General features: G+C 57.2%; 119 protein-coding genes, 2 tRNA genes, 3 pseudogenes and 1 riboswitch (2 of these 125 only partly in view). Of the genes and pseudogenes, 55 read left to right on the top strand and 69 right to left on the bottom strand.

What is annotated here, in order from left to right; translation table 11 throughout:
- Nucleotides 1–447, top strand: the end of a protein-coding gene (locus C2E16_RS17685) for an SDR family oxidoreductase (protein WP_038624136.1). Its footprint begins 447 nt before the window's first position; 447 of the gene's 894 nt are visible here — the last part of the coding sequence; the start codon falls outside the window, past its left edge; it ends in the stop codon at nucleotides 445–447.
- A 135-nt stretch (nucleotides 448–582) separates the two neighbouring features.
- On the opposite strand, the gene exbD is transcribed toward C2E16_RS17685, so the two are convergent.
- Nucleotides 583–1,005, bottom strand: a complete 423-nt coding sequence (gene exbD, locus C2E16_RS17690; RefSeq protein ID WP_038624134.1) for a TonB system transport protein ExbD — start codon at nucleotides 1,003–1,005, stop codon at nucleotides 583–585.
- Between the two features lie 5 nt (nucleotides 1,006–1,010).
- Nucleotides 1,011–1,745, bottom strand: a complete 735-nt coding sequence (gene exbB / locus C2E16_RS17695) for a tol-pal system-associated acyl-CoA thioesterase (RefSeq protein ID WP_104951641.1) — start codon at nucleotides 1,743–1,745, stop codon at nucleotides 1,011–1,013.
- 166 nt (nucleotides 1,746–1,911) lie between these two features.
- Here exbB and C2E16_RS20640 point away from each other — a divergent pair, with 166 nt between their 5' ends.
- The 6 genes from C2E16_RS20640 to C2E16_RS17720 all read left to right on the top strand — a co-directional run bounded on the left by C2E16_RS20640 (nucleotide 1,912) and on the right by C2E16_RS17720 (nucleotide 7,045).
- Entirely contained in the window at nucleotides 1,912–2,091 is a 180-nt protein-coding gene (locus C2E16_RS20640; RefSeq protein WP_146107486.1) for a hypothetical protein, read from the top strand.
- Nucleotides 2,091–3,068 (top strand): TRAP transporter substrate-binding protein, encoded by a 978-nt coding sequence (locus tag C2E16_RS17700; protein ID WP_038624130.1) that lies wholly within the window; start codon nucleotides 2,091–2,093, stop codon nucleotides 3,066–3,068. Before C2E16_RS20640 ends, C2E16_RS17700 begins: the two co-directional genes overlap by 1 nt.
- 51 nt (nucleotides 3,069–3,119) lie before the next feature.
- Nucleotides 3,120–3,626 carry a TRAP transporter small permease gene (locus tag C2E16_RS17705; protein WP_038624128.1) on the top strand — a complete coding sequence of 169 codons (507 nt, stop codon included), beginning with the start codon at nucleotides 3,120–3,122 and terminating at the stop codon, nucleotides 3,624–3,626.
- A 13-nt stretch (nucleotides 3,627–3,639) separates the two neighbouring features.
- Nucleotides 3,640–4,926: a TRAP transporter large permease gene (locus tag C2E16_RS17710; RefSeq protein WP_038629874.1), complete on the top strand. Its 1,287-nt coding sequence runs from the start codon at nucleotides 3,640–3,642 to the stop codon at nucleotides 4,924–4,926.
- A gap of 140 nt (nucleotides 4,927–5,066) precedes the next feature.
- Nucleotides 5,067–6,260, top strand: a complete 1,194-nt coding sequence (metC, locus tag C2E16_RS17715) for a cystathionine beta-lyase (protein WP_038624126.1) — start codon at nucleotides 5,067–5,069, stop codon at nucleotides 6,258–6,260.
- 125 nt (nucleotides 6,261–6,385) lie between these two features.
- Nucleotides 6,386–7,045 (top strand): DedA family protein, encoded by a 660-nt coding sequence (locus C2E16_RS17720; protein WP_084970210.1) that lies wholly within the window; start codon nucleotides 6,386–6,388, stop codon nucleotides 7,043–7,045.
- 22 nt (nucleotides 7,046–7,067) lie between these two features.
- Here the strand turns inward: C2E16_RS17720 and C2E16_RS17725 are convergent, their stop codons facing one another.
- Nucleotides 7,068–7,961: an AraC family transcriptional regulator gene (locus tag C2E16_RS17725; protein ID WP_038624123.1), complete on the bottom strand. Its 894-nt coding sequence runs from the start codon at nucleotides 7,959–7,961 to the stop codon at nucleotides 7,068–7,070.
- A 213-nt stretch (nucleotides 7,962–8,174) separates the two neighbouring features.
- Between C2E16_RS17725 and dkgA the strand changes: the two genes are divergently transcribed.
- Nucleotides 8,175–8,999: a 2,5-didehydrogluconate reductase DkgA gene (gene dkgA, locus C2E16_RS17730; protein WP_038624121.1), complete on the top strand. Its 825-nt coding sequence runs from the start codon at nucleotides 8,175–8,177 to the stop codon at nucleotides 8,997–8,999.
- A gap of 523 nt (nucleotides 9,000–9,522) precedes the next feature.
- On the opposite strand, the gene ftsP is transcribed toward dkgA, so the two are convergent.
- From ftsP to parC, 3 genes are all read right to left on the bottom strand, one after another.
- Complete coding sequence (gene ftsP / locus C2E16_RS17735) at nucleotides 9,523–10,947, bottom strand: cell division protein FtsP (protein ID WP_038624119.1); 1,425 nt, start codon at nucleotides 10,945–10,947, stop codon at nucleotides 9,523–9,525.
- Nucleotides 10,948–11,046: 99 nt separating this feature from the next.
- Nucleotides 11,047–11,784 (bottom strand): 1-acylglycerol-3-phosphate O-acyltransferase, encoded by a 738-nt coding sequence (locus C2E16_RS17740; protein ID WP_038624117.1) that lies wholly within the window; start codon nucleotides 11,782–11,784, stop codon nucleotides 11,047–11,049.
- Between the two features lie 107 nt (nucleotides 11,785–11,891).
- On the bottom strand, nucleotides 11,892–14,165 hold the full coding sequence (gene parC / locus C2E16_RS17745) for a DNA topoisomerase IV subunit A (RefSeq protein ID WP_038624115.1): 2,274 nt from the start codon (nucleotides 14,163–14,165) through the stop codon (nucleotides 11,892–11,894).
- Nucleotides 14,166–14,426: 261 nt separating this feature from the next.
- Between parC and C2E16_RS17755 the strand changes: the two genes are divergently transcribed.
- Nucleotides 14,427–15,008, top strand: coding sequence for an NAD(P)H-dependent oxidoreductase (locus tag C2E16_RS17755; protein WP_038624111.1), 582 nt, complete (start codon nucleotides 14,427–14,429; stop codon nucleotides 15,006–15,008).
- A 33-nt stretch (nucleotides 15,009–15,041) separates the two neighbouring features.
- Nucleotides 15,042–15,377, top strand: coding sequence for a putative quinol monooxygenase (locus C2E16_RS17760; protein WP_038624109.1), 336 nt, complete (start codon nucleotides 15,042–15,044; stop codon nucleotides 15,375–15,377).
- Nucleotides 15,378–15,525: 148 nt separating this feature from the next.
- On the opposite strand, the gene parE is transcribed toward C2E16_RS17760, so the two are convergent.
- From parE to nudF, 5 genes are read right to left on the bottom strand one after another with little or no spacing between them, the layout of a single operon-like run.
- A complete protein-coding gene (parE, locus tag C2E16_RS17765) occupies nucleotides 15,526–17,421 on the bottom strand; it encodes a DNA topoisomerase IV subunit B (RefSeq protein ID WP_038624107.1) in 1,896 nt (631 codons plus the stop codon).
- A 50-nt stretch (nucleotides 17,422–17,471) separates the two neighbouring features.
- A complete protein-coding gene (gene yqiA, locus C2E16_RS17770; RefSeq protein WP_038624105.1) occupies nucleotides 17,472–18,053 on the bottom strand; it encodes an esterase YqiA in 582 nt (193 codons plus the stop codon).
- 2 nt (nucleotides 18,054–18,055) lie between these two features.
- Nucleotides 18,056–18,883: a 3',5'-cyclic-AMP phosphodiesterase gene (gene cpdA / locus C2E16_RS17775; protein ID WP_038624103.1), complete on the bottom strand. Its 828-nt coding sequence runs from the start codon at nucleotides 18,881–18,883 to the stop codon at nucleotides 18,056–18,058.
- A gap of 42 nt (nucleotides 18,884–18,925) precedes the next feature.
- Complete coding sequence (locus tag C2E16_RS17780; RefSeq protein WP_084970211.1) at nucleotides 18,926–19,351, bottom strand: DUF1249 family protein; 426 nt, start codon at nucleotides 19,349–19,351, stop codon at nucleotides 18,926–18,928.
- On the bottom strand, nucleotides 19,348–19,983 hold the full coding sequence (gene nudF, locus C2E16_RS17785; RefSeq protein WP_038624099.1) for an ADP-ribose diphosphatase: 636 nt from the start codon (nucleotides 19,981–19,983) through the stop codon (nucleotides 19,348–19,350). Before nudF ends, C2E16_RS17780 begins: the two co-directional genes overlap by 4 nt.
- A gap of 215 nt (nucleotides 19,984–20,198) precedes the next feature.
- On the opposite strand from nudF, the gene tolC reads away from it, so the two are divergent.
- Complete coding sequence (gene tolC, locus C2E16_RS17790) at nucleotides 20,199–21,665, top strand: outer membrane channel protein TolC (protein WP_038624097.1); 1,467 nt, start codon at nucleotides 20,199–20,201, stop codon at nucleotides 21,663–21,665.
- 27 nt (nucleotides 21,666–21,692) lie between these two features.
- On the opposite strand, the gene C2E16_RS20645 is transcribed toward tolC, so the two are convergent.
- Complete coding sequence (locus C2E16_RS20645) at nucleotides 21,693–21,887, bottom strand: hypothetical protein (protein WP_133052056.1); 195 nt, start codon at nucleotides 21,885–21,887, stop codon at nucleotides 21,693–21,695.
- Here C2E16_RS20645 and C2E16_RS17795 point away from each other — a divergent pair.
- Both C2E16_RS17795 and C2E16_RS17800 read left to right on the top strand, forming a co-directional pair.
- Complete coding sequence (locus C2E16_RS17795; RefSeq protein ID WP_038624095.1) at nucleotides 21,864–22,523, top strand: DUF1190 family protein; 660 nt, start codon at nucleotides 21,864–21,866, stop codon at nucleotides 22,521–22,523. The two genes, C2E16_RS20645 and C2E16_RS17795, sit on opposite strands and share 24 nt — an antisense overlap.
- Nucleotides 22,524–22,531: 8 nt before the next feature.
- Nucleotides 22,532–23,692: a glutathionylspermidine synthase family protein gene (locus C2E16_RS17800; protein WP_038624093.1), complete on the top strand. Its 1,161-nt coding sequence runs from the start codon at nucleotides 22,532–22,534 to the stop codon at nucleotides 23,690–23,692.
- Nucleotides 23,693–23,741: 49 nt separating this feature from the next.
- Here C2E16_RS17800 and ygiD read toward each other — a convergent pair whose 3' ends face one another.
- Entirely contained in the window at nucleotides 23,742–24,527 is a 786-nt protein-coding gene (gene ygiD / locus C2E16_RS17805) for a 4,5-DOPA-extradiol-dioxygenase (RefSeq protein ID WP_038629873.1), read from the bottom strand.
- A 194-nt stretch (nucleotides 24,528–24,721) separates the two neighbouring features.
- Here ygiD and zupT point away from each other — a divergent pair, with 194 nt between their 5' ends.
- Nucleotides 24,722–25,489 (top strand): zinc transporter ZupT, encoded by a 768-nt coding sequence (gene zupT, locus C2E16_RS17810; RefSeq protein WP_038624091.1) that lies wholly within the window; start codon nucleotides 24,722–24,724, stop codon nucleotides 25,487–25,489.
- A 143-nt stretch (nucleotides 25,490–25,632) separates the two neighbouring features.
- Nucleotides 25,633–26,016 (top strand): cell wall hydrolase, encoded by a 384-nt coding sequence (locus C2E16_RS17815; RefSeq protein WP_038624089.1) that lies wholly within the window; start codon nucleotides 25,633–25,635, stop codon nucleotides 26,014–26,016.
- Between the two features lie 90 nt (nucleotides 26,017–26,106).
- On the opposite strand, the gene ribB is transcribed toward C2E16_RS17815, so the two are convergent.
- The gene (gene ribB, locus C2E16_RS17820; RefSeq protein WP_038624087.1) at nucleotides 26,107–26,763 is read right to left on the bottom strand and encodes a 3,4-dihydroxy-2-butanone-4-phosphate synthase; all 657 of its coding nucleotides are present in this window, start codon (nucleotides 26,761–26,763) and stop codon (nucleotides 26,107–26,109) included.
- A gap of 98 nt (nucleotides 26,764–26,861) precedes the next feature.
- A riboswitch (FMN riboswitch) is annotated at nucleotides 26,862–27,013 on the bottom strand.
- 146 nt (nucleotides 27,014–27,159) lie between these two features.
- Between ribB and ubiK the strand changes: the two genes are divergently transcribed.
- The gene (gene ubiK, locus C2E16_RS21230; protein ID WP_052133849.1) at nucleotides 27,160–27,603 is read left to right on the top strand and encodes a ubiquinone biosynthesis accessory factor UbiK; all 444 of its coding nucleotides are present in this window, start codon (nucleotides 27,160–27,162) and stop codon (nucleotides 27,601–27,603) included.
- A gap of 90 nt (nucleotides 27,604–27,693) precedes the next feature.
- Here the strand turns inward: ubiK and hldE are convergent, their stop codons facing one another.
- The 3 genes from hldE to C2E16_RS17840 form a co-directional block, all read right to left on the bottom strand.
- Nucleotides 27,694–29,115, bottom strand: a complete 1,422-nt coding sequence (gene hldE / locus C2E16_RS17830; RefSeq protein WP_038624085.1) for a bifunctional D-glycero-beta-D-manno-heptose-7-phosphate kinase/D-glycero-beta-D-manno-heptose 1-phosphate adenylyltransferase HldE — start codon at nucleotides 29,113–29,115, stop codon at nucleotides 27,694–27,696.
- Nucleotides 29,116–29,201: 86 nt separating this feature from the next.
- A complete protein-coding gene (gene glnE / locus C2E16_RS17835) occupies nucleotides 29,202–32,060 on the bottom strand; it encodes a bifunctional [glutamate--ammonia ligase]-adenylyl-L-tyrosine phosphorylase/[glutamate--ammonia-ligase] adenylyltransferase (RefSeq protein WP_038624083.1) in 2,859 nt (952 codons plus the stop codon).
- Nucleotides 32,061–32,080: 20 nt separating this feature from the next.
- Nucleotides 32,081–33,385 (bottom strand): CYTH domain-containing protein, encoded by a 1,305-nt coding sequence (locus C2E16_RS17840; protein WP_038624081.1) that lies wholly within the window; start codon nucleotides 33,383–33,385, stop codon nucleotides 32,081–32,083.
- A 208-nt stretch (nucleotides 33,386–33,593) separates the two neighbouring features.
- Between C2E16_RS17840 and C2E16_RS17845 the strand changes: the two genes are divergently transcribed.
- Nucleotides 33,594–34,214 (top strand): TIGR04211 family SH3 domain-containing protein, encoded by a 621-nt coding sequence (locus tag C2E16_RS17845; RefSeq protein WP_038624078.1) that lies wholly within the window; start codon nucleotides 33,594–33,596, stop codon nucleotides 34,212–34,214.
- A gap of 189 nt (nucleotides 34,215–34,403) precedes the next feature.
- Nucleotides 34,404–35,633, top strand: coding sequence for a multifunctional CCA addition/repair protein (locus tag C2E16_RS17850; RefSeq protein WP_038624076.1), 1,230 nt, complete (start codon nucleotides 34,404–34,406; stop codon nucleotides 35,631–35,633).
- A gap of 88 nt (nucleotides 35,634–35,721) precedes the next feature.
- On the opposite strand, the gene bacA is transcribed toward C2E16_RS17850, so the two are convergent.
- Together bacA and folB are read right to left on the bottom strand one after the other, a co-directional pair.
- Nucleotides 35,722–36,540, bottom strand: coding sequence for an undecaprenyl-diphosphate phosphatase (bacA, locus tag C2E16_RS17855; protein WP_038624073.1), 819 nt, complete (start codon nucleotides 36,538–36,540; stop codon nucleotides 35,722–35,724).
- A 167-nt stretch (nucleotides 36,541–36,707) separates the two neighbouring features.
- On the bottom strand, nucleotides 36,708–37,067 hold the full coding sequence (gene folB, locus C2E16_RS17860; protein ID WP_038624071.1) for a bifunctional dihydroneopterin aldolase/7,8-dihydroneopterin epimerase: 360 nt from the start codon (nucleotides 37,065–37,067) through the stop codon (nucleotides 36,708–36,710).
- 107 nt (nucleotides 37,068–37,174) lie between these two features.
- On the opposite strand from folB, the gene plsY reads away from it, so the two are divergent.
- The gene (gene plsY / locus C2E16_RS17865; protein WP_038624069.1) at nucleotides 37,175–37,771 is read left to right on the top strand and encodes a glycerol-3-phosphate 1-O-acyltransferase PlsY; all 597 of its coding nucleotides are present in this window, start codon (nucleotides 37,175–37,177) and stop codon (nucleotides 37,769–37,771) included.
- Nucleotides 37,772–38,176: 405 nt separating this feature from the next.
- Nucleotides 38,177–38,464, top strand: a complete 288-nt coding sequence (locus tag C2E16_RS20650) for a hypothetical protein (RefSeq protein WP_038624067.1) — start codon at nucleotides 38,177–38,179, stop codon at nucleotides 38,462–38,464.
- 69 nt (nucleotides 38,465–38,533) lie between these two features.
- Here C2E16_RS20650 and tsaD read toward each other — a convergent pair whose 3' ends face one another.
- Nucleotides 38,534–39,550 (bottom strand): tRNA (adenosine(37)-N6)-threonylcarbamoyltransferase complex transferase subunit TsaD, encoded by a 1,017-nt coding sequence (gene tsaD / locus C2E16_RS17870; RefSeq protein ID WP_038624065.1) that lies wholly within the window; start codon nucleotides 39,548–39,550, stop codon nucleotides 38,534–38,536.
- Between the two features lie 302 nt (nucleotides 39,551–39,852).
- Between tsaD and rpsU the strand changes: the two genes are divergently transcribed.
- From rpsU to rpoD, 3 genes and pseudogenes are all read left to right on the top strand, one after another.
- Entirely contained in the window at nucleotides 39,853–40,068 is a 216-nt protein-coding gene (gene rpsU / locus C2E16_RS17875) for a 30S ribosomal protein S21 (RefSeq protein WP_001144069.1), read from the top strand.
- Nucleotides 40,069–40,189: 121 nt separating this feature from the next.
- Nucleotides 40,190–41,934 (top strand): annotated as a pseudogene (gene dnaG / locus C2E16_RS17880) (DNA primase).
- A 283-nt stretch (nucleotides 41,935–42,217) separates the two neighbouring features.
- Complete coding sequence (gene rpoD / locus C2E16_RS17885) at nucleotides 42,218–44,062, top strand: RNA polymerase sigma factor RpoD (RefSeq protein ID WP_038624060.1); 1,845 nt, start codon at nucleotides 42,218–42,220, stop codon at nucleotides 44,060–44,062.
- A 49-nt stretch (nucleotides 44,063–44,111) separates the two neighbouring features.
- Here the strand turns inward: rpoD and mug are convergent, their stop codons facing one another.
- Nucleotides 44,112–44,630, bottom strand: a complete 519-nt coding sequence (gene mug / locus C2E16_RS17890) for a G/U mismatch-specific DNA glycosylase (protein WP_084970213.1) — start codon at nucleotides 44,628–44,630, stop codon at nucleotides 44,112–44,114.
- 215 nt (nucleotides 44,631–44,845) lie between these two features.
- Here mug and C2E16_RS17895 point away from each other — a divergent pair.
- Nucleotides 44,846–44,921: transfer RNA gene (locus C2E16_RS17895), tRNA-Ile, on the top strand.
- A 160-nt stretch (nucleotides 44,922–45,081) separates the two neighbouring features.
- Here the strand turns inward: C2E16_RS17895 and C2E16_RS17900 are convergent.
- The 10 genes from C2E16_RS17900 to C2E16_RS17940 all read right to left on the bottom strand — a co-directional run bounded on the left by C2E16_RS17900 (nucleotide 45,082) and on the right by C2E16_RS17940 (nucleotide 52,383).
- Nucleotides 45,082–45,300 (bottom strand): ogr/Delta-like zinc finger family protein, encoded by a 219-nt coding sequence (locus C2E16_RS17900; RefSeq protein WP_016066033.1) that lies wholly within the window; start codon nucleotides 45,298–45,300, stop codon nucleotides 45,082–45,084.
- 67 nt (nucleotides 45,301–45,367) lie between these two features.
- Complete coding sequence (locus tag C2E16_RS17905) at nucleotides 45,368–46,540, bottom strand: phage late control D family protein (protein ID WP_103790887.1); 1,173 nt, start codon at nucleotides 46,538–46,540, stop codon at nucleotides 45,368–45,370.
- Nucleotides 46,537–47,064 carry a phage tail protein gene (locus C2E16_RS17910; RefSeq protein WP_016065996.1) on the bottom strand — a complete coding sequence of 176 codons (528 nt, stop codon included), beginning with the start codon at nucleotides 47,062–47,064 and terminating at the stop codon, nucleotides 46,537–46,539. Before C2E16_RS17910 ends, C2E16_RS17905 begins: the two co-directional genes overlap by 4 nt.
- Before the next feature lie 3 nt (nucleotides 47,065–47,067).
- Complete coding sequence (locus C2E16_RS21235; protein ID WP_257152232.1) at nucleotides 47,068–47,865, bottom strand: phage tail tape measure protein; 798 nt, start codon at nucleotides 47,863–47,865, stop codon at nucleotides 47,068–47,070.
- Nucleotides 47,841–49,544, bottom strand: a complete 1,704-nt coding sequence (locus C2E16_RS17915) for a phage tail tape measure protein (protein ID WP_257152233.1) — start codon at nucleotides 49,542–49,544, stop codon at nucleotides 47,841–47,843. The genes C2E16_RS21235 and C2E16_RS17915 overlap by 25 nt, the downstream gene beginning before the upstream one ends.
- A complete protein-coding gene (locus tag C2E16_RS17920) occupies nucleotides 49,537–49,659 on the bottom strand; it encodes a GpE family phage tail protein (RefSeq protein WP_052134003.1) in 123 nt (40 codons plus the stop codon). The genes C2E16_RS17915 and C2E16_RS17920 overlap by 8 nt, the downstream gene beginning before the upstream one ends.
- A 14-nt stretch (nucleotides 49,660–49,673) precedes the next feature.
- Nucleotides 49,674–49,970: a phage tail assembly protein gene (locus C2E16_RS17925; RefSeq protein ID WP_016066021.1), complete on the bottom strand. Its 297-nt coding sequence runs from the start codon at nucleotides 49,968–49,970 to the stop codon at nucleotides 49,674–49,676.
- 59 nt (nucleotides 49,971–50,029) lie between these two features.
- Nucleotides 50,030–50,542 (bottom strand): phage major tail tube protein, encoded by a 513-nt coding sequence (locus tag C2E16_RS17930; RefSeq protein ID WP_016065998.1) that lies wholly within the window; start codon nucleotides 50,540–50,542, stop codon nucleotides 50,030–50,032.
- A 12-nt stretch (nucleotides 50,543–50,554) separates the two neighbouring features.
- Complete coding sequence (locus tag C2E16_RS17935) at nucleotides 50,555–51,724, bottom strand: phage tail sheath protein (RefSeq protein WP_104951588.1); 1,170 nt, start codon at nucleotides 51,722–51,724, stop codon at nucleotides 50,555–50,557.
- A 62-nt stretch (nucleotides 51,725–51,786) separates the two neighbouring features.
- Nucleotides 51,787–52,383 carry a recombinase family protein gene (locus C2E16_RS17940; protein WP_104951589.1) on the bottom strand — a complete coding sequence of 199 codons (597 nt, stop codon included), beginning with the start codon at nucleotides 52,381–52,383 and terminating at the stop codon, nucleotides 51,787–51,789.
- Between the two features lie 21 nt (nucleotides 52,384–52,404).
- Between C2E16_RS17940 and C2E16_RS20655 the strand changes: the two genes are divergently transcribed.
- The 3 genes from C2E16_RS20655 (at nucleotide 52,405) to C2E16_RS17945 (ending at nucleotide 53,864) form a co-directional block, all read left to right on the top strand.
- Entirely contained in the window at nucleotides 52,405–52,839 is a 435-nt protein-coding gene (locus C2E16_RS20655; protein ID WP_146107487.1) for a gp53-like domain-containing protein, read from the top strand.
- Nucleotides 52,840–52,900: 61 nt separating this feature from the next.
- Entirely contained in the window at nucleotides 52,901–53,188 is a 288-nt protein-coding gene (locus C2E16_RS20660; protein WP_146107488.1) for a gp53-like domain-containing protein, read from the top strand.
- 130 nt (nucleotides 53,189–53,318) lie between these two features.
- Entirely contained in the window at nucleotides 53,319–53,864 is a 546-nt protein-coding gene (locus C2E16_RS17945) for a tail fiber assembly protein (RefSeq protein WP_146107489.1), read from the top strand.
- Here C2E16_RS17945 and C2E16_RS17950 read toward each other — a convergent pair.
- The 16 genes and pseudogenes from C2E16_RS17950 to C2E16_RS18015 all read right to left on the bottom strand — a co-directional run bounded on the left by C2E16_RS17950 (nucleotide 53,833) and on the right by C2E16_RS18015 (nucleotide 63,062).
- Nucleotides 53,833–54,984, bottom strand: coding sequence for a phage tail protein (locus C2E16_RS17950; RefSeq protein WP_104951590.1), 1,152 nt, complete (start codon nucleotides 54,982–54,984; stop codon nucleotides 53,833–53,835). The genes C2E16_RS17945 and C2E16_RS17950 overlap by 32 nt on opposite strands.
- Nucleotides 54,981–55,589: a phage tail protein I gene (locus C2E16_RS21240; protein ID WP_016065992.1), complete on the bottom strand. Its 609-nt coding sequence runs from the start codon at nucleotides 55,587–55,589 to the stop codon at nucleotides 54,981–54,983. The genes C2E16_RS17950 and C2E16_RS21240 overlap by 4 nt, the downstream gene beginning before the upstream one ends.
- Nucleotides 55,590–55,595: 6 nt before the next feature.
- Nucleotides 55,596–56,489 (bottom strand): annotated as a pseudogene (locus tag C2E16_RS21245) (baseplate assembly protein); the annotation flags it as partial.
- Nucleotides 56,490–56,493: 4 nt separating this feature from the next.
- Nucleotides 56,494–56,844 (bottom strand): GPW/gp25 family protein, encoded by a 351-nt coding sequence (locus tag C2E16_RS17960; RefSeq protein ID WP_016066017.1) that lies wholly within the window; start codon nucleotides 56,842–56,844, stop codon nucleotides 56,494–56,496.
- Nucleotides 56,841–57,425, bottom strand: a complete 585-nt coding sequence (locus C2E16_RS17965; RefSeq protein ID WP_016065994.1) for a phage baseplate assembly protein V — start codon at nucleotides 57,423–57,425, stop codon at nucleotides 56,841–56,843. The genes C2E16_RS17960 and C2E16_RS17965 overlap by 4 nt, the downstream gene beginning before the upstream one ends.
- Nucleotides 57,426–57,494: 69 nt before the next feature.
- A complete protein-coding gene (locus C2E16_RS17970) occupies nucleotides 57,495–57,944 on the bottom strand; it encodes a phage virion morphogenesis protein (protein ID WP_016066007.1) in 450 nt (149 codons plus the stop codon).
- A complete protein-coding gene (locus C2E16_RS17975) occupies nucleotides 57,941–58,408 on the bottom strand; it encodes a phage tail protein (protein WP_016066005.1) in 468 nt (155 codons plus the stop codon). The genes C2E16_RS17970 and C2E16_RS17975 overlap by 4 nt, the downstream gene beginning before the upstream one ends.
- The gene (gene lysC / locus C2E16_RS21000) at nucleotides 58,341–58,661 is read right to left on the bottom strand and encodes an Rz1-like lysis system protein LysC (RefSeq protein ID WP_218925959.1); all 321 of its coding nucleotides are present in this window, start codon (nucleotides 58,659–58,661) and stop codon (nucleotides 58,341–58,343) included. Before lysC ends, C2E16_RS17975 begins: the two co-directional genes overlap by 68 nt.
- Nucleotides 58,582–58,932, bottom strand: a pseudogene (locus C2E16_RS21250) (Rz-like lysis system protein LysB); the annotation flags it as partial. The pseudogene C2E16_RS21250 and the gene lysC, both read right to left, overlap by 80 nt.
- A complete protein-coding gene (locus tag C2E16_RS17985; RefSeq protein ID WP_038624037.1) occupies nucleotides 58,929–59,438 on the bottom strand; it encodes a lysozyme in 510 nt (169 codons plus the stop codon). The pseudogene C2E16_RS21250 and the gene C2E16_RS17985, both read right to left, overlap by 4 nt.
- Complete coding sequence (locus tag C2E16_RS17990) at nucleotides 59,422–59,646, bottom strand: HP1 family phage holin (RefSeq protein WP_016066031.1); 225 nt, start codon at nucleotides 59,644–59,646, stop codon at nucleotides 59,422–59,424. The genes C2E16_RS17985 and C2E16_RS17990 overlap by 17 nt, the downstream gene beginning before the upstream one ends.
- 5 nt (nucleotides 59,647–59,651) lie before the next feature.
- The gene (locus C2E16_RS17995) at nucleotides 59,652–59,855 is read right to left on the bottom strand and encodes a tail protein X (RefSeq protein WP_016066034.1); all 204 of its coding nucleotides are present in this window, start codon (nucleotides 59,853–59,855) and stop codon (nucleotides 59,652–59,654) included.
- Nucleotides 59,855–60,319, bottom strand: a complete 465-nt coding sequence (locus tag C2E16_RS18000; RefSeq protein WP_016066006.1) for a head completion/stabilization protein — start codon at nucleotides 60,317–60,319, stop codon at nucleotides 59,855–59,857. The genes C2E16_RS17995 and C2E16_RS18000 overlap by 1 nt, the downstream gene beginning before the upstream one ends.
- Nucleotides 60,320–60,411: 92 nt before the next feature.
- Nucleotides 60,412–61,080, bottom strand: a complete 669-nt coding sequence (gene gpM, locus C2E16_RS18005) for a phage terminase small subunit (protein ID WP_084970946.1) — start codon at nucleotides 61,078–61,080, stop codon at nucleotides 60,412–60,414.
- A 3-nt stretch (nucleotides 61,081–61,083) separates the two neighbouring features.
- The gene (locus C2E16_RS18010; protein WP_016065984.1) at nucleotides 61,084–62,163 is read right to left on the bottom strand and encodes a phage major capsid protein, P2 family; all 1,080 of its coding nucleotides are present in this window, start codon (nucleotides 62,161–62,163) and stop codon (nucleotides 61,084–61,086) included.
- Between the two features lie 50 nt (nucleotides 62,164–62,213).
- Entirely contained in the window at nucleotides 62,214–63,062 is an 849-nt protein-coding gene (locus C2E16_RS18015) for a GPO family capsid scaffolding protein (RefSeq protein ID WP_016065988.1), read from the bottom strand.
- A gap of 145 nt (nucleotides 63,063–63,207) precedes the next feature.
- Here C2E16_RS18015 and C2E16_RS18020 point away from each other — a divergent pair, with 145 nt between their 5' ends.
- Together C2E16_RS18020 and C2E16_RS18025 are read left to right on the top strand one after the other, a co-directional pair.
- Nucleotides 63,208–64,971, top strand: a complete 1,764-nt coding sequence (locus C2E16_RS18020; RefSeq protein ID WP_016065981.1) for a terminase ATPase subunit family protein — start codon at nucleotides 63,208–63,210, stop codon at nucleotides 64,969–64,971.
- Nucleotides 64,971–66,014 (top strand): phage portal protein, encoded by a 1,044-nt coding sequence (locus C2E16_RS18025; RefSeq protein ID WP_016065985.1) that lies wholly within the window; start codon nucleotides 64,971–64,973, stop codon nucleotides 66,012–66,014. The genes C2E16_RS18020 and C2E16_RS18025 overlap by 1 nt, the downstream gene beginning before the upstream one ends.
- Nucleotides 66,015–66,508: 494 nt before the next feature.
- On the opposite strand, the gene C2E16_RS18030 is transcribed toward C2E16_RS18025, so the two are convergent.
- The 8 genes from C2E16_RS18030 to C2E16_RS18065 form a co-directional block, all read right to left on the bottom strand.
- Nucleotides 66,509–66,706 carry a hypothetical protein gene (locus tag C2E16_RS18030; RefSeq protein WP_084970944.1) on the bottom strand — a complete coding sequence of 66 codons (198 nt, stop codon included), beginning with the start codon at nucleotides 66,704–66,706 and terminating at the stop codon, nucleotides 66,509–66,511.
- Between the two features lie 200 nt (nucleotides 66,707–66,906).
- Entirely contained in the window at nucleotides 66,907–69,159 is a 2,253-nt protein-coding gene (locus C2E16_RS18035) for a replication endonuclease (protein ID WP_084970942.1), read from the bottom strand.
- On the bottom strand, nucleotides 69,159–69,383 hold the full coding sequence (locus tag C2E16_RS18040) for a TraR/DksA family transcriptional regulator (protein ID WP_016066032.1): 225 nt from the start codon (nucleotides 69,381–69,383) through the stop codon (nucleotides 69,159–69,161). Before C2E16_RS18040 ends, C2E16_RS18035 begins: the two co-directional genes overlap by 1 nt.
- Entirely contained in the window at nucleotides 69,383–69,610 is a 228-nt protein-coding gene (locus tag C2E16_RS18045; protein WP_016066030.1) for a DUF2732 family protein, read from the bottom strand. Before C2E16_RS18045 ends, C2E16_RS18040 begins: the two co-directional genes overlap by 1 nt.
- Nucleotides 69,611–69,679: 69 nt before the next feature.
- Complete coding sequence (locus C2E16_RS18050; protein ID WP_016066014.1) at nucleotides 69,680–70,063, bottom strand: hypothetical protein; 384 nt, start codon at nucleotides 70,061–70,063, stop codon at nucleotides 69,680–69,682.
- Complete coding sequence (locus tag C2E16_RS18055; protein ID WP_016066035.1) at nucleotides 70,056–70,253, bottom strand: phage filamentation protein Fil family protein; 198 nt, start codon at nucleotides 70,251–70,253, stop codon at nucleotides 70,056–70,058. Before C2E16_RS18055 ends, C2E16_RS18050 begins: the two co-directional genes overlap by 8 nt.
- 4 nt (nucleotides 70,254–70,257) lie before the next feature.
- Nucleotides 70,258–70,767: a phage regulatory CII family protein gene (locus tag C2E16_RS18060; RefSeq protein ID WP_016065999.1), complete on the bottom strand. Its 510-nt coding sequence runs from the start codon at nucleotides 70,765–70,767 to the stop codon at nucleotides 70,258–70,260.
- A gap of 30 nt (nucleotides 70,768–70,797) precedes the next feature.
- Entirely contained in the window at nucleotides 70,798–71,061 is a 264-nt protein-coding gene (locus C2E16_RS18065; protein ID WP_016066025.1) for a MerR family transcriptional regulator, read from the bottom strand.
- A gap of 123 nt (nucleotides 71,062–71,184) precedes the next feature.
- Between C2E16_RS18065 and C2E16_RS18070 the strand changes: the two genes are divergently transcribed.
- The 4 genes from C2E16_RS18070 (at nucleotide 71,185) to C2E16_RS20665 (ending at nucleotide 73,924) form a co-directional block, all read left to right on the top strand.
- A complete protein-coding gene (locus C2E16_RS18070; protein WP_016065995.1) occupies nucleotides 71,185–71,757 on the top strand; it encodes a phage repressor protein CI in 573 nt (190 codons plus the stop codon).
- Entirely contained in the window at nucleotides 71,757–72,794 is a 1,038-nt protein-coding gene (locus tag C2E16_RS18075; protein ID WP_016065986.1) for a phage integrase, read from the top strand. Before C2E16_RS18070 ends, C2E16_RS18075 begins: the two co-directional genes overlap by 1 nt.
- A tRNA-OTHER gene (locus tag C2E16_RS20925) sits at nucleotides 72,786–72,911 on the top strand. Before C2E16_RS18075 ends, C2E16_RS20925 begins: the two co-directional genes overlap by 9 nt.
- A 773-nt stretch (nucleotides 72,912–73,684) precedes the next feature.
- Nucleotides 73,685–73,924, top strand: a complete 240-nt coding sequence (locus C2E16_RS20665; protein ID WP_144380539.1) for a hypothetical protein — start codon at nucleotides 73,685–73,687, stop codon at nucleotides 73,922–73,924.
- On the opposite strand, the gene C2E16_RS18080 is transcribed toward C2E16_RS20665, so the two are convergent.
- Nucleotides 73,918–74,615, bottom strand: a protein-coding gene (locus tag C2E16_RS18080; RefSeq protein WP_233987823.1) for an IS1-like element IS1A family transposase whose coding sequence is annotated in 2 segments (ribosomal slippage) — nucleotides 73,918–74,366 and nucleotides 74,366–74,615 — 699 coding nt in all. Because the reading frame shifts where the segments join, the coding sequence is not laid out codon by codon here. The two genes, C2E16_RS20665 and C2E16_RS18080, sit on opposite strands and share 7 nt — an antisense overlap.
- A gap of 54 nt (nucleotides 74,616–74,669) precedes the next feature.
- Between C2E16_RS18080 and C2E16_RS18090 the strand changes: the two genes are divergently transcribed.
- On the top strand, nucleotides 74,670–75,137 hold the full coding sequence (locus C2E16_RS18090; protein WP_038624024.1) for a PH domain-containing protein: 468 nt from the start codon (nucleotides 74,670–74,672) through the stop codon (nucleotides 75,135–75,137).
- Here C2E16_RS18090 and C2E16_RS20930 read toward each other — a convergent pair.
- Nucleotides 75,126–75,266 (bottom strand): hypothetical protein, encoded by a 141-nt coding sequence (locus C2E16_RS20930; RefSeq protein WP_156462407.1) that lies wholly within the window; start codon nucleotides 75,264–75,266, stop codon nucleotides 75,126–75,128. The genes C2E16_RS18090 and C2E16_RS20930 overlap by 12 nt on opposite strands.
- Nucleotides 75,267–75,364: 98 nt before the next feature.
- Nucleotides 75,365–75,895 (bottom strand): GNAT family N-acetyltransferase, encoded by a 531-nt coding sequence (locus C2E16_RS18095; RefSeq protein WP_084970639.1) that lies wholly within the window; start codon nucleotides 75,893–75,895, stop codon nucleotides 75,365–75,367.
- Between C2E16_RS18095 and C2E16_RS21255 the strand changes: the two genes are divergently transcribed.
- Nucleotides 75,890–76,021, top strand: a complete 132-nt coding sequence (locus tag C2E16_RS21255) for a hypothetical protein (RefSeq protein ID WP_257152234.1) — start codon at nucleotides 75,890–75,892, stop codon at nucleotides 76,019–76,021. The genes C2E16_RS18095 and C2E16_RS21255 overlap by 6 nt on opposite strands.
- A gap of 57 nt (nucleotides 76,022–76,078) precedes the next feature.
- Nucleotides 76,079–76,291, top strand: a complete 213-nt coding sequence (locus C2E16_RS18100) for a hypothetical protein (RefSeq protein ID WP_038624022.1) — start codon at nucleotides 76,079–76,081, stop codon at nucleotides 76,289–76,291.
- A 45-nt stretch (nucleotides 76,292–76,336) separates the two neighbouring features.
- Here the strand turns inward: C2E16_RS18100 and C2E16_RS18105 are convergent, their stop codons facing one another.
- The 3 genes from C2E16_RS18105 to C2E16_RS18115 form a co-directional block, all read right to left on the bottom strand.
- Complete coding sequence (locus C2E16_RS18105; RefSeq protein ID WP_084970641.1) at nucleotides 76,337–77,782, bottom strand: GGDEF domain-containing protein; 1,446 nt, start codon at nucleotides 77,780–77,782, stop codon at nucleotides 76,337–76,339.
- A gap of 231 nt (nucleotides 77,783–78,013) precedes the next feature.
- The gene (locus tag C2E16_RS18110) at nucleotides 78,014–79,489 is read right to left on the bottom strand and encodes a SulP family inorganic anion transporter (RefSeq protein WP_038624021.1); all 1,476 of its coding nucleotides are present in this window, start codon (nucleotides 79,487–79,489) and stop codon (nucleotides 78,014–78,016) included.
- Entirely contained in the window at nucleotides 79,486–80,130 is a 645-nt protein-coding gene (locus C2E16_RS18115; protein ID WP_038629867.1) for a carbonic anhydrase, read from the bottom strand. The genes C2E16_RS18110 and C2E16_RS18115 overlap by 4 nt, the downstream gene beginning before the upstream one ends.
- Before the next feature lie 735 nt (nucleotides 80,131–80,865).
- Between C2E16_RS18115 and C2E16_RS18120 the strand changes: the two genes are divergently transcribed.
- Entirely contained in the window at nucleotides 80,866–81,582 is a 717-nt protein-coding gene (locus C2E16_RS18120; protein ID WP_084970638.1) for a polyphenol oxidase family protein, read from the top strand.
- 58 nt (nucleotides 81,583–81,640) lie between these two features.
- Here C2E16_RS18120 and C2E16_RS18125 read toward each other — a convergent pair whose 3' ends face one another.
- Nucleotides 81,641–82,342, bottom strand: coding sequence for a response regulator transcription factor (locus tag C2E16_RS18125; RefSeq protein WP_038624019.1), 702 nt, complete (start codon nucleotides 82,340–82,342; stop codon nucleotides 81,641–81,643).
- 727 nt (nucleotides 82,343–83,069) lie between these two features.
- Here C2E16_RS18125 and C2E16_RS18130 point away from each other — a divergent pair.
- The 3 genes from C2E16_RS18130 to C2E16_RS18140 all read left to right on the top strand — a co-directional run bounded on the left by C2E16_RS18130 (nucleotide 83,070) and on the right by C2E16_RS18140 (nucleotide 88,594).
- Nucleotides 83,070–85,589, top strand: a complete 2,520-nt coding sequence (locus C2E16_RS18130; protein ID WP_409365938.1) for an ATP-binding protein — start codon at nucleotides 83,070–83,072, stop codon at nucleotides 85,587–85,589.
- Nucleotides 85,590–85,612: 23 nt separating this feature from the next.
- Nucleotides 85,613–86,416 carry a response regulator gene (locus C2E16_RS18135; RefSeq protein WP_146107490.1) on the top strand — a complete coding sequence of 268 codons (804 nt, stop codon included), beginning with the start codon at nucleotides 85,613–85,615 and terminating at the stop codon, nucleotides 86,414–86,416.
- A 162-nt stretch (nucleotides 86,417–86,578) separates the two neighbouring features.
- Nucleotides 86,579–88,594 carry an NADPH-dependent 2,4-dienoyl-CoA reductase gene (locus tag C2E16_RS18140; protein WP_104951594.1) on the top strand — a complete coding sequence of 672 codons (2,016 nt, stop codon included), beginning with the start codon at nucleotides 86,579–86,581 and terminating at the stop codon, nucleotides 88,592–88,594.
- A gap of 124 nt (nucleotides 88,595–88,718) precedes the next feature.
- On the opposite strand, the gene rlmG is transcribed toward C2E16_RS18140, so the two are convergent.
- A complete protein-coding gene (gene rlmG, locus C2E16_RS18145; RefSeq protein WP_038624015.1) occupies nucleotides 88,719–89,843 on the bottom strand; it encodes a 23S rRNA (guanine(1835)-N(2))-methyltransferase RlmG in 1,125 nt (374 codons plus the stop codon).
- 84 nt (nucleotides 89,844–89,927) lie between these two features.
- On the opposite strand from rlmG, the gene C2E16_RS18150 reads away from it, so the two are divergent.
- A complete protein-coding gene (locus tag C2E16_RS18150) occupies nucleotides 89,928–90,431 on the top strand; it encodes a M48 family metallopeptidase (protein ID WP_038624013.1) in 504 nt (167 codons plus the stop codon).
- A 1-nt stretch (nucleotide 90,432) separates the two neighbouring features.
- On the opposite strand, the gene C2E16_RS18155 is transcribed toward C2E16_RS18150, so the two are convergent.
- Nucleotides 90,433–92,121, bottom strand: a complete 1,689-nt coding sequence (locus C2E16_RS18155) for a chloride channel protein (RefSeq protein ID WP_038624011.1) — start codon at nucleotides 92,119–92,121, stop codon at nucleotides 90,433–90,435.
- A 160-nt stretch (nucleotides 92,122–92,281) separates the two neighbouring features.
- Between C2E16_RS18155 and C2E16_RS18160 the strand changes: the two genes are divergently transcribed.
- From C2E16_RS18160 to sstT, 3 genes are all read left to right on the top strand, one after another.
- Complete coding sequence (locus C2E16_RS18160; RefSeq protein ID WP_084970636.1) at nucleotides 92,282–93,268, top strand: Gfo/Idh/MocA family protein; 987 nt, start codon at nucleotides 92,282–92,284, stop codon at nucleotides 93,266–93,268.
- Nucleotides 93,269–93,533: 265 nt separating this feature from the next.
- Nucleotides 93,534–94,505: a TerC family protein gene (locus C2E16_RS18165; RefSeq protein WP_038624007.1), complete on the top strand. Its 972-nt coding sequence runs from the start codon at nucleotides 93,534–93,536 to the stop codon at nucleotides 94,503–94,505.
- A 234-nt stretch (nucleotides 94,506–94,739) separates the two neighbouring features.
- Nucleotides 94,740–95,978 (top strand): serine/threonine transporter SstT, encoded by a 1,239-nt coding sequence (sstT, locus tag C2E16_RS18170; RefSeq protein WP_084970635.1) that lies wholly within the window; start codon nucleotides 94,740–94,742, stop codon nucleotides 95,976–95,978.
- 122 nt (nucleotides 95,979–96,100) lie between these two features.
- Here the strand turns inward: sstT and C2E16_RS18175 are convergent, their stop codons facing one another.
- From C2E16_RS18175 to uxaC, 3 genes are read right to left on the bottom strand one after another with little or no spacing between them, the layout of a single operon-like run.
- A complete protein-coding gene (locus tag C2E16_RS18175; protein WP_084970634.1) occupies nucleotides 96,101–97,591 on the bottom strand; it encodes a UxaA family hydrolase in 1,491 nt (496 codons plus the stop codon).
- A 12-nt stretch (nucleotides 97,592–97,603) separates the two neighbouring features.
- Complete coding sequence (locus C2E16_RS18180) at nucleotides 97,604–99,049, bottom strand: tagaturonate reductase (protein ID WP_084970632.1); 1,446 nt, start codon at nucleotides 99,047–99,049, stop codon at nucleotides 97,604–97,606.
- A gap of 14 nt (nucleotides 99,050–99,063) precedes the next feature.
- Nucleotides 99,064–100,473 (bottom strand): glucuronate isomerase, encoded by a 1,410-nt coding sequence (uxaC, locus tag C2E16_RS18185; protein ID WP_084970631.1) that lies wholly within the window; start codon nucleotides 100,471–100,473, stop codon nucleotides 99,064–99,066.
- 420 nt (nucleotides 100,474–100,893) lie between these two features.
- Here uxaC and C2E16_RS18190 point away from each other — a divergent pair, with 420 nt between their 5' ends.
- From C2E16_RS18190 to C2E16_RS18235, 10 genes are all read left to right on the top strand, one after another.
- Nucleotides 100,894–102,201, top strand: a complete 1,308-nt coding sequence (locus C2E16_RS18190; protein WP_104951642.1) for an MFS transporter — start codon at nucleotides 100,894–100,896, stop codon at nucleotides 102,199–102,201.
- Nucleotides 102,202–102,412: 211 nt separating this feature from the next.
- Nucleotides 102,413–103,183, top strand: a complete 771-nt coding sequence (exuR, locus tag C2E16_RS18195) for a transcriptional regulator ExuR (RefSeq protein WP_038623997.1) — start codon at nucleotides 102,413–102,415, stop codon at nucleotides 103,181–103,183.
- Between the two features lie 336 nt (nucleotides 103,184–103,519).
- Nucleotides 103,520–104,197: a DedA family protein gene (locus C2E16_RS18200; RefSeq protein ID WP_038623995.1), complete on the top strand. Its 678-nt coding sequence runs from the start codon at nucleotides 103,520–103,522 to the stop codon at nucleotides 104,195–104,197.
- Entirely contained in the window at nucleotides 104,197–104,577 is a 381-nt protein-coding gene (mzrA, locus tag C2E16_RS18205) for an EnvZ/OmpR regulon moderator MzrA (RefSeq protein WP_038629865.1), read from the top strand. The genes C2E16_RS18200 and mzrA overlap by 1 nt, the downstream gene beginning before the upstream one ends.
- A gap of 188 nt (nucleotides 104,578–104,765) precedes the next feature.
- On the top strand, nucleotides 104,766–105,137 hold the full coding sequence (locus tag C2E16_RS18210) for a DUF1090 domain-containing protein (RefSeq protein ID WP_144380538.1): 372 nt from the start codon (nucleotides 104,766–104,768) through the stop codon (nucleotides 105,135–105,137).
- Between the two features lie 42 nt (nucleotides 105,138–105,179).
- A complete protein-coding gene (locus tag C2E16_RS18215) occupies nucleotides 105,180–105,485 on the top strand; it encodes a DUF883 family protein (protein ID WP_038623991.1) in 306 nt (101 codons plus the stop codon).
- A gap of 2 nt (nucleotides 105,486–105,487) precedes the next feature.
- Complete coding sequence (locus tag C2E16_RS18220; protein WP_174705323.1) at nucleotides 105,488–105,886, top strand: phage holin family protein; 399 nt, start codon at nucleotides 105,488–105,490, stop codon at nucleotides 105,884–105,886.
- Nucleotides 105,883–106,170, top strand: a complete 288-nt coding sequence (locus C2E16_RS18225) for a YqjK-like family protein (protein ID WP_038623989.1) — start codon at nucleotides 105,883–105,885, stop codon at nucleotides 106,168–106,170. Before C2E16_RS18220 ends, C2E16_RS18225 begins: the two co-directional genes overlap by 4 nt.
- A gap of 205 nt (nucleotides 106,171–106,375) precedes the next feature.
- On the top strand, nucleotides 106,376–106,768 hold the full coding sequence (locus C2E16_RS18230) for a DoxX family protein (RefSeq protein ID WP_038629862.1): 393 nt from the start codon (nucleotides 106,376–106,378) through the stop codon (nucleotides 106,766–106,768).
- A 70-nt stretch (nucleotides 106,769–106,838) separates the two neighbouring features.
- The gene (locus C2E16_RS18235; RefSeq protein ID WP_038623987.1) at nucleotides 106,839–107,834 is read left to right on the top strand and encodes a glutathione S-transferase family protein; all 996 of its coding nucleotides are present in this window, start codon (nucleotides 106,839–106,841) and stop codon (nucleotides 107,832–107,834) included.
- Between the two features lie 24 nt (nucleotides 107,835–107,858).
- Here C2E16_RS18235 and C2E16_RS18240 read toward each other — a convergent pair whose 3' ends face one another.
- Entirely contained in the window at nucleotides 107,859–108,758 is a 900-nt protein-coding gene (locus C2E16_RS18240) for a LysR family transcriptional regulator (RefSeq protein ID WP_038623985.1), read from the bottom strand.
- Nucleotides 108,759–108,893: 135 nt separating this feature from the next.
- Here C2E16_RS18240 and C2E16_RS18245 point away from each other — a divergent pair, with 135 nt between their 5' ends.
- A complete protein-coding gene (locus C2E16_RS18245) occupies nucleotides 108,894–109,598 on the top strand; it encodes a pirin family protein (RefSeq protein WP_038623983.1) in 705 nt (234 codons plus the stop codon).
- 38 nt (nucleotides 109,599–109,636) lie between these two features.
- Here the strand turns inward: C2E16_RS18245 and dolP are convergent, their stop codons facing one another.
- A protein-coding gene (gene dolP / locus C2E16_RS18250; protein WP_038623981.1) for a division/outer membrane stress-associated lipid-binding lipoprotein crosses the window boundary here: on the bottom strand, nucleotides 109,637–110,099 show its 3' portion. Its footprint extends 110 nt past the window's final position; 463 of the gene's 573 nt are visible here — the last part of the coding sequence; the start codon falls outside the window, past its right edge; the stop codon is at nucleotides 109,637–109,639.

Consider the following 110,099-nt stretch of genomic DNA (forward strand, 5'->3'; position numbering starts at 1 on the left):
GAGCTGACCACCGAACAGTTCCGTAAAACCTACGAAACCAATGTCTTCTCGCTGTTCTGGATCACGCAGGCGGCGATTCCGCTGCTGCCGGAAGGCGCGTCAATTATCACTACTTCCTCGATTCAGGCCTATCAGCCGAGCCCGCATCTGCTGGACTACGCCTCCACCAAAGCGGCGATTCTGGCCTATACCCGTGCGCTGGCCAAGCAGGTGGCGGAAAAAGGCATTCGCGTAAACAGCGTCGCGCCCGGCCCGATCTGGACCGCATTGCAGGTGGCAGGCGGCCAGCCGCAGGAGAAACTGCCGGAGTTTGGTAAACAAACCCCGATGAAGCGCGCCGGACAGCCAGCCGAGCTGGCAGGCGTATATGTCTATCTGGCGTCGCAGGAATCCAGCTATGTGACGGCAGAAGTGCATGGCGTCACCGGCGGCGAACATCTGGGCTAAGCCAGAAAGCCGGGGCCCTCTTGCCGCTGTGCACAGCGTGATAGCCGTTCCCTGCACAAAAACGGATAACCGGCAGCGATAAAAAAACCGGAGCAGAGGCTCCGGTTTTTTTATGCTTCAGCGCGCGCCGTGCGGCTATTTTTGCGCAGTTTCCATACCCATCAGGCCGATCTTGAGATAGCCTGCGCCGCGCAGGGCATCCATGGCGCTCATCAGCGTTTCATAATCCACCGACTTATCCGCCTGGAAGAAAATGGTGGTCTCTTTGTTGCCTTCCGTCTGCGCGTTCAGCACCTCAATCAGCTTCTCTTTCGAGACCGCTTCGTTGCCGACGTACATCTGCTTATCTTCTTTAATCGAGAGATAGACGGGCTTTTCAGGACGCGGCTGCGGCGCGCTGGTGGAGGCGGGAAGGTTGACCCGGACGTCCACCGTCGCCAGCGGCGCGGCCACCATGAAAATAATCAACAGCACCAACATTACGTCGATAAACGGCGTCACGTTGATTTCATGCATTTCGCCATTGCTGTCCAGATCGTCATTTAACCGCATCGCCATAACGCTTAACCTACCCGCAGTTTATGTGCATTCTGTACCGGCTGCGCGCCGTTGCCGCGCGCCAGATCGAGATCGCGGCTCTGCAACAGCAGCACCTGCGCGGCCACATCGCCCAGGCTCGCTTTGTAGTTGGCGATCATGCGGGCGAAGACGTTGTAGATCACTACCGCCGGAATCGCCGCCACCAGGCCGATGGCCGTCGCCAGCAGTGCTTCCGCAATGCCGGGTGCAACGACTGCGAGGTTAGTGGTTTGGGTTTTGGCGATGCCGATAAAGCTGTTCATGATGCCCCAGACGGTGCCGAACAGGCCGATAAAGGGCGCGACGGAGCCGATGGTAGCGAGGAAGCCGTTGCCGCGACCGGCGTGACGGCTGATGGCGGCGACACGGCGCTCCAGACGGAAGCCGGTGCGCTCTTTAATGCCTTCGTTATCTTCCGAACCGGCGGAAAGCGCCAGCTCGTTCTGCGCTTCCTGCAGCAGCTGCGTCGTCAGGCTGCGCGCGTGGAAGCCGTCGCTCAGCTCCGCCGCCTGGCGCAGCGAACGCGCTTCCGCCAGCGCCTGCTGTTCCTGTTTCAGACGCCGACGTGCCGAGGACAGTTCGGTAAACTTGCCGAAGAAGATGGCCCAGGTGACGACGGACGCCAGAAGCAGTCCAATCATTACCGCTTTTACCACGATGTCCGCATGTTCAAACATGCCCCAGACGGAGAGATCCGTCTGCATCAACTCACTGGTCACCACGCTATTTCTCCAACCTTAATGGAATTCATCAAAACAGGTCAGGATCATACCAAAACAGAGGTGAATTGATAGTAGTTCTCATTACTATTTACAAAGATTTCCCCGTCCTGCGCCGCTTATCGACAGGCAGGTAAGTAAATTGTGATCGGTTAGTTTTTAAACTGTGACGCTGCGTATAAATTTATTAAAACGTCGTTTTAATTTTGTGATGCAATTCATTCAATTTATGCGCGCTGATTTTCCGCCTGCGCAATTTATCTATAGTGAATCAGCCCTGCTGGCGCATACCTCTACCCTTCTACAACCAGTGACGGGGCATCTTTTAGGCGCAGGAGAACAATGATGAAAGTAAAAAAACTGTTGCTGGTGTTAGCGCTGGCTTCCACCGCGCTGTTCACCGCCACCGCCGCCTCGGCTAAGGTGCTGAAGGTCGCGGAAGTCCAGCCTGCCGGTTATCCCACCGTCGTCGCGCTTGAACATATGGGAGAAAAGCTGAAGCAGGCTACCGACGGTCGGCTTGAGCTGCGCGTCTACGCTGGCGGCACGTTAGGCGATGAAGAACAGACGTTGCAGCAGGTGCAGATCGGCGCAGTCGATATGATCCGCGTTTCGCTGGCGCCGGTGTCTACTCTCGCGCCGGAAACCAGCGTGCTGACGCTGCCCTATATCTTCCGTGACGAGGCGCATATGCACAGCGTGCTGGACGGCGAGATCGGCAAAGCGATCACCGATAAGTTCGATAACGATCCTAATACCCGCATGGTGTTTCTCGGCTGGACCGATGCGGGCGTACGCAACATGATCACCAAAAAGCCGGTGACGAAACCGGAAGATCTGAAAGGGATGAAGATTCGCGTACAGAACAGCGCCATCTCGCTGGCGACGCTGAAAGCGATGGGCGCCAACCCGGTGGCGATGGGCGTCAGCGAAGTGTTCAGCGCCATGCAGACCGGCGTCGTGGACGGCACAGAGAACAACCCGCCAACCTTTGTCGCCCATAACTATATGCCGGTGGCGAAGTATTACACCCTGACCGGCCACTTTATCCAGCCGGAGATGATCCTCTTCTCCAAACGTTCCTGGGATAAGCTTTCCGCCGAGGATCAGGCTTTGCTGCGCAAGTTGGGCAAAGAGGCACAGGAAGATGAGCGCAAGCTGTGGGCCGAATATAATCAGCAGTCGCTGGATAAAATGAAAGCCGGCGGCGTGACCTTCCAACAGATCGATCGCGACTACTTTGTCAAAGCCACCCAGCCGGTGCGCGATCAATACGGCAAGAACTATCAGGATCTGATGCAGCAAATCGCTGCGGTGAAATAACCTTTTCCCGCGCCGCGTCCTCTCGCGGCGCCGTTAACCAGGTAAAAAATCATGTCTGCCTATTCACGTCTGATGGATGCGGTCTATCTGCTCTGCATGACGATCGCCGCGATTGCGCTGTTGCTGATGGTCGCGGTGATCCCTGTCGGCATTTTTGCCCGCTATGTGCTTAACGATGCGCTCTCCTGGCCGGAGCCGGTTGCTATCGTCTGTATGATCATTTTCACCTTTATCGGCGCACCGGTCGGCTTTCGCGCCGGCACCCACATCTGCGTATCGATGGTTACCGATCGCCTGTCGCCGCGCGGGCAAAAAATCGCCGCGATTGCCAGCGATCTGCTGATGCTGGCGGCGTGCGTGATTATCTTCCAGGCGAGCTACGCGCTGTGCGAGGCGATGTGGCTTCAGCCGCAGGCGTCACTGCCGGCGGTGACCTTTGGTCAGATGTATTTGCCTATTCCGGTCGGCGCGCTGCTGACGATCCTGTTCGTGATTGAGCGCCTGCTGTGCGGCGATCAGTCTGCACGCCCGCTGGTCAGCCTCGGTGGCACCCACTGATTCGGAGCTTATGATGGACGCACTGATCTTAGTAGGCAGTATGATGGTTCTGTTGCTGATCGGCTTTCCGGTGGCTTTCGCCGTGGGCCTGAGCGCTTTTATCGGCGCCTGGTGGATCGATCTGCCGTTGGAAGCGGTGGTGATTCAAATCACTAACGGGGTAAATAAGTTTTCGCTGTTGACCATTCCCTTCTTTATTCTCGCGGGCGCAATTATGGCCGAAGGCGGCATCGCCCGACGGCTGGTCAATTTCGCCTATATCTTCGTCGGCTTTATTCGCGGCGGCCTGTCGCTGGTGAATATCGTCGCCTCGACTTTTTTCGGCGCCATCTCCGGCTCGTCGGTGGCGGATACCGCCTCTATCGGCTCGGTGATGATCCCGCAAATGGAGGAGAAAGGCTATCCGCGCGATTTCGCCGCCGCCGTCACCGCCAGCGGATCGGTGCAGGCGGTGCTGACGCCGCCCAGCCATAACTCGGTAATCTATTCGCTGGCCACCGGCGGCGTGGTGACGATTTCATCGCTGTTCGTCGCCGGTATTTTCCCCGGCCTGCTGCTTGGCCTCTGCCTGATGGTGATGTGTCTCGGCTTTGCGCGCAAACGCGGTTATCCGCGCGGCGAACGCATCCCCTTTCAGCAGGCGCTGAAGATCTTTTTCGACGCCTTCTGGGGGCTGTTCACCGTGGTGATTATCCTCGGCGGCATTCTCTCCGGTATTTTCACCGCCTCGGAATCGGCGGCGATCGCCTGTCTGTGGGCCTTCTTCGTCACCATGTTTATCTACCGCGACTTTAAGTGGAACCAGCTGCATATCCTGCTGTTTCGCACCATCAAGACCGTCACCATTGTGATGGTGCTGATCGCCTTCGCCTCCGGTTTCGGCGCGGTGATGACCTTTATGCAGCTGCCGCAGCTGATTACCGAGTTTTTCACCAGCGTGTCGGATAACAAGTATGTGATTCTGATGTGCATCAACGTCCTGCTGCTGGTGATCGGCACGCTGATGGATATGGCGCCGATTATCCTGATCCTGACGCCGGTGCTGTTGCCGGTCACCAATGCGCTGGGGGTCGATCCGGTGCATTTCGGCATGATCATGATGATCAACCTCGGCATCGGCCTGATTACGCCGCCGGTGGGATCGGTGCTGTTTGTCGCCAGCGCGGTGGGCAAACAGAAGATCGAACAGGTGGTGAAGGCGATGCTGCCGTTCTACTGTCTGCTGTTTGTGGTGCTGATGATGATTACCTATATACCAGCCATCTCTCTATGGCTGCCGCGCATGATGGGCGTCATGTAGCCTCGGCGACGACGGCGGCTATGCGCGCCTCCGTCGTCGCTTCCCCGCCACTGTCTGATAGTGACAAAACGGTCTCAACCCCCGCCGGTTAAACGTGGTAAGTTAGAGCATCACTACGGGTTAGCAGGACCGCTTGCAGCATGTCGAAAAAGAATATTGAAACCACACTCATCGCCGCCGGAAGAACCAAACGTTACACGCAGGGCGCCGTCAACAGCGTGATCCAGCGCGCCTCCTCCCTGGTTTTTGATACCGTCGCCGATAAGAAACGCGCCACCGCAGGCCGGGCGCAGGGCGAGCTTTTCTACGGCCGCCGCGGCACCCTGACCCACTTTTCACTACAGGACGCGATGTGCGAGCTGGAAGGCGGCGCGGGCTGCGCGCTCTATCCGTGCGGCGCGGCAGCGGTGTCCAACGCGATTCTGGCGTTTGTCGAAGCGGGCGACGAGGTGCTGATGGCCGGTTCGGTCTATGAGCCGACCCAGGATTTCTGCAATAAAATCCTCAGCAAGCTTAACGTCTCCACGCGCTATTTCGATCACACTCTCGGCGCGCAGATCGCCGATCTGGTGCGACCCAATACCAAAGTGGTGTTTCTCGAATCTCCCGCCTCGATCACGATGGAGGTACAGGATGTGCCGGCGATCGTGCAGGCGGTGCGCAGTAAGGCGCCTGACGCCATTATTATGTTGGACAATACCTGGGCCGCAGGCGTGCTGTTCCGCCCGCTGGATCACGGCGTGGATATTTCGATCCAGGCTGGCACCAAATATCTGGTAGGCCATTCCGATGCAATGATCGGCACCGCGGTGAGCAACGCGCGCTGCTGGGAACAGCTGCGTGAAAACTCCTATCTGATGGGGCAGATGGTGGACGCCGATACCGCCTACGTCACCAGCCGCGGCCTGCGTACGCTGGCGGTGCGTCTGCGTCAGCATGAAGAGAGCGCGCTGGCGGTGGCGAACTGGCTGGCGCAGCGTCCTGAGGTCGCGCGCGTCAATCATCCGGCGCTGGCGCAGTGTCCGGGCCATGAGGCGTGGCGACGCGATTTCAGCGGCAGCAGCGGACTCTTTTCCTTTGTGCTGGAACAAAAACTGAGCGATGAAAAGCTGGCACACTTTCTCGACGGCTTCCACCATTTCAGCATGGCCTACTCGTGGGGCGGCTTTGAATCGTTAATTCTGGCAAATCAGCCGGAGGAGCTGGCGGCGATCCGTCCGGTCAATGGCGTGGATTTTAGCGGCACGCTGGTGCGTCTGCATATTGGCCTGGAGCATGTCGACGATCTGATTGCCGACCTGGCCGCCGGTTTTGCGCGCATTGCTCAGGCATAAGCGGCGTAAAGCACGCTAATCTTAAACAAAAGCTTAACCGGTCGTCCTCTACGCTCGCCTCGACGGGAAGGGGACGGCCATTTGCAGTTACACTTAAACGATGACCACAGTCAACGAGGAAACAGATGGGTGTGATACATGAGATTGTTCAGGCGCTATGGCATCAGGATTTTGCCGCGCTGGCCAATCCAGACGTGGTTTGGATCGTTTATGGCATTATGTTTATTACGCTGTTCCTGGAGAACGGTCTGCTGCCCGCCTCTTTTCTGCCGGGAGACAGCCTGCTGCTGCTGGCGGGCGCGATGATCGCCAAAGGGGTGATGGATTTTATCCCGACGATAGTGATTCTCACCGCCGCCGCCAGCCTGGGCTGCTGGCTGAGCTATTTACAGGGGCGCTGGCTCGGCAATACGCGGCTGGTGAAGAGCTGGCTAATGCACCTGCCTGCGCAGTATCACCAGCGCGCCTGGCATCTGTTCAACCGTCACGGCCTGATGGCGCTGCTGGTGGGCCGTTTTCTGGCGTTCGTGCGCACGCTGCTGCCGACCATGGCGGGCATTTCCGGTCTGCAAAATGGCCGCTTCCAGCTGTTTAACTGGCTGAGCGGCCTGCTGTGGGTAACGATCGTGATCGCCTTCGGCTACGGCATTAGCCAGGTACCTTTCATTAAGCGTCATGAAGATCAGGTAATGGCGATTTTGATTATTCTGCCGGTCGCCCTGCTGTTCCTTGGCCTTGCCGGCAGCGTTGCGCTGATCTGGAAAAAGCGCCGTCAGCGCGCCTGAGCCGCATGCGGCTGGCGGGAACTTATCCCGCCAGCCGCATACGGGTCATCTCCTCTCCCGGCGTTACGCCGAAATAACGTTTAAACTCGCGCGAAAACTGCGAAGCGCTTTCATACCCCACCCGCATCGCCGCCGTGCTGGCCTTTAAGCCTTCCTGAAGCATCATGGTGCGCGCCTGGTGCAGCCGGTAGCTTTTCAGGTATTGCAGCGGCGAGGTGCTGGTGACCGCCTTGAAGTTATGATGAAACGCTGAGACGCTCATGTTGACTTCCGCCGCCAGCAACTCGACGCTGAGGTTATCGGTAAAGCTGGTTTCGATGCGCCGCAGCGCGCGCGCGATCTGGCTGAACTGAGTATGGCGGCTGACCAGCGAGAGCAGCGCGCCGCCGCACGGTCCGGTGAGGACGTAATAGAGTATTTCACGCACGATTTGCGGGCCGAGCACGCGCGCGTCGCGGTTTTTCTGCATGACATCGAGCAACCGCTCCGTCGCGCAGAGCAGTTCGCCGGAGAGAAAGGCGGAGTGGATGCCCTGATTAAGCGGCCTGGTCTGGAAGCTGTCGTCGTTGTTCAGTTCGATCAGCAGATCCTGCAGTTTCGGGATATCGACATGCAGCATGATGCCCGCCAGCGGCTGTTCCGGCGTGGCGAAGGTTTCGCACTCAAACGGCAGCGGCACGGTGAGCATCAGGTATTTGCTGGCGTCGTAGTTGAAGGTGGTCGATCCGATGTAGCCGACTTTTTTGCCCTGAAAGAGGATGACGATGCCGGGCCGGTACATAACCGGCGTGCGTCCGCACAGGCTGTCGGCATAAAGCAGCTGTACTTCCGGCAGTTCAGGCAAGGCGGCGCGCCCGCTCTGACGCAGCTGAATCACTTTTTGCGCCAGGGCGGCGCAGATAGTTTCCCGCTCCATGATGTTAACTCTCGGTGATGAACTCATCGGCAGTTTGCCCGCTGCTGGGAAATTTCTCCAGCCGTCAGCAGGATTAGGCAAGATTCCCGTAGAAATAAGCATTGAGCCTTTCCTGCTGCTTTCTGACAATGGGGTTTAGACGGCGCCGCCGCAAAAGGATATCTCGACTAGACTTAAGCGTTATCGGGTCCAACTAACCAGTAAGGAGAAGTTATGGCAGACCAACCGATTATCAAACTGCGTGACGGCAATATGATGCCGCAGCTGGGGCTGGGCGTTTGGCAGGCGACGATTGAAGAGGCGCGTAATGCCGCGCTGAAGGCGCTGGAGGTAGGTTATCGTTCTATCGATACCGCCGCGATTTACAAAAATGAGGAAGGCATCGGCCAGGCGCTGCAGCAGACGGATGTCGCACGCGACGATATTTTCGTGACGACTAAGCTGTGGAATGAGGATCAGCTGAACTGGCAGCAGGCGATGGAGAGCAGTTTGCAGAAGCTGCAACTGGAATATGTGGATCTCTATTTGATGCACTGGCCTTGCCCGGAGAAGGATAATTATGTTGAAGCCTGGAAAGGGATGATCGAGCTACAACAGCAGGGGCTGGCGAAGAGCATCGGCGTCTGTAATTTTCAGGAGAAGCATCTGAAGCGGCTGATTGACGAGACGGGCGTGACGCCGGTGATCAATCAGGTGGAGCTGCATCCGATGTTGCAGCAGCGCGAGCTGCATGCCTGGAACGCGATGCACCAGATTCAGACGGAGTCCTGGAGCCCGCTGGCGCAGGGCGGCAAGGGCGTGTTCGATCAGGATGTGATTAAGCAGCTGGCGAAGAAGTATGGCAAGACGCCGGCGCAGGTGGTGATTCGCTGGCATCTGGATTGCGGTCTGGTGGTGATTCCAAAGTCGGTAACGCCGTCGCGCATTGAAGAAAACTTTAAGGTGTTTGATTTCCGGCTGGAGAAAGCGGAGATCAGCGAGATTGCTAAGATGGACAGCGGCACGCGTCTGGGCCCGCACCCGGATGAGCTGAACTAAGATTTTCAGGCGGACTGTCGCGGCGGATTAAACGCAGCTATAAGTCCGGTGGAATTCGCGGAGAAGCCGTTGGCTTTTTAGCGTCGGCGATGGTCAAACGTCACTGCACGTTCCGTGAATGCCCGATAAAACGCGTCGTTGATGATCAAACGTCGTTGCACGTTCCGTGAATGTCCGATAAGACGCGTCGTTGATGATCAAACGTCGCTGTCATGTCCGTGGGTATGCGGGGAGGCCGGACCGATCGTAAAGACGCAAATTCGTCATCCCTGACTGCTCGGCCCGCGCCATCCCTGGCGCGGGACGCTTTACTCCTCTGCCCGGCCTCCCCGCTCTCTGGCATCGAGATCGCTTTAAAACCCTTTGGTTCGTGCCAGCTTTCTGGCTTTTGCTTCGTGGCGACGTTCTGGCTCTGGAATCGCTTTGAATTGGAGTCTGAGGCGGTGGGAAGCGTTTTACACACTTTTGACGAATCACAGGGGAACGCCGTCGGTCTGCGCGATTCCCCTGTTCAGACAGGGCGTTAGCCGCCCTGGCTCGGCTGCACCAGCAGCTGCCCCGCCGTGCCGCGGTCGGCCATTTCCAGCGTCTGGCTGTAGTAGACGAAGGGAAAATGTTCAGAGGAAGGCTGCGTAAAGGCCACCAGCAGTTCGACTTCGCCGTCGATCCAGACGGTATCTTTCCAGCCGCGATCTTCGCCGAACGGCTGCGCGCCGTTGACGCTTTTTACCAGGAACATGACGCCCTGAATATGAAACGCCTGCGGCGTGTCGGCATGGACGATCCAGCGCTCATAGGTGCCCTGCTGCGCCTGGATATCGATGCGCGACATATCCCACAGCGCGCCGTTGATGCCCGGCTGGGCATCGCCTAAACGCAGTTCGCGGGTGCGCACCGGCGTGCCGTCGAGGATCTGATCGGCCAGCAAACGCATCGGCAGGTTGTCAGTGACCAGTGGCAGCAGGCCAGTAGGACGCAGCGTAAGAATCAGCGTGGAGGTGAGGATGCTGGAAGGTTCGAACAGGCCGCGCAGGCGATCCATAATGCCCGCCGCTACGCCAGCAGTGATGGAGACCTCTTCGCCCTGCGACATATCCAGCAACACTTCGCGGCGTTCGCCTGGCGCCAGTGACAGCTGCTGCACCGCCACCGGCGCAGGCAGGAAACCCTGGTCGCTGGCGATAACGTGAAACGGACGGCTGTCGCTCAGCATCATTTCATAGCGACGGCAGTTAGAGGCGTTCAGCAGCCTCAGGCGCACCCAGCCGCGCGATACTTCGACGAAGGGGTTCTGCACGCCGTTGACCAGCAGCGTATCGCCGACCAGTCCGCCGTTCTCGGGCGGGTTGTAGACCGGCGCGCCGAAGTTATCGAGACGTTTGTCCTGAATGATCAGCGGAAAGTCATCCACGCCGTAGTGTTTCGGGATCGGCAGCGATTTGCTAACCTCATCCTCAATCAGCCACATGCCCGCCAGCCCGTTATAAACGTGCTGCGCCATGCGGTTGGGCGTGGTGGCGTGATACCAGCAGGTAGCGGCGCGCTGACGCACCGGCAGCACCGGCGCCCAGTCAACGCCCGGCGATATCATGCGCGGCGCGCCGCCGCTCAGGGCGCCCGGCACCTGTAAGCCGCCGACGCCCATCGCTACCGGCTCATTCAGCCGGTTGTTGTAAATCAGCTTTACGTCGTCGCCGCTCCAGACGCGCACCGTCGGCCCCAGGTAGAGGCCATTGACGCCCCAAACCGGCACCTTGTTGCTGTCGCCAGAGAAAGACCAGTGGCTGCGCTGCATAGTCAGAAACAGCGGCTGGCCACGACGCGATTCCAGCAACGGCGGGATCGGTAACGGCGTTTCGCTGCCTGCCGCCCGCGCGCTGAACGGCAACGCGCCCGCGCACAGGGCTATGCCCGATGCCTGTATAAATTGACGTCGACTGAAAGACATAACGACTCCATAGCGGTGCGCGTGGCGCCAGGCTGACGCGGTCCGTTTTTATTGTTGTTCAGGGATTGCTGTGCGGGCCGCGACTGCGGCCCGAATGAATTATAACTTGCCGCTGGCTTCCCGCTCGGCGACTTCGGCATCCAGTTCGTTAAGCTTGGCCTGCATCAACTCGCGACAGTGCGTCGCCAGCTTGCGCACCGACTCTTTCTCAAAGGCGGCGACGTCAACCGGCGGCAGCATTTCCACAATGACCAGCCCGTTTTTCCAGCGGTTCAGCTTGATTTTATTATGGGTGGTGGAGACGACGATCGGGATAATCGGCACGCCCGCCGCCACCGCCGCATGAAACGCGCCGGTTTTGAACGGCAGCAGGCCGCGGCCGCGGCTGCGCGTGCCTTCCGGGAACATCCAGAATGAGATGCGCTTTCTTTTAAACTCGTCCACTACTTTGGCGATGGTGCTGTGCGCCTTGGCGCGATTATCGCGATCGATCAGCAGGTTGCCCGTCAGCCAGTAAAGCAGGCCGAAAAACGGAATCCACAGCAGGCTTTTTTTCCCTACCGTAACCGTGGTCGGCTGAACGATGTTCGCCGCGGTAATCATATCGTAGTTGTTCTGATGGTTAGCGATATAGATGGCGTTGCCGTAATGCTCCGCGCCTTCCGGCCTGCGCACTTCCACCTTCACGCCGAACAGCGGCGCCAGCGCGCCGAACAGGTGGCCGAAGGTAGCGACGTGACGCGGATTTCGCGGTGAAAAAAGACACCAGATACAACCCAATACACAAACCAGAATTGAATAAATAATAACTATCAGGGTACGTAAAATTACCAGCATAACGACCTCATTGTGGCTTCCGCCTAAGTATACCGGCTTTATATGAAAACACACCGGTATTGCACCGGCGCGCGGCCTGGGCGGCGCGCCGGTTTCCCTGCCTGCTGTCAGGCCTCGCTGTCGTCGGAAACGGCGCGCGCCGGGGCGTCGATTTCAACGCGGTCGATACGTTGCAGGCCACGCGGCAGCAGCGTGCCGCGACGTCCGCGCTCGGCGCGGAATTTTTGCAATTCTTCCGAACGCAGCGTCAGCTTACGTTTGCCGACGTAGAGCGTAATGGCGCTGCCCGGCGGCAGCAGATAGAGCCAGGCAAGGCGATCTTCACCGCTGGCGGCCTGCGCCGACGGAATGGAGATAATCTTGTTGCCTTTGCCTTTCGACAGCTGCGGCAGATCGCCCACCGGGAACATCAGCATACGGCCAGCGGCGGTGATCGCCAGCAGCATATCGTCGTCGCTATGGATCGCCATCGGCGTCATCACCTTCGCGTTTTCCGGCAGCGTCAGCAGCGTTTTACCGGCGCGGTTGCGCGACACCAGATCGGCGAAGGTGCAGACGAAGCCGTAGCCCGCGTCGGAGGCCATCAGCAGCCGCTGATCGTCCGCTTCCATCAGTACCTGTTCGAACACCGCGCCCGGCGGCGGCGTCAGCTTGCCGGTCAGCGGCTCGCCCTGGCTGCGCGCCGACGGCAGCGTGGTCGGATCCAGCGTATAGCTGCGGCCGGTAGAGTCGATAAAGGCCACCGGCTGGTTGCTCTTGCCGCGCGCGGCCGCCAGATAGCTGTCGCCCGCTTTATAGCTCAGCCCGGCCGGATCGATATCGTGCCCTTTGGCGCTGCGCACCCAGCCCATTTGGGAAAGGACGATAGTGACCGGCTCGGAGGGCACCAGCTCGTTCTCGCTGATCGCCTTCGCCTCTTCGCGCTCGTTCAGCGGCGAACGACGATCGTCGCCGTAGGCTTCGCTGTCGGCCTGCAGCTCTTTTTTCAGCAGCGTGTTCATGCGGCGCTCGGAAGCCAGCGTCGCCTGTAGCTGATCGCGCTCTTTTTCCAGCTCGCTCTGCTCGCCGCGGATTTTCATCTCTTCCAGCTTCGCCAGGTGGCGCAGCTTTAACTCAAGAATCGCTTCCGCCTGGGTTTCGCTGATGCCGAAGCGCGACATCAGCTCCGGCTTCGGCTGATCTTCGCTGCGGATGATCTCAATCACTTCGTCGATATTGAGGAACGCCACCAGCAGGCCTTCAAGGATATGCAGGCGCTTCAGTACTTTATCCAGACGATGCTGTAAACGGCGGCGCACCGTATCGCGGCGGAACACCAGCCATTCGCTGAGGATCTCCAGCAGGTTTTTCACCGCCGGACGATTATCCAGCCCGATCATGTTCAGGTTGATGCGGTAGCTTTTTTCCAGATCGGTGGTGGCGAACAGGTGGTTCATCACCTGATCGAGATCGACGCGGTTAGAGCGCGGCACCAGCACCAGACGGGTCGGGTTTTCATGATCTGACTCATCGCGCAGATCTTCGATCATCGGCAACTTTTTATTGCGCATCTGGGCGGCGATCTGCTCCAGCACGCGCGCGCCGGAAACCTGATGCGGCAGCGCGGTGATCACCACTTCGCCGTCCTCTTTTTTCCACACTGCGCGCTGACGCACCGATCCGCGGCCGCTCTGGTAGATCTTGCGGATCTCGGCGCGCGGGGTGATGATTTCCGCTTCGGTCGGGAAATCCGGCCCCTGTACGATATCGAGCAGATCGTCCAGCGTGGTTTTAGGATTATCGATCAGCGCGATGGTCGCCTTCGCCACTTCGCGCAGGTTGTGCGGCGGAATGTCGGTCGCCATGCCGACGGCGATGCCGGTGGTGCCGTTCAGCAAAATATTCGGCAGGCGCGCCGGCAGCATCTTCGGCTCGTTCAGCGTGCCGTCGAAGTTCGGCACGAAATCGACCGTGCCCTGCCCCAGCTCGCCCAGCAGCACTTCGGCGTAGCGCGACAGGCGCGATTCGGTATAACGCATGGCGGCGAACGATTTCGGATCGTCCGGCGCGCCCCAGTTCCCCTGACCATCCACCAGCGGATAGCGGTAGGAGAACGGCTGCGCCATCAGCACCATCGCTTCGTAGCAGGCGCTGTCGCCGTGGGGATGATATTTACCCAGCACGTCGCCGACGGTGCGCGCCGATTTCTTGAATTTCGCGCTGGCGTTCAGCCCCAGCTCCGACATCGCATAGACAATGCGGCGCTGGACCGGCTTCAGGCCATCGCCAATATAGGGAAGCGCCCTGTCCATGATGACGTACATGGAATAGTTCAGGTACGCATTCTCGGTAAATTTATGCAGGGCAAGACGCTCTGCACCATCCTGCGTCAAGTCACTCATTATGATTCCTCACGTTGCGGCGGGCGGCAGCGCGCCGCAGGGCGATCTGTTTGGCGAGGATAGTACCTTATCTGATGCGACGATGTCACAGATTAGTCATCGCCCGACGCGCTGTTTTAACCCCGCTGTTTTATGCCTTTTTACAGCACATTTTGTGGCGATTATTGCGCTGTACGCAAAAGTGTTATGATCAAACGCACATTTTTCTTTGCCGACTGCGCGCGTACACTGCCCGCAGCGTTTTCAATGGAGCAACGAACAATGAGCAAGATTTTAATCCTTGATGCGGGCAAACAATTTGCCCACTCAAAAGGCGAGCTGAACCACACGATGGCGAATGTCGCCGAGACTTTCCTGCGCGATCAGGGCCATGAAGTTCAGGTAACCCGCGTCGACGACGGTTACGACATTAAAGAAGAAGTACAGAAGTACGTTGATAGCGACGTGGTGATTTATCAGATGCCGGGCTGGTGGATGGGCGAGCCGTGGATCCTGAAAAAATATATCGATGAAGTGTTCACCGAAGGCCACGGCTCGCTGTACGCCAGCGATGGGCGCTCCCGTTCCGACGCCAGCAAGAAATATGGTTCCGGCGGCCTGCTGCAGGGCAAAAAATATATGCTGTCGCTGACCTGGAACGCGCCGCTGGAAGCCTTTACCGATCCCGATCAGTTCTTTGAGGGCGTCGGCGTGGACGGTCTCTATCTGCACTTCCACAAAGCGAACCAGTTCCTTGGTATGGAAGGGCTGCCGACCTTTATCTGCAACGACGTGATCAAACAGCCTGATATTCCGCGCGATATCGAGCGCTATCGCGCGCACCTGGCGGAAATTTTTGCTTAACTTAACGCTCTGAATATTTTACAGGGACACATTATGCTGACAGTTGTAGCTGAGATTTGCGTCAAGCCGGGCCGCCGCGAAGCGGTGCTGGCGGCGATACAGGCGCTGACGCCGACCGTTCTGCAGGAACAAGGCTGTAGCAAATATCAGGCGCTGGTCGACCATCAGGCGCAGGTGCCGTGGAAGCAGAACCTGCCCGATTCCATTTTTATGCTGGAGTACTGGGACAGCCTGCGTCATCTGGAACAGCATCAGCAACAGCCGCATATGGAAGCCCACCGTGAGCGGATTAAAGACGATGTGCTGGATGTGAAGATCTTCGTCATGGAACAGCCTTCGACTTCGGTATCTGACGCAGCCGCGCGCTGACGGCGATGCCGAAGCGCGCGGCCAGCCCTTTCCCGGTTCCGCTGACATGATAAAAAACCGCCCGGCCATCGTAAGATGTCGGGCGGTTCTCTTTTCAGCCGTGCGGCATGAAATCCAGGGAGAGGGACGCGCCCTCCGGCGGCGAAATTTACACCTCGATCTCCGCTTTGTCCCCTTTCTCTTGCAACCAGTTGCGACGATCTTCAGAACGCTTCTTCGCCAGCAGCATATCCATCACCGCCAGCGTTTGTTCCACATCTTCATCATCGATCGTCAGCTGCACCAGGCGACGCGTATTAGGATCGAGCGTCGTTTCGCGCAGCTGCATCGGGTTCATTTCGCCCAGCCCTTTAAAGCGCTGTACGTTCGGCTTGCCTTTTTTACGCTTCAGCTGCTCCAGCACGCCATCTTTCTCTTCTTCATCCAGCGCGTACCAGACCTCTTTGCCGAGATCGATGCGGTAGAGCGGCGGCATCGCCACGTAGACGTGACCGCCTTTCACCAGCGAGCGGAAGTGGCGCACAAACAGCGCGCAGAGCAGCGTGGCGATATGCAGGCCATCGGAATCCGCATCCGCCAGGATACAGATCTTGCCGTAGCGTAGCTGAGAGAGATCCTCGCTGTCGGGATCGATGCCGATCGCCACAGAGATGTCATGCACCTCCTGCGACGCCAGCACCTCATCCGACGAAACTTCCCAGGTGTTCAGGATCTTGCCTTTCAGCGGCATGATCGCCTGATATTCGCGATCGCGCGCCTGTTTGGCGGAGCCGCCTGCGGAGTCCCCTTCCACCAGGAACAGCTCGGTTTTGCTCAGATCCTGCGCGGTACAGTCGGCCAGCTTGCCGGGCAGCGCCGGGCCGCTGGTCAGTTTCTTACGCACCACCTTTTTCGCAGCGCGCATACGACGCTGCGCGCTGGCGATAGCCAGCTCCGCCAGCTGTTCGGCGGCCTGCACGTTCTGGTTCAGCCACAGGCTGAAGGCGTCTTTCACCACGCCGGAAACGAACGCGGCGCACTGACGCGAGGAGAGACGTTCTTTGGTCTGGCCGGCAAACTGCGGGTCCTGCATTTTTACCGACAGCACGTAGGCGCAGCGATCCCAGATATCTTCCGCCGACAGCTTCACGCCGCGCGGCAGAATGTTGCGGTATTCGCAGAAATCGCGCATCGCGTCGAGCAGCCCCTGACGCAAACCGTTGACGTGCGTGCCGCCCTGCATCGTCGGGATCAGGTTGACGTAGCTTTCCGTCAGCAGCTCGCCGCCTTCCGGCAGCCACAGCAGCGCCCAGTCTACCGCTTCGACGTCGCCGGAAAAGCTGCCGACGAACGGCGCTTCTGGCAGGGTGATCAGGCCGTTCACCGCCTCGCTCAGGTAGTCGGTCAGACCATCCTGATAGCACCAGCGCTGCTCGGTATTATTGACCTTATCTTTAAAAACAATCTCGACGCCCGGACAGAGCACCGCTTTCGCTTTCAGCAGATGCGACAGGCGCGATACGGAGAAGCGCGGGCTGTCGAAGAAGCTGCCGTCCGGCCAGAAGTGGACGCGGGTGCCGGTATTGCGCTTCGCGACCGTGCCGGTGACGGTCAGATCTTGTACCTTGTCGCCGTTTTCAAAGGCGATGTCATACACCTCGCCGTTGCGGCGCACGGTGACTTCCACGCGCTTCGACAGGGCGTTGACCACAGAGATGCCGACCCCGTGCAGGCCGCCGGAGAACTGGTAGTTTTTATTAGAGAATTTGCCGCCGGCGTGAAGACGGCAGAGAATCAGCTCAACCGCCGGCACGCCTTCTTCCGGGTGAATGTCCACCGGCATGCCGCGTCCGTCATCGATCACTTCGAGTGACTGATCGGCGTGCAGTATCACCTCCACGCGCTTCGCATGGCCGGCCAACGCTTCATCAACGCTGTTGTCGATCACTTCCTGGCCCAAATGGTTGGGGCGCGAAGTATCGGTGTACATTCCCGGACGACGACGAACGGGTTCGAGGCCGCTGAGTACCTCAATGGCATCAGCGTTATAGCTGGATTGAGTCATCGTATCGTTCTGAATTGGTGGCTGTAAAAGGGTTATACGATCCCGCGACGTCAGGCGCGATTCAGACCAATAAAGTCGAGAATCGATGGGAAAAAGCGTTCGAATCCGGTGAAAGCGTGATTACCGCCCTCTTCAACCGTTTGGCGGCAGGCCTGGTAGTAATCCAGCGCCTGACGATAATCGAGTACTTCATCGCCTGTCTGTTGCAGCAGCCAGATCAAATCTGGCGACTCAAGCGGGTCAATCTGCATGACTTTCAGATCGTAAATGTGGCGAGACTCTAACACATATTGCTGGCCGGTGTATGGATTCTCGTTGGCGCCAAGATAATTGAGCAGCAGGTCGAACGGGCGCACCGCCGGGTTAACCACCACCGCTGGCAGCATAAAGCACTGCGACAGCCAGGTGGCGTAATAACCGCCCAGCGAGGAGCCGACGATCCCCAGCGTTTCGCCGGCGCGCGCCAGCACGATCTCCTCCAGCAGCTGCGCCGCTTCAGCCGGATAAGCCGGGAGCTGCGGCACCAGCATCGTCACCTGCGGATGATGCGTCGCCAGCCAGCGCTGCAACAAGGTCGCCTTCGCCGAGGCGGGTGAGCTGTTAAAACCGTGCAGATAAAGCAGCGTCGCCATACTCAATACCCTTCGGAATCCAGATCGGGCGTAAAGGCGCGGCTCGCCAGGCGTTGCACCCGGGTACGCACCGCACCGTCCTCATCCAGCTCCAGCCAGCGCCAGCCCGGCGCGACGGCGTCGATAGTAAAATTGGTGCAGTGCGGCTTGAACTGCACGCAGGTCGACGGCGTCGCCAGCAGACGGCGGCCGTGCCAGTCCACATCCATCTCCTGATGAATGTGGCCGCAAATCAGGGTTTTCGCCAGCGGATAAGGTTGCAGGATCGCTTCCAGCGCGTGCGGGTTGCGCAGGCTATGCTGATCCAGCCAGCTACAGCCTGACGGCAGGGGATGGTGATGCAGCAGGATCAGCGTGTGGCGATCGGCGGTCTGCGCCAGCGTTTTTTCCAGCCAGTCGAGCTGATAGTCGCTGAGCATACCGTGCGGAACCCCCGCCACCTGGCTGTCGAGCAGCAGCAGCTGCCAGCGTTCGCCGACAAAGACCTGCTTGGCTTCGGCAATGCCCGACTGCGCCAGCGCGCCGTACATTGTCGGCTGGAAATCGTGGTTGCCCGGCAGCCAGACGCAGGGCGCCGGTAAGCGCGCAATGCCCTCAGCGAAGTGCTGATAAGCCTCAGGCGTATGATCCTGCGCCAAATCGCCGGTAGCGATAACCAGGTCGATCGGCTGCCGCTCCGCCTCGATGGCGTCCAGCACCGCGTTGAAACTGGCCCAGGTATTCACGCCCAGCAGCGTTTCATGTCTGCCCGAAAAAAGGTGGGTGTCCGTTATTTGTAATATCCTGATACTGGCCCCACTCACCACAGGAAGTTTTAGCAGGCTATCCAAAGAGTTTCCTTAATCTCTACGCCATATCAAGGTTATCGCAGCTTACCAGGCCGGTACGGCCATCGCGCCGTGCGACAAACAATAACGCAGCCAGTCAGCGAGAAACTGGTTGATTTGATGCTTTTCATCACGCTGATGCAACTTTTTATTCGGGTAATCATAACGCGCTTTAAAGCGATAGATCTGCTGCGTTGAACACACTTCAGCAACCATCGCGTCGTGATAGAGCCGGACAGACATGGATGGCAGGCTCCAGTAGCTGACGGCGGGCGCGGTTTGGCGGATTTCCACCAGGGTGGTGTAACGTGTCGATTCACTAACGGTAATGCTGTAGCTGGCGCCGTTTACCTGATAGGTCACCGTGGCCCCCGCTGCATCGTCGCGCGGCAGCAAACGACGCAGCTGCGCGAAGTTCGTTTCGCTCAACCGCATCATTTCGGGAAAATCAGGGACGTAGCGCTTGATCATGTTGGATTCCACTCTTTTCGCAATTTCTCATAGTGCAGCATCAGCCATTGCAGGGCGATGACGGAGGCCGCGTTGTCAATTTTCCCCTCTTCCACCCAGCGGTAAGCCTGTTCGCGGCTCACCACATGCACAAGAATATCCTCATTCTCATCCTCCAGACCGTGGCATCCTTGCGCCACGCTGGCATCCACTTCTCCCACCAGCACCGACAGGCGCTCGCTGGTGCCACCCGGACTCGCCAGGTAGTTAATCATCGGCTGTACGCGGCCAACCTTCAGGCCCGCTTCCTCCATCGCTTCGCGACGCACTACCTGTTCAACGCTTTCACCGGGTTCGATGATCCCGGCCACTAATTCCAGTAGCCAGGGCGTTGGGCTGGTGTCATAAGCGGGAATGCGGATCTGTTCGATCAGCACCACTTCATCGCGCAGGGGATCATAGGGTAGCAGGACTGCGGCGTGTCCGCGCTCAAAAACTTCGCGCACCACCTCGTCGCTCATCTGGCCGTTAAACAGGCGGTGACGGAAACGATAGCGGACCAGAGAAAAAAATCCTTCATAGAGTGGCTCGCGTGCAATAATTTCTACATCGTTTTTGCTGAAAGTCACTGGGTATTTTGTATTTTCAACCATAAAGTCGGTGTCCTTTACAGTGGGGATAGCGATGAGTTGTTTCAATTACGCTTCGCCCGGAAGGGTGGTTCTTTCTGAATTATTTACGTAAATTAACGGAAGATGGCACGTTCAGCCAACTTATCAATCTGGCACACTCTGGTAGAATCGGCGCATATTTTTTTCGCTTATGTCAGCGCTACCATAGCAACTTTGCTGCACTACAAGGAATGCAAATGAAGAAACTGCTCCCTTTACTTATTGGCCTGAGCCTGGGCGGCTTCAGCGTAGCAAGTCAGGCGGAGAACCTGCTGCAAATTTACCAACAGGCCCGACTGACTAACCCCGATCTGCGCAGTTCCGCAGCTGACCGAGACGCGGCATTTGAAAAGATTAATGAAGCCCGTAGTCCCTTGCTGCCTCAGTTAGGTCTGGGCGCCGATTACACTTATACCAGCGGCTATCGCGACAGCAGCGATACCCACTCGAACACAACCAGCGGCTCCCTGCAGTTAACGCAGACCATTTTCGATATGAGCAAATGGCGCGCCCTGACGCTGCAGGAAAAAAATGCCGGCATCCAGGATGTGACCTATCAGACTGCCCAGCAGAATCTGATGCTGAATACCGCCACCGCCTATTTCAACGTGCTGCGCGCTATCGATTCGCTGTCCTATATTGAAGCGCAGAAACAATCTATCTACCGCCAGCTCGATCAAACCACGCAGCGCTTTAACGTCGGCCTGGTGGCGATCACCGACGTGCAGAACGCCCGCGCGCAGTATGATAACGTGCTGGCGAATGAAGTGGCCGCGCGCAATGCGCTGGACAACGCGCTGGAAACGCTGCGTCAGGTAACCGGCAACTACTATCCGACGCTGGCGTCGCTGAATATCGATCGCTTCCGCACTGATAAGCCGCAGCCGGTTAATGCGCTGCTGAAAGAGGCGGAAAGTCGCAACCTGAACCTGTTGTCCGCACGTCTGTCGCAGGATCTGGCGCGCGAGCAGATTCGCTATTATGAATCCGGCCATATGCCGACGCTCGGTCTGAACGCCTCTACCAATTTGTCCAACAACAAATATGGCGGCAGCCGCGCCGTACAAAGCGACAGCATTACCGGCAACAACCAGGTGGGCCTGAGCTTCAGCCTGCCGCTTTATCAGGGCGGCCTGGTCAACTCTCAGGTGAAGCAGGCGCAGTACGCGTTTGTCAGCGCCAGCGAGCAGCTGGAAAGCGCGCATCGCTCCACCGTTCAGACGGTGCGCTCCTCCTTTAATAACATCAACGCCTCTATCAGCAGCATCGACGCTTACAAGCAGGCGGTGGTTTCCGCGCAGAGCTCTCTGGATGCGATGGAAGCGGGCTATCAGGTGGGGACGCGCACTATCGTCGACGTGCTTGACGCGACTACGACGCTTTACAACGCCAAGCAACAGCTTTCCGATGCGCGCTATGACTATCTGATCAATCAGCTGAACATCAAGTCTGCGCTCGGCACGCTGAACGAGCAGGATCTGCAGGCGCTGAACGCCAGCCTCGGCAAAGAGATCCCGACCTCGCCGGAAACGGTGGCGCCGGAAAATCCGCAGCAGGACGCGGCGGCCGATCACGGCACGCAGATGCAGGCGGCGGACAATCAAGGCGCTGAAAGCGCGGCGCCGGTAGCGGCGCGCCAGAGCGGTAATCCGTTCCGTCATTGATAGCGTAATGCGGCCGCTGAAACTTACTTATTCAGCGGTCGCAACATCTCTTTTTTCTTTTCTTTCCCGCTTACCTGAACCCGCATCCCATTTGAACGTATAGCTAAGTAAATATGCAGGCGCAGCGCCGTCCATTGCTTCATTTTTAGACCGGTTTAACCTATCCTTTGCGCTACCTTTGGGCAGAGGACTATCCACATGAAACGGACAAAAAATATTCATCTCGACGCCTTCCGTAAGAGTTGGCGCGCCCGCCATTTAACGCCTGTGGCGCTGGCGGTCACCGCTGTTTTTATGCTGGCCGGCTGTGAGCAAGCGGACGAAACAGTATCCCTTTATCAAAATGCCGACGATTGCAGCAAAGCGAACCCGGGCCAGAGCGCACAGTGTACGACGGCCTATAACAACGCGTTGAAAGAGGCGGAAAAAACCGCGCCTAAGTATGCGACGCGCGAGGACTGCGTGGCGGAGTTCGGCGAAGATCAGTGCCAGCAGGCGCCTACGCAGGCAGGCACCAACGCGGAAGCGCATCAGAGCGGCAGCTTCTGGATGCCGCTGATGGCGGGTTATATGATGGGTCGCCTGATGGGCGGCGGCGCGGGCATGGCGTCGCAGCCGTTGTTCAGCTCTAAAAACCCGGCCAGCCCGATGAACGGCAAGTTCGTTGACGCCACTGGCCGCAACTACGGCGCCGCCACGCCGGGCCGCACCATGACGGTGCCGAAAACAGCGCTGGCGCCGAAACCGGCGACAACCCGTACCGTTACCCGCGGCGGCTTTGGCGAAAGCGTCGCCAAGCAATCCACCATGCAGCGCAGCAGCGCCACCGGCACCAGCAGCCGTTCGATGGGAGGCTAATCAGCCTGATGAAACGCATTCCTGTTGATGAACGACCTGACTGGCGCGCCCGCGCGACCGAGTACGGCTTTGGTTTTCATACTATGTATGACGAACCTTACTGGTGTGAAGACGCTTACTACCAGTTTACGCTGGCTCAGGTAGATTATCTGGAAGAGACCACGGCGGAACTCCATCAGATGTGTTTGCAGGTGGTGGAAAAAGTGGTTAACAGCGAAGAGCTGTTAGCCAAATTCCGCATTCCAAAGCATACGTGGGATTTTGTCCGCTCCTCCTGGAAAACCTCGCAGCCGTCGCTTTACTCGCGCCTCGATCTCGCCTGGGACGGCAGCGGCGACGCCAAGCTGCTGGAGAACAATGCCGATACGCCTACCTCGCTGTATGAGGCCGCTTTCTTTCAGTGGCTGTGGCTCGAAGATCAGCTGAAGGCCGGCAAACTGCCTGCCGGCAGCGATCAGTTCAACAGCCTGCAGGAAAAGCTGATCGATCGCTTCGCCGTTCTGCATCAGCAGCACGGTTTTGGTCTGCTGCATTTTACCTGCTATCGCGACAGCGAAGAGGATCGCGGCACGGTACAGTATCTGCAGGACTGCGCCAGCGAAGCGGGATTGCCCAGCGAATTTCTCTATATCGATGACATCGGGCTTGGCGAAAAAGGCCAGTTTACCGATCTCAACGATCAGGTGATCGGCAACCTGTTTAAGCTCTATCCGTGGGAGTTTATGCTGCGTGAGATTTTCTCTACCAAGCTGAACGATGCTGGCGTGCGCTGGCTGGAGCCCGCATGGAAGAGCATTCTTTCCAATAAGGCGCTGCTGCCGCTGTTGTGGCAGATGTTCCCGAATCACCCTAATTTACTGCCAGCTTATTTTGCTGAAGACAACGTTCCGTCGATGGACAAGTATGTGGTGAAACCGCTGTTTTCACGCGAAGGGGCCAATATTCGGATTATCGAACGAGGACAGGAAATCGCTCGCGTCGACGGTCCTTATGGCGAAGAAGGGATGATTGTGCAGCAGTTCCATCCGCTGGCGCGGTTTGGCGACAGCTATACGCTGATCGGCAGCTGGCTGGTAGACGATCAACCCGCCGGCATTGGCCTGCGCGAAGATCGCGCGATGATTACACAAGATCTTTCGCGTTTCTATCCGCACGCCTTTATCGAATAGCGTTAACGGGCAGCCCCCTGCTGCCCGCTTTTGCCGCAAATCCCAACGGTTACCCTACCTGAACGGACAACATACTCAACGTAGACATCTCGATGCCCTCTACCGGCACCGTTACCGGCTCATTTGCCTGACGCGAGCCGAGGATATAGAGCAACGGCAGATAATGCTCCGGCGTAGGATTGGCAAGCGCCGCGCCGTCATGCCCCATAAAATTCACCAGCGGATGCGCCCCGGCCTCGCCCTGCCACTCCAGGTGATCACGTACGTAGCGTTCAAATGCGCTTGCCCACGGCAACGGTTCAGCACTTTCCTCCCAGCGCGCCATGCGCAGGTTGTGCACCACATTGCCGCTGGCGACCAGCATCACGCCGCGATCGCGCAGCGCCGCCAGCTGCTGTCCCATCTGGAAATGCCAGACCGCTGGCCGGGTGCCGTCAATGCTCAGCTGCACCACCGGAATATCCGCTTCGGGATACATCTTTATCAGCACGCCCCACGAGCCGTGATCCAGCCCCCAGGCGGTATCCAGATGAACATTGACCGGTGCCAGCCGTTCGGCGATCTCCCGCGCTAAAGCGGGCGATCCGGGCGCCGGATAGCGGGTATCGAACAGCGCCTGCGGGAAGCCGCCAAAATCGTGGATGGTGCGCGGATTTTCCATCACGGTGACCGCCACGCCACGCGTATACCAGTGCGCCGAGATCGCCAGGATAGCTTTTGGCTTCGGCAAGGCAGCGCCCAGCTGTCGCCAGATCCGGGTATAGCGGTTTTCTTCCAGCACGTTCATCGGGCTGCCGTGTCCCAGGAAAAGCGCAGGCATACGGGTATGGCTCATATCATCCTCAATGGTTGCATCGGTTTCGTTGGGCACAGATTACGCCCTTCAAAGACGGGATGCAGGCGGATAAGCATGACGATCATATTCAATAATTTTGATCTTTATTCAGACAAAACTTTACGCAATACCCCCTCGCTTTTTGTCAGAATTTCAATAGTCTTAATACGAATGATTATCATATGGAGTATGCCATGTCGGTTCCTTTACTTCTGACTATTCTGGCCGGCGCTGCGACCTTTGTCGGCGCGTTTTTAGGCGTGATAGGCCAGAGGCCCTCTAACCGCATGCTGGCGTTTGCCCTGGGGTTCGCCGCGGGCATTATGTTGTTAATTTCTCTAATGGAGATGCTTCCCGCCGCGCTGCACACCGAAGGGATGTCTCCACTGCTGGGCTACAGCATGTTTTTACTGGGCCTGCTCGGCTACTTCGCGCTTGATCGCCTGTTGCCTCACCAGCACCCGCAGGATTTGATGACGGCAGCGCAAAAGCCGCGCAGCCTGCGACGCACGGCTATACTGCTGACGCTGGGGATTAGCCTGCATAACTTTCCTGAAGGCGTCGCCACCTTTGTCACCGCCAGTAGCGATCTGGAGCTGGGGCTGGGCATCGCGCTAGCGGTGGCGATTCATAATATCCCTGAAGGACTGGCGGTAGCGGGCCCGATGTATGCCGCGACCGGCTCGAAGGCGCGCGCGCTTTTCTGGGCCTGTATTTCCGGCATGGCGGAGATTCTGGGCGGTCTGTTGGCGTTTTTGGTGCTTGGGCCAGTTCTCTCGCCGGTCGTCATTGCGGCGATTATGGCTGCGGTGGCCGGCATTATGGTGGCCTTGTCCGTGGACGAACTGATGCCGCTGGCGCGTGAGATAGATCCGCACAATAACCCCAGCTATGGCGTGCTGTGCGGCATGACGGTGATGGGTTTTAGCCTCACTTTGCTACAAAGCAGCGGCATCGGCTAATGCTATTAATCTGAAAATAATCACGCAGAGGACTATAAATCAACAGGATAGTTGCTATTCGCGATTTTTCAGGACCTGTCTGGTATGCTTGTTCCCCGCCGCTTCGTACACTTCCGTCACCCCTGGACAATGACGGAAACATTATGCTGGCTCAAGGTGCCCTTCTGTGTCTGGCTCTGAATATTTACCATGAAGCGCGTGGAGAACCGTTAAAGGGACAAATCGCGGTCGCATCGGTAACCATGAACCGGGCAAACTGGGACATCACAAAAATTTGCCCGGTAGTTTACGCGCCAAAACAGTTTTCATGGACGCATCTGACGAAAAGCGCTTTCAGCTACCCGCCTGATGCTGACAAAGGCTGGCAACGGGCACAACAGATAGCTCACCAGATTATCAACGGCGAGCTTTCTGATGTGACTAACGGCGCAACCTATTATCATAATCAAACCGTTACGCCTGCCTGGCGCAACGAGTTCGCCCGCACCGCCACCATTGGCAACCACATTTTCTATGCAAAAAGATAAAACAGGGCCGGGTGCAGGCTGCTTATCAAACAGCAATAAAAAAAGCCGGGATTATCCGGCTTTTTTATCGCGCTCAGGCAGCAGGAGGCGTTAGCTCGCCTGACGGGTTTCATGGCTGCGACGCCATGAGATCAGATCTTCAATGGTGACCAGCGGCATGTTGTGCTGTTTAGCAAACACGATCGCTTCCGGCGCGCAGGCCATAGTGCCGTCATCATTGGTCAGTTCGCACAGTACGCCCGCCGGCTTAAATCCTGCCAGCGTCACCAAATCGATGGTCGCTTCAGTATGGCCGCCGCGCGTCAGCACGCCGCCTTCACGCGCCCGTAACGGGAATACGTGACCTGGGCGATTCAGATCGCTGGGTTTGGCATTGTCAGCAATGGCGGTACGAATCGTGGTAAGACGATCTTTAGCCGATACGCCGGTAGTGACGCCGCGCGCCGCCTCAATCGTAACGGTAAAGCCGGTGCCGAACGAACTGGTGTTATTCTCCACCATCATCGGCAGATCCAGCTCCTGACGGCGCTGTTCGGTAATACAGAGACAAACGATGCCGCTGCCATGGCGGATAGTCAGTGCCATCTGTTCGACGGTCATGGTTTCAGCAGCGAAAATCATGTCAGCTTCGTTTTCACGATTTTCATCGTCCAGCACCATAACACCGCGGCCTTCGCGTAATGCGGCGATGGCGCGTTCCACACGCTGTTCCGGCGTGCCAAATTCAGAAAGTAGCGTCTGATTCATGGTAAATAAACCTTATCAATATTGTGGTTACCAGAATCAGGGCGTGCTTGAGGAGTGCATAAAAATAACGCGAGGCGAGCCTGTGGCTCGACAAGAATCGTTATCCTCTCCCATCCGGACTTTAACCGTCGGCCCCGGAATCACACCGGATCTGCTGACCTTCCGATCGGGAGACCGGAAGCGCTCGCGGGCTTTCAGCTGATGCTGATTTACCGCCGGTGGGGAATTTCGCCCCGCCCTGAGAATAAGCGAATTTACTATAGCGCCAAACGGCAGGTGCGGCAACGCTCAATAGCAGCATATGCTTATCCGTTTTCCGCAACTGCCATTTTAGGTTTATCCTTTTCCTGACAGGCATTACACTTAAGTTATCTTTGTTGCGACCAGGAAACCGCCATGATTGACCCGAAAAAAATTGAACAACTCGCTCGTCAGGTGCATGACGCTATGCCGCGCGGACTCCGTGAATTTGGCGATGATGTTGAGAAGAAAATTCGTCAGGTCCTGCAGGCGCAGCTGACGCGCATGGATTTGGTAAACCGCGAAGAGTTTGATGTGCAGACGCAGGTACTGTTGCGCACCCGTGAAAAGCTGGCCGTGCTGGAACAGCGTCTGGCTGCGCTGGAAGGTCAGAGCGGAACCGCAACGTCAACGCCATCAACGCCAGCCTCTGCAACCGCGGCGGTGGCCCCGGCGCCCGGCATTACGCCTGCCGCGCCTCAGAATGCGACCGCTACGCCTTTAACGCCTGCGTCCCAGGGCGCGTCAGCTTCTGCGCCGCCGACATCGCCAGCAGCCCCCACCTCAACGGACGGCGTTAAAACGGTCGATCCGCAGTAACAATCCGTTGAGGCTTCGGCGGTAATCAATCGCACCGGCAGGCTGAGTATTATCTCCTGAGCCTGCCGGCGTGTTTTCCAGCGACGGATTTTACGAACGAATACGCTTGATGATATTGGTTGTGGAAATGCCGTCTTCAAAGTTCAGCACGCGCACTTCGCCGCCGTTAGCCCACACTTCCTCGCTTCCGGCGATCTGTTCCGGCTTATAATCGCCGCCTTTCACCAGCAGATCCGGCAAAATGCTGGCGATCAACCGCTGCGGCGTATCCTCTTCAAACGAAACCACCCAGTCGACCGACTCCAGCGCGCCTAAAACAATCATGCGGTTTTCCAGCGGGTTAACCGGACGGCTGTCGCCCTTCAGACGTTTGGTAGAGGCATCGCTGTTGACCGCCACGATCAGACGATCGCCCAACTTACGCGCGTTGGATAAGTAGGAGACGTGACCGGCGTGCAGAATGTCGAAAACGCCGTTGGTCATCACCACTTTTTCGCCGCGCTGACGCGCCAGCGCTACCGCCTCTTTCAGCTGCGCTTCGGTCATAATGCCGAAACCGCTTTCGGGACGCGCATGAATGGCGTTTTCCAGCTCCACGGGCGATACGGTAGAAGTGCCCAGCTTGCCGACCACCACGCCTGCCGCGGCGTTCGCCAGGAAACAGGCGGCTTCCAGATCGTCGCCCGCCGCCAGCGATGCGGCCAGCACGCCGATAACGGTGTCGCCGGCGCCGGTCACATCATATACTTCCTGCGCCTGCGTCGGTAAATGCAGCGGCGCTTTGCCTGGCTGCAACAGCGTCATGCCGTTTTCCGAACGCGTTACCAGCAGCGCGGAGAGTTCATAATGAGCCACCAGCTGCATACCGCGCTCAACGATCTGCGCCTCATCCTTACATTTGCCGACCACCGCTTCAAACTCGGAAAGGTTAGGCGTCAGCAGCGTTGCGCCGCGGTAGCGTTCAAAATCGGTGCCTTTCGGGTCCACCAGCACCGGCACATTTGCCGCCCGCGCCAGCTGAATCATCTGCTGAACGCTGGCTAATGCGCCTTTGGCGTAGTCGGACAACACCAACGCGCCCGTGTGCGGCAGGGCGGCGGCAATGCGCTGATGCAGCGGCTCAGGATCGATGTCTTCGAAGCCCTCTTCAAAATCAAGCCGAATCAGCTGCTGGTTACGGGAAAGAATACGCAGTTTGGTAATGGTAGGATGCGTCGACAGCGCAACGAAATCGCACTTCACGTTCACGTTTTGCAGGCTGACGCCCAGCGCACGCGCAGCATCATCGACGCCCGTCAGACCAACAAGGCGTGACGACGCGCCTAACGCCGCGATGTTCATCGCCACGTTGGCTGCCCCGCCCGGCCGCTCTTCCACGTTGTCTACTTTGACCACCGGCACCGGCGCTTCAGGTGAAATACGGCTGGTGGGGCCATACCAGTAGCGATCCAGCATCACATCGCCGACGACCAGCACTTCTGCACGGTTAAATTCGGGCAGTGTCACTTTCATTACAGAGACTCCAGACTGCAGTAAAAATATTGCGCGCGATAATAGCACAGCTGCGTCAAAACGCCGCGCCGCGCATAAAGGTTCCGTCAGGCCCCGGCCGGAGTGGTTTGCAGCCAGCGCCGCCAGCTCTCCTGAACGATCTGACGCTCATGCATAAACGCCCCCGGCGCGACGTGTCCCGCTTGCTCCTGCAACGCCAGATGGTGCAGCTCATCGCGCAGCGTAACGTACGCCTGCGTTAGCGCATCCGCCTCCTGCGGCGTGATTTTGTTATGCCGCGCCAGCAGCGCCAGAATGCGCACATTATCAGACCAGCCCGTCAGTCCCGGCTCCTGAGCCGCGTAGCGCAGCACCAGATATTGCGTAATAAACTCAATATCGGTAATCCCGCCTTCGTCAGCTTTGATGTCCCAGCGCCCTTTATGCTTATGGCTCAGGTGCGCATACATTTTTTCGCGCATCTCACGCACTTCGGTTTGCAGCGTCGCCGCCTCGCGCGGCAGGCAAAGGATCTGACGACGAATCGCCTCAAAGCGCTGGCTCAGCGCCGGTTCGCCATACACGATGCGCGCCCGCACCAGCGCCTGATGTTCCCAGGTCCAGGCGTCCTGACGCTGATACTCTTCAAACGCCTCCAGCGTGCTTACCAGCATCCCGGCAGAGCCGGAAGGCCGCAGGCGTGCGTCCACCTCATACAGGATGCCGGATGAGGTGCGGGTGCTGAACAGATGCATGACGCGCTGCGCCAGGCGAAGATAAAACTGACGGCCGTCGATAACGCGTTCGCCGTCAGTGACGGCATCCGCTGGGCAATTATGCAGAAACACCAGGTCGAGATCGGAGCTGTAGCCTAACTCCCAGCCGCCGAGTTTACCATAGCCGACGACGGCGAAGCCGCGTTCATCCTGCTGCAAATGCGAAGGCCGCCCGTAGCGTTGCACCATCATATTCCAGGCTTGCTGCACCACTGCCTGAATCATCGCCTCGGCCAGCCACGTCAGGTGGTCGCTGACTTTCATCACCGGCAGCGTGCCCGCGATATCCGCCGCGGCGATGCGCAACTGCTGTACCTGCTTAAACTGACGCAGCGCCTCCAGCTGCTGCTCCTCATCCTCTTCGGGAATCCGCAACAGATACTGCCGCAGCTCGTCCCGATAGGCGTCGGTCGCGGTGGGCTGATAGAGCGTGGCGGGATCCAGCAGCTCATCCAGCAGCAGCGGATAACGCGCCAGCTGGCTGGCGATCATCGGCGAGGCCGCGACCAGGCGGATAAGCTGCTTCAGCGCGCCGGGGGACTCAGTTAACAGTTCGAGGTAGGTGGTACGCGTCACAACGCCAAGCAGCAGCGGGATCAAACGGCGCAGGGTGCTGTCCGCATCAACGCGCGCGCAGGCTTCATTCAGCAAACGCGGCATCAGCTGATCGAGCGCCAGCCTGCCGCGCGGCCCAATGGTGCGCTTATCAACGTCCTGCCGGAACTCCGTCAGCGTGCGGAACACGCTTTTCCTTTCGCCGTCGTCGAGATGCGTCAGCAGGCTATCCAGCTCGCTTTGCTCCAGCTTGTCATGCCAAAGCTCGCTCATCTCCTGATTTTCGCTCTCCTCTGCGCCGTCCGGCGCATCTTCACCGATCAGCTCGTTGAAGATCAGCCGCACCTGCGCCATCTGCTGCTCCAGCGCCTGATGCAGCGCATCCCAGTTTGCAAAGCCCATCGCCCAGGCAAGGCGCGCCTGATTCAACGCGTCAGCCGGCAGCGTCTGCGTTTGCTCATCCCCGATGCTTTGCAACAGGTTTTCCAGCCGTCGTAAAAAGAGATAGGCTTCACGCAGCGCGTTAACCTGCAGCTGCGTCAGCAGATGCAGCGCCTCAATGGCGGAAAGCGTCGGCAGCAGCGCGCGCTGCTGTAGCGTACGCTCGCGTCCGCCGCGAATCAGCTGAAATACCTGAACGATAAATTCACATTCACGAATGCCGCCAGCGCCGAGTTTAATATTGTCCTTAAGTCCGCGCCGCCGCACTTCACGCGCAATCATACCTTTCATATTGCGCAATGACTGGATGACGCTAAAATCGATATAGCGGCGGTAGATAAAGGGGCGCAACATCTGTTGCAGCTCCTGGCTCCAGCGGTCATCGCTGTTGCCCATCAGACGCGCTTTAACCATGGCGTAGCGCTCCCAGTCGCGCCCCTGCTCCTGGTAGTAATCCTCCAGCGCCGCAAAGCTGAGAACCAGCGGCCCGCTGTCGCCAAACGGCCGCAGACGCATATCGACGCGATAGACGAAGCCGTCCGCCGTCGGCTGATCGAGAACCTTAATCAGGCGCTGTCCGAGCCGGGTAAAGAACTGCGCATTATCCAGTTCGCGTCGACCGCCGCGGGTCGCGCCGTTTTCCGGCCAGACGAAGATCAGATCGATATCAGAAGAGAAGTTCAGCTCGCCGCCGCCCAGCTTGCCCATGCCAAGGATCAGCAGCGGCTGCGGCTCTCCCGCCGCATTGCAGGGGGTGCCGAACTCGACGCAGCAAGCCTGCCACAGCCAGTCGCGCGCCGCGACAATCAGCGCCTCGGCCAGCGCGCTCAGCTGCTGCAACGACGCTTCGGTGCTGCTTGCGCCGGTGGTCTGCATCCAGGCGATGCGCACCATCATCCGGCGTCGAAACAGACGCAGCTCCCGCATCAGCGCCGCTTCATCACTTACCGGTTGGAGCTGCGCGTTCAGCCAGTCGGCGTAATGACGCCATTCATCGGGCTGCGGCGGTAGCTCTGTGAGCTGCCGCCACCATTCCGGGTGCTGTAACAGACTGTCGGCGACAAAATCGCTGAAAGCCAGCACCGCCTGTTGTTGAATGCTGAGCGACGTCAGCGGGCGTTCCAGCCGCTGCGCCGCTTTTTCTGCCTGCTGCTGCAACGACGCTGGCAGCGGTCCGGTAAATGTTGGCAGCATAACCTCTCCCTGAAAGGCAATCAGACGTTGCCGTTAAGCCAGAAAGCTGGCTGCCGCAGCGCCTGGCGGCACAGCGGATCCAGCTCGTTATAGCGGTTAGCGTGAATGGCCTGCGCCAACTGTTGCCAGCTTTGCAGCCAGCGTTCTACATCCTGCGACGGATAGGCGCCCGCCAACAGATGCACCGCCAGCAGCTGGTGCGTCAGCCGCACCGCCTTATCCTGATATTCATTGTACTGACGGATGGTGCCGAAGGTTTCTTTCAGATCGGCGGCGACGCGCCCCAGCATAATATCGGCGAAGCGTTTGAAAGAACCCTGCATTCGGTCAGCGTTTTTGCCGACGACAAAAGGACGCCAGCCCGCGCTAATCAGCCAGCTGGAAAGGCTGAGCTGCGCATCAAGCCACGGTGAGCTGTAGCAGAAAGCCTGCGCGTCGAGCCGCTCTTTTTCCAGCGCCTCTGCCAGGCTGGTCAACTTTTGGCGCAGCTGGCTGCTCGCCTTGCGCGGCACCAGCGCGCCGAACAGCGAAAACGTCTGCCGTACGGTTTCCAGCGCTTCCAGAACCGCTTGCTGCGCGCCGGGTTCGCCACGCAGCCACAGCTCCTCATGATACTGCCAGTGCTGCAACGCCAGGCTCAGCGCCGCCTGCATGCCCTCTTCCACCGTCGCTTTCGGTTTGGCCTGCAAAACCGGCAACGGACGCACCGGCTGCTGCGGTTTGCCCTGCGACAGCCAGTAGCCGCGCGCCGCCTTGCTCAGGCTGCCGAGACGCAGACCGTCCATTTTCGCCAGTTCAGCCGCCAGCGCCAGCACATCCGCCAGCTTGCCGCGCTTCAACTCCAGCTCGATTTCATGCAGCGGCTCGCGCAAATCGTTCGCTTCGACCTCGCCCCGATCCAGCGCGACCTCGACTTCGCTTTCGCCATAGGTGACCAGCCACCTTTCGCGGCTGAAATGGCTGGTGAACAGCGGCGCCAGCCGCTGCTGCAACGCAGCCGTGTCGCAGCCTTCGGGCCACACGTCCGCTGGCAGACGGGCGATATCCAGTTCAGGCCTGGCGATATCGACATTGTATTCGGGGCGCTGATGCAGGCCGCCCGTCGTCTGTCCGGCCGTCTTCAGGGTCATCTCATACTTCTCCCCGACGCCGCGGATGCGCAGCCCCATATCCCAGCGGCGCAACTGGTTATCCGCCGTTTCATAATAGATGTTGGTCAGCGCGATGGGCGCGCTGTATTGATGCGGCCAGGCGGCCAGCTGGTCGCCAAGCTGTTCCGCCGCCTGCGGCGTGGCAATGAACTTTAATTCGATTTCGATGGTCATAATTTCTTATTCAATCTTTCACTGGCGCAGATTTCAGGATTAAGCCGAAGAGTAATGCAGATAACCTGCTGCTGTCTCTGCTTTATTATGCTTTCGCGAGCGTTGCCGCATCAGTTTGAGACCAGGATAGTTCTCATTCAGATTTTTGCGCGGCCTATCCAGACTGTGCCCTAAAATTTTTCCGAAACACATGAAAAAACGATATCGAATGAAAAAATCACACCTTATTGCCCTGACTTTGCTGACTTTCAGCGTGACTGTTCCCGCCCAGGCCGAAGAGAAACGTTATATTTCCGATGAATTATCCACCTGGGTACGCAGCGGCCCCGGCGATCAGTATCGTCTGGTCGGCAAGCTGAACGCCGGCGAGCAGGTGACGCTGCTGCAAACCAACAATGAGAGCCAGTATGGCCAAATCCGCGATGCGGAAGGCAAAACCAACTGGATTCCGCTGGCTCAGCTGAGCGCCGAGCCGAGCCTTCGCACCCGCGTGCCGCAGCTGGAGCAGCAGGTTAAAGATCTGACCGATAAGCTGGCCAATATCGACAGCAGCTGGAATCAGCGCACCGCCGATATGCAGAAAAAGGTCGCGGCCAGCGACAGCGTTATCAATGGCCTGAAAGATGAAAACCAGCAGCTGAGAAACCAGCTGATTGTAGCGCAGAAAAAGGTGAACGCCGCCAATGTGCAGCTGGATGACAAACAGCGCGCCATCATCATGCAATGGTTTATGTATGGCGGCGGCGTGGCGGGCGTGGGCCTGCTGCTGGGTCTGCTGCTTCCGCATATGATTCCGCGCCGCAAAAAGAATAATCGCTGGATGAACTAACCCGCCACGCGTTTTTCATGCGTACCGCGACGGCAACAGGGCTGTGATTGACCGCCCTGCTGCTGTCGTTTCCGTAATTCTGCTATTGTTGTGCCAGAATAACGATTCAGGACACGCTTTTTACCGGTGCGGCAAGCTGGCGCCGGCACGCCTGACGATTGATTTAATGAACTCTGGAGAAGACCCGTAGTGAAAACATACCTTGTCGGTGGCGCGGTACGCGATGGTCTGCTTAAGCTGCCGGTCAAAGACAAAGACTGGGTAGTGGTAGGCGCCACGCCTGACATGATGCTGGAGCAGGGCTATCAGCAGGTAGGACGCGATTTCCCGGTGTTTCTTCACCCTGAAAGCCGTGAAGAGTACGCGCTGGCGCGCACGGAGCGCAAATCGGGCAGCGGCTATACCGGCTTTGTCACCTGGTCTACGCCGGACGTGACGCTTGAGCAGGATCTGCAACGCCGCGATCTCACCATCAACGCCATTGCGCAGGATGAAGAAGGCCGCTACATCGATCCATATCAAGGCCGTCAGGACCTGGAAAAGCGGCTGCTACGTCATGTCTCGGACGCCTTTATCGAAGATCCGCTGCGCGTGCTGCGCGTGGCGCGTTTCGCCGCCCGCTATGCTCACCTGAGCTTCCGCATCGCCGATGAGACCATGGCGCTGATGCGCGAGATGGCGGCAGGAGGCGAACTGGCCCACCTGACCGCCGAACGCGTCTGGAAAGAGACGGAAAATGCGCTGCGCGCGCGTAATCCGCAGGTCTATTTTCAGGTACTGCGCGACTGCGGCGCGCTGGCGGTGCTGTTTCCAGAGATCGATAACCTGTTCGGCGTTCCCGCGCCGGCGAAATGGCATCCCGAAATCGATACTGGCGTGCATACGTTGATGACCGTCGCGATTGCGGCACAGCTGACGCCGGAGACCGATGTACGTTTCGCCACGCTTTGCCATGATGTCGGCAAAGCATTGACGCCGCCGGAGAAGTGGCCCAGCCATCCCGGACATGGACCGGCCGGCGTCCCGCTGGTGGAAAATATCTGCCAGCGTCTGCGCGTGCCGAACACCATTCGCGATCTCGCGGTGCTGGTGGCGGAGTTTCATGATGTGGTGCATACCATTGAAAATCAGCCCGCCGAGCGCCTGATCGCGCTGTTCGATCGCATTGATGCCTGGCGCAAACCGCAGCGCGTTGAACAGCTGGCGCAAACCAGCGAAGCGGACGCCCGCGGACGCGCCGGATGGGAGAGCAACCCATATCCTCAGGGCGCATACGTGCGTGAAGCGTTCCGTATTGCGCAGGCGGTGCCGACAAAAGCGGTTATCGAAGCTGGCTTTAAAGGCGCGCAGGTGCGCGAGGAGCTGAGCCGCCGCCGCTGCGATGCGGTGAAAAGCTGGCGTTCGGCGTTAAACGCGTGACGGCGACATCGGCTACTGCGGCATAAAGAGAAGTTGACCGCATAAAAAAGGAGGCGCATGCGCCTCCTTTTTTCGTTCTGCTTCAGGGTTACATAAAGACCATGTAAACCGCGGCCGCCACGATAAAGCGGTAGATGGCAAACGGCACAAATGAGATGCGCTTAATGATATGCAGGAAAAGTTTGATCGCCAGCAGCGCAACGATAAACGCGGTGACAAAGCCCACGGCGAACATCGGAAAATCCGCCATCGTCAGGAAGCCGCGACTCTTGTAGAGATCGAGTACGGTAGCGCCCATCATCATCGGCACAGCGAGAATAAACGAAAATTCAGACGCCGCATAACGGCTTACGCCCATCAGCATGCCGCCGGAGATGGTGGCGCCAGAACGGGAGAAGCCAGGCCAAAGCGCCAGACACTGAAAGCAGCCGATCATAAACGCCTGCAGATAAGTGATATCGTCAATCCCCGGCGCTTTCGGCTGCTTCGGCTTCAGGAACTCGGCGGCCAGCAGCAGCACGCCGCCGACAATCAACGCATACATCACGTTGATAGGGTTAAACAGCGACTTGATTTGATCGTGCAGCAGTAAGCCAATCACCACCGCCGGCACCATGCCCAGCAGGATATGGATCAGCGTAAGATGTCCGGTACCTACCCCTTCATGCTTCACTTCGCCGAAGTGGATACCGATCAGGCCAAACAGGCGCCGCCAGAACATCACGACCACGGCGAGAATGGAACCGAGCTGGATAACTACTTCAAATGTTTCCGCTTTATCGCCGTCAAAACCCAGCAGATGTCCAACAATGATCATATGACCGGTGGATGAGACAGGAAGAAACTCCGTCAGTCCCTCAACAATGCCAAGGATTGCAGCCACCCAAAGCTGATGAATATCTGCCATCAAATATCCTCTACCCTAATGTTTAAACCATTAAAAAGGCGGACGTCCGAAACGTAACCGCCAGAAAAGATGCTAACTCAGCGTCAAGCCTGCTTTATGACAGCCATAATGTGGTTCGGTTTCATTGTGATAGCAATCACATTGGATCTATTTCAGAATTGTTCCTGCTAGCGCTGACGGGTGCCGCGCTCAATAATAACGCCCACCTGCGCCGCCTGCGCGACCGCGCCTGGCTTGCTCACTTTGATGCGCACCCAGGGCGAGGCGAAACGCGTCAGCAGCAGCGTGGCGACCTCTTCGGCCACGCGCTCCACCAGCGCGAAACGCCCCTGACCGACATGGTCGATAATCGCGCTGGCGACGTCAGCGTAGCTCAGGCAGTCGTTAACATCGTCGCTGACCGCCGCCCGGCGGTTATCCCAGGCCATTTCGACATCGAAAACCAGCTTTTGCTGGATAGTTTGTTCCCAGTCGTAAACGCCAATAGTGGTGATCACCGACAGCTGTTCTATAAATACGATATCCATGATGGCAGTCTCTGTTTTTACGTTAACCGGATACCACTCCCGGCGAATTATGCGTATTATCCACAGATGATGAGAATAAAACGACCCTTACAAAACGGAACGGTGTTATGAGTGCTATCGCGCTTGGTATGATCATTTTCGCGTATCTGTGCGGATCTATTTCCAGCGCTATTCTGGTTTGCCGACTGGCAGGCCTACCCGATCCAAGGCATAACGGCTCAGGAAACCCCGGCGCGACCAATGTATTACGCATTGGCGGCAAAGGCGCGGCGGCGGCAGTACTGGTGTTTGATGTGTTGAAAGGCATGTTGCCCGTCTGGCTGGCGTATGCATTGGGCGTTTCACCGGTTTACCTTGGCCTGACCGCCATCGCCGCCTGTCTGGGACATATCTACCCGGTTTTCTTTCGCTTTCGCGGCGGCAAAGGCGTGGCGACCGCCTTTGGCGCCATCGCGCCTATCGGCTGGGACCTGACCGGCCTGATGACCGGCACCTGGCTACTGACGGTGCTGTTGAGCGGCTATTCCTCGCTGGGCGCCATCGTCAGCGCGCTGATCGCCCCCTTCTACGTCTGGTGGTTCAAGCCGCAGTTCACCTTTCCGGTCGCGATGCTCTCCTGCCTGATTCTGCTGCGCCATCACGATAATATTCAGCGTCTGTGGCGCGGTCAGGAAAGCAAAATCTGGAAAAAGAAGCGTAAGTAATCCGCATCGTTTTCCCGTCTCGCCTTTCCGTTTTCACACGGTGCGATCCTGACGTTTCCGGCGCGTCTGCTGTTCTCCTTAATCTTTTCGCCGATCGGCTCAATCACGCGCCGCCAGTTATTCTGGCGCGGAATCTTTTAATTAACTGAAAATCCAGCCCCGCTTTTGCTCCGGTTGTTACATTTAATCCGCTGGCCATTTTCGGCGGCTTATGTCGTCAATGAGGGCACCCTTTTCATCTGAGCCAACCTTTAGCGAGCGTAAGCGGCGAAGAATAAAAACGCCCTGACGCCGCCGAAAATTGTCGGCGTCCCACCGATGGTTTGCACCTGAATCTTTATCAGGCAGCAGGCACACCTTTCATCTCGGGATAAATATCCACCGGAAGAAAAGAAGAGGTTAATAATGAGAGAGCTAACACAAAGTGAATTCCATGAAGTAGCCGGTAGCGGCTTTATCGCGACTGTTTCCGGCAACGTAGCAGGTTTTATCGGCAATTCGCTTTATACGATGATACCGGAAATGGGGATTAAACTGCCGATTATCGGCACCATCGATATAAAAGATTATTTCCCTGATTTAGGCCAGCAGCTGGGCGAGGCCGTAGGATGGCAGATCGGATCATGGTTAGAAGGCGGTATTAGCAATATCCCGCTGATCGGGGGCTTGCTGAATAAACTGCTGGGCAATTAATTCCGTTCTCTGTGTAAACGATGCTGTCCCCCTCAGAAAAACAGCATCGTTTTTTAGCGATACGCCTTTTTACGCTATCGCCGGCAGCTCAGCCAAAGGCCAACGCGGACGAACGGTAACGCCAAGCTCGCCGCGCGTGCCGCCCTTCAGGCGCACCATGCCAGCGTAAGCGATCATCGCGCCGTTGTCGGTACAGAATTCAGGACGGGCGTAAAAAACTTCCCCACCGCGTGCCTGCATCATCTCCGCCAGCTTCGCGCGCAGCGTGCGGTTGGCGCTGACGCCGCCCGCCATCACCAGACGTTTGAAACCGGTCTGCTCCAGGGCACGCTTACATTTTATCGCCAGCGTATCGACTACGGCATCTTCGAAAGCGCGAGCGATATCCGCATGGGTTTGCGCATCGTCGCTGTTCTCACGAATGGTGTTGGCCGCGAACGTTTTAAGACCAGAGAAGCTGAAATCGAGCCCTGGTCGGTCGGTCATCGGGCGCGGGAAGGTAAAACGCCCCGGCGTGCCCTGCTGCGCCATACGGGAAAGCATCGGTCCGCCGGGATAGTCGAGTCCCAGCAGCTTGGCGGTTTTATCGAACGCTTCGCCGGCGGCGTCGTCGATGGACTCGCCCAGCAGCGTATATTCGCCAATGCCGGTCACGCCGATCAGCTGCGTATGGCCGCCGGAGACCAGCAGCGCAACGAACGGAAACTGCGGCGGATTATCTTCCAGCATCGGCGCCAGCAGATGCCCTTCCATATGATGTACCGGCACGGCGGGAACCTGCCAGGCGAACGCCAGCGAACGGCCGATGGTTGCGCCAACCAGCAGCGCGCCGACCAGCCCAGGGCCTGCGGTATAGGCGACCGCGTCGATATCCTTGCCTTCCAGACCCGCCTCCTGCAATGCGGCCTGAATTAGCGGCACGGTTTTACGCACGTGATCGCGTGAAGCCAGTTCCGGCACCACCCCGCCATAATCGGCATGGACTTTCACCTGACTATAGAGTTGATTAGCGAGCAAACCGGCCTCATCGTCATAAATGGCAATGCCGGTTTCATCGCAGGATGTTTCAATACCCAGAACGCGCATGGTTGCTTTACCTCTCTGTTGCGGCGCGCAGTGTACCACAGCGCCTGATGGCGCTGGCGCGATTTTGTGAGGTTCCTGCCTGCTTTATGAGCAAAAAACGAAAAAATATTGAACGCCCCGTTGCGCTTTACGCTATACTCCTTCGCCTGCAAAAATCCGGCAGCCGCCAGAGCGCTCTGTTGGTTTGCATAGCTCAATGTTGCTTTACAACGCAGACGCTATTGTTGTAAAATTCCGCACCATTTTGAAATGAGCTGACGCTGACGTCAGCAAAAGACCGAATTTATCGAGGTGAGAGTTACATGCCGGTAATTAAAGTACGTGAAAACGAGCCGTTCGACGTAGCACTGCGTCGCTTCAAGCGTTCCTGCGAAAAAGCAGGCGTTCTGGCTGAAGTTCGTCGTCGTGAGTTTTATGAAAAACCGACTACCGAACGTAAGCGCGCTAAAGCGTCTGCTGTTAAGCGTCACGCCAAGAAACTGGCTCGCGAAAACGCACGCCGCACTCGTCTGTACTAATTTCTTTCGGAAGCCTTGCGCTTCCATCGCGTGTTAAACGCAGACAGAGTCAAGTTAGAGGCCGTGCTTTCCGGAAGGAAGCGCGGCTTATTTTCGTTTATGAGCGAAGAAAACGGGGCTTATGGCCGGACGAATTCCACGCGTATTTATCAGTGACTTACTTGCCCGCACGGACATTGTGGATCTTATTGATGCCCGCGTTAAGCTGAAAAAACAGGGTAAGAATTTTCACGCGTGCTGTCCTTTCCATAACGAAAAAACCCTTCTTTCACCGTTAACGGTGAGAAACAGTTCTATCACTGTTTCGGCTGCGGCGCTCACGGCAACGCTATCGACTTCCTGATGAATTACGATCGTCTGGAGTTCGTCGAAAGCATTGAAGAGCTGGCCACGCTGCACGGGCTGGAAGTGCCCTATGAAGCCGGCAGCGGTCCCAGCCAGCTGGAACGCCATCAGCGTCAAAGCCTTTATCAGCTTATGACCGGGCTTGCCGATTTCTATCAGCAGGCGCTTACCCAGTCTCAGGCGACCGCGGCGCGCGCCTATCTGAATCAGCGCGGGCTAAGCGATGAAGTGATTGCGCATTTCGCCATCGGCTTCGCGCCGCCCGGCTGGGATAACGCTCTGAAGCGTTTTGGCCGCAACCCTGAAGATCGTCAGTCGCTGATTGAGGCAGGCATGCTGGTGACCAACGATCAGGGCCGGAGTTACGATCGTTTCCGCGATCGCGTCATGTTCCCTATCCGCGACAAGCGTGGCCGGGTTATCGGCTTCGGCGGGCGCGTATTGGGCGACGGCACACCCAAGTACCTGAACTCGCCGGAAACCGATATTTTCCATAAGGGCCGTCAACTCTATGGCCTGTATGAAGCGCAGAAGCAGCATCCTGAACCGGCGAAGCTGCTGGTTGTCGAAGGCTATATGGATGTAGTGGCGCTGGCGCAGTTCGGCATTGATTATGCCGTCGCTTCGCTGGGTACCTCCACGACGGCCGATCATATTCAGCTGCTGTTCCGCAGTACGGACAACGTCATCTGCTGTTACGACGGCGATCGGGCGGGCCGCGAAGCGGCATGGCGTGCTTTAGAGACCGCATTGCCTTACATGAATGACGGTCGTCAACTACGCTTTATGTTTCTGCCCGACGGCGAAGACCCGGATACGCTGATTCGTAAAGAGGGCAAAGCGGCGTTCGAAGCGCGGATGGAGCAGGCGATGCCGCTCTCCAGCTTCCTGTTCGACACGCTGCTGCCGCAGGTCGATCTGAGTACCCGCGACGGCCGCACGCGTCTTAGCACGCTGGCGCTGCCGTTGATTAGCCAGATCCCCGGCGAAACCTTGCGCATTTATCTGCGTCAGGAACTGGGCAATATGCTTGGCATTCTGGATGACAACCAGCTGGAGAAGCTGCTGCCAAAACAGGCCGAAAGCGGCGCCCAGCCGGCCGCGCCGCAGCTGAAGCGCACCACTATGCGCATTCTGGTGGGCCTGCTGGTGCAAAACCCGCATCTGGCGACCATGGTGCCGTCGTTGCAGGGCCTGGAACAGCTGAATATGCCAGGATTGCCGCTTTTTATGGAACTGGTGCAGAGTTGTAACGCAAACCCTGGCCTGACCACTGGCCAGCTACTAGAGTTATATCGCGGCACAAATTTTAGCCAGCACCTTGAAACGCTCGCAACATGGAACCACATGATTGTTGATGACGAAGTAGAGGCGATGTTTCAGGATTCTCTGGCGAAAATGTACGACTCTGCGCTGGAGCAGCGTCTGGAAGCGCTGATCGCGCGCTCCAGAACGCACGGCCTCAGCCCTGAAGAGCGCGAAGAAGTGCGCTCATTAAGCCAGGCGCTGGCAAAGAAATAGATTCGCGATCGCGTTGGTATCAAGAGACATTACCAGCGCTTACGGCACGGCGTCCCCTGATATAAACAGAATAGGGGGAGCAACGCGCAGGCCGGAACGCAAACGGATAAGCATGACAGTCTCACAGCAAACTTTAGCGGCTTAAGTGCCGATATATACTCAGGCAGACCCTGAAAGCCGCCACGAGGGCAGCGGCAATAATCCAAACGCCTTCAACTGTTATTGTTGGCCCTTATGGCTGACCCGACACCAATCAAATTAACAGAAGTGTGGATACCGTCTTATGGAGCAAAACCCGCAGTCACAGCTTAAGCTGCTTGTCACCCGTGGTAAGGAGCAAGGCTATCTGACCTATGCCGAGGTCAACGACCATCTGCCGGAAGATATCGTCGACTCCGATCAGATCGAAGACATCATCCAGATGATCAACGACATGGGTATTCAGGTGGTGGAAGAAGCGCCTGATGCCGATGATCTGATGCTGAACGAAAACAGCGCTGACACGGACGAAGATGCGGCTGAAGCGGCAGCTCAGGTGTTATCCAGCGTAGAATCTGAAATTGGACGCACAACCGATCCTGTCCGCATGTACATGCGTGAGATGGGCACCGTCGAACTGCTGACGCGCGAAGGCGAAATCGACATCGCCAAGCGTATCGAAGACGGCATTAACCAGGTGCAGTGTTCCGTCGCCGAGTACCCGGAAGCGATCACTTATCTGCTGGAGCAGTACGATCGCGTTGAGGCAGGCGAGTCACGCCTGTCAGATCTGATTACCGGCTTCGTCGATCCTAACGCCGAAGAAGATCTGGCGCCGACTGCTACCCACGTTGGCTCTGAACTGTCAGAAGAAGAGCGCGCCGATGAAGATGACGAAGATGAAGACGACGACAGCGACAGCAGCGATGACGACAACAGCATCGATCCTGAACTGGCGCGTGAAAAATTCATCGAGCTGCGCGATCAGTATGAAGCGACGCGCCTGACGATCAAGGCGAAAGGCCGCAGTCACGCCGACGCGATTGAAGAGATCCAGAAACTGTCGGAAGTGTTTAAGCAGTTCCGTCTGGTGCCGAAGCAGTTTGACTATCTGGTCAACAACATGCGTGAAATGATGGAGCGCGTACGTACGCAAGAGCGCATCATCATGAAACTGTGTGTCGAACTGTGCAAGATGCCGAAGAAAAACTTCATTACCCTGTTTACCGGTAATGAGACCAGCCCAACCTGGTTCCAGGCGGCGCTGGCGATGAACAAACCCTGGTCTGAAAAACTGCGCGACGTGGAAGAAGATGTGCAGCGCAGCATGCAGAAACTGATGCAGATCGAGGAAGAGACCGGCCTGACGATTGAACAGGTAAAAGATATCAACCGTCGTATGTCGATCGGCGAGGCGAAAGCGCGTCGTGCGAAGAAAGAGATGGTGGAAGCGAACCTGCGTCTGGTGATTTCAATCGCCAAGAAATACACCAACCGCGGCCTGCAATTCCTGGATCTGATTCAGGAAGGCAACATCGGCCTGATGAAGGCGGTAGATAAGTTCGAATACCGTCGCGGCTACAAGTTCTCCACCTATGCGACCTGGTGGATTCGTCAGGCGATTACCCGCTCTATCGCGGATCAGGCGCGCACCATCCGTATTCCGGTGCATATGATTGAGACGATCAACAAACTCAACCGTATTTCGCGTCAGATGCTGCAGGAGATGGGCCGCGAACCGACGCCGGAAGAGTTGGCCGAGCGTATGCTGATGCCGGAAGATAAAATCCGCAAGGTGCTGAAAATCGCTAAAGAGCCGATCTCCATGGAGACGCCGATTGGTGATGATGAAGATTCGCATCTTGGCGATTTTATCGAAGACACCACGCTGGAGCTGCCGCTGGATTCCGCCACCTCTGAGAGCCTGCGTTCCGCCACGCATGACGTGCTGGCTGGCCTGACGGCCCGTGAAGCGAAGGTGCTGCGTATGCGTTTCGGTATCGATATGAACACCGACCACACGCTGGAAGAAGTAGGCAAACAGTTTGACGTTACCCGCGAGCGTATTCGTCAGATCGAGGCGAAGGCGCTGCGTAAGCTGCGTCATCCAAGCCGTTCAGAAGTGCTGCGCAGCTTCCTGGACGACTAAGCGCATCGATAGCGTAAAAAGGCTTCCTCCGGGAAGCCTTTTTTATTGGCTAACGTCCGCGCAGCGTCAGCGCGCTTTCCAGTTCTTTATAGGCTTCCGTCAGCTTTTCCTGCGTGGCGCGGTTCAGGCCGCTGGGATTGGGCAACACCCAGACTTCCGTTTCGCCGATGGTGGCAGCCTGCCTGCCCCACTCCACTTTGCTCTGACGAAACGCCTTTTTGTAGGCATCCTTACCTAACACCGCCAGCGCCGCTGGCTGGTAATGCAGCATTTTTTCTATCAATGACTTGCCGCCTTCGCGCAGCTCATCCGTCGACAGCTCGCTGGCCTCTTTTGTTGGTCGATCCACCAGCCTGGTGATACCGCAGCGGGTATCCAGCAGGTGCAACTCCTCTTCCGGTTTGAGCTGGCGCTCGGTAAAGCCGGCCAGCCAGAGCGTTTTCCAGAAGCGGTTTCCTGAATAAGCGAAGTGGTGACCGGTATGGGCGGAAGACTTGCCCGGATTGATGCCGCAAAAAACCACCCGCAGGCCGGGCGCGATAATATCTTTGATCTCATGATCACTCATCCCTGCTCTCCTGTTGTACGTCAGCCTGGCATAATGCTTAATAGTTTAGCAACCGATCGCCTGACGCAGGCATCGGCTTTTGCGACACGTCCCGTTGCGCTGTCGACACTCAAAGAAATGAAGGCTTTTCAAGCAATTGAACTGCTGCAAAAATCGCCAACCGATAAGCGATAGCTGGATTGCCCAGGCGAGTTACTTTATAATCACGCCCCACAGGCCCCTTAGCTCAGTGGTTAGAGCAGGCGACTCATAATCGCTTGGTCGCTGGTTCAAGTCCAGCAGGGGCCACCAGATTTTAGCTGCTAAATCAGCTACTTATAGCCACTCTTCGGAGTGGCTTTTTTGTTTTCCGATTTCAAGTGGCGATGAAATGGCGATGGATTTTCAGCAGTTGCCCCCTGCAAGCATAAAAAAACCCGCTTTCGCGGGCTTTTCTGTAGGTCATAATTTTTCAGTGAAGCAATGACGGTTGGCTTTCATTATGCGTAAACACAGTAACTTTATTAACCACACCTGGAGCAACAATCACGCCTGCTACGGATTCATGCGTCTTAAACGTACAGCTGCAATTAATGTTCTGGCACTGGTGATAACGTTCTTTCGTCTCGCGCGATATGTAGCGGCTGCTTTTAGCGTGAGCAGAGGTCTGGCAAAGCGGACAATGCATCATTAAAGTGATCTCCCTGTAATGTCCTGCTTTAATACAGCATGATTCCAAAAAGAGCAACAAAATTCACTTATTGTGAATAATCTTTTTCTGAATCTACGTCGTATTCCACATCAGACAGCAGCACCTCAAAATCCAGCGTGGTGGTGTAGCCGCTCCCGTTCAGACTGTGCGTGACCTTGCTGATAAGCCACGGCTGTGCATCGATCACCGATTTAAAGCCGCTCACCCTGACCGGCGTCTCCGGGAACACATCCGCCCGGCCCGTTGCCAGCGTCAGCGAAAACTCGGCAACGCCGCGTTGCAGCTTCTCCCACTTGGCTTTCGCTGCACTCATCGCGGCCTTTTGAGTGGCGTAGACCGTGGTCAGCGTAAAAACATTATCCTCACTGCCCGCCAGATACTCCCCCTTGCGCGCCTCCGGCTCCTTGGCGGTCGCGGCTTTCGTTTTCTCCGCAGCCGGATGCTCCGGCGTGTGCGGCTTCTCTTCTTTGGGTTTGCGCTTCAGCTTTACCTTTTTCGGCTTCGGGTCTTTGGTGTGCAGCCAGCTGGCGACCACGCCGGTATAGGCACCGCGATCGGCAATGCTGAAGCTGTGCCGGTCGCCGTCCTGGCGGGTCAGGGTCAGCTGCGGGATCGGTTTGCCGCTGACGGTAACCCCGGCACCGGGCCGGATAAACAGCAGACGTCCTGCCTTGATGGCCGCCACCGCGCCATGCAGCGAGGCCAGCCGCGTCAGAAATTTGGCGTCTGTCTCCTGCGTCTGGTCGATATGGCGCACCGCAACGCCTGTGAATTCAGCCGCCACAGCAGGGGCCAGCTTGTTGCGTCCGGCTATCTCTTTCAGCACAGCGCCCAGGGTGGTGTCATGCCAGGATGTTTCACGGCGTGAGTTCAGCGTGCCGCGAAAGTCGGCGCTGCGGGCGCGAATGGTCAGCGTGTCCGGTGCGCCGTGATGCTCCACTTCATCAACGGTAAACTCACCCTTGTCCGTCAGCGGCTGCCCCTGCCAGCCGAGAAACAGTTTCACCACCGCACCGCGTACCGGCAGCGCCAGCTGGCCGTCGGCGTCGTCCAGCTCAATATCCAGCTGGTCAGCCTCAAAGCCCCGGTTATCGGTAAGCGTCAGCGACAGCAACCGGTCGCGCAGGTTCGCGGTCACGTCCTTTGCGTTTACCGTCAGCCTGAAATCAGGGGAAAGGCGTGCGCCTGCCTGTACCGGCAGGCTGCTGATAACCGTCACGATAACAGCCCTCCGGCTGAAGAAATCACGCTGCCCGCCGCTGACTTAATGCTGGCCGCGACCGATGAAAGCTGCCCCGGCAGGTTTCCCGCGCCGCTTATCAGCCCGTCAGCCTGTTTTTTCAGATCGCCGAACATCGCCGTTAAGGACTCATCAACGCGCAACAGGCTCAGGGTAAAGGTAATTTTTCGGGCGCTGCCGTCGCTGTAAAACTCGCTGTGCGTGGCGGCAACGCTTTCCGTCACGTACATGCCGTAAATTTTACCGTTACCGCCTATCAGCGGCCACGCCCGGCCCTCGTCGGCCATCGCTTTCAGCGTCAGCAGCGACACCGCACCGCCGGTGATTTCCGGGCGCAGCTCGCCGCTCAGCGTGATTTTTTCATCGCCCGGCCCGATAAACTGTGCCGAGGCACGCCGCCCGACGCGGCTGTTTGTCGGCCAGCGATAATCAGTGCTGTGTTGCAGTTCGTCATAGGGCAGCGTCTGGCGCATGAACGGCAGCATGCCGTAAATCATCATCATGGTTTAATCCTCCCATCCCATTCTGCTGCGCTGTTGCGCTTTCGCTCTGTTCTGCTCACGGGCGCTGTTCTGCGCCATCAGGGCCAGCGCATCGTCTTTAGTCATGCCTTCGTGCATGTTCAGCACATAATTGCTGTTGTAGGTATTCTGCTGCGTTGCCCCCCTTGCAGCGGGTGCCGTTACTGGCTTATACGGCGCACCTCCGGTTGCGAGGTTGTACTGCAAATCGCCGGTACTGATACCCGCGCCGCCCGTAGCCACCGCATCATGCTCCGGCACCTTGTCTTTCAGCCCGGAGGATTTCTTGTCGATAACGCCCAGTTTTTCCAGCACCCAGTCAATACCGCCTTTCAGCTGATTCAGCATATCGGACGGAAATTTCAGGGCATCGGCCAGCATGGTGCCAAACTTTTTACCCATATCCCCGGCAGACGCCAGCTCCGCCTGTGTGGATTTCACCGGCTCCAGCAACCTGCCAAACCAGCCCCACAGGGATTTCACCTTACCGGTAAACCAGTCAAACACCGGCTTCAGCGGCGCGAACGCCTCGCTTATTGGGCCCATTGCCGCCGTAAAGCCTTCAGCCACACCGGAAATAAATGCGCTTATCGGCTCCCAGTATTTACGGATTATCAGGGCACCGGCCACGATGGCGGCCACCACAGCCACGACAGGCAGCGTGATGGCACCCAGCGCAGCGGTAATCGCACCGCCTGCAATCGTGAAGCCCGCACTGAGCAGCCCGGCACCCGCTATCAGGGCATTAATACCCGCCATCACCGGCCAGACAACCAGCCCCACGCCACCCAGTACCGCCGCCAGCCCCGCGACCGCCCCGCTGCCAGTACCAGATTGGAGGTCAGCGCAGGATTGGCCTTTATCCAGGCGTTTAATTGTGTGAGCCAGCCCGTTGCGCTCTGCGTCAGGGTGCGCAGGTGGCCATCCATTCGGGTAAAGACGTTAAACCGCAGCCCCGAAAACGCGCCCTGAAGTTTCGCTACGTCACCCGATAAATTATCGCGCAGGGTTTTACCCATGTTACCGGCTGCGCCGCTGACGTCGCCGAGCTGGTTTTTAACCCCCGCCAGCGCGCCGAGAAAGGCCGGTATCTGGTCAACCGATAAATCCTCAACCGGCGTGCCAAACAGGGTTATCGCCGCATTTGCCCGTTCCGCCGGGTCTTTGATGGCAAGCAACCCCTTCGCCGTTTTCTGCATTGCCGCCCGTGCTTTATCGCCGCCGGTGGCAATATCGCGGGACATTTTTTCGGCGTTAAGGCCAATCTGCTTATACGCGGCGACGCTGTTTTTCGACATATCCGAGCCGCGAATGCTGAATTCCTTGATGGCATCGCCAGTTTTATCAAGGGCAAATTTGCCCTGTTTCGACATATCAACCAGCAGTGACATCGCCTCCGCGCCGGTGAATCCCATGTTGCGGAAGTGGGTCGAATACTCGTGAAGAATTTCAGGCAGTTCGCCGCGCATTTCGGTGGATACGCGTTGCATACCTGAGACGATCAAATCCATTGCCTCGTCGCTGCTGCCCGCGAGGTTGTTTTTCATCATGATCGCGGCAATCTGGATGCTTTCGGCCGTATCGGTGCCAAAGGTGGTCTGCATATCCAGCGCCTTGCGGGTGATGCGGTCTAACTCAGCCTCGCCCACGTCGCCCAGCGTGCCGAGTGTGCTGCGTACCGCTGACACTGCCTCGGTGATTTCTGCAATATCCCCGCTCACCCCAGATGCATTAATGCGCTGAATGGCTGCGGTGTACTGCCTGCCTTTCTCGGCATCCTCCCCCTGACGGGCCGCAATCATCGCACCGCTTTGCTGTGACTGAATTTCGGGTGCCATTAACCGGCTACCGGCATACAGTGCAGCGGTGCCCGCTCCGAGCGAAGCGGCGCTGACATTACGCACGCCCGCCGCCGCGTTTTTACCCCGCTCGTACCGCTGGCTTATCGCGTTCAGCCGCTCCTGTTGCTGGCTCACACGGGCTAACGCTTCGCGCTGGCGATTAATGGTTGCGGTCGTTTCCGCAATGCTGTTGCGCAGCGTGCGCCCGGCAGCGGATAAATTCCGCGTATCGATACCGGACTGTTGCAGCTCGGCGCGCTGGCGCTGGACGGACTGGCGCAGGGAGTTATATTTTTCCTGCATTGCCGCCGCGCTGCGCCTGGCATTTTCAAAGGCTTTGACCTGCGCCGCCGTCGGGCTGGCGGAGCTGCGCATCTGCACACCCAGCGCGGCGGCTTCCGCTTTGGCTTTTTTCAGCGCCTCGCCGGTCACGGCCAGTTGCGCGCTGACATTACGAAAGCTTTCAATGCGGTGCGCCTGCGCGTTCAGCGCCTTCAGCTCATCCTGTGAGCCACGGATATCGCCCGCCAGCGTTTTGCTGGCGGCCTGCACCGCTTTAAAGGGACGCGTCGCCTGGTCTACCGCTTTCAGCAGCACCTGCAGTTTGAGGTTGTTACTCATCCGGGGATACTCCGCTGCGCATCAGGGCTTTGTGCCGCCAGTCCAGTAACTCGGCCAGCGGCATGTCGTACATTTCAGACGGGGGCCAGTGAAAGATGACCGCAACGTCGGCCATCAGGTCATTCACGGTCAGGCTTCGGGGCCAGTCTTGTCGGCCGACTTCGGCAACAAAAAACCGATCACTTTCCCGCCCAGCGTAATCAGGTCAACCGGATCGAGGTTTAGGCACTCTGATTTCGTCAGTGCAGGCAGGGTAATGCGCGGCAGCACGGACAGCAGGGCGTCCACGTCCGAGGCGCACAGGTCAGCCAGCCGCACGCCGCGCAGCGCGCCCGCGTTGGGCTTAAACAGTTCCACCTGGCTGATTTCGGTCTCGCCACGTTTCAGCGGGGTTTCCAGGATGATCACGTTTTCGTTCTGTTCCATTTTCGTTACTCGCAATAGTCAGGTTTATTCAGGGCCAGCGCCGGGCGCTGGCGTCAGGGTTACATCAGGCCGAGGTTTTTGCGGCGCTGCTCCAGCAGGTCGGTGCCGTCCACCTTTTCAATCATGTTGATGGTGTCGATCTCCATCAGCTCTTTGCCGTCCCACGTCAGGCGGAAATAGGTGTTTTTGGTGGTGATTTTGGTTTCGGTATCCTCGCCCTGTTTGGCCTCGCCAAAATCAAACGCCTGATGGCGGCCGCGTACCTCGATCTCCACCGCGATTTCCTCGCCGGTGTCGTCGCGCTGGTAGGAGCCGGTAAAGCGCAGCGGTACAGCCGCGCTGCTGCCCCACTGTTTCAACACCAGATCATCCACGCCGCCGATCGTCCACTCCATATCAAGCGCATCATCGTCCAGCCCGTTATCCACGAACGCGGCACCGTTCATGCCGCCGCCCCGGTAGGCGTCCAGCTTGCGTGACAGCTTCGGCAGGGTCACGGCGGTCACCACGCCCTGATAGCTGTTTGAATCGTTGAAAAGGTTCAGCCCTTTTAATTTGCGGGGTAATGCCATTTATCCGGCTCCTCAGCTGTTAACGGATGCGGCGAAGTTCGCCAGGTAGCTGTCGGTGATGCGCTGGCGCAGGGTCAAATCTTCCAGCGGCGGCACCGGCGTGTAGTCGTAATCAATAAAGAGCTTGCCCGCCTTCAGCGTGTCTTTATCGTTGGCCGTGTCGTCATACCAGCACGACGCGCCCAGCAGGTAACCGGCGCTGACCAGCTCGCGGAATTTGGCATTGATGCCCGCGATAATGTCGCGCACCAGTACCGGCGTCAGCGGCTTGTCGTTGGCCCACATATGCGCCTCGGCCATCGTGTCGGCAATCACCTGCGCCGTGCGGGTGTAGTTTTCAAACGCAAACAGCGGATCGTCGCTACAGGTGCGGTTGCCCCAGAAGCGGAAGCCATCTTTACGGATCAGGGTGGTAACGCATGCCTCGTTGAGCAGGTCGGCGTCGGTGCCGGTCTGCTGCAAATCCCAGAAGACCGAGGCGGAAATGCCGGTCACACCGTTAACGCCAACGTTGGACAGGGTTTTGTGCCAGCCGGTTTCGGTGTCGATTTTTGCCCGCAGGCCCAGCGCTCGGGCGGTGGCGTACGCGGTTTCGGACTGATTGGCGGTGGTGTTCCAGCTGATAAAGTCCGGCCAGATAACCATTAATTCGCGCTGGCTGAAGTTCTCGCGGTATGCCATCGCCTCGGAAAGGGTTTTGCAGCCCCATGCCGACACATAGGCGAAGGCGCGCAGCTGCTGAGCAATGCTGGCAAGCGCGGTCGAGACTTCCAGCGCGTCGAGACCCGGCACGCCGAGAATGCGCGGTTTGACGCCGAGCTGCGTCTGCGCGCTCAGCAGCGCCTTCATGCCGGTGTAACGGCCATTCTCGTCGGTGGTGCCGATAATGTTCGAGGTGGTTTCCGCCGGGGTGGCACCTTCCGCCACGCGCACCACGACGGTGACGGGTTTGGCCTGGTCAGCGATCGCCTGCAGCGCGGCGGCCAGCGTGCCTTTTTTACCGGCTTTGCCAATGGCCGACAGCACGTTGGTCAGCAGCACCGGCTCATTGAGCGGGAAGGCGGCCGCATCGGCATCGTCTGCGGTACAGACCATGCCGACAATGGCCGTGGATACGGTGGAAATGGTGCGCGTGCCGTCGTTGACTTCGACGACGCGGACACCGTGATGATAATCAGACATCTGATGCACTCCGTGTTATGGGTGCGCTCAGAGTGTCAGCTCAGGCGGGCGGGTGCATGTCTTCAGGGTTTGCTGGTCTCTGGCAGGACAGAATCACGCAGGTGCTGCTGTTTTTCGGCGGGGATATAGCGATAAAGCGTCTTTACGGATACCTCCAGCACCAGGGCAATCTGATGCAGTGTGGCACCGTTCGCCAGCATCCTTTCAGCCCGGCTGACCACTTCAGGCGTCATTATCCGTCGCCTGCCCCCGATGCGGCCTTTTTCCCGTGCCGCCGCCAGTCCTGCACGGGTACGCTCAACAATCAGCTCGCGCTCCATTTCCTCCAGCGCCCCCATAACATGAAAAAAGAAGCGGCCCATTGGCGTACTGGTATCAATGCTGTCGGTCAGGCTGCGGAAGTTTATTCCTTTTTCGCGCAGTTCCTCAGTCAGCATAACCAGATGGCGCATGCTGCGGCCAAGACGATCCAGCTTCCACACCACCAGTGTGTCGCCTTCCTGCAGACAGCGCAGTGCTTTTTTCAGTCCCGGCCTGTCTGACTTTTTCCCGCTTATTCTGTCTTCAAAAATCAGTTCACAATTTGCGCTCTGCAGCGCGTTACGCTGCAAATCAGTGTTCTGGTCATTTGTTGACACCCTGATATAGCCAATCAGCACGGTAAACCTCGCATAAATGGCGTGGAGTGTGCCAGCCTGGCGCTTTTAAGGGCCAGGGTTTTCTTTCGGTTTTGGGTTGGTTTGGGCGAGGCGGCAAAGCTAGACGCCCCTACCGGTTTTTTAGCTACGTCCGGCTGGATAAAAATTCCTATATCCAGTGGAGTAAATTTCATTATTCAGTGGGGGCGGGTTTCAGTTAGCGCACCTCTAAATATTGGCTCAACGTTAAAAGGTTATGATGGCGCCACATCATTCACTTATCCGATCGCATTTCCGAATGCGGCATTGATGGTAAGCGCAACACCATCAGATTCGGGTGAAACGCTGATTGAAACTGCAACAGCAGGTATAAATAGCAAAAACACAGCCTCTATTCGCATTGGTGGTGTAGCGGTTAAATCCGATCCGCTCGCCACTATTGAAATGCAAGCATTTGTATTTGCGTTAGGCTATTAAAGGTTGGTTTGGGCGAAGCTGCAAAACGGAATGTCGGAAGTGATATAAATCAAATCCTGACATGAGCGCTTTTTCGTCCGGTCTCTCAAGAACCGGCTGGCAGAAGATAGCGGGAGGATTAATTTTGCAGTGGGGATATGCCCCTGTTCCGGCTGGAAGCGCAACGGGGAAAGTACAGTTTCCTGTAGTATTTCCGAAAGATATTTTTGCAATCCTTGTTACTGATACCGGTGCCGCATGTCTTTCATACGGAACTACTGACCGAAACAACGCAGGATTTACTGTAGCGCGACTTACCAGCACGTCGAATGGTAGCGTCAACGGCTTTTATTTGGCGCTCGGAATATAACGTTACTTCACTGCCATCGACTATAAAAATAAAATCGTCTTGTTGTTTGGTACATGGCACAACAGTAATTCATTAAAACTAAAGAAAAGTGAATTTAGAATATGGCTTTATATTTATTGGAGGATATCTAATGAGTTACTGGTTTAGCCCTGAACACAATGCTTTTTACCCCAAAGCCCTTGAAAATGTATACAAGAGTGCAGGGGCGCTCCCAAGTGATTTAAAAGATGTAAGTGACGATGTTTTTATGAAATATTCCGGGATGCCACCTGCTGGAAAAATACGGGCCCCTGATAATGAAGGCTTTCCATGCTGGGCTGACATGCCTGTTCCTAAATTGTCTGAAGATGAATTAAAAGCACAAGCCAGAAAGTTACGTGATGACTTTATATTATCAACAGATCGGATGTTAGTTGTGGACTATACAATTAATGATATCTCTCTGTCTGATGAACAGCGCGAAGAATTGTTAAAAGTTCGTGCCAGCTTCAAAACCTGGCCTAATGATGATGGATGGCCGAAAATCGCGCTGCCAGAAATCCCTTCATGGATTTTGATTGAGGCAGTTGATAATGGCTATGTGGTTCCTGTATGGCCAATTAATAAAAAGCCCGAAAGGGCTTTTTTTATTAGAACGCTTCTTTTTAATAGCCTATTACAATATAAAAACCAGTAACGCCCTCCGTATTACCAGAAGAAAAAGCTCTAAACTGACTTTTACTCATTATCAGAAAAGATAATATTCCTGCTACTGCTGGCGAGTAGCCAGAATGAGATATGACCATTCTTAAAGCTGCATTGGGGAATGGAACCGTAAAATTATTTACGACTCCTTTATCAGCCCCAGCACCGGCGCAACTGGCATAGCCCCACTGAATAATTAATTTAATCCCGTTTCCGGTTGGTAAACTTATCCATCCATTTTCACCAATTGACACTGTCGCAGCAGGCAGTTTTGCAGCTTCGCCCAAACCAAGATTTTTGAGAAACGCCGCCACGTCAGCGATATCGCTGCCATTCTTCGCAATATCCATTTTCCCGGCCAGCTTGTTCAGCACCGTGGTCGAGAAATTCGGATCATTGCCCAGCGCGTCGGCCAGCTCTTTCAGCGTATCGAGCGTGGCAGGTGCCGCTCCGGCCAGCGCCGAAAGCGCAGCGGTAACAAATGCCGTGGTTGCCAGCTGCGTAGTGTTGTTGCCCGCTGCAGGCGTCGGGGCTTTTGGTGTACCGGTAAAGGTCGGGCTGACCTTTGGCGCATACTGCGAATGCGGATCGGCGGCAGCGAGATGTTTCGCCATCAGGCTGTCCGCGTACTGGCGTACCTCAATCACGTTATCATCCACGTATTTACGCGTTGCCAGCACTACCGACGGGTCAATTTTCAGCGTCACGGCAGCCATGCTGTTCACGATTAAAATCATGCGGATGGTTTGGGTGCGTCCACTGCCTTCCTGTAGCTGCGGCTTGTAGGTTTCGGCACAGTTCGCCACGGCCACCATATCGCCGTCGGCATCAAACAGGCCGATTTCACGTATCCAGAAGCCGCCCTCATTTTCAGGAATGACCTGCTCGGCAATAATCTGGCTGCTGTTCACCGCGTCCACGCTCAGCGAATTTAGCGCGGCGCGGCGCTTTTCATTAACGAGCCTGGTCTGTGAAGCGTCAGGCGTTGGTAACGTGCCGCCGCCGTCACCCACGGCCATTTCGGTAATCTGGATTTTGGTGCCGAGCGCCGCTGCGTTGGCGAGCTTGGCCGCGCCCTGATTCGTCAGCAGGGCATAGAATTTTGTTGTCATGCGTGTACGTCCGTCAGGTCAGTAATATGCACCGCTGCGCCGGTATAACCCGGCCCGCTCACGGTAATGGTTTCAGGTGTGTAAGGGTAAACGGTCAGCTCATCCCCACTGTAGGCTGCTGCTGCAACCGGCAGCGCGCCGGTTGAGTCCAGGTTAATCGACAGCCCGATAAGGTGGCGACTGCAGGGTTTTGCATCCGCTATCAGGCGCTCCAGCTCGGTATACATTTCCTGCGTAATGCCGGTATCCAGCACGCCCACGTCCAGGCGAAACGTGCCGGGTGCCTCACCGGTTTTCCACCACTCAATGATGCGGATCAGATAGCCGAGCGGCTCCACCACGCGACGCAGCGAGCCGATGGTGCCTTTATGCCGGTGAACGTATTCCGACGCGGCGACCACGCTGCGCTTTGTGGCTTCCGGCCAGCTGGCATCCCAGCGGTCAACCGACCAGGCCCAGGCGAGATACGGCAGCAGCTCAACCGGGCAGGTCTGCGCGTTCCACAGTTTGCGCAACGGCACCGGAATGGTTTCTATCTTCGCGCAGGCTTCAGCAGCGGCCACTTCCAGCACCGATGAGCCGGACGGCAGCAGGCGATCACTCATCTGAACCCCGACCGTTATGCGGTAGCCGGTGCAGTAGGCGGCCTGCGTCTTGTCCAGCACCACGTCGGCCGCCGGCTGCGCCAGTTCAACACGCTGCACGCCCTCAACATGCAGCGCGGCATACAGCGCTGACTTGCGAATGTCACGGCCGAGGCGGGCCTGCGCGCTGACAAAGGCAGCGAGCTTTTTCTCGGCAGCGGCGCGCACAGGTTCAGCTTCCGGCCCCGGATAGAGGTACAGCGCCGCCTCAACGGCATAATTTACGATAGCGGCCGACTGCACCGTGACGCGATCGGCCACCGGGCGCACGTTCTCATCGTTCAGCGCGGCATCCACCACGGCCAGCAGGTCGGATGGGGCTTCGCCGTTACCCTCACGCGACAGCACCGTGACGGTGACGCAGGCGGGCGACGGGCTGATGGCCGAGGCATCCGCCACGCGGCCGTCGGCGCTTTTCGCATGATATTCGTAGGCACCGGTCGGCCCGGCCACGCTCAGCCCCTCAAAGGCAGACGCCACGCGCAGCCGGAAATCGTCGTTACTTTCCATCACTGCGGGCGTCGGCGGGATGGTGGTATCGTCGGCCGGGGTAAGTGTCAGGCGGGTAACGCCGTTGTTTGCGCCGAGCTGGTCAAGGTCACCGTCACTGGCGTAGGCCACCATATTTGCCTGCGCCGCTTCATTCACGCGCTGGCGCAGAATGACCTCGCGGTAGGCGTTTTCCTGTAACAGCTTCACAATCGGCTCAGACTCCAGCGCCAGCGTGCGGGCAATGGTCGCCTGCTGCTCAGCCGGGTAAAGCGAAATCAGCGTGGCTTTGCGTTCGGCCAGCAGCGTTTCGTAATCCAGCACCTCAACCACATCGGGCGCAGGCAGCTGGCTCAGGTCAATGGTTGCCATAGTTTCAGCTCACGGGAACGGTTAGTGAAAAATCCTGCGCGGTGTCGGTGCGGCTGCCGGAGATTTCCACCACCATGCCGCCGTCAAACGCAGGTTCGTAGCTGATGGACGTCAGCTTTACGCGCGGCTCCCACTGCAAAATCGCCATATAGCAGGCCGACATAATTTGCAGGCGCAGCGCCGCGTTCTGCGGCTGGTCAATCAGCGCTGACAGCAGCGAGCCATAGCTGCGGCGCATAATCCGGGAGCCGATCGGCGTGGTGAGAATGTCGCGCACTGACTGGCGGATATGTTCAAGGTCTGCCAGCGCCTCGCCGGTGTCGCGGCTCATGCCGCTGTATTGCGCAGTAGTCATAGTGGCGCTCCCGTTGTTCCGCCGCTGTCGCCTTTATGTTGATGCGTATGCAAAATTTTGCCGTTAGAGCTGAACGCGCCACCGCTGTGCTGCACATCGCCTTTCATGGTGCCGCCGCCGGTCAGCTCAAAGGTGGCGGTTTTCAGCGCATGAGTGCATTCAACCAGCGGGCTGTCCAGGGTGATGCTTACCGCCGCCTTAATCAGCGCGGTCTGGATGCCGGTTGCGGTCAGCGCGCCGGTATCCGGCTCGTACTCAATCACGGCACCGTCCGGGAATGACCAGTGCAGGGCGTCAGCTGATGCCGACGGGGCAGGGTTGTTGTCAGAAAACACGCCGGGCAGCACAAAGCCGGTGTCAAGCTCGCCGCCGAGGCAAAGGACAAGCACCTGCTCGCCCACAGACGGCGCACTCCATGAGCGTGAGCGCCCGGCGCGGGCGGTGAGCCAGTGCAGCCAGTCAGTAGTGTTGTTTCCCGTATCTACACGGCAAAGCCCGTCGTCCAGATTGACGGCGGCCACGGTGCCGATGCGGATCAGGTTGCGCAGCAGGCGCAGGATTTCGCTGATTTGTTCGTTCATGGCGTTAGTGTTACGCCGGACGGCTGGAGCGACAATCAATCGTCGCCCGCTGATAAATCACCGGACAGGTTATTCCGCCAGGCGGTTAATGATTTCCATCTCAATTGCGTGCATATCGGCATCGTTCAGGCCGAGCAGCGGGCGCGCTTCATACAACACCTCTTTCACCCTGCGGGCTGGCCGGTCGCGCAGCCCGTAATGATGCACGCGGGCCATGCGCTGCACCTTGCCGGTAAACTCCACCACGGCGTCGTCAGCGCTGGCCTTTGCCTTCATGTACTTTGCGGTGCGCAGCTTTTTGAACATCTCATGCTTTACCCGGCCTTTCTTGTTCCTGACCGGCTGCGCCCGGCGAGGCGCAAACGGCGTGCCGTCCGGGGCCTGCTGGCGCTTAATGTTCTGCTGCTGACTGGCGCGCAGCCGCTTCGCAATATTGCGGGCCATCTCTTTACGCGTTGCAGGCGACAGGTTTGCAATCAGCGCGGCCAGGCGTCCGTCGAACGCTTCCAGCCCGTTCATGGGGTCAGCTCGCTGACCAGCTCGCCATGCACATAAAGCTGAAGCGGCCGGTTGACGTTTTCCGGCAACGGCGGCTCGCCGATATGGTCAACGTGCAGCGCATCGCCGTCCTGCTTCACAAGCACGCGCTCAGTGAGTTGCAGATCGATGCTGATATCGCAGAGCGTGTCGCTTAACACATCCACCTTAAAGGTGAAGCCGGTGCGGCGCTTTTCTTCGGTCGCCATAATGTCGGGTTGATTCTCACGCAGCCAGGCCAGCACCGGCACCATCACCAGATCGATATCGTCGGCATAGTCAGTAATCACCAGATTCAGCTGATACTGGTATTCAAACGACAGCGAGCTGGCGAGCGTCGAGGCAATCCGGCCGCTGTCAATAAACACATTCAGGCTGTCAGGGTTTCGCGCCAGCAGCGGGACGCTGTTTGTCAGCGCCTCGCGCAGCTGTTTCGGTTTCAGCATCGTGTTGCTCCTGGCATTCTTTGATGGTTTCCACCTGCAACCCGCAGGAAACGAGCGCAGCCTCCAGCTGGCGGTTATCAGCGGCCAGATCGCCCTGCGTCTGCAGCCGGTTGCCCGGCACCGGGCAGCTGGTCACGCGCGGGCAGCCAGTCCAGATAATCACGGGCGTTGCTGAAGGCGGGACGGCTGTGCAGCCGGACAACATCGTCAGGCAAAGCAGCAGCAGACCAGCCGCGTAGTGTCGGGTTTGCATCGGTTTCCCTCTGTACCTGCAGTTCACGGTTAAGGGCAGCGGTCGAGGCGCGGCCCTGCAGCAGTCGCAGCGCAGCCTCGCGCTTTGCCCCCTCGCGGGCCTCATCGTTCAGGCGGTTTATTGCCCTGTCCCGGCTTTCAATTCCGGCCGACAACGTGCCGATAACGCGCTGCGCCTGCGTCAGCTCATTTTCCGTTAAGGACAGACGCCAGCAGGCGAAGGCCAGCGCCGCCAGCGCCACGGCCAGCCCCACGGCAATCAGGCGCATCATGCAGCCCCCTTCAGGCACCAGGCCAGTTCCCGGTCGCGGCGGTTCTGCAGCCCCTGGCTGAATACGCCTTTCACAAATACCCAGCGCGGCAGCTGCAGGCAGGCGCTGCGCCACTCGCCCCGGTTGATGTGAGCGCCGAGCGTGGAGCGGCAGGCGGCGTAGGTGCCGACGTTAAACGCCCACGACACCACCGCGTCATAGACCGGCTGCGGCATGTCGTTGCGCATACAGGCATCAATCACGCGCTCCACGCGCATCACGTCATACACCAGATTCACCGCCGCCTGGCGCTCGCTGATATGGCTCTGCGGCGTCACGCCTGCGGTATGGCCGATGCCGTTTGTCCAGACACCGGCGCTGCACTGGTACGGCGAGGTGCGACAGCCTTCCGCATCCGCAATCAGCTGTAGCCCCGCTTCCGACGTTTTCAGGGTCTTGAACTGCGGCAACAGGGCGGCAATGGCAAGCACGGCCGCCACGGTGCAGCGTTTAGCGGTCTGGCTCAAGGTTCACCCCCTGCACGCTCTGGCGCTGCAATTCATAGGTTTTGCGGCGGTAATGCCAGTTAATAAAAAAGGTCGCCACGTTAATCACCACGGTGATCACGGCCACGCCGGAGCCAACCATAAAGGCAATCTCCTGCGGCGTGTGGCGGCCAAACCACATCAGGATGAGGCCGATCAGGTAGTTAATCAGCGAGCTGATTTTCTCCATGTTTGTTAGTCCCACAGGTTAACGGTTTCGCCCGTTGAGGCTTCCGGCAGCGGCGGCAGCGTCACCTCGCAGCCGTGCGGCAGCACCGGCCCGCTTTCCGCGAGGCCGGGATTGGCGGCATAAACCTGTTCAACCACCTGCTGCGTGCGCCCGTAATAGCGAAAGCAGATTTCATCAACGGTATCGCCCTGCTGCGCGTAAATTCTCATTACAGCAGGCTCACAATGCAGCCGGGCCTTTCGGCGATGCGGCTGATACTGAAACGGGCGTCACGCCAGTATTCGTCGGCGGTGCCTTCCACCACGTCGGCCTTTTTTCCGGCGGCGTCGTAGCCGCGATAGCGTTCGGCAATGGTGGCAGCCGTCAGCGCCGCCACGGCGGCAAAATAGTGCGTGACCTTTTCGCTTTCGCCGTCGAAGGTTTCGGCAGGCACCGACGTCAGCAGGGGAAAGCCTGCCGCCATCCTGTCCGCCCGCCAGTCGTACAGCTCGGCGTTCACTTCGGAAATCGCGGTCTTTACTGCCAGCCGCAGACGGTCGGCGGTGACGGTGCCTTCCAGGCGCAGCGCGTTGCGCAGCTGTTGCAGGTCAATGTCAGGCCAGAAAAAGGTGTTTTTCACCGGCGGCTCGGCATCGGGTGCCGGTCGCTGTCCGTTTATCACTACTGAAGTCATTTCATGGCCTCTGAATAGGTGGGCGGTGGAGGACGGCGCAGACGCTTAACAAGCGCATTGCCGTCCTGCCGCCCGGCGCGGGGCGCGTTCTGTCAGCGGCGGGCCGCAGCCTGCTTTTTCATGACCGCAGCCAGCCGCTCAATGTCTTTTTTAACGCCGCAGCCTTCATGCAGTTGCAGCGCCCGTGTAAGGTGAGGTAACGCCTCGTCAGCCCTGCCCGCATCGCGCAGCACATACCCGGTAATTTTGTGCAGCTTGGCGCGCACCTGGTCGGGCATGTCTTCGGATTCCGTCAGCCTGAGCGTTGCCAGCAGCGGGTTGATATCCACCGGTGCTTTTACCGTCCAGGCACGCGTCGCCGCGCTGGCCACTTCCTCGGCCAGCAGGTAGGCGGTGCTGTCACGCTTAAAGCCGTCAGGCGGGACAAGCCCGTGCGTCAGGGCGTGGCGCGCAATCTCCAGCGCGCCGGGAATGTCGCCCGTATCAAGCCGCCAGATCATGACGGTCATCAGGACGGCATCCTGCACGGCTTTCCCCTGGCTCAGCACGCCCGCCACCCACGGCTGATAGTCCGGCAGCATCTGGCGCTTCAGCTCCGCCTTGCGCTCGGTGGAGCGCACTTTTTTCAGGCGACGCTTGTCGTCGTTGAGCTTTACCAGCATCTGCTCATAGCCGGTTGCGTGGCGCAGCGGGTTGCTCTGCTGCTGTGCGGCCTCAATGGCCTGCTGGCGCATCATGTGACGTCGGGCAGGGCTTAACATGGGTTACGCCTCCGGGGTTTCCGCCGGGGTTTCCGCTTTCGCCTCAACCGGCGCGTCAGACAGCTCAATGTTTTCCACCAGGCAGCCTGCCGCGTAGTCTTCCACCACGTAGTCCTCGTTGATGGACTCGTAGTTTTCGATGCGGTCGCGCTTCGGCACCTCGTCGATCAGGCGGCGGTGCGTGCCTTCCTGCCAGTAAATTGACAGGTTATCGAGGCGCGTAATCATCAGGGCATTGGCCGGGAAATACGGCACGCGCACGGCAGGCAGGTTGCCGATGCGTTTCTGACTGACAATCAGGTCGGCGGCCAGCTGCTCGGTGTTGGCCTGGCTCTGGTTCACGATGGGGAAATACTTGTCGGCCAGCAGCTGACGGCCGCAGATCACAACCAGCTCCGGGTCTTCCTGATACCACGGCTCAATCAGGGTGTTGGTGGCGTCCATCACCAGTGCGTCAAGGTTCACATAGGTGCGCCCTTTGCCGACCAGCACCTTGTCTTCCACCGTGCCGTTCTCAAGGGTGACGTTGCTCATCACGCGCTTGGGTGCGTTGTCGCGATACTTCTGCAACCAGCCCACGGCCACGTCCTGCAACATGGGGTTAACGGCGCGATTGGAGGTTTTGGCGCGGTGGGTACCGTTAAAGCCGATCATGATGCGGTCGAGTGACTGGCGCTTTACGATGGCATCACGCAGGCGGGCCTGAAAATCTTCATAGCGGGCCCACAAATCCAGCGTGTTATAGCGAATATGAAAGTCGTAGTTCACCTGCGCGCACTCATACATGTCGCTGTCCAGCGCGGCAAAGTCGGCGGTTTCGCGCTCGTCGCCGCCTGCGGTGTCGGTGGTGCTGGCAATCGAGCCGGTCACGCCGATGCCGATTTTCTCGCCCTTCATTTCAGCAACCGGCACGATGTTGATGCGGGTCAGAAAGTCCGAGGACTCCTGTACGCGGTTCATCAGGGTCTGCGTGACCGACGGCTCCACGGTGAATTTTTTGTTCATGTCGCCGGTGTCAACGCCGTTCAGCTCGGCCAGGCGGGACATAAAGGCGTTAAATTTAAAGCGGGTGTTCTGGCGCATCTGCGCTCCTGTTCTGTTCAGTTATCGGGTTGTGGTTCAGGCAATGCCTGTCAGCAGTCGGTCTGCGCGCCGGATTTCGGGTCGCTGCCGGTTGCCGCCGGACGACGGGTAAAGCTGGCACCGTCATTCTGCGAAAGCTGCGTTTTCAGCGCGCTGAAGGCGTTGCGGTCGTCTGCGCTCTGCTGCTCCAGCGCCTCAAGGCGTCCGGTTAAGCCCGCTTCCAGCGCCGACAGCTTCTGCGTCAGCTCTTCCTCGTTCTGCTGCACCTTTTCCGCAACGGCCGTGACGGCCGCGCCCATGTCGGCAAACTGCTCGCTGTCGGTTTTCTTTTTGCGGGAAAACAGGCCGGTGACGTAGCTCAGAACGGACGGGGCCGGATCGGATTCTTCGGTGAACTCAATCAGCGTTTCTTCCGCAGCCGTAAACAGGTTGTCTTTATGCAGCTTGCGTGAGGCCAGCGGATTCGCCGCAGCGGTGGCGCTGAAGCTCAGAATCTCAGTGCCGAGGCTTGCCGGGTCGTCGGTCACGGCCAGACCAACCAGATAGGCTTCGCCGGTGTCGGCAAACGCCGGATTCACCTCAATGGAGGTGTAAATTTTCTGGCGTGCCTTTGTCAGCGCAACCAGCTCCGGCGTCGGGTCAATCCAGCCATACAGCGCCAGCTTGCCTTTCAGCGGGCCGTCGGTGATTTCTGCCGCTTCCACGGCGGTGACGTCACCAAAGCGGCGGAAGGTGCCGTCAGGCCCGTAGCTCTTGATGTGTTCCATATTGATGCGTGCGCCGTAGACGGACGGGTCATAGCTCGCCGCCATCTGAGAAATCCAGTCACGGGAAATTTTGCGCCCGTCGGTGGTTGCGCCTTCGACGGCGATGCGAAAACGCTTTGCTTTAGTTGCCATTAATCAGGCTCCGGTCAGGGGTGTGGTTCGGTTCGGGGTCAGTTTCCCTGCCACGGGGTTTTCCCTCAACGTAAGCCGGTTTGCTCACGGATGAGCGGACAGGGACAGCGGGCGCGGGCGTTTTGGCACCGGTAGCCTTATCGCCATGAACATGACACCCACCACCACCATCAGCGATCCGCGCCGCCAGGCAGCCCTGCTTTACTGGCAGGGTTACTCTGTGCGCCAGATAGCGGAAACGCTCAGCATCAAAACGCCGACCGTGCAGAGCTGGAAGCTGCGCGACGCGTGGGAGGACGTTGCGCCCATCAGTCGCGTGGAAGCCAGCATGGAGGCGCGGTTAATTCAGCTCATCCTGAAAGAGGTCAAAGGCAATGGTGACTACAAAGAGATAGACGCGCTTGGCCGTCAGATTGAACGCCTCGCCCGCGTGGAGCGCTACCGCAGCAGCGGCAACGAGGCCGATCTGAATCCGAACGTACGCAACCGTAACAAAGGCGAGCGCCAGCCGGTCGTGAAGAACGTCTTCAGCGACGAGCAGGCGGAAAAGCTGACCGGCCTGTTTATGGATAACTGCTTTGAATATCAGCTCAACTGGCACAAAGCCGGACTGGATCACCGTATCCGCAACATCCTGAAGTCGCGCCAGATAGGTGCCACGTTCTACTTTGCCCGCGAGGCGCTGATTGACGCGCTGACCACCGGGCGCAACCAGATATTTTTGTCGGCCAGCAAGGCGCAGGCGCACGTCTTTAAAAACTACATCATTGACTTTGCCCGCCAGGTGGACGTTGACCTGAAGGGCGACCCGATTGTGCTGCCGAACGGTGCCCGCCTGATTTTTCTTGGCACCAACGTGCGCACCGCGCAGAGCTACACCGGCAACCTGTATCTCGATGAATATTTCTGGATACCGAAATTCCAGGAGCTGCGAAAGGTCGCCAGCGGCATGTCGCTGCATAAAAAGTGGCGCACCACCTACTTTTCCACGCCGTCGAGCCTGTCGCACTCCGCTTATCCGTTCTGGTCGGGCGAGCTGTTCAACAAAGGGCGGCGCAGCAAAGCCGATCGCATCGAAATCGACCTGTCGCATACGCACCTGGCAAAAGGCGCGCTGTGCGGTGACGGCCAGTGGCGGCAGATTGTGACGGTTGAGGATGCGCTGACCGGCGGCTGTAACCTGTTTGACCTCGACCAGCTCCAGCTGGAATACAGCCCGTCGGAATACCAGAACCTGCTGATGTGTGAGTTTGTGGACGATGAGGCGAGCGTGTTCCCGTTCGCCGAGCTGCAGACCTGCATGATCGACAGCCTGGAGGAATGGAGCGACTTTAACCCGTACCTGCCGCGCCCGTTTGATTACCGCCCGGTCTGGATTGGCTACGACCCGTCGCACACCGGCGACAGCGCAGGCTGTGCCGTTATCGCGCCGCCGCTGGTTGCGGGCGGCAAGTTTCGCGTGCTGGAGCGTCACCAGTGGCGGGGCATGGACTTTGCCGCGCAGGCAAAATCCATTGAGGACTTAACGAAAAAATACACCGTCGAGTATATCGGCGTGGATGCGACCGGCATCGGCCAGGGCGTTTTCCAGCTGGTTCGCCAGTTCTACCCGGCGGCGCGTGAAATCCGTTACTCGCCGGAAGTGAAAACCGCGATGGTGCTGAAGGCAAAAGACACCATCAGCAGCGGACGCCTGGAATACGATGCGGGCCAGACCGACATTACGCAGTCTTTTATGGCAATCCGCAAAACCATGACCGCCAGCGGCAACCGCTCCACCTATGAGGCGAGCCGCAGCGAGGACGCCAGCCACGCCGACGTCGCCTGGGCAATCATGCACGCCCTGCTTAACGAACCGCTGACCGCCGCCAGCGGCGGCGCTAACCCTTCAATTCTGGAATTTTACTGATGAGCAAACGCAGGGGCCGTAAGGCTTTCAACGCAAAAACGCAGCCCGTACCGGCCGCCGCACCGCAGCAGCAGGCGGAAGCGTTCACCTTTGGCGAGCCGACGCCGGTTATGGACAAGCGCGATATCCTGGATTATGCCGAGTGCATCGGTAACGGGCGCTGGTATGAGCCGCCGGTCAGCTTTCACGGGCTGGCGAAAAGCCTGCGAGCGGCGGTGCATCACAGCTCGCCGATTTATGTGAAGCGAAACATACTGGCGTCCACTTTTGTGCCGCACCCGATGATGAGCCAGCAGGAGTTCAGCAAGTTTGCGCTGGACTATCTGGTGTTCGGCAATGCCTTTGCCGAGCTGCGCCGTAACGGCCTCGGTGAGCCGTGGCGACTGGAAACCACGCCCGCGAAGTTTACCCGCCGGGGCGTGGAGGAAGGCGTTTACTGGTTTGTGAATGACTGGAAAGAGCCGCATCCGTTCGCCGCTGGCAGCGTCTTCCACCTCATTGAGCCGGATATTAACCAGGAGCTGTACGGCCTGCCGGAATATCTCAGCGCGTTAAACTCTGCCTGGCTGAATGAAGCGGCCACGCTGTTTCGCCGCAAGTATTATCAGAACGGCGCACACGCAGGCTACATCCTGTATATGACCGACGCGGCGCAGAGCAGCAGCGATATCGACCGGATGCGCCAGGCGATGCGCGACACGAAAGGCCTGGGTAACTTCCGCAATCTGTTTATGTACGCGCCGAACGGCAAGCCGGACGGAATTAAGATCCTGCCGCTCAGCGAGGTGGCGACGAAAGATGATTTCTTTAACATCAAAAAGGCCAGCCGTGACGACCTGCTGAGCGCGCACCGCGTGCCGCCGCAAATGATGGGGATTATCCCGGACGGTGCAGGCGGCTTTGGCGATTCGGTGAAGGCGGCACAGGTGTTTGTCCGCAATGAGCTGACGCCGTTGCAGGAAAGGATAAAGGAAATTAACAGCTGGGCAGGCGAAGAGGTGATCGCGTTCCGCCCCTACGAGCTTGAGCAAAAAACGACCTGACCTGCCAGCTCTCAACGCGCCGCATTTCACGATAGATCACCGCTCAAAATCCCGCCCGCATACGTAACCCCGTAAACGCCCCCATACGCGTTTTGCGGGGTTTTCTCGTTTCGCTTGTTCTTATTCATCTGCCGCCGCTGCGCTCGTCTGCGTGGCGCTGGCGCGTCCTGCGCGTGAATGTTTTCACCGTTCGCGCGCAATGCTATCCCCGCCACGCCTGCCCGCTTTATGCATCGTTTTTAATGCAGGTGCATGATCCAAAAAAAACGGGGCCAGCTGTGGCCCCGTCATATGTTTTTTGCTGTATATGGTGCATGCAAATCCATGCGTGTTATGCATGCATGGCCTGCCGCAAAGAGAAACCGCTCACTAACTTCTTTTAAAAGACGTTTCAAGACGGCCAGTTTTTTAAATGATTCCCTGATGAAGTGAAGCCGACTACATTATTTTTTGTGTTTTATCGGGTGCGATTCAATTCGCCTGGACAGTAACCTTCAGGGTTGTTTTTCAAGCGGCACGGCTGAAAAGAAGACTGAAAACTGTTGATTAGCCATTGCAGTATTACCGGCAATATCAGCTATCAGGCTGAGCGCGATCTCTCTGTCGCGTTCTTTGCAAATCCCTTCACTGGTCAGCCTTGCAATCAGCTCTACACGTTCAAGTATTACCCGCTTTTGTAAATCATTATCCATGCGCCCTCCCCTTTCGATTACTGTACAGATATACAGTAGCATAGCACTATCACTCAGAAAAAGAAAAATATTAATGGCGAATAGCTTTTTTATCTTGATGATAAGAAAGACTATTTACGTCGTTTGACCTACTAATAACTAACCTGCCAACCTCCCTTTAGTCAGCTACCATCCGTCCGCCTTTTATTAACCTTAGTTCATTATTGTGCGTTTTTTGCTCGCGCCATATCGGCCAATCGGTTTACTCTGGCTAACAGGCTCTCCTTTCTTGATGATGCTTTTGCGCGCAATAACTCACCATATTTGGAGCTACGGAACATACGACCGGCGATTTTCGTTTCGGTACCGCCAAGCAAACGCACAGCCAGACCGCGACTGATGGTTTCACCGCACAAATCTTTCACCTGGCTTATCACGTTGTCGCATGCAGCCTCAATTTTCTCCGATCGCCTCAGCCTCAGGTGCCTTTTTTCTGGCTTCTGCGCTCTAATCCGGCTTAGCAGCTGCCGCCTTTCTCGCCTGCTCATGCCGTCCAGGTCTATTTCTGGATAACTTTCCGGGGAATTCGAATCCTTGGATCTCAAACCTCCCGTACAGTTATTGACAGAACTCCAAGGGGACGCGGGCGCGTCCCTCAATTCAAAAGCCAGGTCAACGGCGGCACGCTTCGGCACAATCTTCCACTGCGTGAGGCGGGTTAAAATGGGGGTGTCGTCACCAATAGCTGTCGCGTATACACCTTTGATACGCGTGATTTCTTCACCGTACTGATTGCAGTCCTCGCTTGTCTGATACCAGTTACGCACGACCAAATCGTCACGTTTTACAAACGGCCCGCCCTGAGCATTAACGTACTCAGCCCATTTGCCGCCATCAGCTGCGTCATGCACAGCAGCAAATTCAACACTCAAACCGTGGGCGGTTTCGCTGTCTGCCATTTTGCGTAATTCACGGAAAACAGTCACAGGTGCGCCACCGATAAACTGAAACTGGCGGATATTCCATCGGGCTGCCCAGGCACAAACGGCGGGTGCGGTTTCCTTCAGCTCCTTACCGCTTTCGTCGTCCAGCTCGCCGTCCAGCGCATATCCGTCGATATTTTTTGAAATGTACTTCGCCACGTAGCCGGTTGCGCTGCCTTTCTCTGGATCAATGGATTCTGCATGGAAACGAGCCTTGCGGGCTTTTTCTGTAGTCAGCTCGCTACTGTCCTGTTGATAGGCATAGTCGCGGATCACCTGGCGCACCTGCTCCACATCTTCCGGGCGCATAAACATCAGCATATGCCAGTGCGGGGTGCCGTCATGGTGCGGCTCGGCAACACGAATCCCGAAAATACGGATATCTTCACGATGAAGCTTGGAGCGGATTTTCTGCCATACATTGCACAGGTAACGCTGGGTATCTGACGGGCTGGCACCGTTCCACTTACGATTGCGGTGACCGGTCTTAATGGTGGCGTGATAGCGGGCGGGTGCGGTCAGCGTATAAAATTCACCAACAAAGCCCATTTCAGCACAAATATCTTCAAAGCCGCGAATACGGTTCATTAACTCACCACGACGAATATTAGGGTTAGCAACGCTACCGTCGTATTTTTCAATAAGACTAATTCGGTTGCCTTCCTCGTCTTCTAAATCCATACCTTTGAGATACTCACGGGTGCGGCGCTTCTGTTCGCGCCATTCAATAACAGTCATTGAGCTGGCGTAAGGGGTATGCTTTTTGCTGACGTTCGCCAGGGCAATTTGCAGATGCTCACGCCATGAGGCAGCCACACGACGCAGGCGACCTTTCCACCATGTTTCGTTTTGCATGCGCATGATCGCGGGTGCTACATCTTCAGGGCAGAACAGACGGGAAGTAACTTTTTCCCATAACGGCGGGGTCTGCCCCATTTCACGGGCGATCGCGGCAGCGGTCATATAGATGCGGTGAGTGTATTTGTAATCTGACTCGTCGGCAGACTGTGAATGCGCCTGCGCCATTTCCGCCAGAATAAAGCTGGCGGCATCACCGGCCAGCAAATCCACATCAGCGCGGGACATATCGGGCAGTCGGTTAAATCGACGCATCAACTCCCACAGCGTACCGGCAGCACCGGCAGCCCCCTGTTGTTCTCCGGCATTACCGGCCAGCAGGGTAAATGTTCCGGTGGACATTTCGCCGAGGCGGTACTGCGCGTTAACTTTTTCAACGCGTGGCAATGTGCGCTCAACGAAAGTTTTCGTTAAATACACATTGGCACGGGCTGTGCCCTGGTTTTTCTTCAGCTCGCTTGTGCGGCGTTTAACGTCCAGCTGTACCAGTACGGGCTGCTTTTCCAATAACTCCTGCGCACGCAACAGCGCCGCAATCATCTGATCGCGGCGGCGGATTTCTTCATAGGTAGGATAAGGGCTGGCGATGGCCTCCCGTGGAGCATTCCACGGGTAAGCGTATTCTTTCTGCATCAGAGGCCGCCCTGGTAATGACGGCTTTTCAGCTCTGCGATTTCCTGACACGTCACGCAGCGGGTAACGCCGTGAATGGCACGGCGGCGTTTTTCCGGTATTGCTGCGTCACAGTCTTCGCAGAAAAAATTGCTGACTTGCGTCGGCCGACCGGTTACCAGAATCACTTGCTGTTCCAGCTCCTCCTGCACGCGCTCTTGTACGCGATCCATTGAGTCGCCCATTAGTGCAGCTCCTGCGATTCGCTTTCATAACGTGTAGCTTCCTGGCGGATAAGCTCTGCTGCCTCAATGCCGTTCAGCCCCTTCTGATGGATATGTAAAGCCAGAGCAACCAGCCGCTCAGAAACGCGCAGCGCGCGCTCTTTACGTTCCTCGTTACGGGCCTTATTGAGCAGCGCCACCATTGCGTCGGTGTCAGCTTCAAAATTGCGGGTTTCAATATTTCGCATTTCTCTTTCTCCATATTTCGGGCAAAAGAATGCCCGGCGGGTTTACGCCTTTAATTAATTCAGGGTTATTTATTCAGGAATAAAACAGTCTGCTGTTGAAAACTGACGCGGTAATATCCGTCCCCAGCGCGCAACCTTATTCATTGCGATAATGATTTTTTCACGGCGGCGCTCGTCGAAATACTCAAACGGCTTGCCGATTTCATCAGCTTTGAAAGTGCCCGGCGCTTCGCGGTTCGCCAGCGTCAGCACGCAAAACTTAAAGTCTTCGTTCTGCCGGTTGAAATAATTCAGCGCCGGATTGCTGTTTGCCTTAAGCAGCTGTCGCCACGTTTTCCGAAACTCATCAAACGTCATTGTTTCGACTTTATCCGCGCGGGCATGTACCAGACGAATTTCGGTAAAACGTGCCGGTGCGGTTTTTTCTGTTACAGCGAGTGCAAGATTATTCATACCAACCACCTATGAAACTTTTGAGGCGACCAATCATGCCTGGGCGCTTCGTTGATAATGCGCGCAACAGCTGCTGCTGATTGTTGCTGGGATGCCAGCGTGTGCCGTCGTTCCCCATAATCCAGCCATGACCGTAAGATGGTGACTGGCTCTGCCGCTTAAGGAGCGGCGCGACCGAAAAAGGCATCATTCCCTCAGCTCATACCAATTGTTGCGCCAATTCCGCTAATCGCATCAACAGTGGAGGCCATTGCAGGATTTGACTGAATACGCGCCTGGACAGCCAGCGCAGCCAATGTGAGACAGCGAATGCCGTTATTGACGTTCTGCAACAGACCGCGCTTGCAGTTATGGGTCAGTTGAACGCCAGGCAAAGCGCCTGCTGCAAGCTGCCCAATTTCGGCTGTTGCTTTCATCACGTAATGCGGCAGCTTTTCTTTAGCCATCTCGTTAACAGGTACGCAGGGCAGGCATTGTAATTGTGCCAGCGCGCCGTCAATCAGCGTTGGGTCTTCGGTTAGATCGGTCAGGGTTAGCATCTCAGCGACAGTAAGCTGATGAACCTGCTCCGGGTTGAGCTTGTTGCGAAGTGTCTGCACTTTCATACCAGCCCGTTGTGCCAGCACATTCATGTTGTGCGTGAGCGCAAACTTGCGACAGGCGCTTTCAAAGTGTTGTTGGGTGGTAATCTGAAAATCAAACATGTGCGAATCTCCTTATTCACTTAATGTGAATTAACCACCGATAATGAGCTGAAAACGAGAATGCCCCAACGCTTTGCGCAACTGCTCTTCTTTCCAGCGAGCGTAATAAATTCGAATCGGGCTGCCAGCTTTAGAGCAGCCTTTAGGGATGGTGCGGGTTTCGATTGGTAATTTGGGGTTGTCTCCAGTCGTCCAGCGGTAAACTGTGCGAACAGAGACACCCTCTAACTTGGCGAACTCTTTAGTAGTAACAATCGGCGCGGGAACCGTGAAGATTGCGATTTCAGAAGCCATATAGCATCATTCCTCTTTTGGGGTTTGTGACATTGTTTGCCAAAGTCTTGCCATCATTTGCCACCGTTAACAGCGATATTAATATTATTTTTAATATCACGCAACTAAGGAATATTAACTTTAATGTTGGATGCTAATTTTGATAACTCGGCGTTACTAAATCGGATTTGCGAGGTTTATGGTTTTACTCAGAAAATTCAACTAGCTAACCACTTTAAAATCGCCGCCAGTTCCTTACAAAACCGCTATACGCGCGGCAATCTGTCTTATGACCTTGCAGTACTCTGCGCCCTTGAAACCGGCGCTGATATCAAGTGGCTTATGACTGGCGAAGGTAAGAGGGGTCATTCATCTGAAGAATCCAACACCTTAGCTCAACTCAACAAGTTCACTTTAAGTGAAGGCAGACTTACTGAAGTTGGTATTTTGCATATCGATTATGGGTTGTTTGGGAGGCTGTTAAAAAACGCTTTATGCGTCATGAGCGAAAGTAAAAGCTATATCGTAGAGAAAGAGGCATCGCTAGCGGACGGCTTGTGGCTTGTTGATGTAGAAAGCTCGGTTAGCCTCAGAGAACTAACCGTTCTTCCAGGCAAAAAGCTTCATGTTGCAGGCGGTAAAATTGCCTTTGAGTGCAGCATGGATGAGATCAAGATGCTGGGTCGCGTTATTGGTGTTTACAGTGAGGTGGCTTAATGGCAATTCGCAAACTTCCAGAGGGGGGCTGGCTTAGTGAGCTATACCCTAACGGTGCGAAAGGAAAACGCATCCGCAAAAAGTTTGCGACAAAAGGCGAGGCTTTAGCTTATGAGCAGCATGCAGTTCAGTTACCGTGGAACGAGGAGCAAACAGACCGGCGTACATTAAAAGATTTGATTACGTCTTGGTATAGCGCTCATGGCATCACTCTCAAAGATGGGGAAAAGCGCCAGCTCGCAATGCTTCATGCTTTCGAATGTATGGGGGAACCACTTGCTGTTGATTTTGATGCGCAGATGTTTTCCCGATATAGAGAGCGTCGATTGAAAGGAGATTTTGCTCGTTCAAGTCGCGTGAAAGAAGTCTCCCCCCGCACGTTAAACCTAGAGCTGGCCTACTTTCGCGCTGTATTTAACGAACTTGGTCGGCTTGGTGAGTGGAAAGGCGAGAATCCATTAAGGCACATCCGCCCGTTCCGAACTGAAGAAAGTGAAATGGCCTGGCTAACTCATTCTCAGATAGCTCACCTGCTAGCTGAATGTCGGAATAGCGATCAGGCAGATTTGGAAACGGTAGTTAAGATTTGCCTTGCTACAGGTGCAAGATGGTCAGAAGCCGAGGGGCTGAAAAAAAGTCAGATTTCTAAATACAAAATTACCTATATAAAAACTAAAGGCCGCAAAAACCGAACAGTCCCCATCACAGAATCAATTTATAGGATCATTCCTGAAAATAAAACTGGCAGACTTTTCGCTGATTGTTATGGGGCTTTTCGATCTGCACTCGAAAGAACAGGAATTGAATTACCAGCCGGTCAACTTACCCACGTGCTGCGACATACGTTTGCAAGTCACTTTATGATGAACGGGGGAAACCTTTTAGTTTTGCAGCGGGTATTAGGCCATACAGACATAAAAATGACTATGCGATATGCTCACTTTGCGCCCGATCATCTAGAAGAGGCAGCGAAGCTAAATCCTTTAGCCCAAAGTGGCGATGAAATGGCGATAGAAATGGCTAATGTTGGCAACTGAATGGCATATGTTGGCAACATATGTCATTGAAAATAAACGCAAGTTATTGTTTTTCTGTTGCTTATCAAATTTCTCATAATCGCTTGGTCGTTGGTTCAAACCCAACAGGGGCCACCAAATTTTAGCTGTTAAATCAGCGCGTTAAAGCCACCTTTCGAGGTGGTTTTTTCTTTTCGTACTGCCCAGTGACCCTTTTTTGCCCCAGTGTTGCGTAAGTTTTCCGATAGCAGCCTGAAATACTCCCGTTCTTCGTGATTTTCTCGGCTGGCTAACAATATTTTCGCTTCGCAACAGATTTCAGTTTCACCAGCACGTGAAAGCCGCGCCGCGCCACGCCTGCCATCCTTTCAGATCGTCCGGCGGCCTCACACAATTCAGCTCCAAGTAAAATTAACTTTCCCATATAAATCATTAAATTAATTTCCCAGCAGTCCAAAGGCGATCCGGTTTACTGAAAAAAGTGAAATTTATTTCACACATTACAGTTGCGGTTTTTCAGCAGGAAGCCCGGCGGCGCGGGCTGATGGGGGCGTTTTGTAAAAAAGAAAACTAAAATAATTTTTCTGATGCAAAACCCGCAGGCGGATGCGGTGTAGCGCCGATTTGATGAGCGAAGCAATTATTTTTCCGGTGCAATAATATATCCTGCGCCACTCTGGGCGCGTGATCGTATTGAAATGCGGGATTGAGTTCGATTTTACGTAGCGTTGTGGCCATTCTGTGGGGTCTGGTAAGGGCTTTGACTACCGCCGTGATGCTAAAAGCTACTTAGCATTAAATGACAAAGATCCTTTCCAAAACCAAGCGACTTCGTTATTCTTTCGGAATCCTTCCACTTGTAATGGAAGCACATAACAAGTAATGAGACATTTCAGAGATTCCGCCAATTTATGGAAGATTTATCTTTAGCTCCCGGTTCGACCTTTGAGCCAGCTCCAGCTGCAAGCATGGGAGCAACCGACCTGATCCATCTGAAAGAATGCCTGCGCATTGAAGTGATTAGCCGTGATGGTAAAAAGCCGTTCAGCTGGAGTAAGGCCGTGCACCGCTGCATTACAAGTCCAACACGTCGTTTTTATTTTTGGTGGCGTATAGCATCATGGCTGCAGGTAATGGTCCCAACTTATTGATAGTGTTTTATGTTCAGATAATGCCCGATGACTTTATCATGCAGCTCCACCGATTTTGAGAACGACAGCGACTTCCGTCCCAGCCTTGCCAGATGCTGCCTCAGATTCAGGTTATGCCGCTCAATTCGCTGCGTATATCGCTTGCTGATTACGTGCAGCTTTCCCTTCAGGCGGGATTCATACAGCGGCCAGCCATCCGTCATCCATATCACCACGTCAAAGGGTGACAGCAGGCTCATAAGACGACCCAGCGTCGCCATAGTGCGTTCACCGAATACGTGCGCAACAACCGTCTTCCGGAGCCTGTCATACGCGTAAAACAGCCAGCGCTGGCGCGATTTAGCCCCGACGTAGCCCCACTGTTCGTCCATTTCCGCGCAGACGATGACGTCACTGCCCGGCTGTATGCGCGAGGTTACCGACTGCGGCCTGAGTTTTTTAAGTGACGTAAAATCGTGTTGAGGCCAACGCCCATAATGCGGGCGGTTGCCCGGCATCCAACGCCATTCATGGCCATATCAATGATTTTCTGGTGCGTACCGGGTTGAGAAGCGGTGTAAGTGAACTGCAGTTGCCATGTTTTACGGCAGTGAGAGCAGAGATAGCGCTGATGTCCGGCAGTGCTTTTGCCGTTACGCACCACCCCGTCAGTAGCTGAACAGGAGGGACAGGTGATAGAAACAGAAGCCACTGGAGCACCTCAAAAACACCATCATACACTAAATCAGTAAGTTGGCAGCATCACCTGGTAGAGGCTAATACCTCATTGATAACGCTTACCGATCAGCGCGTTATCTTTCTTGATAAAGGCTTTTGGGGCAGCATAACGCAAGTTGATCTTGCTCTTAAAGATATTGTCAGCGTGAGCGTGAAAGCCGGTCTGGTATTAGGTGAAATCACCTTCTCAACCAGCGGTCAGAATTACTCGGTCAGTAATATTTTCAAAAGCGCTATTACGCCCTTTAACAATTTACTTAACAAAGCACGAAACAATTATGCGCCTTCCCGGCCTTTGCCGGAGCCACCGCCTCAGACTGCCGCCACGCCAGCTGCGCCAACCGCAGCACCTGCGCCCACTGCACCCACTGCACCCACTGCGCCAGAATTCGATGATTTGATATCAAAACTTGAACGTCTGGCTCAGCTTAAAGAAAAAGGCATTTTGACCGAAGAAGAATTTCTGCAACAGAAGCAGCGCTTATTAAATCGATAATTCAGCCAACGTGGTTGGCTGGTTGAAACGTAGCGCAAAATGTTTTTTACGCATTAAGCGTTCCTGACGCGCCGGTCTGTAAAATGCTTTTCGGGCGCTCATGAGCGCCTCTTCTTTATTAATTTTCAACCCAGCCCCCTTCCCTGTGGCTGCGTTTCTCCACCAGTGCCGGAACAGACTTCATCTCGCTTTCAGAAGCGCCGCTCAAAAGCCAATGAAATAACCTTTCAGCCCAGCGTCAATTCTGTTCTCAGCAGCCCAAACACCCAGTCATCCTGCCAGCGGCCGTGCAGATGATAGTTTTCGCGCAGCACCCCTTCCAGCCGGAAGCCCGCTTTTTCCAGCACCGCTTTCGAGGCGTGGTTGCCCACGGTGACGGAGGCAGTGAGCTTGCGGAAATCCAATGCGAACGCCAGCTGGCACACCGCACGCAGCGATTCGGCGCCGTAGCCTTTGCCCTGAAAAGCAGCGGCGAGCAGAAAACCCACCTCGGCGATGCCGTGTTCACGATCGACAAAGCCGGTAACGCCGACCGGATCGCCGGAGGTCTTTTCGCGCATCACCAGACAGAGCCAGTGCTTACTGCCCGGCTGCCAGCGCGGGAGGCGTACGTCAAAAGCATGGCGGCGAATGATCCCGGCGTCGTGCACGTCGCTGACGAAACGCATCACCGCTTCATCCTGATACAACGACAGGAAAAAAGGCCAGTCATCTTCCATGATGGGCTGATAACGCAGGCGGGAAGAATCGATATGCATGAATTTACCTGTATTACTGGACTGAAGAAGACCATAGCAAAAATCGTCCCGGCGACCTGCCTTTTTCCGAAGCCGGAAGCCGCAGAACAAAATACCGGCGCTTATGGCGTCTGTTTATACGATTGAAAAATGCGCAGCGGCGTATGATAACAGACAGTAAATTTTGTTCCCGCCGGAGTGGTTATGTCTGAGAAAGATCCTGTTGTTGAACGCCTGTCGCTGGAACTGCTGGCGCTGCGCCAAATTGTCCAGATGCTGATTACCTTTGGTAATATGCCGACGGGCGGCAAGCTGAATAAATATCTGGAAAACCTGGCCAGCGAAGTTGAGCATCGCGACGGCCGCGAAGCGAATAAAGCGATCGCCGACGTGATCCGTACCTATATTCGCTCTTAATTCTGACCCCGTAGCAGCGCTGATTTGCTGCTGCGGTTTTTTCTTTTACTGGCGCGGCCAGGTCAGCGCATCGTTGATAAGGTTGTCCTTTTCCGGGCCCGGCGTCGTCTGATTACGTCCGTTGCGCTTCGAAACAAACAGCTGTTTATCCGCCGCGGAGACCAGGCGATTAAAATCGTCGCAGATATGGGCGTGATCCAGCGTGCCGCTGCTTACGCCGATACTGACGGTGACCGCCGCCGCATTGCCGCGCAGCATTATCTTCTGCTGCATCACGCGTCGTCGAATCGCCTCCGCCTTCTGCACGAACTGCGCGTCCGTGAGGTCGAACAGCAGCACCAGAAACTCCTCACCGCCGAAACGACAAACCAGCCCTGCATCGCCGACGCTCTGCTGCATGCGTTGCGCTACCTCCTGCAACACCGCGTCTCCGGCGTCGTGCCCGTAGTTGTCATTGATCGCTTTAAAATAGTCGATGTCGATTAACAGCACGCCCATCTGACGATCGCGCAGCGCGCCGGTTTCTTTCATCTGCTCTAAACGCGCGTACAGACCAGAACGCGTCAGCAATCCGGTGAGAAAATCGTGATTGGCGCGCAGCGCAAGCTGACGATTGAGCTGTCTGATGGCGTCCATGCTCACGGCGACAATCAGCGGGCTGATCGCCACCGTCGCCACGCCTAGCCGCGCCGAAGTCAGATGGCTTGGCGGCAGCAGACTGTCGGCTCCCTGAATATTCATCACGTTATGTACCACCAGAATAATTTCCGTGATGCCGGTGAGCAGCGTTAATGCGCTGGTCAGCCAGAGCGGGTAACTGATGGCGCACCAGATCAGCGCCGGAACCGGAAAAGAGAGGCTGCCGCCGCCGCCGATCAGCGCCGCCGCGCAAATGGAGCAGATCAACGCCAGCGCCGGCGCGCACTTTCGCCATTGGCGCAGCGCCGCCAGCAGTTCGGCGCGGCGCGGCAGCGTCAACAGCAGCGGCAGCAGCAAAACGCCAGTAGAAAACTGCTCGCTCAGCCAGTCGCTCCATGCCGTCAGAAAGCCGTCGCGAAACAGCAGCTCCTGCGCCAGCGCCCCCCAGCTGGCGCATGCCAGGGACGCCAGCAGGCAGGCGGGAAAAATGGTCAGCGCGTTTTTTATCCTGCCTGAGGCATTAAGCGGAGCGGCGCGCTGAATCAACATCGAGACGGCAACCAGAATAAACAGAATATTCGCCCCGTTAATGGTAAACGCGGGCAGCGCCCAGCCGGAAAAGAGCGCGTCGTTAAACACCATCGCGCCATAGCAGACCAGGTAGTAGCGTGGCCGGTGCAGCCAGGGCAAACGGACAAAAATGCTGGTCAGCAGCGCGTTGATGGGCCAGAACAGCGACAGCTCCGCAGGCAGACGCAAATGGCCGCCAACAAAGCAGAAGAAGGAAGTGAAAAGAAATAGCGTCAGAATAGTGTTAAGCGGTTTTTCTTTGTTGAGAAGCGCGAGTTGCATAGCTGGACGTACCTGGTGCGTTGCCTCTGCCGCCGTCAGGCCTTCAACCGGCAGCTTCATTCAGCGGCTATTATTATCGGTAACCACGCCGTAAATAACGCTGGCGAAGCGCGGCATCTTATCACAGCATAACTGGCCAACAGGGTGAATCTTCTTCAGGTCAGGGAAAAGAGATGATAAAACAGGCGCTCGCTGAGCGCCTGTTTAACCGGTCTTTTGCAGCGGAAGCGACTATTTTACCGCCACCGGCCACTGGTTCAGACGGATGCCGCGTCTCGGCGCTTTCTCGCCAAAATCTTTCAGCACCGCTTTGACATCCGGGTCGAGATAATCCACGTTGTCATGATCGACGATCAGCACGCTGTTTTCCGGAATTTCATCCAGCAGATTTTGCAGACGCGGATTGTGCATAAATGTCAGGTTCTGCTGCAACCGCAGCACATAGTGGTCGTCGTAGCGGGTCAAATGCATAGCGTTGCGGTGGCTTTTGTAAATGCTGTAGAGGATCTGCGTGGCGATTCCCAGTCCAATGCCCGCCAGCATGCCGAAAGCGATGATGCCGATAATGGTGGTGATAAAAGGCACGAATTGCTGGGCGCCCATGCGGATTTGGTCAATAAACAGGCGCGGCGTCGCCAGCTTATAACCGGTATAGAGCAGCACCGCCGCCAGGCTCGCCAGCGGAATAACGTTCAGCAGATCGCTGAACCACAGCCCGCAGATCAGCAGCAGCACGCCATGCAGCAGAATCGACACCTTACTCTGCGCGCCGACGCTGACGTTGACCGAACTGCGCACGATCACCGCGGTGATTGGCAGCGCGCCGAGAAAACCGGCCAGCGTGTTTCCGATGCCCTGCGCCAGCATCTCTCTGTTCGGAGAGGGATGCGGGTTCTGCGGCCGCAGCTTATTCAGCGCTTCCTGACTGAGCAGGGTTTCCAGACTGGCCACCAGCGCCAGCGTTATCGCCACCACATAAACAGAAGGATTGCGCCACGCCTGCCAGTCCGGCCCTTCCAGCTCGGCGGCCAGCGCGCTCAGGCTGCCGAATTCAGGCAGCGTAATACGCGGCAGGCTGGCGAGGAAATCGGGCTGTAGCCGCTCGCCGAATACCGTCGCCAGCCCGCCAATCAGCACGGCGATCAGCGGCCCTGGGATCCAGCTCAACGCCTTGATGTTTTTAATCACCGGCGTCGTCCAGAGCCACAGGATCAGCAGCCCCGCGCCGGCCACCAGCATCGACGAGGTTGAGAAGCGGAAATCGCCGCTAAACAGCCCGCTCAGCTCGCCGTCGCCGCTGGCGCCCAGCGCCACCGGGATCTGCTGCATAATCAGTAGAATGCCGATCGCCGCCAGCATCCCCTTAATCACGCTGCCTGGCACCAATGCGATAAAACGTCCGGCGCGCAGCATTCCCAGAATGAACTGAATGATGCCCGCCAGCACCAGCGCGAAGAGAAAGGCGGAGAAGGATCCCAGCGTCTCGATGGAGGCCACCACGATGGTAACCAGACCGGCGGCCGGGCCGCTGACGGCAAAGCGCGAGGGACTAAAAGAGGTGACCACCAGACCGCCGATCACACCGGTCAGCAGGCCGACGAACGGCGGCAGGCCGCTGGCCTGAGCGATGCCCAGACAGAGCGGCAGCGCCACCAGAAACACCACAAGGCCGGCGGGAAGATCCTGCCGAAGCGTCTTCATATTCATGACGATGTTTCCTCTGCTGATTGCTGAATTAACTCTTTCAAATGTCCCGACTGCAGGTCATAAACGCAGCCGAACAGATCCAGTTCAACGCCGTTGCGCCAGGCACGCCGCACCGGCTCGCTGGCGGCCAGATGCGCGAACTGCGCCAGCACGTTCGCTTCCACCAGCTGATTGTGCCGCGACGCGTCCGCTTCGCCCGCCGCATGAAACGCCTTCAGGCCTTCGACCAGCGCCACGCGCAGCGCCGCAATACGGCGCGAGAGCGGAGAATTTTCCTGCGCCAGCGGGCTTTCCGGCAGCGCGACGGCGGCCTGAATGCCGCCGCAGCCGTAGTGGCCGCACAGAACGACGCGCTTTACCTCAAGGTATTCCAGCGCATACTGCAACACGCTCATAAAGTTATCGTCATCGGTCAGCACCATATTGGCGATATTACGGTGCACGAACAGCTCGCCCGGATCGGCCCCGGTCAGCACTTCCGCCGGAACGCGGCTGTCAGAACAGCCGATCCATAACGAATGGGGCTTTTGCTGATGTAAATAGCGCTCGAAATAGCGCGGATTACGCTGCGTTTTTTGTAATGCCCAACTACGGTTTTTCGCTAACAGTGGTTTCAGGGTCGTCAAAATCGTCGTCTCCATTCTGATAAATACAGGCAGGCCTGGGCGACAGTGAAAAATCATCAGGGAATACCGGAAAGCATGGAATATGCGCCGATAAAATAAGTAGTACCACTGCGGATAATAATAAACGAACATTGAAAAAACAATGCAGCAACAAAATTGCAAAGTGTAATCTTATTTAAATGCAATGTATAAATAAGGTAAATAAGACATTTTCCATTGAAAAGAGCCAAGAATCATATTGGTAAATTTATTATTATAAATCAAATAGTTAAATAAAAATAAAATAAATACAGAAATAAAATACACTATTTAACCTTAGGAATAAAAAGGTTAAATAATATAGACACCGGTCTCTTTAAGAGGCATCCGTCTCAATTTAAAAGGCGATTTAGCAGCTATTAAGTCATAAGAAAAAACAATATAAGTACAGGAAAGTCCGGTACTGGCGCTATGTACGGATTAAATCATCACGCAGGTAATTAATATCGATATTGGTTATTTACCATTTTGAACTCTTTTTCGCTTTCCCTTGTTCTGCCATCTGTGAAGTTAAACTATTTGCGTTTATTTACGTAACGGCGGGGTAAAAAGCCTTTTAAAAGCGCCGGGCGGCAGCGAACGTATGCGCGCCCTTTCCTGTTCAGGGCGCGGACGCTATATTCAGCAAGCGATCGGCTGCCTGCATTCTGACGTATTAACGCGCGTTCGGCGGCTACGATGCAATCAACGACTCATCAGCAAGGATTAATCATGTCTGACGCTTCTCCAGTAAGAACTTCCGCGCTGCTGGCCTCTCTCGATTGGCTGGATCACGCTTTTTTACCGGCGGGCATGGCGCCGCCGGAAGAGATTGCCTGCGGTCATCAGCGTCATACCGCGACGGTGGTGATGGCGGAAGAGGCGTTCCCGCGTAAACAGCGCGAGGCGGATGCCGTCATCGCCACCGGCCCGCGCCCGGTCGCCGTCTATACGGCGGACTGCCTGCCGGTGCTGATCGCCGATACCCGCCAGCGGAACGTGGCGGCGGTGCATGCAGGGCTAAAAGGCGCGCTGGCAGGCGTATTGCCGCAGGCGATCGACAGGCTGATCGAGGCTGGCGCAACGCCTGACAGCTTGTTTGCGGCGATTGGTCCGGCGATTGCGCCCTGCTGCTACGAGCTGGGAGAAGAGATGCTGAATACGATTCTCGTTAATCCGCTGGCGACGGCGCCGCGCTGGTTTACGCTGCAACCGCTCAACAAGCAGGCGGTCAGGCCGCAGGCGCGCGCTGCGCATCAGGGCGTCTGGTTCGATTTGCCGGCGCTGGGCCGCCAGATGCTGCTGGACAGGGGTATTCCGGCGGCGCAAATCGATATTCTGCCGGTCTGTACCTATTGCTGCGCGGAAGCGCAATCAAGCTATCGACGTAATACCCATTTTTCCGACGGCTACGCCCTGCGCTATTCCTGGATTCGGCGGAAGGCGTAGCGCGATCGCCATCGTGCTGCGAGCTTCGACCAGAACCGAGCCGTCGCTCGCGCTGCGATCAGGAACGCGAGAGGAGATCGTTGCTGTATTTAAAAAGCTCATTATCGGAACGCAGGCCCAGCTTTCTTAACGCTGACTGTTTTTGTCCGCTGACGGTTTTGCGGCTGCGCTTGAACTTAACGGCGATTTGCGAAACGCTCATACCGTTCAAAAAGCAGCGAATCACCTCTACTTCGCGCGGGCTAAGCAGCTTCACCTTCTCATACAGCGATCCTTTCTGTGCGGCGTCGGTGGGCCGGCTGCGCGCCTCCTCATCAATAACGTAAAGGCCTTCAACTTCATAGGCCATATCGCGCGACAGCCAGTTGCGCCCCATTCCTACCTGACGGATCGCCTGAATCATTTCACTCATATCCTGGCTTTTGCCGATAAAGCCTTTTACGCCCGCGTTCAACACCATTTTTACTACGGCGGGGCTTTCCATGGCGGAAGAGATAAGGATATTCAGACGCGGATAATGATTACGCAGCTGCTTGATCAACGCCAGCCCGTCCAGCTCCCGCTCGCCTAATAAGAAATCAAGGACCAGCACGTCAAGCTGCAAATCAGGCAGCTCGTTAAAAAGCAGCTGACTGGCGCCGAACGTACCGACCAATATGATATCCGGCTCCGCGCCAACGCAAATTTCAAAGGCGGTGCGGATCATAGGATGATCGTCCAGTAGCGCAACCCGTAATGGGCTGGCGATCGTTTTTGTCATTTTTCACTCCTTGAATAATTACCAATGCGCAGGTGTTTAATTTAATCGTTTAATTCATCGTTTTCGCGGCGGCTAAAAAGCCATGCCCGCTATTCAATTAATAGTTTCCGTTATGCCGTTCTCTTACCTGGCGCCTCATTGCCCTATCCATGAGCATGCTGATACGCCTGGCCTGTGCGATGGCTATTAATATTTAACTTTTTTTCACTCTCTGTCACGTAATTATTTTTTCCCTGTCATTCATCAAAATATTGAGACAATTCCCGATACTTTTAGCATAGAAATAATTTTAGCGGTAGTCTGTCATGCTGACGGGACGAGTTGACGAAAAGCATAAGCTCCGCTGTAGAATACGAGATATGTCTCAAAGATCAAACTGTTTTTGCTGTCTGTCTAGGCTTCACCATAGAATATATCTATTATTATCAGTAAAATCGTAAAATAAAAAAACGCATTTATTAAGACGTTACTTCCTGCCGTTTTTCTATTTTTACTATGCTGAACTATCAGGGAAGGATTAATGACGATAAGAAATTTATACTTTTATATCTTTTTATTCCTCTTTACCTTAACGGCTCTGGCGCAGCCGCATGAATTAACCCTTCAGGTCAACGCGGACATTGTCGTACCGCAAAAAGAAGAGGTTAAAGGATTAAAAAATTTCGTTTTACCGCCGCTGTTACGCGTCGGTATCCCTGGGCCGCCGCGACCGCCGGTTTATCATAATATGGAGTCCGATAAATTTGAGGGCATTGCCGCCGATTATCTGAGCGCGCTAAAAAGAATGCTGGGCATAGAACTGCAGCTCATCGCTTACGATACGCCGGCCGACGCCCTGCAGGCGCTGAGAAAGCAGCAGCTGGATATGATCGCTTTTTATAATCCGCATCTTTATGGCACCGACGGCGTGATTGTCACCACGCCCTGGCTGCTCGACTATCCGGTCATTATTCAGCACGATCGTTCACTGCTCGGCTTTAAGCGCAATGGCCAGCCGGTACTCGCCTGGGCCAACGCCCCCGCCTTTACGCAACAGCTGCAGCGTCATTTTCCCGATATGCGCCTGCAGCATTACCGCAGCCCGGAAATGGCACTCGCCGCCGTCGCCTTCGGCCAGGCTGACGCCATGTGGGGCAGTGCCGCCAGCATTGAGTTCCTGCGCCGCTACGGCTACGGCAGCCTGATTAGCCTGACCGCTAACTATTCCATTCCCGACATGAACCTCTCATTCGGCGTGTCCGCCACGCAGCCGCAGCTGGCTCAGGCCTTAGATATCGTGCTGCAAAATATTCCGCTGTCTGGCCGCCAGCGCATCATCGCCCGTTGGGGGCTTGATTCGTCGTTTGTTCAGAAGGCGAATCCATTAATGCTAAATGCGGAAGATGCGCTTTGGCTGCAGCAGCATCCCAGGATTCCCGTCAAGCTGAATCACGGCGCGCCGCCGCTGTCGATTAGCGGTCATGATAATGAGCCAGAAGGCATCGACGCCGAATTCCTGCGGCTGATCGGCGAACGGGCCGGCTTTACGTTTATCTGGGTCGACCAGAATGGCGGCAGCAATCCGCTGGTACTTTATCCCGCCGAGCTGGCGCCCGAAAAGCCCGATCCGGCACTGATCTATTCGCGCCCTTATATCGTTACGCCTTGGGTGATGGTGCAGCGCAACCACGGGGCAGCGACGGCATCACTCTCTCAGCTGCGCGACAAGCTGCTGGCGATGGAAAGAAAAAGTCCGATGCTGGAGTGGCTGAAGCGGCACTATCCCGGCTATAAGGTTCAGCTGGTCGATAACGCGCAGCAGGCGTTCGACCTGCTGGCGCAGGGTGAAGTCGACGCGATTATTCAGCCCAAGCTGGTGGCCGATTATCAGCTCAATAACAATTATCCCGGCCTGCTGCGCATCATCCGCACAGTGGGCGACGCGCCCGCCCGCTACGTTATGGCGACGCCACGTGAAAACAGCGAATTGATGCATATCATCAATAAAGCACTGCTGGGCATTTCACGCATTACGCAGGAAAAAATCGTGTTGCGCTGGCAGAACGCCCATCAGACCGCCAGCGGCAGCGGGTGGCCCTACTATAACAGCCTGCTGATTAAAATTGTGCTGGCGGTCGGGCTGGTCGCTCTGCTGGTGCTGCTCTGGAATCGCCATTTACAGCGAATAATCCGCGAGCGCACTCGCGTCGAACAGGCATTGAAAAACCAGTTAACCTTCACCAATACCTTGTTCGACGAGTCGCCGGTGGTGATGTACGTGCGCGACCGACAGATGCGGCTGCAACACTGCAACAAGGCCTACGTCGATTTTCTACAGCGTCCGCGCGAGCAGCTGCTTGGCTCCACGCTGGAAGAGCTTCCCGCGGATTTCGAAGCGGCTCAGCCGTTTCAGGAGATCTATACGCAAACCTTTCGGGAAGGCGAGCCGCTGGTGCAGGATCTTAAGCTGCGCTATCAGGGCCGTGATTATTATACGCTGCACTGGGCGCTGCCCTATCGCGATCACGCTGACAATATCGTCGGCATCATCGGCGGCTGGCTGGATATCACCGAGCGCTATGAGCTGCTTACCGCGCTGGAAAAAGCGAAAGAGGAAGCGGATCGCGCGAACGAATTTAAAAGCCGTTTTCTGGCTAATACCAGCCACGATATCCGCACGCAGCTCCATGCGATCATCGGCCTGCTGGAGCTGGAGATACGTCGTTCAACGCGGCCGCTCGGCCCGAATATTACCGCCGCCTATGAGTCGGCCACCGCGCTGCAAAGCCTGATCGGCAATGTGCTGGATCTGTCGAAAATCGAGTCAGGCGTTTTTCAGCCGGAGCCGACCAATGTCAACCTTGTCACCATTGTCGAACAGCTGTTTACGCTGTTTCACAGTAAGGCGGACGCGCTCGGCCTGCGCTTCAACAAGCTGATCGCCGTTGAAAATCCCTGCGTCCTCACTGACGCGACGATGTTTAATCAGATCGCGGCCAACCTGCTGAGCAACGCGCTCAAGTTTACCCGCGTCGGCGAAGTGGAGATCGCGCTGTTGCAGCAAACGGACGTCGCGCTGGAAAGCGATCGCGGCAGCTATCTGCTACGCATTAGCGATACCGGCTGCGGCATTAGCCCTAACGATCTGCATAAAATTTTTGAGCCGTTCGTGCAGGCGGGCGATCGTTTGAGTCAGCAGGCGGGCACCGGGCTGGGCCTGAGCATCTGCCGCCATCTGGCGCGCCTGCTGGGGGCGAAATCAGCGTAGAAAGCGAACCCGGTGCAGGCTCGGTGTTTCTGTTCCGCTTTACTGCGCCGCTTTGCCAGCCGTGCATGTCCGCCGATGCCGACGTCAGGCAGCCCGTCGACAACAGCGCGCGACGGATCCTGATTGTGGAAGATCACGCACCCAACCGTCTGCTGCTGGCGCAGCAGCTCACCTGGCTGGGCCATGAGGTGACGGAAACCGAGCGGGCGACGCAGGCGCTTGAACTGTGGGAACAGCAGAAAAACCGCTTCGACCTGATTATTACCGACTGCAATATTCCGGGTATGGACGGCTTCGCCTTTACGCGTCTGCTGCGCCAGCGCGAGGCGGAACTGGGTATTAAGCCGGTCGTCATTGTCGGCCTGACCGCCTCGGCGGAAAAAGCGATCCAGCAGCGCTGCCTGGAGGCTGGCATGAACTGCTGCCTGTTTAAACCTGCCAATATCGAAACGCTGAGAAGCTTTATCTCAATGTCGGTGCCCGGCGGCGCGCCCGCGGCTCTCGGCAACGGTCTGCTCGATCAGCTGAGCGCGGTCGATCCCGCCGCCTGTGCCAGACTGATTGAAAGCGCTATCGAAAGCCACCGGCAGCTAGCGGAGAAACTGCTGGCGTGTCGTCAACACGATGAGCTCACCACGCTGGCGCATACGCTGAAAGGCGGCGCGCGGCTGCTGAACGCCGAGCGGCTGGAGGCGCTTTGTCAGCAGCTGGAAAACAGCCGCCGCGAGGATCGGCTGATCGACGCACTCTGTCAGGATGTCGTCAATGAGGTTCAGGTGCTGGAAACGATGCTGCTGGCGCGGCTGAAGGCGCTAAATCTGAATTAAAGCCGCCATGTTGTTTATCCCGCCCGCTGAGGCAACAGCGGGCGGCCTGCTTTTTTGATATATCTCACAGCCTGACGCTCCACCGCTTTCCTTTCTGTACGCGATCGCTACAGTCAACTCATCCGACCACCAACAAAAGATTAACATTCAGGTGAGCAGCCTATGTCGATCACGCCTTCGCTTTTTGATCCGCTCGATCTTGGCTTTATCCAGCTTAAGAATCGCGTGCTGATGGGCTCGATGCATACCGGTCTGGAGGAGCGGCCCGACGGGCCGGAGCGGCTGGCGGCCTTTTACGCCGAGCGCGCCGCAAACGGCGTGGCGCTGATTGTCACCGGCGGCATCGCCCCTTCGCCGGAAGGCGTGGTGACAGCGGGCGGCTCGGTGCTGAACAGTGAAGCACAGCTGCCCCATCATCGCATTGTGACCGATGCGGTTCACCAGCACGGCGGTAAGATCGCGCTGCAGATCCTGCACGCCGGACGCTACAGCTATCAGCCTGCACTGGTCGCGCCCTCGCCGCTACAGGCGCCGATTAATCCCTTTACGCCGCAGGCGCTGACGCATGAGGCGATAGTCCAGCTGATTGCCGATTTCGCCCGCTGCGCGTCGCTGGCGCAGCAGGCGGGCTATGACGGCGTGGAAATCATGGGTTCCGAAGGCTATCTAATCAATCAGTTCCTCACGGCGCGCACCAACCAGCGCAGCGATGAATGGGGCGGCGATTTTACCCGTCGGATGCGCTTTGCGCTGGCGATCGTCGAGGCGGTGCGCGCGGCGACCGGTCCCCATTTTATTCTTATCTACCGCCAGTCGATGCTCGATCTGGTGCCGGAGGGCAATACGCTGGAGGAGACCATTCAACTGGCGCAGGCGATCGAAGCGGCAGGCGCCACGCTGATCAATACCGGCATCGGCTGGCACGAGGCGCGCATTCCCACTATCGCCACCTCGGTGCCGCGCGCCGCGTTCGGCTGGGTCACGCGCACGCTGCGCCAGCATGTGACGCTGCCGTTGATCGCCACTAACCGCATCAACCAGCCGGAGGTGGCGCAACGTCTGCTGGATGACGGCTGCGCAGATATGATCTCGATGGCGCGTCCTTTTCTGGCGGACGGCGCCTTTGTCAGTAAGGCGCAGGCGGGCCGGGCCGCTGAAATTAATACCTGCATCGGCTGCAATCAGGCCTGTCTCGACCAGATTTTTGCCGGCAAAGTCACCTCCTGCCTGGTGAACCCGCGCGCCTGCCATGAAACTCTGATGCCGGAGTCGCCTGCTGCGGTGCGGAAAAGTATTGCGGTAGTGGGCGCTGGGCCCGCCGGGCTGGCATTCGCCGTCAACGCCACGCAGCGCGGCCATCGCGTCACGCTGTTTGACGCCGCCGCAGACATCGGCGGCCAGTTTAACGTGGCGCGCCAGATCCCCGGCAAAGAGGAGTTCAACGAAACCCTACGCTACTACCGCACCCAGCTCGCGCTATTGCACGTCGACGTACGGCTGAACTGCCGCGCCGACGCAGGTATGCTGCGCGATTTTGACGAGATCGTGCTGGCAACCGGCATTGTGCCGCGCCTGCCGGCGATCGAAGGCGTCGATCACCCTAAGGTGCTGAGCTATCTGGATGTGTTGCGCGATAAAAAACCGGTCGGCCAGCGCGTCGCCATTATCGGCGCGGGCGGCATCGGCTTTGATACCGCCAGCTTCCTCAGCCACAGCGACCGCGCCGACAGCCTGGAGAGCGCCGACTTCTGCCGCGAATGGGGCATCGATCGGACGCTGCAACAGCGGGGCGGCCTGACGCGCGCGCAGCCGCAGCCGAGCCTACGTCAGATCTGGCTGTTGCAGCGCAAGGCGGGAAAACCGGGCGCCGGGCTGGGGAAAACTACCGGCTGGATTCATCGGAACAGCCTGCTGGCGCGCGGCGTGGAGATGTGGGGAGGCGTGCAGTATCAGCGTATCGACGACGAAGGGCTGCATTTACTGCGCGACGGCCATGCGATAACGCTGCCGGTGGATCAGGTCATTATCTGCGCCGGACAGGAGCCAAACCGGGCGCTGGCCGCGCCGCTGGAAGCGTCAGGCAAGCCAGTGCATATTATCGGCGGCGCGGACGTCGCGCTGGAGCTGGATGCGCGCCGCGCTATCGCGCAGGGCACCCGGCTGGCGCTGGCGCTGTAGGCGGCACGCCGATCAACCGGTCGACGGGCTGCCGCATCAGCACTTCAGCACTTCAGCACTTCAGCACTTCAGCACATCAGCACATCAGCACATCAGCACATCAGCACATCAGCACATCAGCACATCAGCGCAGCTTAACGGATCGCAGCACCACAAACTTTTTGTTGGAGGCGATCAGCGTGCAGTTGCCGAACAGCTTCTTCATTTTGCGGTAATAATCGAGATGGCGGTTGCCGACGATGCGCAGTTCGCCGCCATATTGCAGGCAGCGGCGCGCATCGCGGAACATCTGCCAGGCGATATGATCGGTGACCGCGCTCTGCTGATGAAACGGCGGGTTGCACAGCACGGCATGCAGACGGTCGGCCGGAAAGCCGCTCAGCGCATTGCCCACCTGAAAATGGCTGCGCGCCATATCCTGCGGCCGGTTAATCTCTACGTTCATCCGGCTGGAGGCGACCGCCATCCAGGACTCGTCAAAGAAATGTACCTCCGCCTGCGGGTTCATCTCCAGCGCCATCAGGCCAATCACGCCGTTGCCGCAGCCGAGATCGACGATTTCGCCGTTGATGTTATCAGGCAGATGCTGCATAAAAAAGCGCGCGCCGATATCCAGTCCGCTGCGTGAAAAGACGTTAGCGTGGTTATGGATCTGATACGGCGTGTCGTCCAGCGGCCAGCTCAGGGTCTCCGGCTGAGGCTTCAGCGTCGGGGCGGCGTAAGTGCTGTAAACCAGCCGCGCTTTTTTCCACGCCAGCGAGGTTTTCGTCGGGCCGAGGATGCGTTCGAACAGTTGCAGCGTAGACGTATGGATATCCTTCGCGCGCGCGCCGGCGATTATTACCGTCTCCGGCGTCACCACATCGCGCAATTGACGCAGCTGATGCTCCAGCAGCGCCAGCGTGCGCGGTATCTTAATCAGCACGCAGGCGGGCGCGGCGGGCAGCGGCGCCAGGCTGTCGAGCAGCACCACGCGATCTTCATCCAGCTCGTTGTCGCGCAGGTTTTGCCGCGTCGCCTGCTGGCTAATCCATGAGTCGCTGATACTGTACAGCGGGCGATCCAGCGTACAGGCGAGCGCGCCGAAGCTGTCGTTGAATACCAGCAGCGGCCCTTGCTCCGGCGCAGGCAGCGCCTGCTGCAACAGATATTCATCCGCCGCGTCCCACGCCTGCAGCGGGTTTTCTTCCTGCATGCGCGGGAAGCGGTGTAAGGTCAGGGTGCGTTGGCTCAGTTCTGGTTGGCTCATGGATTCCTCGGCGTGGTACTATTGCGCATCTTTTCGCCCCGAAAGCGGGGGCGCAGTATACTGCCTTTTTATTCGAGTCGCGTCATGTCATCGTTAATTTATCTTCAGGGCTATCCTGACACGCTGCTGCGCCAGGTGCAGACCCTTATCGATCAACAGCGCCTCGGCGAGGTGCTGGAAAAACGCTACCCCGATATGCACAACGTCACCAGCGATAAAGCGCTGTACGACTATACGCTGGCGCTGAAAAACCGTTATTTACGCAACGCGGCGCCGCTGAATAAGGTGATCTACGACAGCAAAATCCGCGTGATAAAACATGCGCTCGGCCTGCATACCGCCGTGTCGCAGATTCAGGGCGGCAAGCTGAAAGCGAGAGCGGAGATCCGCGTCGCCAGCCTGTTCCGTCAGGCGCCGGAAGCGTTTTTGCGCATGATCGTGGTGCATGAGCTGGCGCATATTAAAGAAAAGGATCATAACAAGGCGTTTTACCAGCTCTGCTGCCATATGGAGCCGGATTATCATCAGCTGGAGTTCGACACCCGGCTGTGGCTGACGCACCAGGCGCTACAAGGCAACGCCGGTTAAGTCAGATAAAATCTTTCGCCTTTCTTATCAGGCTGGTTTTGGTCAACGCGCCGAGGTATTTACGATCCTGCGGATTATTCAGCACCGGCAGGCGCTCCAGCGTGACCTGCGCGAACGCCTCCCATCCCTCGCGAATGGTCTGATTGCGGAACACGCAGGGAAACTGGCCGTCCATTACCAAAATTACCGGCGAATCGAGCGTCAGCTCGCGATCGAGGATCTTACGCGAGATATCGTGAATCGACACCGCGCCGAGAAAGTGGCCCAGATCGTTGATCACGTAAACATAGCGCTCCTTCTTCAGCGAGCTGACCGCCAGCGCGCGGCCAACCGACTCATGCGGCTGCAACGCCGCGCCGGGCACGATAAACTGCTCGATAACGCCATTATCAAAATCGAGCTTGGCGTCGGCGCGGTTAAAATGCTGCGTCACCACCGGATAGGTACTGGCGGCCTGTAAACGCCAGGCGAGCATCGCCGCCAGCACGCTGGCGATCATCACCGGAAACAGCAGGCTGCTGTTCAGCGTCATTTCCAGCACCATCAGCATCGCCATCAGCGGCGCCTGGCTGACCGCCGCCAGCATCGCAGCCATGCCGACCACGGCAAACAGCAGCGCGTTGCCAATCGGCAGCCCCGCCTGTAGCGCCAGCGTGGCGAGGATCACGCCCAGCAGCGCGCCCACCAGCAGCGAAGGCGTAAACAGCCCGCCGACCGCATTCGATCCCACCGACAGCGCCGTGGCCGCCATTTTCAACAGCAGCAGCAGCGCCAGCGCGGGCAGCAGATAGCGTCCCGCCATAATATTGACGATCACTTCATAGCCGTTGCCGAGAATATCGGTGGAGACGATCGCCAGCGCGCCCACCAGCACGCCGCCCAGCCCCAGGCGCAGCGGCAGGCTTTTTACTTTTGCAAAGAGTTGCCTGCTGCGGCCGATCAGCGTAAGCATCGCCCAGCCCAGCAGGCCGGCCAGCAGGCCGATCGCCACAGTCAGCAGCAGTGTGGTCGGGCTGAGTTGAAACTGTACCTCGGCAAAGGGGTAAAGCGCGTTGCGGTAGCCGAGCGACCACATGGTCATTACCGCCGTCGCCGCCGCGATAATCAGCGGAATCAACCGTTGCAGCGCAGTAATGCCGAAGGCGATTTCCGCGACGAAAATCGCCGAGGCGAGCGGCGCGTGGTAAACCGACGCCAGCCCGGCGGCGGCGGCCATGGCGACGATCTCGCTGTTGCTGAGCGTGGTGCATTTAAAGCAGAAGCGCCCCATCAGGCTGCCGCAGAGCGCGGAAAGCTGCACCATCGGCCCCTCTTTCCCCACCGACGCGCCGCTGCCGATGCTGGCGATGGATGATAGCGCGCGGAACAGCGAGGTTTTAGTCGGCACGACGTCGAGACGCGCGTTAATCACGTCGAGATAGTCAGTCTTGCTGGTTTGCTGGCGCTCCAGCGAGGTGGCATAGCGCAGAAAAAAACCTGCGATCACTCCACCTGCGCCGACCAGCAACGGCCAGAAAAACCAGGGCCAGGCGGTTATCGCCACGGTAATGTCGCGGTCACTGTGAAACAGCAGTTGGTTGATCAGCGCTATCAGGTGTCGAAAGCCCAGCGTCACCAGCGATGCCGCACAGCCGACCGGGATCGCGACCATAATGCTGGTCCAGTTCAGTACATGTTTACTGCTGCTCACATCGCATCCTTCTGTTGCGGTTCCCTGAATTCAGGCGAAGCACCATCATATTGGAAGGCGGATCGCAGGATCAAATCGCCTGCGCGGTGTTGTCATTGCACGAACCGCCGCACATGTTACTCTGCATCTCTTCGCTAAGGATCAGGAGCCTGACTGACTTATGATTCGCTTCGCTATTGTAGGCACTAACTGGATTACCCGGCAGTTTGTCGAGGCCGCGCAGCAAACCGGCGCCATGACGCTGACGGCGGTTTACTCGCGCACGCTGGAGCAGGCGCAGGCTTTTAACAAGGATTACGGCGTCGCGCATCTGTTTCTTTCGCTGGAACAGATGGCCGCTTCCGATGAAATTGACGCCGTCTATCTCGCCAGCCCTAACGCCCTGCACTGCGAACAGGCGCTGCTGTTTTTACGCCATAAAAAGCATGTGATCTGCGAAAAGCCGCTGGCCTCCAACCTGCACGAAGCGGAACAGATGATCGCCTGCGCGCGCGAAAACGGCGTGGTGCTGTTTGAAGCCTTTAAAACTGCCAGCCTGCCCAATTTCCTGGCGCTGCGTCAGGCGCTGCCGCAAATCGGCAGGCTGCGCAAAGCGCTGTTCAACTACTGCCAGTATTCATCCCGTTACCCGCGCTACCTCAACGGCGAACGACCCAACACCTTTGAACCGCGCTGGTCCAACGGGTCGATTATGGATATCGGCTACTACAGCCTCGCCAGCGCGCTGGCGCTCTGGGGCGATCCGCTGCGTGTTCAGGCGCAGGCGACGCTGCTGGAGAGCGGCGTTGACGGGCACGGTTCGGTGATCATGGACTACGGTGATTTCGACGTGACGCTGCTGCACTCCAAGGTCAGCGACTCCCATATCCCCAGTGAAATTCAGGGCGAAGAGGGATCGCTGGTGATTGAAAAGCTTTCTGAAAGCCAGCGCGTCGTATTTATGCCGCGCGGCGGTCAGCCGCAGGATCTGACGCAGCCGCAGCACAGCAACACGATGCGTTATGAAGCGCAGCACTTTGTTGAGCTGGTCTCACAGCGCCAGGTCGAGCATCCCGGACTGGCGCTGTCGCTCAGCACCGCGCGCTGGCTGACGGAGATCCGGCGGCAAACCGGCGTGGTTTTCCCGGCCGACCGGGAAACACCATAAAGCGTGTGTAAATATTTCTAAATATGTCTTTCCGTCGTTGCTTATTTAGGCGCGCCCTACTATCTTTTGCCTCAGCAAAGGGGAGTAACTTGTAAGCCGATCGATCGTCACTACGATGCGTTACGCATCCGGTCATCGGGCAATCCGGAATGTGATTCTGGTTGTAAGTGAGACCTTGCCGGAAGGCGAGGCTTTGCTTGCAGCAAACAGAGCGGCTGGCGTCTTCCGACGTTGGCCGTTTTTTGTTTATTGACAGGATATGTTTATGCAAACCGTTGGTACTCCATTACTTTGGGGCAGCTTTTCCGTTGTCGTACTGCTCATGCTGGCGATCGATCTCTTTTTACAGGGGCGGCGCGGCGCGCAAACCATGACGCTTAAACAGGCCGCCGCCTGGTCGCTGGTCTGGGTCTCCGTTTCGCTGCTTTTCGCCGCCGCGTTCTGGTGGTATCTCGACGGCTCCGCCGGCCGTGAAATGGCGAATACGCAAACCATGGCGTTTTTAACCGGCTACGTGCTGGAAAAGGCGCTGGCGGTAGATAACGTGTTCGTCTGGCTGATGCTGTTCGGCTATTTCGCCGTCCCGCCCGCCTACCAGCGCCGCGTGCTGATCTACGGCGTGCTGGGTGCTATCGTGTTGCGCACCATTATGATCTTCGCCGGCAGCTGGCTGGTGACGCAATTCAGCTGGATCCTCTACCTGTTTGGCGCCTTCCTGCTGCTGACCGGCATTAAGATGGCCTTCAGCAAAGAGGATGATGAAAACTCGGTAGGCGATAAGCCGGTTGTGCGCTGGCTGCGCAGCCATCTGCGCATGACCGATAATATCGAAGGCGAAAAGTTCTTTGTGCGTCGCAACGGGCTGCTGTACGCCACGCCGCTGCTGCTGGTGCTGATTATGGTTGAGCTGAGCGACGTAATCTTCGCCGTCGACAGCATTCCGGCGATCTTCGCCGTCACCACCGATCCCTTTATCGTGCTGACTTCGAACCTGTTCGCCATTCTCGGCCTGCGCGCCATGTATTTCCTGCTGTCAGGCGTGGCGGAGCGTTTCTCGATGCTGAAATATGGCCTGGCGATTGTGCTGGTGTTTATCGGCATCAAGATGCTGATCGTGGATATCTGGCATATCCCCGTCTCGGTTTCGCTGAGCGTAGTCGGCACCATTCTTGGCCTGACGCTGCTAATCAACGCCCTGGTTAACCGAAAAAATGATCGTAAACAGCTGACAAAATAATATGCCGCGGGCGCGCTGCGCCCCGCTCATAATGTTGTATTAAACCGGTGTATTAAATGTAATCACTATCACAGTTCGGTTACACAGAAATAAAAAAAGATGATCCAGCGCGGAAAGCAAGAATTTCTGCTTTTCCTGCCATCGCATTTCCTTATACTCCCCCGGCAAACACACATGCCGTTTTGTCGTCTCGCGAGGCGGCCTCGGTAACGATAACAAAGACTGGTTCTGACGATGGTAAAAAGCTCCTCCACGCTGATTGCGCGCCTGTTTGGCGGCAGTCTGGTAAAACAAATCATGATCGGCCTGGCGGCGGGCATCGCCCTTGCCTGGTTCTCTAAAGAGACGGCGCTGGCCGTCGGCCTGCTGGGTTCGCTGTTCGTCAGCGCGCTGAAGGCGGTGGCGCCGCTGCTGGTGCTGGTGCTGGTGATCGCCTCGATTGCCAACCATAAGCAGGGGCAGAAAAGCAATATTCGCCCGATCATCGCGCTCTATCTGCTGAGCACCTTTTTCGCCGCCGTGGTGGCGGTGGTGTGCAGTCATCTCTGGCCGCAAACGCTGACGCTGAAGGCGGCGCAGACTGATATCACGCCGCCCTCCGGCATTATCGAGGTGCTGCACGGTCTGCTGATGAGCATGGTGGCGAACCCAATCGACGCGCTGATGAACGCCAACTATATCGGCATTCTGGTCTGGGCGATCGGTCTGGGCATCGCCTTCCGCCACAGTAGCGACACTACGCGTCAGCTGCTGAACGATGCCTCTGAAGCGGTAACCTGGGTGGTGCGTATGGTGATCCGCTGCGCGCCGCTGGGCATTTTCGGTCTGGTGGCGTCGATTCTGGCGTCAACCGGCTTCTCGGCACTGTGGAACTACGCTCATCTGCTTACGCTGCTGATCGGCTGTATGCTGCTGATGGCGCTGGTATTCAACCCGATTCTGGTCTGGTGGCAGATCCGCCGCAACCCTTATCCGCTGGTGTTTACCTGCCTGCGCGAAAGCGGCGTAACCGCCTTCTTTACCCGCAGCTCTGCCGCCAATATTCCAGTGAATATGGCGCTGGCGAAACGCCTGAATCTGGATGAAGATACCTACTCCGTTTCGATTCCGCTGGGCGCGACCATCAGTATGGCGGGCGCCGCCATCACCATTACCGTGCTGACGTTGGCCGCCGTGCATACGCTGGGCATCCATGTCGATGTGCCGACCGCCGTGCTGCTTAGCCTGGTCGCTTCGCTGTGCGCCTGCGGCGCGTCCGGCGTAGCGGGCGGCTCGCTGCTGCTGATCCCGGTGGCCTGCAATATGTTCGGCATTCCGAATGATGTCGCGATGCAGGTGGTGGCAGTCGGCTTTATTATCGGCGTATTGCAGGACTCGGCGGAAACCGCGCTGAACTCCTCTACCGATATCCTGTTTACCGCGGCGGTTTGTCAGGCGGAAGAGCGCCGCGAAGCGGCGAAAAATATCGGCTAACGCGAAAATAAAAGTCCCGCGACAGATCGACGCGGGATACGAGGTCAGGAAGAACGTTTCTTTGATCGGCCAATACGCCCGCTGCGGGCGCGCAGGCGACCTTCGGGTCGCCTTTTTTTGGCCTACAGCGTGACGCCGCTTTTGAAAATCGCCAGCTCGCGGAAATCGTTGCGTTCGTTGTTGGTCAGTTTGCCGTTCGCCACTTCGACGATGTAATCGACAAAGCTGTCCAGCAGGCTCTCCATCGGCATACCCTGCACCAGCGGCCCGGCGTTAAAATCGATCCAGTGCGGCTTGCGTTCCGCCAGCTCGCTGTTGGTGGCGATTTTCACCGTCGGCACAAAGCCGCCGTAGGGCGTGCCGCGACCGGTAGTGAACAGCACCATATGACAGCCGGCGCCCGCCAGCGCGCTGGTCGCCACCGCATCGTTGCCCGGCGCGCTGAGCAGATTTAAGCCCGGCTGACGCAGCCGCTCACCATACTTCAGCACGTCCACCACCTGGCTCTGGCCCGCCTTTTGCGTGCAGCCCAGCGATTTTTCCTCCAGCGTGGTAATGCCGCCCGCCTTGTTGCCCGGCGACGGATTTTCATAGATCGGCTGCTGATGGGCGATAAAGTAGCGTTTGAAATCGTTGATCATCTCCACCGTTTTTTCGAAGGTAGACTCATCGCAGCAACGGCTCATCAGAATACGCTCGGCGCCGAACATCTCCGGCACTTCAGTCAGCACCGTGGTACCTCCGTTGGCAATCATCCGGTCGGAAAAGCGGCCCAGCATCGGATTGGCGGTGATGCCGGAGAAGCCGTCCGATCCGCCGCACTCCAGGCCGAACTTCAGCTCGCTCAGGCGTCCCGGCTCGCGCCGGTCATGACGCATTTTCTCATAAAGCTGGTGCAGGCGCGTCAACCCCGCTTCGACCTCATCTTCTTGCTGTTGACAGATCATAAAGCTGACGCGATCGCTGTCATAGTCGCCCAGCGTTTCACGGAAGGTATCCACCTGATTGTTCTCGCAGCCGAGCCCAATCACCAGCACCGCGCCAGCGTTAGGGTGACGCACCATATTTTGCAGCATGGTGCGGGTATTCTCATGATCCTGCCCCAGCTGCGAACAGCCGAACGGATGACTGAAGAGATGCACGCCGTCGATATCCGTGGCGTCATTGGTTTCACGCAGAAAGCGTTGCAGGATCTGACGCGCGATGCCATTGACGCAGCCTACGGTCGGCAGAATCCACAGCTCATTGCGGATGCCCACTTCGCCGTTGGCCCGACGATAGATCTGTACGTCACGATCGGCGGCCTGCGGCGGCAATGTCAGAAAATCGGGCTGGTACTGATACTCATCCAGATCGCTGAGGTTGGTGCGCGCATTCTGGGCATGGACATGCTCGCCGACATCAATCGTCTGCGTGGCGTGACCGATCGGCAGTCCGTACTTGATGATATGTTCATTGACCGCAATGGGCCGCAGCGCGAACTTGTGCCCGCGACCAATCGGCTGACGCAACGTGACCATCACGCCATCAAGCGTCAATATGCTGCCCTCATCCAGATCGCTGAGCGCGACGGCGACGTTGTCGCGCGGCGCGATTTTAATTGCCTGTTGCATAGCCGCTGTTCCTCATTTTGGTATAGCCGCCCGCATTCCCTGAGCGGTGATGGTTTGCAGGTGTGCGGCAACGGCGTCAACCAGTCCTGGCAGCTGACTCAGATCCTGTTGCCAGTGTTGTGCATCGCTCAGCACGGCGGCGACCAGCTGTCGCAGCGAGATGGCGCCCTGCGCCTGCTGCGGCCAGAGCGTAGCGAAGCGATCCAGCCACTGCGCGTCATCCTGTAGCGCCCAGGCCTCGCCGTCGCGCTCGCCGCGATAGTATGCCAGCAGCGCCGCCAGCGCGAAGGTGATGCGTGTCGGCCACTGCCCGGTTTGCTGATGCCCGGCCAGCAGCTGCGGCAGCAGGCGCGTGCGGAACTTGGTCATGCTGTTCAGCGCGATGGCAGAGAGCTGATGACGAATAAACGGATTGCGGAAGCGCCCCAGCACCGCATCGGCGAAGCGGTGCAGATCTTCCGCCGGCAGATCGAGCGTCGGGATCACCTCCTGACGCAGCAGAGCGTCGACGAAGCTGGCGATCTCTGCGTCATTCATCGCTTCCCCGACGGTCTCCAGGCCGGAAAGCCAGGCGACCGGCACCATCGCGGTGTGCGCGCCGTTGAGAATGGCGACCTTCTGCTCTTTCCACGGCTTAATGTCATCCACCAGGCGGATATTAAGCGGCAGCGCGTTCAGCCGCAGCTCGTCGGCGACCTGCTGCGGCCCCTGAATCACAAACTGGTAAAAGACCTCGCCCGCCACCAGCAGCGGATCGCGGTAGCCAAGCTGAGCGAAGATCTCCTCAGCGTCCTCTTTCGGATAGCCGGGTACAATGCGATCCACCAGCGTGTTGCAGAAGATGTTGTGTTGCACGATCCAGTCGCTAAAGGCTGACGGCAGCTGCCAGAGCTGCGCATAGCGCAGCACCATCTCGCGCAGCGTATCGCCGTTGTCATCGATCAGCTCGCAGGGCAGCAGGATCCAGCCTTTATCCGCCGCGCCGGAAAAGTGCTGCCAGCGCGCCCACAGCAGCTGGGTCAGCTTGCCGGGGAAAGATCGCGTCGGGCGATCGTCCGGCCGATCCTCGGCGTTGAAAGCGATGCCCGCCTCGGTGGTGTTGGAGAACATAAAGCGGATCTGCGGATCGCGCGCCAGCGCGATAAACGGCTCAAATTGCTCCCAGGGCTGGATCTCTTCGTTAACCGACCGAATCAGCCGTGGCTCGCTAACCACCTCGCCCTGTGCGTTCAGGCCACGGATTAGCGCGGTGTAAAGCCCGTCCTGATGATTGAGCGAATAGTCCACGCGCCGATTAAGCGGTCGAATCACCGTGACGCCCGCATCCAGGCCGCCGTGGACATTGAGCAGATCGATCTGCCAGTCGATAAAGGCGCGCAGAAAGTTGCCCTCGCCGAACTGAATAATGCGGGTGGGGTATTGCGGTCCCGGAAAAGCGGCGCGGTTAAGGGTTTGCATGCATTTTCCTCGGATTAAAGCTCAATGCCGAAATAGTCGCGGGCATTATTGAAGCAGATGTTCTGCACCATGTTGCCCAGCAGATCGATATCCGCCGGCGCCTCGCCGTTCTCTACCCAGCGTCCAATCATCTGGCAGAGCAGCCGACGGAAATATTCGTGACGGGTATAGGAAAGGAAGCTGCGGCTGTCGGTGAGCATGCCGACGAAGCGGCTTAACAGGCCCATCTGCGCCAGCTGGGTCATCTGGCGCTGCATGCCGTCCAGCTGATCGTTAAACCACCATGCGGAACCGAACTGCATTTTGCCCGGCTCGCCTTCGCCCTGGAAATTGCCCGCCATCGTCGCCAGTACTTCGTTATCGCGCGGGTTCAGGCAGTAAAGGATGGTTTTCGGCAGCGCGTTGTCGCGATTCTGCGCGTCCAGCAGGCGCGCCAGCGGTTCCGCCAGTGGGCGGTCGTTAATGGAGTCGAAGCCGACATCCGGGCCCAGCAGCTGCAGCTGACGACGGTTGTTATTGCGCAGCGCGCCGATATGGTACTGCTGCACCCAGCCGCGTCGGGCGTATTCCGCACCCAGCCAGACCAGCACTGCGGTTTTAAACTGCGCAGCTTCATGTTCGGAAGGCGCGTTGCCCTGAAGCCGGTTCGCCAGAATCTGATCCAGCGCGGCGTCGTCCGCTTCGGCGTACAGCACGACATCCAGCGCGTGATCGGAAACCTTACAGCCGTGCGCGGCGAAATGGTCGAGCCGTTTGCTCAGCGCGCGCCGCAAATCGTCGAAGCGACGAATATCCACGTCCGCTACCGCGCCAAGCTTGTTCATATACTCCGCGAACCCTTCCGCCTCGATATTGAACGCCTTATCGGGACGCCAGCTCGGCAGCACCTTAATGCTGAAGCTGGCATCCTGCGCCAAACGCTGATGGTGCTGTAAATCGTCGATCGGATCGTCGGTGGTGCCCACCATGCGTACATTCATCTGCTGCATGATGCCGCGTGCGCTGAACGCGTCCTGCGCCAGCAGCTCGTTGCACGCGTTCCAGATGCGATCGGCGGTTTTTTCCGACAGCAGCACGTCGGTGATGCCGAACGGGCGGCGCAGTTCAAGATGCGTCCAGTGATAAAGCGGGTTGCCGATGGTATGCGGGACGGTGCGTGCCCAGGCGTTGAATTTTTCACGATCGCTGGCGTCGCCGGTGCAAAGCGCTTCCGGCACGCCGTTCGCGCGCATCGCACGCCATTTATAGTGGTCGCCCTTAAGCCAGATGTCGTACAGATTTTTAAAACGATAGTTTTCCGCGATCTGCTGCGGCGGCAGGTGGCAGTGATAATCGAAAATCGGCTGATCGGCCGCGTAGTCGTGGTAAAGACGGCGGGAAAATTCGGTGTCGAGCAAAAAATCTTCGGTCATAAAACGGGACATTCCGGTCTCCTCTTGCATGAACGGCGCAGATGCATCCACCTGATGGCGAAAAGTTATCATACCAATTTGCGGCGGCGCAGCGATTATTTTGCGATACAGCTCACATATCAGACAGCTTTGTCTGGCTAATACTGCTGCCTGTCGCCCTGCAAACCAGTAAGAACCTGACATTTAGTGATTTTTATTATCCCATATCGCAAAAATGGTTTTTGTGATGGCATTCAACTTTTAAATCGGTATGACAAGTTATCGTCTGCCGGTCAGAATTTACTGAACGAATGTTTTTTAAAGGCAAGGAATAAAAAACGGGCGCTCGCAGCACCAGGTTCACAGATGCTCTCTGTCAGCCTTGGTCAGCAGGCAGCCCCGCATAACAACAACAGCGGCACGGGCCGCATACAGAACTGGAAGAGGTATGACATGCGTAAAATAAAAGGGCTACGCTGGTATATGATCGGTCTGGTGACCATCGGTACCGTGCTGGGTTACCTGACGCGCAACGCCATTGCCGTTGCCGCGCCTACGCTCCAGGATCAGCTTCACATTACCACCCAACAATACTCCTATATCGTCGCCGCTTACTCGGCCTGCTATACCATCATGCAGCCGGTCGCGGGTTATGTTCTTGATGTTCTCGGCACCAAAATTGGCTATGCGATGTTCGCCATCCTTTGGGCGGTCTTCTGCGCCGCCACCGCGCTGGCGGGCAGCTGGGGCGGCCTGGCGATTGCGCGCGGCGCGGTCGGCGCGGCGGAAGCCGCGATGATCCCTGCCGGCCTGAAAGCCAGCAGCGAGTGGTTCCCGGCGAAAGAGCGTTCCATCGCCGTGGGCTATTTCAACGTCGGCTCCTCTATCGGCGCTATGGTCGCGCCGCCGCTGGTGGTCTGGGCCATCGTCGCCCACAGCTGGGAAATAGCATTTATCATCACCGGCGTCCTCAGTATGATTTGGGCGGTTTGCTGGCTGATCTTCTATAAACATCCTAAAAAGCAGACCAGGCTGAGCGAGGAAGAACGCGACTACATTCTTTCTGGTCAGGAAGCGCATCATCAGGTCAGCAACGGCAAGAAAATGAGCGCTGGTCAGATCCTGCGTAACCGCCAGTTCTGGGGCATCGCCCTGCCGCGCTTTCTCGCCGAGCCAGCCTGGGGCACTTTTAACGCCTGGATCCCGCTGTTTATGTTTAAGGTCTATGGCTTTAACCTGAAAGAGATCGCGATGTTCGCCTGGATGCCGATGCTGTTCGCCGATCTCGGCTGCATCGTCGGCGGCTATCTGCCCCCGCTGTTCCAGCGTATCTTCGGCGTTAACCTGATCGTTTCGCGTAAGCTGGTGGTCACCATGGGCGCGGTGCTGATGATCGGCCCTGGCACCATCGGTCTGTTCACCAGCCCTTACGTGGCGATCGGTCTGCTCTGCATCGGCGGTTTTGCGCATCAGGCGCTGTCCGGTTCGCTGATTACGCTTTCCTCCGATGTTTTTGGCCGTAATGAGGTGGCGACCGCCAACGGTCTGACCGGCATGGCGGCCTGGACCGCCAGCACCCTGTTCGCGCTGGTGGTCGGGGCGCTGGCCGACACGCTGGGCTTCAGCCCGTTGTTCGCCGCGCTGGCGGTGTTCGATCTGCTGGGCGCGGTGGTCATATGGACGGTGCTGAAAAACAAACCGGTTTCCGAATTACAGCAGGAGCAGGTTGCGTCCGTCGCCGGCGCGCCGGTTCGCAGCTAAACTCTCCAGCAGGCGTGTTAAGGCGCGCCTGCTTTCTGACGCTTTTCCCCTCTTTATCCTCTGTCCCGCATTCTCTTTTAACGTTATCCTCTGCGCGCAGCAGAAGTGCGTCTTCCCTCGCATTTCCTGTGGACCACACGCCACAACCATTGGCCCGGCGTTCGGTAAGTGGTATAACAACTTCAAGAATTTCTCTGCTATGGATTTGCCTATGGATATCAGCGAACCACGTCGTCTTTATCAACAGCTGGCCTCAGAGTTAAAAACCCGCATTGAGGCGGGTCAGTATCGGGTGGGCGATAAACTGCCTGCCGAACGCCTGATTGCCGAAGAGATGCAGGTTAGCCGCACCGTGGTGCGCGAAGCGATCATCATGCTCGAAGTGGAAGGCTATGTTGAGGTGCGCAAAGGCTCCGGCATTCATGTGATTTCCAATCAGCAGAGTCATCGCGTCGTCACCGACAGCCAGCTGGAGTTCGCCAACTTCGGCCCGTTTGAACTGTTGCAGGCGCGCCAGCTGATTGAAAGCAATGTGGCGGAGTTCGCCGCCACGCGCGTAACACGCCAGGATATCGTGCAGCTGATGGAGATTCAGGAGCAGGCGCGTAAAGAGGATCGCTTCCGCGATTCAGAGTGGGACATGCGCTTCCATGTAAAAATCGCCATGGCGACGCAGAACAGCGCGCTGGCCGCCATCGTCGAAAAGATGTGGCTGCACCGTATGCACAACCCCTACTGGCTGAAGCTGCATGAACATATTGACGAGCGCTCGATCGGCAGCTGGTGCAGCGATCACGACGCCATACTGAAAGCGCTGATTCGTAAAGATCCCGCAGCCGCTAAGCTGGCGATGTGGCAACATCTGGAAAATACGCGTCAGATGTTGTTTAACGCCACCACTGACGATTTTGAATTTAATGTAGATCGCTATATGTTCGCTGAAAATCCGGTTATTTTACCCGATCCCACCTCTTCCCGTTAAAAACAGGCGCTTTGGCTAACAAAGCGTCTAAAGTCAGTAAACTTACTTTAGTGTCAGCCTGTGTAAAACTCCTTTCTGCTAATAATTTTCAACGGTAAAAATCTCATCCTGTGCTAACTTTCCCTGTCTCGTATCTGTGGATTTTGTTACAGTTATCCGCCTTTTCTTACCGTTTCGCAGAGGGAAAGAGGAACGCGTCGTTTTTTTACGCCATTCCGGCAGAAAGCAAGTACCCGGCCTGTGATAGCGGCGACTACACTAAACAAAAACCGCCTGCCCGCTGTCCCGGCCAGTCACCGATGAGCCGGCGTTACCAATGAAGTTCAGGAACATTGAATGGATATTTTAAAAGCGTTGTTGCAAGCCTTATGGCAACAAGATTTTGAAACCCTGGCCGATCCGACGCTGGTCTGGGCGATATATGGTGTGCTGTTTATGATCCTGTTTCTGGAAAATGGCCTGCTGCCTGCCGCCTTTCTGCCTGGCGACAGCCTGCTGATTTTAGTCGGCGTGCTGATCGCGAAAGGCACGATGAATTTCCCGCTTACCCTGTTTATTCTCACTACCGCCGCCAGCCTCGGCTGCTGGGTCAGCTATATTCAGGGCAAATGGCTGGGCAATACGCCTACGGTGCAAAAGTGGCTGTCGCACCTGCCCGCGCAGTACCATCAGCGCGCGCACCAGTTGTTTCACCGCCACGGCCTCTCGGCGCTGTTAATCGGCCGCTTTATCGCTTTTGTGCGCACGCTGCTGCCGACCATCGCCGGTCTTTCCGGTCTCAGCAATACCCGTTTTCAGTTCTTCAACTGGATGAGCGGCTTTCTGTGGGTGTTGATTTTGACGGTAATGGGCTTTGCGCTGGGCAAAACGCCTATTTTCCGCCGTTATGAAGATGAGTTGATGTTCTGCCTGATGCTGCTGCCGCTGGTGCTGCTGGTGGTGGGACTGTTCGGATCGCTGCTGGTGCTGTGGCGTAAACGCCAGGCCAACAGCAACCAAAAAGGTCAGTCATGATGCGCTGGCTGCAACCTCTTCTGCGCCAGCCGCTGCGCTGGCTGCTGGCCGGTCTGCTGGCGATTCTCGCCTTCGCCATCGTTCCCGCGCTGTTTCGTCATGAAAATGCGCTGCTGATCCGCGCCGCTCATCAGGGCGTCACGCTGCCGGACGGTTTTTACGTCTGGCAGCAGCTCAACGCCTTAGGCATTCAGGTAAAAAGCATTACTCCGGCTCAGGACTCGCTGGTGCTGCGTTTTGAATCGCAGGAGCAGAGTCAGGCGGCACAGCGCGCGCTGCATAAAATTCTGCCCCACGGTTTTGATATCGCGCAGCTGGAAAACGGCACTGGCAACGGCTGGCTGAATAAAATTTCGCTGCGTCAGCAGTCGGTTGGCTGATTTCACTCAGCCGGCGCGCCTTTTCGCCCTCAGAACATTCCTTCTTCGCCAACACTTTTTGAGCTTTCGCTAAAGAGTGTCTATTCTTACAAAAGGTTATAAAGCGGCATGGTTGCCAGCCTTATAATCGCTGCATCGATACCGTTCACAGGGAGCGGCTGAATTTAACAATGGAAGGTCATTATCAGATGAAATTTCGTACCTCGCTTTTTCTGGCGCTCGTTTCTTTTTCAGGTTTTGTACAGGCGGCTGGCCCGCTCTGTATGCAGAAAGAGAAGACGATAGAGCAAGAAATCGCGGCTGCCAAACAACATGATAATCAACGCCGGGTGAACGGCCTGGAACGCGCCCTGACTGAAGTGCAGGCCAACTGCAGCGATGAAAAGCTGAAGGCGGCGCATCAGGAGAATATCAAGGCTAAGCAGCGTGAAGTGGCCGAGCGTGAACAGGATTTAAAAGATGCCCAGGAAGATGGCGATAAAGAGAAAATCGCCAAACGCCAACGCAAACTACAGGAAGAGCGCGAAGAGCTGAAAGCGCTACAGTCAGCGCCCTACTAATCCATTTACAGCGTACATTGCCTGAGAATAAAGGAGTGTTTCATGTCAAAAGATACTACGTCAGAACACCTGCGCGCCGAGCTGAAAAACCTGGCGGATACGCTGGAAGAGGTGCTGAGCCACTCTACCGATAAATCGAAATCCGAACTGGACAAGCTGCGTAGCAAAGCGCGCGCCGCGCTGGACGAATCGCGCCTGCGCCTGGGCGAAACCGGCGATCGCCTGTCGCAGACCACCCGTGAAGCGGTGGGCCGCGCTGACGATTACGTGCGTGAAAACCCATGGCACGGCGTCGGCATCGGCGCAGCCGTGGGTCTGGTGCTTGGCATGCTGGTTTCGCGTCGTTAATTATGGCCCATTCTCAGCAAAGCCAAGGCCCGGGCAAAGGGGTCATAAACATCGGACAGCGTCTTGTTACTACGCTGGTTGGCATGGTAGAAACCCGTGTGCGCCTGGCAGTGGTCGAGCTGGAAGAGGAAAAGGCGAATCTGATACAGATGCTGTTGATGACTGGCCTGACGATGCTGTTCACCGCGTTTGGGCTGATGAGCCTGATGGTACTGGTGATTTGGGCCGTTGACGCGCAGTACCGCCTGATGGCGATCGGCATCACGACCGGCGTGCTTTTCCTACTGGCGCTAATTTTCGGCCTGTGGACGTTGCGTAAATCACGCAAATCCACATTGCTTCATCATACGCGCAAGGAGCTCGCTTCCGATCGTCAGATGCTGGAGGATCGCCATCCATGAACCGTGCTGACCGTGAGCAACGTAAAGCGGATCTGTTGATCGCCATTCACCAGCAGCGCCTCGATCTTAGCGCGGCCCGACGTGACTGGCTGTTGGAAACCGCCCGCTACGATCGCGGTTGGATGACGCTGTTAAGCCTGCGCAGCTATATCGCCATCGGCAGCAGCGCGCTGGCGGTCTGGTCGGTACGCAATCCTAACTTCCTTATGCGCTGGGCCAAGCGCGGCTTCGGCATCTGGAGCACCTGGCGTCTGGTAAAAGCCAACCTGCCGCAAAAGCATTAACGCCTCTCTGACTGCCCTGTTTAACGCGGGGCAGCCACCATCAACTTTATTGAATTTCTTTGACAGTTTATCTCGCTTACATATCTTGCGCACTCCGCCTATTATCCTCCTCAGTTAGCAAACACGGCGCCTAATAGCCCGTTACCACTGAATTTAATTGCTCAGACGCGCTTCGTTTGCAGCAAACCAACACTGGGGAAAGATGATGAAAAAATTAGAAGATACTGGTCTGCTGGTCGCACGCATTTTAATGCCGATCCTTTATATCGTTTCCGGCTGGGGCAAAATCAGCGGCTATGACGCCACGGCGCAGTACATGCAAGCGATGGGCGTACCCGCGTTTATCCTGCCGCTGGTTATTTTGTTGGAGCTCGGCGGCGGCCTGGCGATTCTGTTCGGCTTCCTGACGCGCTTTACCGCCCTCTTCACTGCGCTCTTCACGTTGCTGACGGCCTTCCTGTTCCACAGCAACTTCGCGGAAGGAGTGAACTCGATTATGTTTATGAAAAACGTGACGATGGCGGGCGGCTTCCTGCTGCTGGGCATCACCGGGCCAGGCGCTTACAGCATCGACCGCCTGCTGGGTAAAAAGTGGTAAGCGGTTGCTATACTCAATAACAAAAGGGCGAGGATGATTCCATTCTCGCTCCTTTCATTTTGGAGGAGTTATGGGACAACTGATTGACGGCGTCTGGCAGGATACCTGGTATGACACAAAATCGACCGGCGGCCGCTTTAAGCGATCTGAATCCGCCTTTCGTAACTGGGTGACGGCTGACGGCAGCGCCGGGCCGACCGGCAAAGGGGGCTTCCCCGCCGAGCGCGATCGCTACCATCTCTATGTCTCGCTTGCCTGTCCCTGGGCGCACCGTACGCTGCTGATGCGTCAGTTGAAGGGGCTGGAGCAGATGATTTCTGTATCAGTGGTGCATCCGCTAATGCTGGAAAACGGCTGGACCTTCGCCACCGATTTTCCTGCGGCGACCGGCGACGATCTCTACCAGCACGATTTTCTCTATCAGCTTTATCAGCACGCCGATGCGCAGTACAGCGGCCGCGTGACCGTTCCGGTGCTGTGGGATAAGCAGCAGCAGACGATCGTCAGCAACGAGTCCGCCGATATCATTCGCATGCTGAACTCCGCGTTTGACGCGGTGGGCGCGCGCGCCGGCGATTACTACCCTGTCGCCCTGCGTGAAAAAATCGATGAGCTTAACGGCTGGATCTATGACACGGTCAATAACGGCGTCTATAAGGCGGGCTTCGCCACCTCGCAGGCGGCCTACGAGGAAGCGGCGACCGCGCTGTTCCAGTCGCTGAACCGTCTGGAGCAGATCCTCGGCCAGCATCGCTGGCTGGCCGGCAACCAGCTCACCGAGGCGGATCTGCGCCTTTGGACCACGCTGGTGCGTTTCGATCCGGTTTACGTTACCCATTTTAAATGCGACCAGCAGCGTATCGGCGATTACTTAAACCTGAACGGCTTCCTGCGCGACATCTGGCAGATGCCCGGCATCGCCGAAACGGTAAACCTTGAGCATATTCGCCATCATTACTATCGCAGCCATAAAACCATCAATCCCAGCGGCGTTATCTCCCTTGGCCCGGCGATAAACTGGGATGAACCGCACGGGCGCGACGAACGCTTCCCGGAATCGGTTTAACGGCATAGAGCGGGTAACCGCCGGTTACCCTTTTCTTCCCAGCAGGCGCGGGATCTCACGCAGGCACCAGGCTTTCGCCTCGCCCATGCTATCGCGCCGCCAGGCCATGATAATATCGATCTCGCTCGTGGTTTCCGGGCTGACGACGCGCAGACGCCCTTCGGCAATGTCCCGCTCCACCATCGGATAAGGCATGCTCGCCACGCCCAGCCCCGCCAGCAGTGCACGCCGCTTATCATCCATACTGCTCAGCGTCAGGCGCTGCTGCTTGTCCAGCAGTTGTACCGTCAGCACCGGCCTTTCACGCGCGGTATCCGCTACCGCGATGCCGCGATATTTCACGCGCGTCGCCTCCGACAGCGGCTCCGGCTCCTGATGGATCGGGTGATCCGGGCTGGCGACAATCACGCTCATAATGCTGTAGAGCTTGCGGGTGTTGATTTCTGTCGAGGCGCGGAAATGCAGATCGGGCGCCACCACAATGTCGGCGCGCCCCTGCTCCAGCCGCTCCCACGCGCCCGCCAGCACTTCGGTGATCAGCGAGATTTGCGTATTGGCCTTCTCCGAGAGTTTTTCCACCAGCGGGAAAAGCGATTCGGTAGGCACCAATGCTTCGGTCACAATCGTCAGGTGTGTTTCCCAGCCGCGCGCCAGCGCTTCCGCGTCGGTAGTCAGCTTATCAGCCGCTTCCAGCAGCACCCTGCCGCGCTCCAACAGCATGCGTCCCACGTTGGTGAATTTGGTGCGATGGCCGGAACGGTCGAACAGCACCACATCCAGCTCCTCTTCCAGCTTCTGCATGGTGTAGCTCAGCGCCGACGGCACGCGTCCCAGTTCATCCGCAGCGGCCGCAAAGCTGCCGCGCCGATCGATAGCATCCATCACGCGTAATGCTTCGAGGGTTAAAGCCCTATCTTTTGCCATAGCGCGTCTCTGTCAGTAATTTTGAATATGCCTGGCAGATTAACTGGCTAACAATCCGCCGTCCAGATATTTACCATGGAAACCTGAGCGGCCCGCTGGTGGTAAAGGCTGGCGCTGATGGGAGGTAATATAACTATGATGATGTCACGCACCGCGCAACAGTGCGGCCACGCGGATTACGGCTGGCTGCAGGCGCGCTATACATTTTCCTTTGGGCACTACTTTGATCCGAAACTTTTGGGGTACGCGTCGCTGCGCGTGCTGAATCAGGAAGTGCTGGCGCCCGGCGCCGCCTTTCAACCACGCACCTACCCGCAGGTGGATATCCTTAATCTTATCCTACAGGGCGAAGCGGAATACCGCGACAGCGAAGGCAACTACAGCCGCGCGGCAAGCGGCGAGGCGCTGCTGCTCGCCACCCAGCCCGGCGTTACGTACAGCGAGCTGAACGTAAGCAAGGAAGCGCCGCTGACGCGCATCCAGCTCTGGCTCGACGCCTGCCCGACGCGGGAAAATCCGCTGGTGCAGCAAATGTCGCTGGGGAAGGAGGAGACGCATCAGCTTATCGCTTCGCCCGACGGCGAAAAAGGCAGTTTGCAGGTGCGTCAGCAGGTCTGGATACATCATATTCAGCTGGCGCCCGGCGAACGCTGGCAGCAGCCGCTGCGGGGCTCGCGCGCCTGGTTGCAATCGATCCACGGCGCTTTTCAGGCGCTGACGGCGAACGGCGAGCGGGAGGAACTGGGCTGCGGCGACGGGGCTTTTATTCGTGATGAGGCCAGCCTCTGCATAGAGGCGCAAACGCCGCTGCGCGCGCTGGTGGTCGATCTGCTGGCGTAATAAAAAAACGGGGCGGCGCTGAGGCCGCCCCTGAAGCGTTATTTTAGAATAGTAAAGGCAGTGGTGACATGCTTCACCCCGCTCACCCGGCTGGCGATATCCGCCGCCGCGCTGGCTTCCGCCTGCGTCACCAGCCCCAGCAGAAACACCTCGCCGTTCTCGGTGGTGACCTTCACGTTGGAGGATTTCACCTGATCGCTGCCCAGCAGCTGAGAACGCACTTTGGTGGTGATCCAGGTATCGGACGACGCGGTGCCCAGCGTCACTTTCGGCCCCTGACGTATTTCGTTATAGACCTCCGTCGCGCCATCCACGCCGACCGCGATCTGCTTCGCGCGCTCCGCCACTTCGCTGCTCGGCGCCTGGCCGGTCAGCAGCACTTTGCCCTGATAGGCAGTGGCGACGATATGCGCGTCGTTTTTAATCTGCTGATCTTTCGCCAGCGCATTGCTGACGCGCAGCTCCAGCGTGCCGTCATCCACCTGAGTGCCGACGGTGCGC

It is taken from the genome of Mixta calida (assembly GCF_002953215.1).
GTDB classification, from domain to species: Bacteria; Pseudomonadota; Gammaproteobacteria; order Enterobacterales; family Enterobacteriaceae; genus Mixta; species Mixta calida.

Bases quoted from the DNA above. Each gene is read 5' to 3' on its own strand.
- C2E16_RS18015 (WP_016065988.1), bottom strand. From the start codon at position 63,062: ATGGCAACTAAAGCAAAGCGTTTTCGCATCGCCGTCGAAGGCGCAACC.
- C2E16_RS17795 (WP_038624095.1), top strand. From the start codon at position 21,864: ATGAAACGGACAAAAAATATTCATCTCGACGCCTTCCGTAAGAGTTGG.
- dkgA (WP_038624121.1), top strand. From the start codon at position 8,175: ATGGCAGACCAACCGATTATCAAACTGCGTGACGGCAATATGATGCCG.
- yqiA (WP_038624105.1), bottom strand. From the start codon at position 18,053: ATGGCGACGCTGCTTTATCTGCACGGTTTTAACAGCTCACCCGCCTCG.
- C2E16_RS17780 (WP_084970211.1), bottom strand. From the start codon at position 19,351: ATGATCAAGCGCTACGTCCCTGATTTTCCCGAAATGATGCGGTTGAGC.
- tsaD (WP_038624065.1), bottom strand. From the start codon at position 39,550: ATGCGCGTTCTGGGTATTGAAACATCCTGCGATGAAACCGGCATTGCC.
- hldE (WP_038624085.1), bottom strand. From the start codon at position 29,115: ATGAAAGTGACACTGCCCGAATTTAACCGTGCAGAAGTGCTGGTCGTC.
- C2E16_RS17815 (WP_038624089.1), top strand. From the start codon at position 25,633: ATGCTGGCTCAAGGTGCCCTTCTGTGTCTGGCTCTGAATATTTACCAT.
- mzrA (WP_038629865.1), top strand. From the start codon at position 104,197: ATGCGCTGGCTGCAACCTCTTCTGCGCCAGCCGCTGCGCTGGCTGCTG.
- ygiD (WP_038629873.1), bottom strand. From the start codon at position 24,527: ATGAGCCATACCCGTATGCCTGCGCTTTTCCTGGGACACGGCAGCCCG.
- C2E16_RS18230 (WP_038629862.1), top strand. From the start codon at position 106,376: ATGAAAAAATTAGAAGATACTGGTCTGCTGGTCGCACGCATTTTAATG.
- C2E16_RS17935 (WP_104951588.1), bottom strand. From the start codon at position 51,724: ATGTCTGATTATCATCACGGTGTCCGCGTCGTCGAAGTCAACGACGGC.
- C2E16_RS18050 (WP_016066014.1), bottom strand. From the start codon at position 70,063: ATGAATAATCTTGCACTCGCTGTAACAGAAAAAACCGCACCGGCACGT.
- C2E16_RS17800 (WP_038624093.1), top strand. From the start codon at position 22,532: ATGAAACGCATTCCTGTTGATGAACGACCTGACTGGCGCGCCCGCGCG.
- C2E16_RS18175 (WP_084970634.1), bottom strand. From the start codon at position 97,591: ATGCAACAGGCAATTAAAATCGCGCCGCGCGACAACGTCGCCGTCGCG.
- C2E16_RS18210 (WP_144380538.1), top strand. From the start codon at position 104,766: ATGAAATTTCGTACCTCGCTTTTTCTGGCGCTCGTTTCTTTTTCAGGT.
- parC (WP_038624115.1), bottom strand. From the start codon at position 14,165: ATGAGTGACTTGACGCAGGATGGTGCAGAGCGTCTTGCCCTGCATAAA.
- C2E16_RS17975 (WP_016066005.1), bottom strand. From the start codon at position 58,408: ATGCTGAAACCGAAACAGCTGCGCGAGGCGCTGACAAACAGCGTCCCG.
- C2E16_RS20660 (WP_146107488.1), top strand. From the start codon at position 52,901: ATGAGCGCTTTTTCGTCCGGTCTCTCAAGAACCGGCTGGCAGAAGATA.
- C2E16_RS18165 (WP_038624007.1), top strand. From the start codon at position 93,534: ATGCAAACCGTTGGTACTCCATTACTTTGGGGCAGCTTTTCCGTTGTC.
- C2E16_RS17920 (WP_052134003.1), bottom strand. From the start codon at position 49,659: ATGGCCGACGTTGCGGTCATCTTTCACTGGCCCCCGTCTGAAATGTAC.
- C2E16_RS18200 (WP_038623995.1), top strand. From the start codon at position 103,520: ATGGATATTTTAAAAGCGTTGTTGCAAGCCTTATGGCAACAAGATTTT.
- C2E16_RS17930 (WP_016065998.1), bottom strand. From the start codon at position 50,542: ATGGCATTACCCCGCAAATTAAAAGGGCTGAACCTTTTCAACGATTCA.
- C2E16_RS18100 (WP_038624022.1), top strand. From the start codon at position 76,079: ATGTCTGAGAAAGATCCTGTTGTTGAACGCCTGTCGCTGGAACTGCTG.
- C2E16_RS18060 (WP_016065999.1), bottom strand. From the start codon at position 70,767: ATGTTTGATTTTCAGATTACCACCCAACAACACTTTGAAAGCGCCTGT.
- C2E16_RS17970 (WP_016066007.1), bottom strand. From the start codon at position 57,944: ATGAACGGGCTGGAAGCGTTCGACGGACGCCTGGCCGCGCTGATTGCA.
- plsY (WP_038624069.1), top strand. From the start codon at position 37,175: ATGAGTGCTATCGCGCTTGGTATGATCATTTTCGCGTATCTGTGCGGA.
- C2E16_RS21255 (WP_257152234.1), top strand. From the start codon at position 75,890: ATGCATGAATTTACCTGTATTACTGGACTGAAGAAGACCATAGCAAAA.
- C2E16_RS18115 (WP_038629867.1), bottom strand. From the start codon at position 80,130: ATGGAGACGACGATTTTGACGACCCTGAAACCACTGTTAGCGAAAAAC.
- C2E16_RS18120 (WP_084970638.1), top strand. From the start codon at position 80,866: ATGTCTGACGCTTCTCCAGTAAGAACTTCCGCGCTGCTGGCCTCTCTC.
- C2E16_RS17950 (WP_104951590.1), bottom strand. From the start codon at position 54,984: ATGACAACAAAATTCTATGCCCTGCTGACGAATCAGGGCGCGGCCAAG.
- glnE (WP_038624083.1), bottom strand. From the start codon at position 32,060: ATGCTGCCAACATTTACCGGACCGCTGCCAGCGTCGTTGCAGCAGCAG.
- C2E16_RS17740 (WP_038624117.1), bottom strand. From the start codon at position 11,784: ATGCTGGTAATTTTACGTACCCTGATAGTTATTATTTATTCAATTCTG.
- C2E16_RS18065 (WP_016066025.1), bottom strand. From the start codon at position 71,061: ATGGCTTCTGAAATCGCAATCTTCACGGTTCCCGCGCCGATTGTTACT.
- C2E16_RS17995 (WP_016066034.1), bottom strand. From the start codon at position 59,855: ATGAGAATTTACGCGCAGCAGGGCGATACCGTTGATGAAATCTGCTTT.
- C2E16_RS18180 (WP_084970632.1), bottom strand. From the start codon at position 99,049: ATGCAAACCCTTAACCGCGCCGCTTTTCCGGGACCGCAATACCCCACC.
- C2E16_RS21240 (WP_016065992.1), bottom strand. From the start codon at position 55,589: ATGAGTGATCGCCTGCTGCCGTCCGGCTCATCGGTGCTGGAAGTGGCC.
- C2E16_RS18070 (WP_016065995.1), top strand. From the start codon at position 71,185: ATGTTGGATGCTAATTTTGATAACTCGGCGTTACTAAATCGGATTTGC.
- C2E16_RS18035 (WP_084970942.1), bottom strand. From the start codon at position 69,159: ATGCAGAAAGAATACGCTTACCCGTGGAATGCTCCACGGGAGGCCATC.
- C2E16_RS17840 (WP_038624081.1), bottom strand. From the start codon at position 33,385: ATGACCATCGAAATCGAATTAAAGTTCATTGCCACGCCGCAGGCGGCG.
- C2E16_RS18010 (WP_016065984.1), bottom strand. From the start codon at position 62,163: ATGCGCCAGAACACCCGCTTTAAATTTAACGCCTTTATGTCCCGCCTG.
- C2E16_RS18105 (WP_084970641.1), bottom strand. From the start codon at position 77,782: ATGCAACTCGCGCTTCTCAACAAAGAAAAACCGCTTAACACTATTCTG.
- C2E16_RS17755 (WP_038624111.1), top strand. From the start codon at position 14,427: ATGAGCAAGATTTTAATCCTTGATGCGGGCAAACAATTTGCCCACTCA.
- C2E16_RS17915 (WP_257152233.1), bottom strand. From the start codon at position 49,544: ATGAGTAACAACCTCAAACTGCAGGTGCTGCTGAAAGCGGTAGACCAG.
- rpoD (WP_038624060.1), top strand. From the start codon at position 42,218: ATGGAGCAAAACCCGCAGTCACAGCTTAAGCTGCTTGTCACCCGTGGT.
- C2E16_RS18140 (WP_104951594.1), top strand. From the start codon at position 86,579: ATGTCGATCACGCCTTCGCTTTTTGATCCGCTCGATCTTGGCTTTATC.
- C2E16_RS18160 (WP_084970636.1), top strand. From the start codon at position 92,282: ATGATTCGCTTCGCTATTGTAGGCACTAACTGGATTACCCGGCAGTTT.
- C2E16_RS17960 (WP_016066017.1), bottom strand. From the start codon at position 56,844: ATGACTACTGCGCAATACAGCGGCATGAGCCGCGACACCGGCGAGGCG.
- C2E16_RS17990 (WP_016066031.1), bottom strand. From the start codon at position 59,646: ATGGAGAAAATCAGCTCGCTGATTAACTACCTGATCGGCCTCATCCTG.
- C2E16_RS17845 (WP_038624078.1), top strand. From the start codon at position 33,594: ATGAAAAAATCACACCTTATTGCCCTGACTTTGCTGACTTTCAGCGTG.
- C2E16_RS18130 (WP_409365938.1), top strand. From the start codon at position 83,070: ATGGAGTCCGATAAATTTGAGGGCATTGCCGCCGATTATCTGAGCGCG.
- metC (WP_038624126.1), top strand. From the start codon at position 5,067: ATGTCGAAAAAGAATATTGAAACCACACTCATCGCCGCCGGAAGAACC.
- lysC (WP_218925959.1), bottom strand. From the start codon at position 58,661: ATGCAAACCCGACACTACGCGGCTGGTCTGCTGCTGCTTTGCCTGACG.
- C2E16_RS18240 (WP_038623985.1), bottom strand. From the start codon at position 108,758: ATGGCAAAAGATAGGGCTTTAACCCTCGAAGCATTACGCGTGATGGAT.
- ftsP (WP_038624119.1), bottom strand. From the start codon at position 10,947: ATGTCTTTCAGTCGACGTCAATTTATACAGGCATCGGGCATAGCCCTG.
- ribB (WP_038624087.1), bottom strand. From the start codon at position 26,763: ATGAATCAGACGCTACTTTCTGAATTTGGCACGCCGGAACAGCGTGTG.
- C2E16_RS18150 (WP_038624013.1), top strand. From the start codon at position 89,928: ATGTCATCGTTAATTTATCTTCAGGGCTATCCTGACACGCTGCTGCGC.
- C2E16_RS17760 (WP_038624109.1), top strand. From the start codon at position 15,042: ATGCTGACAGTTGTAGCTGAGATTTGCGTCAAGCCGGGCCGCCGCGAA.
- C2E16_RS18095 (WP_084970639.1), bottom strand. From the start codon at position 75,895: ATGCATATCGATTCTTCCCGCCTGCGTTATCAGCCCATCATGGAAGAT.
- C2E16_RS18235 (WP_038623987.1), top strand. From the start codon at position 106,839: ATGGGACAACTGATTGACGGCGTCTGGCAGGATACCTGGTATGACACA.
- C2E16_RS20650 (WP_038624067.1), top strand. From the start codon at position 38,177: ATGAGAGAGCTAACACAAAGTGAATTCCATGAAGTAGCCGGTAGCGGC.
- parE (WP_038624107.1), bottom strand. From the start codon at position 17,421: ATGACTCAATCCAGCTATAACGCTGATGCCATTGAGGTACTCAGCGGC.
- uxaC (WP_084970631.1), bottom strand. From the start codon at position 100,473: ATGTCCCGTTTTATGACCGAAGATTTTTTGCTCGACACCGAATTTTCC.
- C2E16_RS17910 (WP_016065996.1), bottom strand. From the start codon at position 47,064: ATGATGATGATTTACGGCATGCTGCCGTTCATGCGCCAGACGCTGCCC.
- exbD (WP_038624134.1), bottom strand. From the start codon at position 1,005: ATGGCGATGCGGTTAAATGACGATCTGGACAGCAATGGCGAAATGCAT.
- C2E16_RS18040 (WP_016066032.1), bottom strand. From the start codon at position 69,383: ATGGGCGACTCAATGGATCGCGTACAAGAGCGCGTGCAGGAGGAGCTG.
- C2E16_RS17720 (WP_084970210.1), top strand. From the start codon at position 6,386: ATGGGTGTGATACATGAGATTGTTCAGGCGCTATGGCATCAGGATTTT.
- C2E16_RS18000 (WP_016066006.1), bottom strand. From the start codon at position 60,319: ATGACTTCAGTAGTGATAAACGGACAGCGACCGGCACCCGATGCCGAG.
- C2E16_RS17725 (WP_038624123.1), bottom strand. From the start codon at position 7,961: ATGGAGCGGGAAACTATCTGCGCCGCCCTGGCGCAAAAAGTGATTCAG.
- C2E16_RS17710 (WP_038629874.1), top strand. From the start codon at position 3,640: ATGGACGCACTGATCTTAGTAGGCAGTATGATGGTTCTGTTGCTGATC.
- C2E16_RS17925 (WP_016066021.1), bottom strand. From the start codon at position 49,970: ATGGAACAGAACGAAAACGTGATCATCCTGGAAACCCCGCTGAAACGT.
- C2E16_RS18075 (WP_016065986.1), top strand. From the start codon at position 71,757: ATGGCAATTCGCAAACTTCCAGAGGGGGGCTGGCTTAGTGAGCTATAC.
- C2E16_RS20665 (WP_144380539.1), top strand. From the start codon at position 73,685: ATGGAAGATTTATCTTTAGCTCCCGGTTCGACCTTTGAGCCAGCTCCA.
- C2E16_RS17945 (WP_146107489.1), top strand. From the start codon at position 53,319: ATGAGTTACTGGTTTAGCCCTGAACACAATGCTTTTTACCCCAAAGCC.
- C2E16_RS20645 (WP_133052056.1), bottom strand. From the start codon at position 21,887: ATGAATATTTTTTGTCCGTTTCATGTGGATAGTCCTCTGCCCAAAGGT.
- bacA (WP_038624073.1), bottom strand. From the start codon at position 36,540: ATGGCAGATATTCATCAGCTTTGGGTGGCTGCAATCCTTGGCATTGTT.
- C2E16_RS17705 (WP_038624128.1), top strand. From the start codon at position 3,120: ATGTCTGCCTATTCACGTCTGATGGATGCGGTCTATCTGCTCTGCATG.
- exuR (WP_038623997.1), top strand. From the start codon at position 102,413: ATGGATATCAGCGAACCACGTCGTCTTTATCAACAGCTGGCCTCAGAG.
- C2E16_RS17965 (WP_016065994.1), bottom strand. From the start codon at position 57,425: ATGAACGAACAAATCAGCGAAATCCTGCGCCTGCTGCGCAACCTGATC.
- C2E16_RS18045 (WP_016066030.1), bottom strand. From the start codon at position 69,610: ATGCGAAATATTGAAACCCGCAATTTTGAAGCTGACACCGACGCAATG.
- C2E16_RS18025 (WP_016065985.1), top strand. From the start codon at position 64,971: ATGAGCAAACGCAGGGGCCGTAAGGCTTTCAACGCAAAAACGCAGCCC.
- C2E16_RS18055 (WP_016066035.1), bottom strand. From the start codon at position 70,253: ATGATGCCTTTTTCGGTCGCGCCGCTCCTTAAGCGGCAGAGCCAGTCA.
- zupT (WP_038624091.1), top strand. From the start codon at position 24,722: ATGTCGGTTCCTTTACTTCTGACTATTCTGGCCGGCGCTGCGACCTTT.
- C2E16_RS18020 (WP_016065981.1), top strand. From the start codon at position 63,208: ATGAACATGACACCCACCACCACCATCAGCGATCCGCGCCGCCAGGCA.
- C2E16_RS18030 (WP_084970944.1), bottom strand. From the start codon at position 66,706: ATGGATAATGATTTACAAAAGCGGGTAATACTTGAACGTGTAGAGCTG.
- C2E16_RS17900 (WP_016066033.1), bottom strand. From the start codon at position 45,300: ATGATGCATTGTCCGCTTTGCCAGACCTCTGCTCACGCTAAAAGCAGC.
- C2E16_RS17700 (WP_038624130.1), top strand. From the start codon at position 2,091: ATGAAAGTAAAAAAACTGTTGCTGGTGTTAGCGCTGGCTTCCACCGCG.
- C2E16_RS18225 (WP_038623989.1), top strand. From the start codon at position 105,883: ATGAACCGTGCTGACCGTGAGCAACGTAAAGCGGATCTGTTGATCGCC.
- mug (WP_084970213.1), bottom strand. From the start codon at position 44,630: ATGAGTGATCATGAGATCAAAGATATTATCGCGCCCGGCCTGCGGGTG.
- folB (WP_038624071.1), bottom strand. From the start codon at position 37,067: ATGGATATCGTATTTATAGAACAGCTGTCGGTGATCACCACTATTGGC.
- rpsU (WP_001144069.1), top strand. From the start codon at position 39,853: ATGCCGGTAATTAAAGTACGTGAAAACGAGCCGTTCGACGTAGCACTG.
- rlmG (WP_038624015.1), bottom strand. From the start codon at position 89,843: ATGAGCCAACCAGAACTGAGCCAACGCACCCTGACCTTACACCGCTTC.
- gpM (WP_084970946.1), bottom strand. From the start codon at position 61,080: ATGTTAAGCCCTGCCCGACGTCACATGATGCGCCAGCAGGCCATTGAG.
- C2E16_RS18110 (WP_038624021.1), bottom strand. From the start codon at position 79,489: ATGAATATGAAGACGCTTCGGCAGGATCTTCCCGCCGGCCTTGTGGTG.
- ubiK (WP_052133849.1), top strand. From the start codon at position 27,160: ATGATTGACCCGAAAAAAATTGAACAACTCGCTCGTCAGGTGCATGAC.
- C2E16_RS18190 (WP_104951642.1), top strand. From the start codon at position 100,894: ATGCGTAAAATAAAAGGGCTACGCTGGTATATGATCGGTCTGGTGACC.
- C2E16_RS18215 (WP_038623991.1), top strand. From the start codon at position 105,180: ATGTCAAAAGATACTACGTCAGAACACCTGCGCGCCGAGCTGAAAAAC.
- sstT (WP_084970635.1), top strand. From the start codon at position 94,740: ATGGTAAAAAGCTCCTCCACGCTGATTGCGCGCCTGTTTGGCGGCAGT.
- nudF (WP_038624099.1), bottom strand. From the start codon at position 19,983: ATGGTTGAAAATACAAAATACCCAGTGACTTTCAGCAAAAACGATGTA.
- C2E16_RS18245 (WP_038623983.1), top strand. From the start codon at position 108,894: ATGATGATGTCACGCACCGCGCAACAGTGCGGCCACGCGGATTACGGC.
- C2E16_RS18125 (WP_038624019.1), bottom strand. From the start codon at position 82,342: ATGACAAAAACGATCGCCAGCCCATTACGGGTTGCGCTACTGGACGAT.
- C2E16_RS18220 (WP_174705323.1), top strand. From the start codon at position 105,488: ATGGCCCATTCTCAGCAAAGCCAAGGCCCGGGCAAAGGGGTCATAAAC.
- tolC (WP_038624097.1), top strand. From the start codon at position 20,199: ATGAAGAAACTGCTCCCTTTACTTATTGGCCTGAGCCTGGGCGGCTTC.